The following is an 81,265-nucleotide window of genomic DNA, read 5'->3' as shown; positions in this document are numbered from 1 at the left end:
AGGCAACGGTGTTCAGATGCCGGATGCGGCGTGAACGCCTTATCTGGCCTACCAAATGATGTGAATTCAATGCATTGCACAACCTTGTAGGCCTGATAAGCGCAGCGCATCAGGCAGACCTGTTCTCGCCATCAACATTAGTGAGCCTTGCGCCCCACATCTGAATCAGAAATGCATATTGGCGGTGAGCAGGAACGTTCTTGGTTCGCCCGGGTGGTAACGGTAGCCGCTCTTGTTGATTGAGGCGACGTAATCGGTATCAAACAGGTTGTAGACGTTTAGCTGGAAGTCGAGATTGCGATTAACCCGATATCCCAGTTTGGCATCGGCGACCCAATAACCTTCGGTAAACGCTGGCGTTCCCACTGCGCCGTCTGAACCTTTATGCATACTGCCGATGTAACGCGCGCCCGCTCCAACGGAAATATCATCGGTTGCCTGATATTGGCTCCATAAGGTAAAGGCGTGCTCCGGCGTATATGGCAGTGATGATGAACCATCCTGAGCCACATCCGCGCCATTTTTTATGGTCGCTTTTTGCTGGGTGTAGCCGCCAATCACCTGCCACGCGGGCGTGATATTCCCGGCCACGGATATCTCATAGCCTTCGACGCGTTTCTTACCGTATTGTGAGTAAGTCCCGTCATCGTTTTGCTCAACTTCATTTTCGATATCAGTACGGAACAGCGCGGCGGTAAGCAACAGGCGTTTATCCAGCACCTGCCATTTGGTGCCAATCTCACTGGTGTTGGCTTTTTGCGGTTTAAAGTCGGTGCGGCTGGCGCTGTTACCGCTGCCAGACTGCGCAAGGGCGAAGTTGTTGCCGCCCGGCGGCTGCTGGGAAACGGCATAGTTAATATAGACATTGCCGTTTTCCGTCAGGTGATACAGCGCCCCGGCTTTCCAGTTCACCAGATTGCCCGACTTGGCAGTGTCGACGGTGGTGACCGGAGAACCGTTTGCCACGCCAGCAGGGCAGGTGACTGCGCCGCGTCCACTGCCGCCGCAGGCGGTGGCACTGTCATATTCAGTATGATAATTATCCAGGCGGATCCCGCCGTTCAGCTCAAAATCACGGGTGATTTGCAGCGTATCGAAGGCATAAATTGCGAAGGTATCCGTCTGACCATTGGCGTTTGCGCCGTTGCGCGTCAGGCCGCCGGGATGAATGCTGCTGTCAGGATGATAAATATTCACCGCCGGTAACGTCAGCGGATTAACGCCGTAGTTGGTCTGCGTTTCACGGGTAAATTCCACGCCAGTACTAACATCATGACCGATAGAGCCGGTATAAAACGTGGTAGTCAGGTTGGTCTGGTTGGTGAGAATTTTATTACTCACATCTTTGGTGTTCGCCGTACGTGACCAGGTCCAACTATTCACATCGCTGGTAGGCTGGGTAATATTCGACGTCCCGCCCATAATCGCCGTCATCAGGTAATCCTGCTTCACGCGCGACCATCGGGTCGTATTGCGAATGGTGGTGTTATCGTTGATGTCGTGCTCAAAACGCATGGTGGCGGTATCGGTGGTCGAATCGTCGTAATCGGAATCCGTGCCATAAAAGTTATGCGTATCAACTTTTCCGGAATGATTCAGTGCCGCCGTTCCCGCAGATGGTGCAGAATAGCCCGGCAAACCGATGGTCGGAATGCCGCCGTCTGGCGTGTTGTGCTGGGTGACATGCAGATAATTAAGATACAAACGATTCGCTGTGCCAAGGCCAAAAGCTACGGAAGGGGCGACGCCGTAACGCTCATTTTTGACTTTGTCGCGTCCGGCATCGTGCGTTTTTTTCGCCCATCACATTCAGACGCACCGCGGAGGTATCGCCAATCACCTGATTGACGTCCAGCGTGCCGCGGCGGAACCAGGCGCTGCCAATACTGGCGGAGGCGTCAATGCCGGAATCATTGCGCGGCTGCTTGCTGATCATATTGATCGAGCCCGTCGGCGCGCTGCGCCCGTAGTCGGTGCCGGACGGACCTTTAATCACTTCGACCTGCTCAGTATTGAAGGTGTCGCGCGAGACGCTGCCGATATCGCGAATGCCATCAATATAAATACTGTTAGAGGTATCGGCACCGCGCATATAAATGGCGTCGCCAGTGGTGGAGTTACCGTTCTCACCAGCAAAAAATGCACCTACGCCGGGGACGTTTTTTGAGCGCGTCGGTAAGGTTGGTCGCGCCCTGATCTTTAATCACTTGTTCAGAAATCACCGTCATCGTGCGGGTCGTATCCGCTACCGGACGCGAGAATTTCGGATCGGCAGATTGTTGTGGCGCATAAAGCGAAGGCGTTGATGCTTCGACAACCAGCGTGTCATCCGCGTTAGTTTGTCCTTCGGCGGCGAGTACCTGTGCCACAGGCGTGATGCCAATACAAAGACCGGCAAAGAACGTGAGCGAATGAAATTGTCTGGCAGGGAAATTGCGATTGTTTTCCATTTAGCAGGTGACTTTTTCTTATATGTTTAAGTTTTCACTGTCACGAGAAAGCATCTCTGCGGATGCGATGCCACTGTTAATCCCGTAATAGTGTTCGTGAAAGTGATAATAATTTTGATAAGCATTATCACTTAGCGCGATTTTCTATCACCCATTGCGCGAAAAAGAAATACATTTATTTACATTGCGTTCATATTTGATGTTTTTTGATTACAAAACAGGCGAAAACTGCATCCAGAGGCGAATGCAGTTACGTTGGTGGGGTTATTTGTAGATGGTTGCAGTACCGAACATCTGGTCATTTCCGCCCGCGGAATTAATGACATAACCTTTCGCGCCTTGTTCGCGCGCTTTTTCTGCCAGTTTATCCTCCAGATCGCTTAGGTTTGATGCGCCAGTTGCCGAAACGGTACCGGCGGGCCGTAGCTGACCGCTGTCCTGGTTACTCAGAGGCTGCGCGGCATAAGCCGTGAAGGTGATTCCGCTCAGGACGGTGGCAATCAGTAGTGCGAGGCACTTTTTCATAATGACATCCTCAGAAATACAACGAGTAGTGCCTGATAAGTGTAGGTCGCCTGTGCGATGCAAATGACGCAAAAAATTGACAGAGATGTGCTTATTTTTTGAACGATATATTTTTACAAAACAAGACAAATCAATGACATGCATGATGCTGATTTTTATGGTGAATTGCTATAAGCCATAGTCATGTTAAGGTCTTTCGAAACGATAAACGCAGCCAGATATTTACCCTGTCGCGTTATGCGGGTATCTTACGCCGCTGCTTAAAGGAGAATGCTATGTCCGCCCAGAAACCGGGGTTGCATCCGCGCAACCGTCATCACAGCCGCTACGATCTCGCCACGCTTTGTCAGGTGAATCCTGAACTCAGGCAATTCCTCACGCTTACACCCGCCGGGGAGCAAAGCGTAGACTTTGCCAATCCGCTGGCGGTGAAGGCGCTCAATAAGGCGTTGCTGGCCCATTTTTACGCCGTAGCGAACTGGGATATTCCGGACGGTTTTCTCTGCCCGCCAGTACCGGGCCGGGCGGATTATATTCATCACCTTGCCGATTTACTGGCAGAAGCAAGCGGAACAATTCCAGCTAATGCCAGCATTCTGGATATCGGCGTTGGTGCGAACTGTATTTACCCGCTGATTGGCGTACATGAATATGGCTGGCGTTTTACCGGCAGCGAAACCAGTAGCCAGGCGTTAAGCAGTGCGCAGGCGATCATCAGTGCTAATCCGGGGCTTAACCGCGCCATTCGTCTGCGTCGGCAAAAAGAGAGTGGGGCGATTTTTAACGGCATCATCCATAAAAACGAGCAATACGACGCGACCTTGTGTAACCCGCCATTCCACGATTCCGCCGCTGCGGCACGGGCAGGTAGTGAGCGTAAACGCCGTAACCTGGGGCTGAACAAAGACGATGCACTGAACTTTGGTGGTCAGCAACAGGAGTTGTGGTGTGAAGGCGGTGAAGTCGCCTTTATCAAAAAGATGATTGAAGAGAGCAAAGGCTTCGCGAAGCAGGTGATGTGGTTTACCTCGCTGGTATCTCGTGGTGAAAACTTACCGCCGTTGTATCGTGCTCTGACGGACGTGGGCGCGGTGAAGGTGGTAAAAAAAGAGATGGCCCAGGGGCAAAAGCAGAGTCGCTTTATTGCCTGGACCTTTATGAACGACGAGCAGCGCCGCCGTTTTGTCAATCGCCAGCGTTAAAGCGTTGGCTCCCCCGGTGGCAGCGGTTCTGCCGGGGCCGCGCCCGGAGCTGGCAGCACCTGATAAGTCTGCACCGGCGCGCGAACACCCGCCAGGTCGAAATGCTTTTTCACCTGGCTGTCGAGGGCAAAGCGGACCGTCCACTGTTTGAGTGGCAGCGTGGTGAACGAGACACGCAGTGTAAACGCGGTATTGCTTAAGCCGACAATCCCGGCAAAGTTCGGTTCACCAATAACCAGCCCGCGAATTTCTTCGTTTTCCATCAATTCCGCTACCGCATCTTTCAGTGCCTGATTGGCTTTATCAGCATCTTCATGGCGATCAACATCGTAATTTGCCACCACCGAACCAATGCCGCGGACGAAGTTAGCAAAAGTGGTAATCGAAGACCACGGAATGATGTGATACGCCCCGGTATCCTGGCGCACGCCCACGGAGCGAATCGACATCCGTTCCACTGTGCCGGTCAACGGCCCGATGGTCACCAAATCTCCAGTGTTCATGCCGTTTTCAAACTGAATAAATACCCCGGTGATAATATCTTTCACCAGCGTTTGCGAACCAAACGAGATAGCCAGACCTAATGCCCCGGCACCTGCCAGCAATGGCGCGATATTGACGCCGATTTCCGACAACACAATCATGATGGTGATGGTACTGATAATCACCGCCAGCGCGTTACGAAACAGCGTCAGCAGGGTACGCGTACGGGCGCTGGGTAGCGGGCGACCATGAATATCCGAAGCCAGCCGGTTTTCGATCAAACTGGCGAGCACCGTCCAGCCAACCGCCGAGAAGAAAAGAATGAGTGCGATACGGATCAGGATATCTACGGTTTTCTGCCCCGCGCCGTTTTGCAGCCAGTTCCAGAAATCGAACAATCCCCATGCGCTCAACAGCAACATTACCGCCACGCAGACTGTCAGAATACGCGCCGTTTTCAGTGCCGCCGAAAGCCAGCCATTCAGCCGTTTTTGCAGCTCCGGATAGTTACGCTGAGTATGTGGCGAGAGGGTGATGGTTTTCGCCAGCCAGCGGGAAAACATACCGGAAACAAACGCTGCGATACCAATAATCGCCAGGCTGCGCACCGTTGCACCCATCATAAATTTCAGGCTGTTGCCCGGATCGAACAACGAAAAGAAAAACAGCACGATAAAATAGGCGCTTGCCAGCCAGTGCCACACCAGCGCAAAGGCGCGGATAAACAGGCTGAAAAAGGCCAGCGAATGCTCCGCAAAGTTGAGCAAATGTTGGGTAATCTCTTTTTTATTACGAAAGATCAGGTACAACGCCCAGACGGTCATACACAGCATAATGATGACGTTCGCCAGCGCACCTATCTGTACATTCACCTGATTAGAGATAATCGGCACGGCCACAATCAGGCCATAGCCAATCAGGCTGCTTAACCAGCTCAGGCGACGGCTCCAGTAACGGGCGCTCTCGTCCTGAATCGTGAACGGGCGCAGCTCCGCCACGTTTGGGCAAAAAATCAGGCGTAGTACAGCTTTGAAAAATTCAATCAGGGCAAAGGCGTTGAGAAACAAACTTTGTTGGAAAGCGATGGTGCGACTGCCCGCATTCAGGTTGTCGCTTAAAACCTGACCGACAAATAATGTCAGCGCCAGTAACAGCAGGTCGATAATAAACGCCCCGATAATCATCGCCGGAAGCTGTAACCAGTTACTGCGCTCACGATTTTTTTGCCGCGCCCACTGACCCATTTTGCGATACAGCGGCAGTGCGCACAGGCGAATCAGCCAGTAAAAACCAAACACTAATACCGCTAACATCGAAAAATGGCTCAGCGCATTGCTGAAGGTTTGTGGATTAAATGGCTTATGCGGGGAGCCGGTGATATTGCGATAAAGTTGCCCGAAGCGGGCGGAAAGGGCTTCACCATAATGGCGGCTGACTTCGGTGACCTTTTGCAGCACGGTTTGCTCTTCAACCAGCGTCGGCGGCACGATCTTCGGTACGGGTTCCGCAGGGGGCGTAGCGGCGACGGTGCGCAACTGGTCGATCAACTCTTTACGCGAGGTGTCATTATCCAGTACATCCGCCAGTGCGCCATAGGCCGCTTTTTTTTGTTCGATATCCGGTTCCGGGGCCGGTTCAGTCGTTGAGTCCGTTGTCGTTGAGGTTGTAACGCCGGGTATGGATACCGCGTGGGCAGGTGCGCCCAGCAGGCAGAAGAGGATGAACAGGATCCACCGCATGACTCCTCCAGTGAGAAAACAGAGCAAAAAGATAAGTATAGATGCTGGGGGAGGGGCGATTTTAAATGAGAGGAATCTGGTGTGCCTCCCTTTCGGGTGAAAGGGAGGAAGGGATATTAAGCAGGTTGCTGACAACGTGCGGGCTTTTTTGCCGGATGCGGCGTGAACGCCTTATCCGTCCTACACGTTCATGCAATTTTAATAAGTTGCCATATATCCTGTAGGCCTGATAAGCGTAGCGCATCAGGCAATGTGTCTTATTAAGAGACGTGCTGTAAAAATTCCTGCAAGCGCTGGCTCGGCGGATTCTTGATCAACGCCTGCGGATCGCCATCTTCCGCAATCCGGCCTTTGTCGATAAAGATCAGGCGCGAAGCCACTTTCTCGGCAAAACCGATTTCGTGGGTCACGATCACCATCGTCATCCCTTCTTCAGCCAGATCCTGCATAACCTTCAGCACTTCATGGCGCAATTCCGGGTCAAGAGCGGAAGTCGGTTCATCAAACAGCATCATTTTCGGTTTCACCGCCAGCGCGCGGGCAATCGCTACACGCTGCTGCTGACCACCAGAAAGTTCGGAAGGGTAGTGATGGGCGCGTTCCGCCAGACCGACTTTCGCCAGCAGTTCACGTGCCAGTTTTTCCGCCTCTTCTTTGTTCGCGCCACGCACGCGTAGCGGACCAAACATGACGTTTTCCAGCGCCGTCAGATGCGGGAAAAGGTAAAACTGCTGGAACACCATACCCGCTTCCTGGCGAATCAGGCGCTCGTCAACTTTCGGATCGTTAACCTTCAGACCATCTACAATCAGATCGCCGGAGGTGATTTCTTCCAGTTTGTTGATGCAGCGCAGCAGGGTCGATTTACCGGAACCGGACGGCCCGATAATCACCACGACTTCGCCCTGGGCAATATTCAAATCGATATTGTGCAGCACCTGGGTTGGGCCAAAGTGCTTGGAGACGTTTTTAAATTCAATCACAGGATTTTCATCCTTCTTTCCAGACGACGCAGAATAAAGCTCAGCACCAGGGTAATAATCAGATAGAACACCGCCACGGCGCTCCAGATCTCAAGGGCGCGGAAGTTACCGGCAATAATTTCTTGCCCCTGACGGGTCAGTTCCGCCACGCCGATAACAATAAACAGCGATGTATCTTTAATGCTGATGATCCACTGGTTACCCAGCGGCGGCAGCATGCGGCGCAGTGCCAGCGGTAAAATCACGTAGCGAATGGTTTCCCAACGTGAAAGGCCGAGCGCCAGTCCTGCTTCACGAAAACCTTTGTGGATTGACAGCACCGCACCACGCGTGATTTCTGCAATGTACGCGCCGGAGTTGATCATGATGGTGACCACCGCCGCAGTAAACGGGTCGATGCGTAAGTCGTTAAACGCCATCGGCAGGGCGAAGTAGATAAACATCACCTGGACGACGATAGGTGTGCCGCGGATCACTTCAATAAAGACCAGCGCGACGTGGTTGGCTATCCAACCACCGAAGGTGCGTGCAAAACCTGCCGCCAGTCCGATAACCAGGCCGCCAGCCAGACCGAGGACCGAAATCCACAGGGTCATTTTGGCGCCTTCAATCAGAAGCGGAATGGCAGGCCAGATGGCACTCCAGTCAAACTGCATATGTTGTTCCTGTTACCGTGGTGTAAATACCCGAGCCAGAAGGCTGGCGGGGCGAAACGCTGGCCCGGTATGCAAAAGGCCACCGGGCCATAAATTAAAGGCAATCATTATTTCGGTTCAGTACCGAACCATTTTTTGTAGATTTCGTTGTATGTGCCGTTCTCGCGCAGGGTTTTCAACGCGCCGTTGATTTTGTCACGCAGCTCGTCGCTACCTTTCGGGAACGCAATACCGTATTGCTGTGCTTCCAGAGAGTCACCTACCGCTTTGAACTGACCGTTCCCGGCGGTTTTGATGAAGTACAGAATGTTTGGTGTGTCGTGCAGGACGGCGTCTGCGCGGTTGGTACCCAGTTCCATATAGGCGTTATCGATGTTCGGGAACTGACGCAGATCTTTAGTTTTGATGTTCGCTTTTGCGTAATCAACGGAGCCGGTGCCGCTTTTCACAGCAACCACTTTACCGTCGAGATCTTTCACGCTTTTCACATCGTTATTGTTGGCTTTCACCATCACTAACAGGCCGCTTTTGTAGTAGCCGTCAGAGAAATCGATCGCTTTTTTACGCTCGTCGGTAATGGTAATGCCCGCCAGCGCCAGATCGATGTTTTTGGTTTGCAGTGCTGGGATGATGCCGCTGAAATCCATTGGTTTCAGTTCGTAATCCAGCTTCAGTTCTTTGGCGATAGCAGCCCACAGATCCACATCAAAACCAACGTATTTGTCGCCCTGTTTAAATTCAAACGGAACGAAGGCGGTATCCGTCGCCACAACCAGTTTTTTTATCCGCGGCATGAGAAGAAACCGCAAAAGCCAGGGTCAGTGCAGCCAGTGAAACTTTTAATACAGACTTCATAGCATTTCCTTTTTTCTATCCACGGGACGATCCCCTGCGTGACATTTACGTATATGAAAAAATCGTGCCAGTTTTACAACTCTTTGATTTTTATAGGAGCAGTTAAAACGGGTTGCACAATTTATGGGGCAACATCTCCGGTCTGCACCATATTGGGGCGCCAAAGTGGTGCGCAAAATAGTGCACTCAACACATAGGTTATTTAGCGTAAATTCTGATGAAAAAACAATCTTTATGTAACGATTGTGTGATGTTGTTGATACAAATGTTTTACTTTGACAGGCGGGAAAGACGATGAGTTGCACTAAAAAAAGTGCGTAGAGGCGGGCAGCAATGCAAAACGGCCTCCTGTCAGGAAGCCGCCTTTATCGCTTACTTAAGTTTTGCACCATCTGCGATGGATTTATTCGATATTAGATTCGATAAACCACAAGAATTTATCCAGGTCGCGGGAAGCGGCGGTCAGGATATCTGCGGTGTCGTCATCTTTCGCTTCGCCAATCGCTTTGCGCACGTCGTTGGCAACAATCGCGTAACGGTCAGCCAGCTCTTTCAGGTGATCCTGAACGCTGTGGATGTCCAGCGGGTAGCTTTTCAGCGGGGTTTTGCTGTTAATAACTTGAGTGGTACCAAGGGCAACGCCGCCTAGCTGCACCGCGCGCTCTGCCATAGTATCCAGGTGATCGGTCAGTGCGGTACGGAAACCATCCAGCATCTCATGTACGGCAATGAAGTTAGCGCCGCGCATGTTCCAGTGCGCTTGTTTGGTAATCAAAGAGAGATCAATAAACTGGATAACCTGGCGATTCAGCAACTCAACTGTCGCTTTCTTCTCGCTGTCAGAGACATCGTTGCGGGTATAAAGCAGATTGGTCGCTTTTGCTTTGACTAATTTAGCGGTACTCATAATTTCATATCCTCTTGATGTTATGTCCCAGTAATTAACGAGACTAAGTATAGCACCGCCCTGGTGTTCTGCTATTCTGGCTGTCCCTATCACACTAATAGCGGTAACAAGCGTGAAAAATAAAAACTATATAAATTCACATAGTTATGTATATTGCTGGAGACGATTCTTATTTTCTTTTTTACGCGAACTATTCACAGAGAATAGGTTTTGGGATAACAAGATATATAAAAAAGGAAGGGATGAAGAGTCGTGTAATATTCTGCATGGTTATGCATAACCATGCAGAAAGATAGGTTTAATTAATATCTAATTCTTTAATTTTAGTCTCTTTGCGCGCTGTCAGCGTTGAGCCCATTGAGGCGGCAATAATCGCGCCGAGGGCCAGCAGTTGTATTGGCGCCAATGTCTCACCGAGGAAAATCATTCCGGAAACGGCAGCCAGTGCTGGTTCCATACTCATTAGCGTACCAAATGTCCGGGTCGGCAGACGGGTGAGGGGCAATCATCTCAAGCGAATAGGGCAGAGCGGTAGAGAGGATAGCGACAGCCAGACCCAATGGAACAACCGACCAGTGCCAGAGCGCCTCTCCAGCCTGGAATGCGCCAATCGGCACGAAAATAAGCGCTGCAATCAGCGAACCGATAGCCACCGTCGCCGGGCCGTGTTCCGCACCGGCGCGTTGCCCACTTAATATGTAGATAGCCCAACAAGCACCGGCACCGAGCGCCAGCGCACAGCCGGTTAGGTCGACATGCGAAACATCCTGCCCCAGCGGCAGCAGGAACCACAGGCCGAGTACCACCAGCACAACCCAAACAAAGTCTACGGGGCGACGAGAAGAGAACAGCGCCACTGCCAGTGGCCCGGTGAACTCCAGCGCCACCGCAATCCCAAGTGGTACGGTCTGAATAGCAAGATAAAAAAGATAGTTCATTCCACCCAGTGAGATGCCGTAAAACAACAGCGGCAAGCGCTGTTCTTTGGCAAACCGCAGTCGCCACGGTTTAAAGAATGCGATAAGAATCAGTGTTCCCAGCGCCAGACGCAGTGCAGTCACGCCCGGCGCGCCAACCAATGGAAAAAGCGACTTTGCTAATGAGGCCCCGCCCTGAATAGACGCCATGGCAACGAGCAATAATAATATCGGTAACCAGACCGGCATTTTACGTAATGTCCCTGGCATCCGTTCCCCCATAAATTTGTATAGTCAGGTAAAGCGAGGAGTGTACTGGATATAACTAAAACTGGTTGAGCATTTGTTGAAAAAATTTTCCCCGTTTTGACTAAAATGCGCCAGGATTGATTGATTCATCAGCTTGGTGATTAGGAATAATCTGGATGAACGGCAGTGAAAATATGCGTAATACTTACGCAGTTCACTGAAAAAATGATTTAAATTTAGATGGATAGCGGCATGTGGAAACGTTCTGTTACATGAAATGGCCCGTTAGACATCACAAATCGCGAAGAGTTTCCCATTAATTTTTGATATATTTAAAGCTTAGGACTTATTTGAATCACATTTGAGGTGGTTATGAAAAAAAATTGCATGTCTTTCAGCACTGGCCGCAGTTCTGGCTTTCACCGCAGGTACTTCCGTAGCTGCTACTTCTACCGTAACTGGCGGTTACGCTCAGAGCGACGCTCAGGGCAAAATGAACAAAATGGGCGGTTTCAACCTGAAATACCGCTATGAAGAAGACAACAGCCCGCTGGGTGTGATCGGTTCTTTCACTTACACTGAAAAAAAGTCGTACTAACAGTGCAGGCGATTACAACAAAACCCAGTACTACGGCATCACCGCTGGTCCGGCATACCGCATCAACGACTGGGCGAGCATCTACGGTGTTGTAGGTGTGGGCTACGGTAAATTCCAGGACACCAACTACCCGACCTATAAACACGACACCAGCGACTACGGTTTCTCCTACGGCGCAGGTCTGCAGTTCAACCCAATCGAAAACGTTGCGCTGGACTTCTCTTACGAGCAGAGCCGTATTCGTAGCGTTGACGTAGGCACCTGGATTGCCGGTGTTGGTTACCGCTTCTAATCACTTCGGTGATATAAAAAATCCGCCCTTCGGGGCGGATTTTTGTTTTTAAGGTTTCGGGTCGAAAATATCGGTTCCGAGATGGTTGTAATCCACCTTCTGTAACTGGAAATTGGTGATGTATATCGGCCCGGCTTTCTTCTCAGATATAAACGGGTATTTGATATTTATTTCCTTCGCTTTAATTCCCGTCCACTGCGAGAAAAAGCCTAAGAAGTCATTGGCCGAGCGGCGGGCTTTAATCACCCGATGCGCTTTATCGTCGCTGGAAATGACCATAAAAGGCACCTGGAAATTTTGCTGATACTTATCATCATGGGCAAGGTATTGCACGTCTTTGCCGCGCTCTTTAAAGGCCAGACCGTGGTCAGAAAAGTAAACCAGCGAGAAGCTGCTGCCGCTGTTGCGTAACTGGTCGTACAGTTTGCGCAGTAAATCGTCCGTTTGCGTCATGGTGTAGAGATAGCACGATGTTTCCTTCGATTGTACAAAGGTTTCGTATTTGCCTTGTGTCCGGTCACAGGCCTGAGGATGTGAACCCATCAGATGCAAAACAATCAGTTGCGGCTGCGAGTGTTCTTCCGCCAACACCTGAGCGGTCATTGTCAGTAGTTCTTCGTCTTTAGCGTTCTTATCTGCTTCAAAATTACCGTTTTTCAGGAAGTGCACTTCATCTGCACGTTTAGCGATGCTGGCGATAGCCGTATCGTATTCGCCAATTTGTCCCTGATTAGAAAACCACCAGGTCTGGAATCCTGCTCGGTTGGCCAGGGTCACAAAGTTATCCTGAAACTGTGGCTTGCCATCGACTACGCGGTTAAGCGTTAATCCGAGAGATTTCTGTGTGGAGCCACTGGCAGCAATATAATCAGAAAAAATCAGGCCGTTAACGCTGCTGGCAAACGGGGTATTGTTCCAGTGACCACCAAAGGCACCGAGGGCATCGCGACGTGCGCTTTCGCCAATGACCACCACATAAGTGTGATATTTTGGTTTAACCGCAGTGACTGTCCAGGTATCTTTCATCCCGGAAAGTTTCGCCATCCGTTCTTGCTCTTCAATCACCTCGTTATTATTGACGATGACATCCTTAGCAAAACGAAATACCGGATAACCGGTGTCTTTCAGTTTAAATACGCCGCCCCAGGCGAGATTTTGAACCGGAGCGACAAAAAATGTCGCCACACTGAATACCAGACACAGGGTGTCGAATTTATTCCAGCGTGCTTTTTCATCCTCTTTTTTCCGCCTGATCGCAATCACGCCGAGCGCAAAAATAAATAAGCCGACCAGATAGCTATACCACGGGAAGATCGTAAGAATTTCGGTCGACTCTTCCATATTGGTGGAATGCAGCGCCAGCAATGTATTGAAGTTAGGCGCACCGTACGCCTGAGCAAAAGGAAAATAACAGGCCGCCACCAGCGAACAGACACCTATTAAGGTTTTTTGCACACGCGGCAACATCCGCCATAACAAAAGCAAAACGGCAGTAAAAGCGGCGGTATAGAGAAAACTAAAGGGATAACCTAAACCAAGGTTAATCAATAGCGACTGTAAAAAGTAGAACGCAGTCCACGGGCTAAAAACCCGGCTACGGGAAACAAGCGATTCTTTAAGGGTTAAGTTCATATGCCACTATCGTAACAAACGCCATGTGCTTACCCTGGCGTCAAGGGTCAATACCTGCAAGAGTGCGTGAAGAGGGGGAAGGGTCCGCATCTGCGAGCCGCAATATACGCAGGGCTGCAAGAAGATAGAGCGAGCTGCCGTTCAGGTCAACTACTGAGGAACAAATCTTTTGCGAAGAGAATAGCAAATCCGATAAAAAGTGGGGTTTTTCAATCCAGAACAATCTATGCCTGCAATAAAGCAGGAGTAAAGCGGCGTACCGCGACGCCGCTATTTATCGGAAGGTTTATCTTGCTGCGGTTTGTTGTTGACCATATCGCACAACATCGAGAGCAGCATTAACCGTACTTTAAAGGGAGAGTGACTAAACACGCGCATACACCTCTTGAACTCATTCATAAGACCTCCTGACTTGCTAATCCCGTCGATCCATGAGGGATGATTGCATTACATACAGATATAGCACAGGCTATATTATATAGCTATTGCTAAAAACGTTAATTTTTTGTACCTTCGCAACTCTGGTTTACAATGTGCGCACGAAATGAGAACGCTATGTATGTGTCACCATAATGAGGAAGCACAATGAGTCGTCGCGCAGGTACGCCAACAGCAAAAAAAAGTGACGCAGTTAGTGAACGTGGAAGAGCACGTTGAAGGATTCCGCCAGGTCAGAGAGGCACATCGCCGTGAACTTATCGACGATTACGTTGAGCTGATTTCTGACCTGATGATGGAGGTGGGAGAAGCGCGCCAGGTTGATATGGCCGCCCGTCTGGGAGTCTCTCAACCTACGGTGGCTAAAATGCTTAAGCGCCTGGCAACAATGGGATTGATTGAAATGATCCCCTGGCGTGGCGTGTTTTTAACGGCGGAAGGAGAGAAGCTGGCACAGGAAAGCCGCGAGCGGCATCAGATAGTTGAAAACTTCTTGCTGGTATTGGGCGTTAGCCCGGAAATCGCCCGTCGCGACGCGGAAGGCATGGAGCACCATGTCAGTGAAGAGACGCTGGACGCCTTTCGTTTGTTTACCCAGAAACACGGTGCCAAATGAGTCTGCCTTTTTTACGCACGCTGCAAGGCGATCGTTTTTTTCAGTTATTAATTCTCGTTGGCATCGGATTAAGTTTTTTCGTTCCTTTCACACCTAAGTCCTGGCCTGCCGCTATTGACTGGCACACCATCATCACCTTAAGTGGCCTGATGCTGCTGACCAAAGGCGTCGAGTTAAGCGGTTATTTTGATGTGCTTGGGCGCAAAATGGTGCGCCGTTTTGCTACTGAGCGTCGACTGGCGATGTTTATGGTGCTGGCAGCGGCGCTGCTTTCTACATTTCTGACCAACGACGTCGCGCTGTTTATTGTTGTTCCGCTGACCATCACGCTAAAAAGACTGTGTGAGATCCCGGTTAATCGGCTGATTATTTTCGAGGCGTTGGCGGTGAATGCCGGATCGTTGCTGACGCCGATTGGCAATCCGCAAAATATCCTAATCTGGGGACGCTCTGATCTTTCGTTTGTCGGTTTTATTGCCCAAATGGCCCCGCTGGCTGGTGCGATGATGCTGACACTACTGCTGCTGTGTTGGTGTTGTTTCCCTGGAAAGGCGCTGCAATACCATACTGGTTCGCAGATGCCGGAGTGGAAGCCTCGGCTGGTGTGGAGTTGTCTGGGGCTGTATATCGTCTTCCTTATGGCGCTGGAGTTGAAACAAGAGCGTGTGGGGGCTGGTGATTGTGGCGGCGGGCTTTGCGCTGCTGGCGCGTCGCGTGGTGCTGAGCGTGGACTGGACGTTGCTGCTGGTGTTTATGGCGATGTTTATCGACGTCCATTTACTGACCCAACTTCCGGTATTACAGGGCGTGTTGAGCAACGTGAGTCATTTATCTGAACCTGGATTATGGCTGACGGCGATTGGTTTATCGCAGGTCATCAGTAACGTGCCGAGCACGATTTTGCTGCTCAATTATGTGCCACCGTCTTTACTACTGGCATGGGCGGTAAACATAGGTGGCTTTGGTTTATTACCCGGATCGCTGGCAAATTTGATTGCGCTACGGATGGCGAACGATCGCCGTATCTGGTGGCGTTTCCATCTCTATTCAATACCGATGCTGTTGTGGGCGGCGCTGGTGGGATATGTTTTGTTGGTTATGATCCCGGCGGGGTAAGGTCGGGCAAATTAAAAAGGCGGATTATCACTCCGCCTTTTGCTTAAGTTTTAACGATTAATTCAGACGAACCGGCATCCCGGAACGGTTTTGAATAGCCTGATCAAGAACAGCTTGGTCAACGTCTGGCTGACCAGTCACTGTCTGCACGCTCTTCGTCAGAGTAATCGGTACAATTTCCTGACCTTCAAACTGGGCTTCGGTGGTAGACAGCGGGTTATGGACTTCAATATAACGGCTGCCGTCTGGCTCGGTAGTCGCTTTTACCGGCTCATCAATAAACTGCACGCGAGTACCGACTGGCACTTTCTCGAACAGGAATTTAATGTCTTCGTTACGCAGACGCACACAGCCGTGGCTTACGCGCAGGCCGATACCGAAGTTAGCGTTGGTGCCGTGGATAGCGTACAGGCGACCGATGTACAGTGCATACAGCCCCATCGGGTTATCCGGGCCAGCCGGAACGACAGCCGGAAGCGGTTCGCCTGCTGCGCGGTACTCGGCGTGCATTTTTGCGGTCGGTGTCCAGGTCGGGCCAGCTTTCTTACGCTCTACTTTGGTGGTCCAGTTGATAGGTGTATCTTTACCTAACTGACCAATCCCGATCGGCAACACGATAACGGTGTTGGTCCCTTTCGGATAGTAGTACAAACGCATCTCTGCGCTGTTAATCACGATACCTTCATGCACGGTATCTGGCAGGATCAACTGCTGTGGAATGTTCAGTACGGTGCCGCCTTTCGGCAGGAAGGTATCCACACCAGGGTTAGCTTCCATCATGTTGGAAAGACCCATCTGGTACTCGGCAGCAAAATACTCCAGCGGCTGAGTGTTACCTTCAGGGATTGTGATCACCTGATTCTGACCAACCAGGCGACTCCCGTCGGTTGGCAGAGGATAAGTTACCGCAGAGGCGGTACTGCAAAAGCCGACAACAGCGAAGGCCGCTGCGAATAATGTTTTCAATTTCATATTCATGTTAAGCGAGATTTAGTGCCTGGCAGGCCATTAGGTTGAGAATATTAGAGTATTGGAAGCGCATTATATGTTCATTCCAGCTAACAGTGAAATCAGATGTGTACTAAATCACATTTTTTGCCTTTGGGAAGAGTGTAGACCTTAAGCGGGGGACGGGATCTTCTTTCAGACTTATGGCATAATACGCGGTTTGTCATATCTCTTTTCAGGATACGCCTGTGTTAGTTTCCAGTAACGTCACCATGCAGTTCGGCAGTAAGCCGTTGTTTGAAAACATTTCCGTCAAATTTGGCGGCGGCAACCGTTACGGCCTGATTGGCGCGAACGGTAGTGGTAAATCCACCTTTATGAAAATCCTCGGCGGCGACCTTGAGCCGACGCTGGGCAACGTTTCCCTCGATCCGAATGAGCGCATTGGTAAGCTGCGCCAGGATCAATTTGCCTTTGAAGAGTACACCGTGCTGGATACGGTGATCATGGGGCATAAAGAGTTGTGGGAAGTGAAGCAAGAGCGCGACCGCATCTATGCTTTGCCGGAAATGAGCGAAGAAGATGGCTACAAAGTGGCCGATCTGGAAGTGAAATACGGCGAAATGGACGGTTACTCTGCAGAATCGCGTGCGGGGGAATTGTTGCTTGGCGTCGGTATTCCACTGGAACAACACTACGGCCCGATGAGTGAAGTTGCTCCTGGCTGGAAGCTGCGTGTGCTGCTGGCGCAGGCGCTGTTTGCAGATCCGGACATTCTCCTGCTCGACGAACCGACCAACAACCTGGACATCGACACCATTCGCTGGCTGGAGCAGGTGCTGAACGAGCGTGACAGTACCATGATCATCATTTCGCACGACCGTCACTTCCTCAACATGGTTTGTACCCACATGGCGGATCTGGACTACGGCGAACTGCGCGTTTATCCGGGCAACTACGATGAGTACATGACGGCCGCGACCCAGGCGCGTGAACGTCTGCTGGCTGATAATGCCAAGAAGAAAGCGCAGATTGCTGAGCTGCAATCCTTCGTTAGCCGCTTTAGCGCCAACGCCTCGAAATCTCGCCAGGCGACATCGCGCGCGCGTCAGATTGATAAAATCAAACTGGAAGAGGTAAAAGCCTCCAGTCGTCAGAACCCGTTCATTCGTTTTGAACAGGATAAGAAACTGTTCCGTAATGCGCTGGAAGTGGAAGGTCTGACTAAAGGTTTTGATAACGGTCCGCTGTTTAAAAATCTCAACCTGCTGCTGGAAGTCGGTGAAAAACTGGCGGTACTGGGTACCAACGGCGTCGGTAAATCGACCCTGTTGAAAACGCTGGTGGGCGATCTGCAACCGGACAGCGGCACTGTAAAATGGTCTGAGAACGCGCGCATTGGTTACTATGCCCAGGACCACGAATATGAGTTCGAAAATGATCTGACCGTGTTCGAATGGATGAGTCAGTGGAAGCAGGAAGGCGATGATGAGCAGGCGGTACGCAGCATTCTAGGTCGTTTGCTGTTCAGCCAGGACGACATCAAAAAGCCAGCGAAAGTGCTTTCCGGTGGAGAAAAAGGGCGGATGCTGTTTGGTAAGTTAATGATGCAGAAGCCGAACATTCTGATCATGGACGAACCGACCAACCACCTGGATATGGAATCCATCGAGTCACTGAACATGGCGCTGGAACTGTATCAGGGGACGCTGATCTTTGTTTCTCACGACCGTGAGTTTGTAAGTTCACTGGCGACCCGCATTCTGGAAATCACCCCGGAACGCGTGATCGACTTTAGCGGTAATTACGAAGATTATCTGCGTAGCAGAGGGATCGAGTAAGTTATTGCCCGTCACCCCGATACAGTCGGGGTGACGGCGGCTGAGGACAAACGCAAGATTGCCTGATGCGCTACGCTTATCAGGCCTACGCAGTCCATGCAATATATTGAATCTGCAAGACTTTGTAGGCCGCATCCGGCATGAACAAAGCGCACTTTGTCAGCAATCTGAGCAACATCGAACCTACTTCCTTAACCTCACTTCCAATAATCCATCCACTCTTACACGTCCATGCCCAGTGCGCGCTTACCGTGAATGTTCAGATCATCCAGCGTAAAGCGGTCTTCCCAGTTTGCTTCATAATCTTCCCGCGGGAAGTCGCCCGGTGATGCGCCTTTTTCCAGCGCCATTTTGACTTTGTGTGCATAAGCCCGATTTTTCTCGCACATTGGCGCAGCAGGGATATACATCACGTTGCCCCAACCCTGTTGATTGTCTACTGGCGCGACGGAGTGAATCACATCGCAGTGCCACCAGACGGAATCCCCTGCTGTTATCGCGGGAATGGATGTCAGCGCTTTAATCAGTAGCGGATGCCATTTCTCTGAAATGGGCAGAACTTTGCCAGGTGCAACCCCGCACAGTTCATCGTCCGGTACGTCATCCAGCAGCGGGCGCAATAAAACATACGCCATCGCTTCCGGGATAGGCACCACATGCAACAATCCCTGACCCGATAACATATCAGAGAGCGCAGTCCAGCCTTGAAACGTGCGGAACACTGAACATTTGGTCGTGTTATCCACCGTGTACTCTTCGACATCGGTCCGGTGTGCAGCATCCCAGGGATCGTAATCATCGAAATTACCATTGAACACATTGGCAAAAACGCGCTGATAAGCGGGTAATAACCACCGTTCCAGCGCACCAGAATCGGTATGTGCGCCCAGGCCTTTAGATGTAGTACCTGGAGGACGACGACGGATCCTGTCCGGGTAAATCACACTGATATCAGGATCAAACCACTGTTTGCCGTTGCTTTCAGCCTTCCACAGGCGGTTCAGGAAAGATTGCACAGCAGCCATATTTTCGCTCTGCCGCGCTTGCATTTGTGCTTGTGACCAGTAAATGGGATAGATTTCGGGACGAGAAGCCTCCAGTGAGCCGAAAAAACTGTCGCCAGGGCCTTTATAAACATCATCAAAATGATTGATATCGAGATAATCGAGCATGGCATGATCCCACGCCAGCGCCTGCTCGCGAGGGAAATGACCTTTTATTACTGCACAGCCGCGACGTTTAATTTCATTGCGAGTGGTATCGCTTACTGTACCTGCGGCAATATCGCTATAAGAAACTTCTGGCCAAACCGGCAACCCTTGCGCTTTTAGGGCATCGATTTCAGCAACACGCGTTTCGATTTTTGTCAGAGAGTGTATCGAAAACCTGTTGTACATCACCGAGCTGTTCCCGCAGCGCAGCTTTCATTTCTCGGATAGCCGCTTTCGCATCTGTGGGCAGCGTCTCACAGGAAAAAGTCATATCAACCTCTCATCTTTCGTTCGAAAGTAAAATGATTACGATTGATACTTTAAGTTAAAAATAAGTTAACGCAAGATAAAGATCTTGAGTCACCGCACAAAGCGAGCAAAAAGGCGAGAGGCCGAAGTGGTCACTCCGGCCCGGGGGAAAATCAACTATTGAAAGGAGCGATGTTATCCAGCACCGCCTGAATTACATTCAGCGCGCCTTCATGATTATTGTCATCCGTAGCGTAATGAGCGATTTGTTTAATACTTTCAGCAGCATTGCCCATTGCAAAAGAGTAATGCGCCATTTTTAACATTTCGGCGTCGTTACCGCTGTCACCAATGGCCACTACATTTTGCGGCGACAAATCCCAGCGTTTTATCAACCGTGAAATACCGTTCGCTTTATGCAGGCCAGGTATAATCAGGTCAATAAACCCAAAACCACTGGTCACCGGTTTCATAATGCCGTCGAGTGCAATGTGCAGTTTGTCTATCACCTGTGGGATCTGTTCATCCGGCAGGTTCAGAGAAAACTTGAACAGTACGTCGTCAATGTCCTGGTAATCCTTTACAGGTTTCAGGCGATGGTAGTGTTTTGCCATCAATGCAACGAATGATTCCGGGGCATTTTCACTGATGTATGCACTTTGCAGACCGCAGGCAACAAAATTCAGTTGTTTATCTTTCAATAACTCGCCAATAACAATCCGCGATTCATGTCGGGTCAGTTCGCCGTGAAAAAGCTGCTTGCCGTGTTCGTAAACCAGAGCGCCGTTTTCTGCAACAAAAGAGATTTCATCTTTTAGCTCAGGGAAGAAGGAAATGAGCTGGTAATATTGGTTACCGCTGGCGACAACGAACTCAATATCGCGCTTTTTCAGTTCCTGATACTGCGCCATAAAACGCTCATGATTGTACGTTTTGGCGTCGTTTAGAAAAGTACCGTCCATGTCTGTGACGATAACTTTTACGCTCATAGAAGTGCTCCTGGCAATGAATGCAAACCGCCACAGTGTAATAACAATGTGACGCAGGGCACAAATTTATTTCGAATGTAATTGAGCGAGAAATTGATAGCGTGAATGATATGGCCCGGCGACGGTGGCCGCCGGGCGGAAGAGTTACAGCATATGTTCGGTACGGGCGATGATATCGTCCTGTGCGTCTGGAGAGAGCGCGGTGAAGAAGGCGGAATAGCCCGCGACACGCACCACCAGATCGCGGTATTGATCCGGATGTTTTTTCGCTTCCAGCAATGTTTCGCGGGAAACGATGTTGTACTGAATGTGCCAGCCTTTATGTACTTCGAAGAAGGTGCGCAGCAGGATCATCAGTTTCTGCTTGTCAGATTCGTTCTCCAGCGTCGCCGGGTTCAGTTTCTGGTTGAGCAACACACCGCCGAGAATCGCTGCGGTAGGCAGTTTACCCACCGAGCCAATGACCGCCGTTGGGCCGAGATGGTCGGTACCGGAGGCCGGGCTTGCGCCTTCTGCCAGCGGGGTATGCGCTTTACGCCCGTCCGGCGTTGCCATGGTCTGTGCGCCGAATGGTACGTTGGCGGAAATAGATGATGTACCTGCGTAATAATTGCCGCCGATCGGGCCACGACCGTAGCGTGGGTTATGGTACTGCTTCAGTTCGTCGATATAGGTCTGATAAGCACGAGCCAGCAGCGTATCGACAGTATCGTCATCATTGCCGTACTTCGGCGCGCCGTTAATCAGACGCTGACGCAACTGCTCGTGAGTCAGACCGTCGAAGTCTTCCGCCAGTGCGGCAGCCAGTTGTTGCTGACCAATCGTGCCCTGTTCAAATACCAGTTTCTTCACTGCCGCCAGGCTGTTGCCGAGGTTAGCAATTCCGACCTGTAAGCCAGATACCCAGTCATATTTCGCGCCGCCTTGCTTGATACTTTTCGCTCGCTCAATACAGTCATCCACCAGCGCCGAGCAGAGAATATCGTGCACGTTCTCTTCCAGCATGGTGTCGACCACATATTCGATTTCGATTGATTTGCGGGTGTAGTAACGGATTTGCGTATCCCATGCGTCCATGACTTCATCGAAGTTGTTGAAGTTACCCGCTGACAACGCTTTTTCTTGTGGCAGGAACACTTTGCCGCTGGTGGCATCACGACCGCCTTCCAGCGCCGCCAGCATTACGCGGGCGAAGTTGATAAAGCTCATGCCGGTGCAGCGATAGCCCCATTTACCGCCGACTGCGGTTTCGATACAACCAATCGCTGCGTAGTCGTAAGCGTCCTGCGGTTCAATACCGAGTTTAATAAATTCCGGGATGACGATTTCGTCGTTGTTGAACGCCGGCATCCCGAAGCCGCAGCGGATCACCTGCACACAGGCATCGAGGAAATCGTTGCTCATTCCCGCATGATAGCGCACGCTGAGGTTAGGCTGAGTCGAACGCAGGCGACCGCAAGATTCGAGGATCGCGTAAGAGAGTGGATTCACCGCGTCCATCGGCTGACCATCAACCAGATTTTGCCCGCCAATGGTGACGTTCTGATACAGCGGACTTCCCGCAGAGGCTTTTGAGTGCGAGCCGGAGCGGATCTTGTTCACTTCCAGCAGTTTCAGCCAGCAGCTATGCAGCATCTCGATAGCGTGTTCGCGATCCAGCGTCTGGTTGAGTTCAACGTCGCGGCGATAGTACGGATAGAGATACTGATCCATACGACCAAACGACACCGAGTGACCGTTAGATTCGATCTGCAAAATCAACTGGATGAAGTAACACAGTTGCAGCGCCTGCCAGAAAGTCTGTGGCGGCTGGTGGGCGATGATGTCGCAGTTTTCTGCCATCGCCAGCAGTTCATCACGACGACTTTCGCGAGATTCGGTGGCGGCCATTTCACGCGCCAGGGCAGCGAAACGTTCAATGTGTTCACTGACTGCCACCAGTACGATATCAATCGCTTTCAGGAACTGCTCGCCGTGCAAATCTTCCAGCACTGTCAGGTTGATACGCGAGCGACGCTCTGCCACTTTCTCGCGCAGACCATCAAGCCCTTTTTCCAGCAGCAGCGGGAAATTGACCGCCAGGTGCGCATCGCCGGAGGTCATATTGCCCTCCGCTTTGATGATGCCGGTCGCCAGCAGGCCTTTTTGCTCATCGGTAAACATGCCATAGCAGCGATCCTGTACGGTCTGACCGCGCCACCACGGGCACACTTCATGCAGAACACGTTTGTTCTCTTCGCTCACCGCAAAACCAGCACCCGGACGATCCGCCAGATCATCAATCTCTTTTTCGATCCAGGAGACGGTATATTCCGGGAAGATCGGCGCGGCACGGACTTCACTGGCCTGGTTGCCGATGATTAACTCATCGTGTTTGATCCAGATGGTGCGATTAGCCAGGTGGTGCGCCAGCGCCAGCGCGCGACGTACCGGGATTGGCTTGTCGAGATGTTGTTGATACATCTCAGTATAGTGCTGTGCGCGCTCGGTACAGACCGGCGGTTTCACAATATGCACCAGCGCATTTTTGTGCGCTTTAATGCGGTCGCTGAGCGTGTCCAGTTTCAGTGTTGTCATGATTGTTATCCTCGTAAGGTCGCGGTTAACCCTTTCTGGCAGGCATACTGCTGGGCAAAGTCGAGCAGTTCTGGCGCATCAAGCGGTTTTTCCGGGGCGTCATAGGGCAGATTAAGTAAGTGATATTTGTTGATGCCCAGCGTGTGGTAGGGCAGGAAATGGATTTCGTTAATGTGCAGTTCACTGGCGGCAAAATCAGTAATGGCTTTCACACTGGCTTCATCGGCATTAAAGCCCTGAATCAGCGGCACGCGAATGATGATTTTTTTGCCCGCCGCCGCGAGTTTTTTCAGATTATCCAGTACTCTCGCGGCATTACCGTCGGTCCACTGTTTAAACGGCACGTCGGCAACGTGTTTTAAATCGGCAAGAAACAGATCGATATACGGCAAAGAAGGGGCGATGTATTTCCACGGCACATGCAGACAGGTTTCTACCGCAGTGTGAATACCGGCTTCGTGGCTGGCTTGCAGCAGCGCCGTCGCCATTTCCGGCTGCATAAACGGCTCACCACCAGAAAGCGTTAAGCCGCCGCCGCTGCGATCGTAAAACGGTTTATCGCGCAGAACGGTCGCCATGATCTCCTCAACGCTTTTCGCTTCACCACACACGGTTAATGCCTGAGCCGGACAGCAGTCGGTCAGCACCGTCAGATGTTCAGGCGTTAACTTTTCCCTGTGAATGAGTAAACCATTCAGCGCGCGCTCAATCACTTCCGGCGCGGTCTTTGAGCATAGTTCGCAGCCTTCCAGGCACAGACGCGCGTCATATAGCAGGTCCTGCGTGCGGGCGCGGCTTTCCGGGTTCTGACACCAGCGGCAGCCCAGCGAGCACCCCTTAAGGAAAACTACCGTGCGGATACCGGGACCGTCGTGGGTCGAATAGCGCTGAATGTTGAAAATCATAGATGTCCCTCTTTTTCGTTCAAACATTAAAATACTTTCGAATGAAAGTTAGATTGATGTGCATCAACTGTTCAGAGAGTTTTTTCGTGATAGTCTGATTTCATACAAAAGTAGATTTAGAGGATGACTATGGAACTGTATCTGGATACTTCAGACGTCGCCGCAGTGAAGACGCTGGCTCGTGTTTTTCCGTTGGCGGGTGTGACCACTAACCCAAGTATTGTGGCGGCAGGTAAGAAGCCTCTGGAAGTTTTACTTCCTGAGTTACATGAGGCGATGGGCGGACAGGGGCGTTTGTTTGCCCAGGTCATGTCTACTACTGCTGAAGGTATGGTGAACGATGCCCGTAAACTGCGTTCTATTATTGCGGATATCGTGGTTAAAGTACCTGTGACTGCCGAGGGGCTGGCAGCGATTAAGCTATTAAAAGCGGAAGGGATTCCGACGCTGGGTACGGCGGTGTATGGCGCGGCGCAAGGGCTGCTGTCGGCGCTGGCGGGGGCAGAGTATGTTGCGCCTTACGTCAACCGAATTGATGCTCAGGGCGGAAGTGGTATTCAGACGGTGACTGACTTACACCAGTTACTGAAAATGCATGCGCCACAGGCGAAAGTGCTGGCAGCCAGTTTCAAAACCCCGCGTCAGGCGCTGGACTGCTTACTGGCAGGATGTGAGTCAATCACACTGCCGCTGGATGTCGCGCAACAGATGATTAGCTATCCGACAGTTGATGCCGCTGTGGCGAAGTTTGAGCAGGACTGGCAGGGGGCGTTTGGCAGAACGTCGATTTAACCGGGCGCTTGTCATCCTCATAAATTGCTGATGACGTGGCAGAATGCGCCGATGCCTGCCGCGTCTTATCAGACCTGGAAATCAGCGCCCGAACCGTAGGCCAGATAAGGCGTTCACGCCGCATCTGGCGTCTGGATCAAATGCCTGATGCGCCGCTTGCCGCATCTTATCAGGCCCGGAGCTGGCAATTAATGCCCGCACACCTCACATCCCGGATTACGCATCAGTTTCATTTCGCGAAACTGACAGGTCATCGCATCGTACATTACGATTTTACCGCTGGCGGGTTTGCCATAACCTGCCAGCAGTTTTATCGCTTCCATTGCCTGCAACGAACCAATCACCCCAATCAACGGTGCCATTACGCCTGCTTCCACGCAGGTTAGCGCGTTCTCGCCAAACAAACGGCTAAGGCAGCGATAGCACGGCTCACCGTCCTGATAAGTAAAGACCGTGATTTGCCCTTCCATACGAATTGCCGCGCCGGAAACCAGCGGCACCTTCGCGGCAAAACAGCCCGCGTTCAGTTGATTACGTACCGTAACGTTATCCGTACAGTCGAGCACCAGATTGTGTTCAGCAATCAACGCAGCCAGTTCAGCGTCATCAAGCAACGCGTTTACCGGCATAATCGCAATATGTGGATTGATCCGTGCCAGTGCGTCACGGGCTGATTCTACCTTCGGTTGCCCGACCGTGGCATCACTGTGCAGCGTCTGGCGCTGTAAATTTGAGAGCGAAACCGTGTCGAAGTCGAGCAGCGTCAGGTTGCCGACACCGGCGCTTGCCAGATATTGCGAGGCCGCACAGCCGAGGCCGCCCAGGCCAACTACCAGCACGCGGGAATCTTTCAATGCTTCCTGACCGTCAAAATCAAAACCCCGCAGGATGATTTGCCGATTGTAGCGCAGCATCTCCTGATCGCTGAGTTCCGCCATTACAGGCCTCCGAACAACGCGTTAAATGGCTCGACTTCCACCCATTCGCCCGCTTCAACATTGCCGCGATCGCGCTCCAGCACGATAAAGCAGTTGCCGAGGCTAAAGGAGCTAAATATATGTGAACCCTGATGCCCGGTGGTCGTGACTTCCAGCTCGCCGTCGGCGTTGCGTTGCAGCACGCCGCGCTGGAAATCAAGACGTCCAGGGGATTTCTTCAGACGCGATGCCGTGCGTACGCGCTGGCGCGCGGGCAGGCCACTGGCGGTATTGCCGCTTAATTTGGCCAGCAAAGGTTGTACCAATTGATAGAAGGTCAGCGTCGCAGAAACCGGATTGCCTGGCAGGCCGCAGAACCAGCTATTAGAGAGTTTACCAAACGCGAACGGTTTGCCCGGTTTAATCGCCAGTTTCCAGAAAGCAATTTCGCCCAGTTCTTCGAGAATGGTTTTGGTGTAATCCGCCTCACCAACCGAAACACCACCGGAACTGATCACCACATCCGCCTGGCTGTCGGCTTCAATAAATGCGGCGCGCAGGGCATGTGGATCGTCGCGAATAATCCCTAAGTTGATTACTTCACAACCCAGCTGTTCTAACATCAAATGCACCGCGAGGCGGTTGGTATCGTAAATTTGCCCATCGCCCAGAGGCTGACCGGGTAACTGCAACTCATCACCCGTGGAAAATAGCGCCACTCGCACTTTACGAATCACCGGAGCTTCGGTAATCCCTAGCGAAGCAATCACTGGCAGTTCAGCGGTAGTCAGGCGAGTACCTGCCGGAAAAACAACCGCACCCGCAGAGATATCTTCACCGCGACGGCGAATATTTTGCCCGCTATGCACTTCAGCGGTAAAACGTACGCCATTGTCCGTTAGTTCAGTCTGTTCCTGCATGACCACTGCTTCGCAGCCTTCCGGTACTGGTGCGCCAGTCATAATGCGGATGCAGGTGCCAGCGGGCCACTCGCCATGATAAGGCTGACCGGCAAACGACTTCCCGGCAACGGGCAGCGGTTGCCCGGAGGTGATATCGGCCAAACGTACCGCGTAACCGTCCATTGCGGAGTTATCAAACCCTGGGACATCCAGCGGCGAAACCACATCGCTCGCCAGAATACGACCAAAACACTGTACCAGTGGTAGCGTTTCCTGGGCGGTCAGTGGGGTAACGCGAGAAAGCATCTCATTAAGCGCGGTGTCGAGCGACATCAATCCGGTGGTAAATTCCATGAAAACACTCCTGCGGAGGCAAAATCGAATTTGCCTATTATGTCAGAAAAAACGCCACAGACTGTATGCCACCTCGGTCGTAGAGCAGACACTCGCCTTTACATGCCATATACATCTTTCTATATTCAAAAATTGAATGAGTAATTCATAAAAATTCTGATATTTATAGCAAAAGTGGCGAGCCACCCTTAATGGACGAAGACTATGGGCAAAGCAGTCATTGCAATCCACGGCGGCGCAGGCGCAATTAGCCGCGCACAGATGAGTCTGCAACAGGAATTACGCTACATTGAGGCGCTGTCTGCCATTGTTGAAACCGGACAGCAAATGCTCGAAGCGGGTGAAAGCGCGCTGGATGTGGTGACAGAAGCGGTGCGCTTGCTGGAAGAGTGTCCGCTCTTTAACGCCGGAATTGGCGCCGTCTTTACGCGTGATGAAACGCATGAACTGGACGCCTGCGTGATGGATGGCAACACACTGAAAGCGGGGGCGGTGGCGGGCATTAGTCATCTGCGTAATCCGGTTCTTGCCGCCCGGCTGGTGATGGAGCAAAGCCCGCATGTGATGATGATTGGCGAAGGGGCAGAAAATTTTGCGTTTGCTCATGGCATGGAGCGCGTCTCGCCGGAGATTTTCTCCACGCCGTTGCGTTATGAACAACTACTGGCAGCGCGCGAGGAAGGGGCAACGGTTCTCGACCATAGCGGCGCTCCGCTGGATGAAAAACAAAAAATGGGTACGGTGGGGGCCGTGGCGTTGGATTTAGACGGCAATCTGGCAGCCGCCACGTCCACAGGCGGAATGACCAATAAATTACCCGGACGAGTGGGCGATAGTCCCTTAGTGGGTGCCGGATGCTACGCCAATAACGCCAGTGTGGCGGTTTCTTGTACCGGTACGGGCGAAGTCTTCATCCGCGCGCTGGCGGCGTATGACATCGGCGCGTTAATGGATTATGGCGGTCTAAGCCTCGCGGAAGCCTGCGAGCGGGTGGTGATGGAAAAACTCCCTGCGCTTGGCGGCAGCGGTGGCTTAATCGCTATCGACCACGAAGGTAACGTCGCACTACCGTTTAACACCGAAGGAATGTATCGCGCCTGGGGCTACGCAGGCGATACACCAACCACTGGTATCTACCGCGAAAAAGGGGACACCGTTGCCACACAGTGATGAACTTGATGCCGGTGATGTCCTGGCGGTCGATAATCTCAACATTGCCTTTATGCAGGACCAGCAGAAAGTGGCTGCGGTGCGCAATCTTTCTTTTCGGCTGCGACGCGGCGAGACGCTGGCCATTGTCGGGGAATCCGGGTCCGGTAAATCTGTCACAGCACTGGCATTGATGCGTCTATTGGAACAAGCAGGCGGTCTGGTGCAGTGCAATAAAATGCTGTTGCGGCGACGCAGTCGTGAAGTGATTGAGCTTAACGAGCAGAGTGCCAGGCAAATACAACATGTGCGCGGCGCAGATATAGCGATGATTTTTCAGGAGCCGATGACCTCGCTGAATCCGGTATTTACTGTGGGTGAGCAGATTGCCGAGTCTATCCGTTTGCATCAAAACGCCAGTCGTGAACAGGCGATGGTAGAGGCGAAGCGGATGCTGGATCAGGTTCGCATCCCGGAAGCCCAAACCATTCTTTCCCGTTATCCGCATCAACTCTCCGGCGGGATGCGCCAGCGAGTGATGATTGCAATGGCGCTGTCATGTCGTCCGGCGGTGCTGATTGCGGATGAACCGACCACCGCACTGGATGTCACCATTCAGGCGCAGATCCTGCAATTAATCAAAGTATTGCAAAAAGAGATGTCGATGGGCGTCATCTTTATCACTCACGACATGGGCGTGGTGGCAGAGATTGCCGATCGGGTGCTGGTGATGTATCAGGGCGAAGCGGTCGAAACGGGCAGCGTTGAACAGATTTTTCATGCGCCACAGCATCCTTATACCCGCGCGCTGTTGGCTGCCGTGCCGCAGTTGGGGGCGATGAAAGGGCAAGATTATCCTCGCCGTTTCCCGCTGATATCGCTTGAACATCCGGCTAAACAGGAACGACCTGTCGAGCAGAAAACGGTGGTTGATGGCGACCCTGTTTTACAGGTGCGTAATCTGGTGACCCGTTTCCCTTTACGTAGTGGCTTACTGAATCGCGTTACGCGAGAAGTGCATGCGGTTGAGAAGGTCAGTTTTGATCTCTGGCCGGGCGAAACGTTGTCGCTGGTGGGAGAGTCCGGGAGTGGCAAATCAACCACCGGTAGGGCGTTGCTGCGCCTGGTTGAATCCCAGGGCGGCGAAATCATCTTCAAAGGGCAGCGAATCGATACCCTTTCACCAGGCAAACTTCAGGCATTGCGTCGCGACATCCAGTTTATTTTTCAGGACCCCTACGCCTCGCTGGATCCACGACAGACCATTGGTGATTCGATTGTCGAACCGCTGCGCGTACACGGTTTATTGCAAGGTAACGAAGCTGCTGCACGCGTTGCGTGGTTGCTGGAACGCGTTGGCCTGTTACCTGAACATGCGTGGCGTTACCCGCATGAGTTTTCCGGCGGTCAGCGTCAGCGCATCTGCATTGCTCGCGCGTTGGCACTGAATCCAAAAGTGATCATTGCCGATGAAGCTGTCTCGGCGCTGGATGTTTCGATCCGTGGGCAAATCATCAACTTGTTGCTCGATCTCCAGCGTGATTTGGGCATCGCCTTTCTGTTTATCTCCCACGATATGGCCGTTGTAGAGCGGATTAGTCATCGTGTGGCGGTGATGTATCTCGGGCAAATCGTTGAAATTGGTCCACGGCGCGCGGTCTTTGAAAATCCGCAGCACCCTTATACACGTAAATTACTGGCGGCAGTTCCGGTCGCTGAACCGTCCCGACTACGACCGCAGCGCGTGCTGCTGTCGGATGATCTTCCCAGCAATATTCATCTGCGTGGCGAAGAGGTTGCCGCCGTCTCGTTGCAATGTGTCGGGCCGGGGCATTACGTCGCACAACCACAATCAGAATACGCATTCATGCGTAGATAACATTCAGGCGGAGAATAAAATGGCAAGAGCTGTACACCGTAGTGGGTTAGTGGCGATGGGCATTGCCGCAGCGTTGATGGCACCTTGTGCATTCGCTGCCAAAGATGTGGTTGTGGCAGTGGGATCGAACTTCACTACGCTCGATCCCTATGACGCGAATGACACGTTATCTCAGGCCGTAGCGAAATCTTTTTATCAGGGGCTGTTCGGTCTGGATAAAGAGATGAAACTGAAAAACGTGCTGGCGGAGAGTTATACCGTTTCCGATGACGGCCTCACTTACACCGTGAAATTGCGCGAAGGGATTAAGTTCCAGGACGGCACCGACTTTAACGCCGCAGCCGTCAAAGCGAATCTGGACCGAGCCAGCGATCCGGCAAATCATTTAAAACGCTATAACCTGTACAAAAATATTGCCAAAACTGAAGCGGTCGATCCGACAACGGTAAAGATTACCCTCAAACAGCCGTTCTCAGCGTTTATTAATATTCTTGCCCATCCGGCGACCGCGATGATTTCACCGGCAGCGCTGGAAAAATATGGCAAGGAGATTGGTTTTCATCCGGTCGGAACTGGACCGTATGAACTGGATACCTGGAACCAGACCGATTTTGTGAAGGTTAAAAAATTTGCGGGTTACTGGCAGCCAGGCTTGCCCAAACTGGATTGCATCACCTGGCGTCCGGTGGCGGACAACAACACCCGCGCGGCAATGCTGCAAACCGGTGAAGCGCAGTTTGCTTTCCCCATCCCTTATGAACAAGCTGCGCTACTGGACAAGAACAAAAATATCGAGCTGATGGCCAGCCCGTCGATTATGCAGCGTTATATCAGTATGAACGTGACGCAGAAACCATTCGATAACCCAAAAGTGCGTGAGGCGCTGAATTACGCCATCAACCGTCAGGCACTGGTGAAAGTGGCCTTCGCGGGATATGCAGTTCCTGCCACTGGTGTGGTGCCACCGAGTATTGCTTACGCGCAAAGTTATAAACCGTGGCCTTACGATCCGGCTAAAGCGCGCGAACTATTAAAAGAGGCGGGATATCCCAACGGTTTCAGTACCACATTGTGGTCATCACATAATCACAGTACCGCGCAGAAAGTGCTGCAATTTACCCAGCAACAGCTAGCGCAGGTGGGGATTAAAGCCCAGGTGACGGCGATGGATGCCGGGCAGCGGGCGGCAGAAGTTGAAGGTAAAGGGCAAAAAGAGAGCGGCGTGCGAATGTTCTATACTGGCTGGTCGGCCTCGACCGGTGAAGCTGACTGGGCGCTATCGCCGCTGTTCGCCTCGCAGAACTGGCCGCCGACGCTGTTTAATACTGCGTTTTACAGCAATAAGCAGGTGGATGACGAGCTTGCCCAGGCGCTGAAAACCAACGATCCGACGGAAAAGGCGCGCTTGTATAAGGCGGCGCAGGATACCATCTGGCAAGAGTCGCCGTGGATCCCGCTGGTGGTAGAAAAACTGGTGTCGGCACACAGCAAAAACTGAGTGGTTTTTGGATTATGCCAGACACTGGCTTTAGCTTTGAAGATGCGGATTTGCAATAAGCAACGCAGGGAGAGGAATGCTTAATTACGTTATCAAACGCTTGCTGGGGCTGATTCCGACGCTGTTTATTGTCTCGGTGCTGGTGTTTTTGTTTGTCCATATGCTACCCGGCGACCCGGCGCGATTGATTGCCGGTCCAGAAGCCGATGCGCAGGTCATCGAACTGGTGCGTCAGCAACTGGGGCTGGATCAGCCGCTGTATCACCAGTTCTGGCACTATATCAGCAATGCCGTGCAGGGGGATTTTGGTCTGTCGATGGTGTCGCGTCGTCCGGTTGCCGAGGAGATCGCCAGCCGTTTCATGCCTACGCTGTGGTTGACCATTACCAGTATGACATGGGCGGTGCTGTTCGGCATGGCGGCGGGTATTATCGCCGCCGTCTGGCGTAACCGTTGGCCGGATCGATTAAGTATGACCATCGCGGTATCAGGGATTTCATTTCCGGCATTTGCGCTCGGAATACTGCTGATTCAGGTTTTCTCTGTTGAACTGGGCTGGTTGCCTACCGTAGGTGCAGACAGTTGGCAGCACTACATATTACCTTCTCTGACGCTCGGCGCGGCGGTGGCGGCAGTGATGGCGCGTTTTACCCGTGCCTCGTTTGTTGACGTTTTAAATGAAGATTATATGCGTACCGCGAGGGCGAAAGGGGTAAGCGAAACCTGGGTTGTCCTCAAGCATGGTTTACGCAACGCCATGATCCCTGTGGTCACCATGATGGGATTGCAGTTTGGCTTTTTGCTCGGTGGCTCTATCGTGGTGGAGAAAGTATTTAACTGGCCCGGACTTGGGCGTTTACTGGTCGATTCGGTAGAAATGCGTGATTACCCGGTGATTCAGGCAGAAATTCTGCTCTTCTCGCTGGAGTTTATTCTTATCAACTTAGTGGTGGATGTGCTTTATGCCGCCATTAACCCGGCTATCAGGTACAAGTAAGGATGCGACTATTTAACTGGCGACGTCAGGCGGTGTTAAACGCTATGCCACTGGTAAAACCTGACCAGGTACGTACACCGTGGCATGAGTTCTGGCGACGTTTTCGCCGTCAGCATATGGCGATGGCCGCCGCACTGTTCGTCATTTTGCTGATTGTGGTGGCAATTTTTGCCCGTTGGATCGCCCCCTATGATGCCGAAAATTTTTTCGATTATGACAACCTGAATAACGGCCCTTCTTTGCAACACTGGTTTGGTGTCGACTCGCTGGGGCGTGATATTTTCAGCCGTGTCCTAGTCGGCGCGCAAATCTCGCTGGCGGCGGGTGTGTTTGCTGTCTTTATTGGCGCGGCGATCGGTACGCTATTGGGTTTACTGGCGGGATATTACGAAGGCTGGTGGGACCGATTGATTATGCGTATTTGCGATGTGCTGTTTGCTTTCCCTGGCATATTACTGGCGATTGCTGTCGTTGCGGTGTTAGGAAGCGGTATTGCCAACGTAATTATCGCAGTCGCCATCTTTTCCATTCCGGCTTTTGCCCGTCTGGTTCGTGGCAACACGCTGGTGTTGAAACAGCAAACTTTTATTGAATCGGCGCGCAGTATTGGTGCCAGCGACATGACCATCTTGTTGCGCCATATCTTGCCCGGGACTGTCTCTTCCATTGTCGTCTTTTTCACAATGCGTATTGGCACTTCGATCATCTCGGCTGCCAGCCTTTCATTTCTTGGCCTGGGGGCGCAGCCGCCGACACCAGAATGGGGGGCTATGCTCAATGAAGCGCGAGCGGATATGGTCATCGCGCCGCATGTGGCGGTTTTCCCGGCACTCGCTATCTTCCTGACCGTGCTGGCTTTCAACTTGCTGGGCGATGGCTTACGCGACGCGCTGGACCCGAAAATTAAAGCATAGCCACGGCAGAATATTGCTTAAAAATGTAATGGCGTCATAGGAAATTATTGCTATACGCAAATGTTGTAACTTTCTGCCGATTTTGTAGAATCAGGTAATTGGGTAAATATGCTGCTGTAAAAGTCTATTTATGCAGCGAAGTAGCGTACTGATAGTTATTTTGTTACGTGTATTAACATGCTTAGTTTATACGAAAAAATAAAGATAAGACTGATTATTTTATTTTTGTTGGCTACGCTGTCATTTATTGGTCTTTTTTTCATCATTAACTATCAGTTGGTATCGGAAAGGGCGGTAAAACGTGCCGATAGCCGCTTTGAACTTATTCAAAAAAATGTAGGTTATTTTTTTAAAGATATTGAGCGTGCTGCCTTAACGTTAAAGGATTCGCTGTATTTATTGAAAAACAGTGAGGAGATTAAACGTGCCGTCATTCTGAAAATGGAAATGATGCCATTTCTGGATACGGTAGGATTGGTGCTGGATGATGATAAATATTATCTCTTTACCCGTCGGGCGAATGATAAAATCATTGTTTACCATCAGGAAAAAGTAAATGGGCCACTTGTCGATGAGGCTGGACGCGTCATCTTTGCCGACTTTAACCCGTCCCAGCGGCCCTGGTCGGTGGCATCAGACGACTCGGGTAGTAGCTGGAATCCGGCCTACAACTGCTTTGATCGGCCAGGGAAAAAGTGTATCTCTTTTACCCTACGAATTAATGGCAAAGACCGTGACTTACTGGCCGTTAATAAGATTCATGTCGACTTAAACTGGCGCTATCTGAATGAATATCTTGATCAAATCAGTTCGACTGATGAAGTCCTGTTTTTGAAACAAGGCCATGAGATCATCGCCAAAAACCAACTCGCCCGTGAAAAAACGATTATTTATAATAGCGAAGGAAACTATAACATTATTGATTCTTTCGACACGGAATATATCGCAAGAACATCAGAAGTTCCAAATAACTCGTTGTTCGAAATATATTTTTATTATCCCACAGGTAATTTATTTAACGCATCGGATAAACTCTTTTATCTACCATTTGCATTTATTATTATCGTATTGCTGTTGGTTTACTTAATGACCACGCGTGTGTTTCGTCGACAATTTTCCGAAATGACAGAACTGGTCAATACGCTGGAGTTTTTGCCCGATTCTTCTGAACAAATGCAGGCATTGAAAATCCGTGAAGGCGATGCGAAAGAGATTATCAGCATCAAAAATTCCATAGCGGAAATGAAAGACGCCGAAGTTGAACGTTCGAATAAACTGCTCTCGCTAATCTCCTACGATCAGGAGAGTGGATTTATCAAAAACATGGCGATTATTGAATCTAATAATAGCCAGTATCTGGCTGTCGGGATCATCAAACTGTGCGGGCTGGAAGCCGTCGAAGCTGTGTTTGGCGTCGAGGAACGCAATAAAATCGTCAGGAAACTGTGTCAGCGAATTGCCGAGAAATATGCGCAATGCTGCGATATAGTGACATTCAATGCCGATCTCTATTTATTATTATGCCGGGAAAATGTACAGACCTTTACCCGCAAAATAGCGATGGTAAATGATTTCGACAGCAGCTTTGGTTATCGCAATCTGCGCATACACAAATCTGCCATTTGTGAACCGTTGAAGGGTGAAAACGCCTGGAGTTATGCCGAAAAGCTGAAACTGGCGATTTCCAGTGTCCGTGACCATATGTTCTCTGAGTTTATTTTCTGTGATGACGCGAAACTCAACGAAATTGAAGAGAATATCTGGATTGCGCGTAATATTCGCCATGCAATGGAAATAGGCGAACTATTTTTAGTCTATCAACCGATTGTTGATATGAAAACCAGAGACATTGTCGGCGCAGAAGCATTATGCCGCTGGATCTCTGCGGAACGAGGAATAATCTCACCGCTGAAGTTTGTTACGATTGCTGAAGATATTGGGTTTATCAATGAGCTTGGCTATCAAATTATTAAAACCGCAATGCGTGAATTCAGGCATTTTAGCCAGCGTGCGGCCCTGAAGGACGGTTTCTTACTGCATATTAATGTTTCGCCCTGGCAGCTAAACGAACCACACTTTCATGAGCATTTTACAACTATCATGAAAGAGCATGATCTGCAGGCGAATAGTATCTGTATTGAGATCACTGAAACAGTGATCGAACGAATTAATGAACATTTTTATCTCAATATTGCACAACTGCGTAAACAAGGGGTAGGGATATCGATTGATGACTTTGGCACAGGGCTGTCAAACCTGAAACGTTTTTTATGAAATTAACCCTGACAGCATAAAAGTAGATTCGCAATTTACCGGCGATATTTTCGGCACCGCGGGAAAAATTGTACGCATTATCTTCGACCTGGCACGCTATAACCAGATTCCGGTGATTGCAGAAGGTGTTGAGAGCGAAGAGGTTGCGCGTGAATTAATGAAATTAGGCTGTGTTCAGGCCCAAGGGTATCTGTACCAGAAGCCTATGCCATTCTCTGCCTGGGATAAAAGTGGAAAGTTAGTAAAAGAGTAGTTTAGGTATGTCCAGAATCAATAAATTCGTACTTACAGTCAGTCTGCTGATTTTTATTATGATTTCGGCAGTTGCCTGCGGGATCTACACTCAAATGGTGAAAGAACGGGTGTATGGCCTGAAACAGTCCGTTATTGATACTGCTTTTGCGGTGGCAAATATTGCTGAATATCGGCGTAGTGTGGCAATTGATCTCATCAATACGCTAAATCCTACGGAAGAACAATTGCTGGTTGGCTTACGCACAGCCTATGCCGATTCGATTTCTCCTTCTTATTTGTATGATGTTGGGCCTTATCTGATTTCCAGTGATGAATGTATTCAGGTAAAGGAGTACGAGAATAACTATTGTACAAATATCATGCAGGTGGTTAAGTATTTGCATGTTAAGAATACGGGGTTTATCTCTTTTGACGGTAAAACCTTCGTCTATTATCTCTACCCGGTTAGCCATAATCGCAGTCTGATATTTTTGCTTGGGCTGGAGCGCTTTTCTTTACTGTCAAAATCACTGGCAATGGACAGCGATAACCTGATGTTCTCACTTTTTAAGAATGGCAAACCGGTTACTGGTGATGAATATAACGCCAAAAATGCCATCTTCACTGTTTCGGAAGCGATGGAGCACTTCTCCTATTTACCGACAGGATTGTATGTGTTTGCCTATAAAAAAGACGTTTATTTTCAGGTGTGTACGTTGATCATCTTCTTTGCCGCATTGGTGGCAGCTATATCAGGGGCCAGCTGCCTCTATCTGGTACGCAGAGTGATCAATCGGGGCATTGTTGAAAAAGAAGCCATTATTAATAACCATTTTGACCGTGTGCTGGACGGTGGGCTTTTCTTCTCGGCGGCGGATGTCAAAAAACTCTACAGTATGTATAACTCAGCGTTTCTTGACGACCTGACGAAAGCGATGGGCAGAAAATCCTTTGACGAAGACTTAAAAGCCTTGCCGGAAAAAGGCGGATATTTGTGCCTGTTTGACGTCGATAAATTCAAGAACATTAACGACACCTTCGGCCATTTGTTGGGCGATGAAGTGTTGATTAAGGTTGTGAAAATCCTTAAATCACAAATTCCGGTGGATAAAGGCAAAGTCTATCGTTTTGGCGGCGACGAATTTGCGGTGATTTATACAGGTGGAACGCTGGAAGAGTTGCTATCGATATTAAAAGAAATCGTTCATTTCCAGGTGGGGAGCATTAATTTAAGCACCAGCATCGGCGTAGCACATTCAAATGAATGTACCACCGTTGAACGGCTGAAAATGCTGGCAGATGAGCGACTGTATAAGAGCAAGAAAAACGGCAGGGCGCAGATTAGCTGGCAATAATGTTTAAGGCCGGGAAAATAAATTTGCCCGGCCTGGCATTAATTAAACCCGACTACCCCACAAATCGTACTCATCGGCATGCTCGACTTTCACACGCAGGATGTCGCCCGGCTTAACGTTGGTTTCACCGTTGAGATAGACCGCGCCGTCGATTTCCGGCGCATCAGCCATACTGCGGCCAATCGCGCCTTCTTCATCCACTTCGTCGATGATCACCAGAATTTCACGGCCAACTTTCTCCTGCAGGCGCTCGGCGGAAATCTGTTGTTGCAGTTGCATGAAGCGATTCCAGCGTTCTTCTTTCACTTCTTCCGGGACCTGGTCCGGCAGAGCATTGGCATCTGCGCCTTCAACCGGGCTGTATTTAAAGCAGCCAACGCGATCCAGACGTGCTTCTTTCAGGAAGTCGAGCAGCATCTGGAAATCTTCTTCCGTCTCGCCAGGGAAGCCGACAATAAAGGTTGAACGCAGGGTCAGTTCTGGGCAGATTTCACGCCATTTTTTGATACGCGCCAGTTGGCGATCCACCGAACCCGGGCGCTTCATCAGTTTGAGAATACGTGGGCTGGCATGCTGCAGCGGAATATCCAGATATGGCAGGATTTTGCCTTCAGCCATCAGCGGGATGACGTCATCCACGTGCGGATAAGGGTAAACGTAGTGCAGACGTGTCCAGATCCCCAGTTTCGATAACTGTTCGCACAGGCTGACCATGCTGGTTTTTACCGGCTCGCCGTTGTGGAAGCCAGTACGGTGTTTAACATCTACGCCATAGGCGGAAGTATCCTGGGAAATCACCAGAATCTCTTTAACGCCCGCATCAACCAGACGTTTCGCTTCGCTTAATACTTCGCCAATCGGGCGGCTCACCAGATCGCCGCGCATTGAAGGAATAATGCAGAAGGTGCAGCGGTGGTTACAACCTTCGGAAATCTTCAGATAGGCATAATGACGTGGGGTCAACTTAACACCCTGTTCCGGCACCAGGCTCAGGAACGGATTGTGTTTCGGTTTTGGCACGTAGTGATGAACGTGCTCCAGAACCTGCTCGTAGCTATGAGGCCCGGTGATTTCCAGCACTTTCGGGTGGACTTCGCGGATCTGATCTTCTTTTGCCCCCAGACAACCAGTCACAATCACCTTGCCGTTTTCATTCAACGCTTCGCCAATGGCTTCCAGAGATTCTTGCACCGCGCTGTCAATAAAGCCGCAGGTGTTAACGATCACCATGTCCGCGTCGTCATAGCTCGGTACTACGTCATAACCTTCAGTACGCAGTTCGGTCAGAATGCGCTCTGAATCGACAAGGTTTTTCGGACAGCCAAGGGAAACAAAGCCGATTTTCGGCTGGGGAGTTACTTTGCTCATAGCTTAAAAAATATTCAGTTACAGGAAAGGTCAGGGCAGGGATTCTACAGAGTTCTGGATAAAATTTGTATCGTAATCTGGTCAACAGGCGAGGAAAACGCCCCAAATATCGGGGCGCAAATGATTGTCATGCTACTGAGTTTTCAGTTAGCGCCTCCGCAGGCTGGCTGCTGGATTTGTCCCGCAGCGTAAAGACCGAAATAAGCGTGAAGCAACCGGCAATCGCCCCCAGGATAAGATAGGTTTCAGCAAAACCAATGGTGTCATACAGATAGCCGGCAATGGGGGAATAGATTGCCGTGGCGATGGATGCCACAAAAAGCACCAGCAGGTATACCGTCGAAGAGAGTTTATGATCAAAGTTAGCCGCGATAAATTTAAACACAGACACCAGGATCAGTGGTTTTTCGATGGCGTGCATCATTTTAACGGCCGCAATCCACACTGGTCCCAGTTGGATAGCAGAACCGGCAATGCGTAGCGACATAATGGTTCCGGCAATAACCAATGCCCATTTGGCGCCAGTGCGGTTAACAAACCACGGCATCAGACAGAGAAATAAGGTTTCTCCACAGACCTGGACAGAAGCCAGAATTCCGTACCAGCGATTGCCTTCTTCTGGCGTCGGAAATTGCAGCGAAAAATATTGTGCGAATTGTTGATCGTAAGTGTCATAAATTTGCGTTACGAACAGAGTGAACATCAATAAAAACCAGAACTGACTATTTTTCGCCAGTTCAAGTGCATGGATAGCTTTCAGCGAATTGGTTTTTTCAATTTCCGCCTCGGTCAGTTCAATTTTGGTAAACATAAAGCAGATTGCGGCGATCACAATGGCACAGCTTGCCAGCCAGAAAGAGAGATTAGGGCTGGTATCAATGTATTTACCCACAATCCACGCGGCGGCAGCCCATCCCAGAGAGCCCCACATTCTTACGCGACCATATTCAAAATGATAACGGCGCGAAACTTTATCTATCCAGGAATCCAGAACGCCACAGCCAGAATTAAAAATGATCCCCAGGTAAACACCACCCAAAACAGCGCCCAGCCAGAAGTTATGAACCAGAAGCGGGGCATACACATAAATAAAGAATGGGCCTACGGGAAGTAATAATGCGACGAGGATCCAGATGAGTTGTTTCTTAAGACCAAATTTATCGGAGATGAAACCGAAGAACGGCTGCATTAATAACGCAATGAAAGCATTAACGGAATAAAGCAATCCTGTGCGTGTGGCGGTAATTTCCAGATGCTGTGTCGTCCATATGACAAAAAATGCCATCGTTGCCGACCAGGCGAAGAGGTACAGAAAATCGAAAATACTGAGCAAAATATAATTACGTTTACCGGGCAATAACATAGCCATATCCTCAATCACTGGCGTTGGGTCATTTACCGTTGGCACAGGCATTAGCTGTGCTTACTGGTTATTGTTTTGGTATGCATCTCCGGAAATGTCATACGTTAACAATTTCATTTTTACTCTGACCCTGACCGCGATGATTAGGCAATGTGTTAAATGAATGTTTGAGATTTACATCACAATTATTGCTGATAATAAAAAAGATTTAGCGAAACAGATCACTAAATCTTTTTATGAGAACGTATTACTTTTATGCCTTTCTTGTTAGCTCATCTGCCAGTGTGCGAAGGTGTTCAGCAATATTCATCAGATCAGTCTGTGGTGAGTGCAGGGGACCAGCAGAGTTACGCACGACCAGGCGACTGGGAAGGATGGTAGAAGAGCGGAGCATCGCGTGTTCATCATCCGGCTGTAAAATTTGTTGAACGGCAATTTTCCCTTGTAAATCAAAGTCGATTGCGACGGTCGTTAGCGAAGGTTCAAAAAACGCACTCTCATAGGTGTCGTCATAGCCTATGACAGAAATATCTTGCGGGATTTTACGTTTTTGTTGATGTAAGGCGCTTAATGCCCCCAATGCCATCTGATCATTGGCGATCAGAAGAGCGGTCGCCTGTGGTGTTTCACGTAGCATCTGTAACGTCGCCAGATAGCCGCTTTGAGCGTCCCAATGACCGTAATGAATGGCCAGCGGCGTCAGTTGGAGTGAAGCGAGTGTGTCGCGCCAGGTATTGAGTCGTAGCCGCGCGGGTACTGAATTTTCAGGGCCAGAGATCAAGCAAAATTGACGATGCCCCAAATCGTAAAGATGTTTCACGCTGGCGCGTGCACCTTCTGCGGGATTAAAGGTGACGTTAAATACCGGGCTATAAGGGTCCACGTCGAGAAACAAACATAATACATCGCTGTTTTCAGCAACCAGAGTTTCAGCCAATGCCGTTTCCAATGGTGCGTTGATAATAATCTTTGTTACCCGTTGTGCTTTTAATTCATTAATTGCAGCCTGAATACCTTTAATATCAACATCGTCAATCATGGATATCAGCACCTGATATCCCTGTTCTCCGGCATATTTTTTCACTGCTGCCGCAATTTGCGAGGGGGCATGCAGGGCAAGTGAAGTTGTAACCAACCCGACCGTTTTGCTCTCTTTCCCTACCAACTGTTGAGCTACGCGATTTGGAACGTACTTAAGTTCGGCAATGGCTTGTTCAATTTTTTTGACGTGTTTTAGCAGACACGTTCGCTGAATTGTTAAGCACCCTCGACACTGTCTGATAAGAAACATTGGCATGACGAGCAACATCGGCAAGGGTTGCAGCTTTGGTTTTCATATTCGCCCCGGCTAAAAGATTTGTCACAGTATACCGCAGTGAATGTCATACGTATCACGCTCACCTGTCTCAGTGCCGGTAAGCTGAACCGACGAACCTGTTTGAAGGGAAAAACGCGTACTTGATCACATTCCTGCCGGACATTTCTTGCATAACGAAGCAATAAATTACTAGATGACAGTATTGTGAACGAATAACATTTTTTGTCTGTTTAAAACAATTCAGGAGTCAGCATGGACAAGTACCCACCGATCATCCCCAGAGCCCCATGGTTACTTCATGGAGCTGATTACAATCCGGAGCAATGGTTACATGTCCCTGGGATTCTGGAGAAAGATATCGCCATGATGCAACAGGCTGGTTGTAACACCATGTCGGTGGGCATTTTTAGCTGGTCAATACTGGAACCCACAGAGGGTGAGTATCGCTTTGACTGGCTGGATGAGGTGCTGGATAAACTTCATGCTGGTGGGATCTCTGTCTTCCTCGCAACACCAAGCGGAGCCAAACCCGCCTGGCTTGCTGCTCGTTATCCAGAGGTTCTGAGAGTTAGCGCCTCACGCGAGAAAATGCTTCACGGTGGCCGCCATAATCACTGCCTTTCTTCGCCAGTGTATAAAGATAAAGTGACGCAAATTAACCGTAAGCTGGCGCAGCGATACGCCAATCATCCGGCGGTTCTGGGATGGCATATCAGTAATGAGTATGGCGGAGAGTGTCATTGTAATGGATGCCAACAGGCGTTTCGCCGTTGGTTGCAGACGCGTTACACCACTCTTGAGGCGCTTAATCAGGCATGGTGGACTGGCTTCTGGAGCCATACATACAGTGACTGGTCACAAATTGAATCTCCTTCCCCAATAGGTGAAATGTCCAACCACGGTTTGAATCTTGATTGGCGGCGCTTTGTCACATCGCAGGTAAAAGAGTTCTATCAAATGGAAATCGCGCCGTTAAAAGCTGAACGCCCCGATTTACCTGCGACGACCAATTTTATGTGGTATTTCAATGACTACAACTACTGGGCATTAGCCGAAGTGGTTGATTTTGTGAGTTGGGATAGCTACCCCATGTGGCACAAACAGGAAGATGAACGCGCTGTAGCCTGCAAAACAGCGATGTATCACGACCTGATGCGTACCTTGAAAAATAAACCATTTATTCTGATGGAATCCACGCCCAGCCAGACAAGCTGGCAGCCAACCAGCAAATTGAAAAAGCCGGGAATGAATATTCTTTCTTCCTTACAGGCCGTCGCTCACGGCGCAGACGGCGTGCACTATTTTCAGTGGCGTAAGAGTCGTGGTGCCGTGGAGAAGTTTCATGGTGCGGTGGTTGATCACGTCGGTCATCTGGAGACGCGTACCGGGCGCGAAGTCATACAACTGGGGCAACGGCTGGCTCATCTTAAACAATTGGTTGGGACGAAAACGCAGGCCAAAGTTGCCATTATTTTCGACTGGGAGAACCGCTGGGCGGTCAATGATGCTGCCGGGCCGCGCAATTGCGGTATCCACTACGAACAAACGGTAGTGGAGCATTACCGACCTTTCTGGGAGCAGGGCGTGGCGGTCGATATTATCAATGCTGATTGTGATCTTACGGGTTATCAGTTAGTTATCGCCCCAATGCTCTATATGGTTCGCGATGGATTTGCTGCTCGTGCTCGTGCCTATGTCGAAGCTGGTGGCAATTTTGTCACCACTTACTGGTCCGGGATTGTCAATGAAACCGATTTATGTCACCTGGGTGGGTTCCCTGGCCCGTTGCGTGACCTGATGGGCGTATGGGCTGAAGAGATTGATAGTCTTAATGATTATCAGCATAACGAAGTTATCTGCGAGCCGAATGCGTATGGACTGCAGGGGCAATGGCAGGCACGGGAATTATGTGCGGTTATTCACGCCGAAGGTGCTCAGGTTCTGGCGCGCTATGGTGAGGATTTTTATGCGGGTACACCTGCGTTAACGGTAAATCACGTCGGACAAGGTCGTGCTTTCTATGTGGCTTCGCGTAATGATGCGTCATTTCATCAAGCGTTTGCCGCGATGTTGATCAACACACTTCATCTCCCAAAAGCACTTGCTACTGAACTTCCTGCTGGCGTTATTGCAACGCGTCGGGCAGACGGCGATCAGGAATGGGTTTTTGTACAAAATTACACTGCTCATGTACAAAATGTTGTGCTTCCTGGAGCGTGGCGAGTGGCGGAAACGGGCAAGGCTTGTTCACAAGAATTAGAACTGGCGCCGTGGGGATGTGAGGTACTGGAAAGAGAAATAATGTAAATTCTTATTAATAAGATGTGAAGTATTGATCCTTGACAGCATTTTGCTCAAAAAAATGGCCATACTATTTAATTGCAATAAGGCTGGAAAGAGGAGGATCGAAGTATGTTCGTTGACAGACAGCGAAGCGACCTGCTGAACCGGTTGAAAGACGCACAAGTTGACCTCGCTGCATACGTGCATCTGAGGAAGGCCAAAGGATACATGTCCGTCAGCGAAAGCAATCATCTACGAGATAACTTTTTTAAACTGCATCGCGAATTGCACGATAAATCGCTGCGGTTGAATCTTCATCTGGATCAGGAAGAGTGGGGTGCTCTTCATCACGCTGAAGAAGCATTAGCGACAGCCGCAGTATGTTTGATGAGCGGGCATCATGATTGCCCGACTGTTATTACCGTCAACGCCGATAAGCTTGAAAATTGTCTGATGAGCTTAACGCTGAGTATCCAGAGCCTTGAAAAGCACACCATGCTTGAGCAGGCCTGAAAACTAAGGGGGAGAATGCATCTCCCCCTTCATGTTTAAGTTTATGTAAAAATGCATTTGTTACGCTTTTGACTGACTACGCTTTAAGCCAGAGTCAATCCGGAGGCGTTATGCATCGACAATCTCTTTTCCTTGTGACCCTTTTCTGTGTTTCTTCCGCTCTCTGGGCGGCGCCTGCAACGGTAAATGTCGAAGTATTGCAAGACAAACTCGACCATCCCTGGGCGCTGGCCTTTTTACCCGATAATCACAGTATGTTAATCACGCTGCGTGGTGGCGAGTTACGCCACTGGCAAGAAGGAAAAGGATTATCTGCGCCGCTGGCTGGTGTGCCGGAAGTCTGGGCGCACGGGCAGGGAGGCTTGTTGGATGTAGCTTTAGCGCCTGATTTTGCCCAGTCTCGCCGCATCTGGTTAAGTTATTCAGAACAGGGAGATGATGACAAGGCCGGTACTGCCGTAGGTTATGGCCGTTTGAGCGATGATCTGACAAAAATAACGGATTTCCGCACTGTTTTTCGTCAGATGCCTAAGCTTTCTACCGGTAACCATTTTGGTGGACGGTTGGTGTTTGACGGCAAAGGTTATTTGTTTATTGGTCTGGGGGAAAACAATCAGCGCCCGACGGCGCAGGATCTGGATAAATTACAGGGCAAACTGGTGCGTCTGACCGACCAGGGCGAGATCCCGGATGATAATCCTTTTGCAAAGGAATCCGGTGCGCGCGCTGAGATCTGGTCTTACGGCATTCGTAATCCGCAAGGGATGGCGATGAATCCGTGGAGTAATGCACTATGGCTGAATGAACATGGCCCGCGCGGTGGTGATGAAATTAATATCCCGCAAAAAGGCAAAAACTACGGCTGGCCGCTGGCAACCTGGGGAATCAACTATTCGGGCTTTAAGATACCGGAAGCGAAAGGGGAAATCGTTGCCGGAACCGAACAACCGATTTTCTACTGGAAAGATTCGCCTGCCGTGAGCGGTATGGCCTTCTATAACAGCGACAAATTCCCCCAGTGGCAGCAAAAATTATTTATTGGCGCGTTAAAAGACAAAGATGTCATCGTGATGAGCGTCAACGGCGACAAAGTGACAGAAGATGGCCGCATATTAACGGACAGAGGGCAGCGAATTCGTGATGTTCGCACTGGGCCCGACGGTTATTTGTACGTATTGACCGACGAGTCCAATGGCGAATTACTGAAAGTAAGTCCACGTAATAATTAGCTAACGGGGATCATCACCACTTTACGCACTGCGGGGCGTTCAGTGAGCTGTTGATACCAGCGTTCCAGATTTGGACGCGGTGTCCAGGTCAGACCGACGTTAAACAAATTGTAGATAAACGGTGCAATAGCGATATCACCCACGCCAAATTTATCACCAGAGAACCATTTCACTTTTGCCAGTTCCGCATCAAGAAGGGCAAACAGAGCGTCGCATTCCTTGCAACTGGCATCAATGGCGGCCTGGTCGCGCTCTTCAGGTGGTGTTCTGACCAATCCAATCAGGATCCCGCGATGGGCATTACTGAGCGTCTGGTTTGCCCAGTCCATCCATTTTTCCGCTTCTGCACGACGTGCTGGCGAGTCGATCCACAAGCGGTTTTGTCCGTACTGTGCTGCCAGGTAGCGGACAATGGCGTTCGATTCCCAGAGAATTAAATCACTTTCGTCGTCGCGCAACAGCGGCACCAGCCCGTTGGGATTCATCGCCAGAAAATCGGCGTCATGGTTTACTCCAAACTCACGACCCGCGAGAATTTGCTCATAAGGTAGATCCAGTTCTTCGAGCGTCAGCAACACTTTTTTTACGTTGGTTGAATTATTCCGACCCCACAGCGTAATCATACTCACCCCTTTTTACACAGGCAGCCACAGGCTGAACAGGACTCTGATGGTGGAGTAAAGTTAACTTTTAAGCAACAGTTGGCAAAAAAATGACGCCAGAAGCAGCGAAGCGGCAGGATATTGCATAAACTTTAAAAACTTTACCAACTTACGGTTTCTTTAAGTTTGTGTGTGCGTTATTAATCACCGAACTTATCATACGGCGATATAACGTATTTTTTTTGAATGGATACTCGGGTGGCATTTATGACGCAATACTCCTCTCTCCTTCGTGGTCTTGCTGCGGGTTCTGCATTTTTATTCCTTTTTGCCCCAACGGCATTCGCGGCGGAACAAACCGTTGACGCGCCGAGCGTGGATGCGCGTGCATGGATTTTAATGGATTACGCCAGCGGAAAAGTGCTGGCTGAAGGTAATGCGGATGAGAAACTGGACCCAGCCAGTCTGACCAAAATCATGACCAGCTATGTGGTTGGGCAGGCGCTCAAGGCCGATAAGATTAAACTCACCGATATGGTGACGGTCGGTAAAGATGCCTGGGCGACGGGGAATCCGGCGCTGCGCGGTTCATCGGTGATGTTCCTCAAACCGGGCGATCAGGTTTCGGTGGCCGATTTAAACAAAGGCGTGATTATTCAGTCCGGTAATGACGCCTGTATTGCGCTGGCAGATTACGTCGCGGGCAGTCAGGAGTCATTTATTGGCTTGATGAATGGTTATGCTAAAAAATTGGGCCTGACCAACACCACCTTCCAGACGGTGCACGGCCTCGACGCACCGGGGCAGTTCAGTACCGCACGCGATATGGCCTTGCTGGGCAAAGCGTTAATCCACGATGTACCGGAAGAGTACGCCATTCATAAAGAGAAGGAATTTACCTTCAACAAGATTCGCCAGCCTAACCGTAACCGTCTGCTGTGGAGTAGTAATGTCAATGTCGATGGCATGAAGACCGGTACTACGGCAGGAGCCGGTTACAACCTGGTGGCCTCCGCGACCCAGGGCGACATGCGTTTGATCTCTGTGGTACTGGGAGCGAAAACCGATCGTATCCGTTTTAATGAGTCCGAAAAGTTGCTCACCTGGGGCTTCCGTTTCTTTGAAACCGTGACACCAATTAAACCTGATGCCACCTTTGTGACCCAGCGAGTCTGGTTTGGCGATAAGAGTGAAGTGAATCTCGGTGCTGGCGAAGGCGGAGCGGTGACTATTCCGCGTGGACAACTGAAAAACCTGAAAGCCAGTTATACATTAACCGAACCGCAGCTCACCGCACCGCTGAAAAAAGGCCAGGTCGTCGGAACCATTGATTTCCAGCTTAACGGTAAATCTATTGAACAGCGTCCGCTGATCGTAATGGAGAATGTGGAAGAGGGGGGATTCTTTGGTCGGATGTGGGATTTCGTGATGATGAAATTCCATCAGTGGTTTGGTAGCTGGTTCTCTTAATCTTGAGATGACCGGGTGACGCGTTGACGTCATCCGGTGATGCTTAATTAATACATTAACTTAATACGCTGCGTTTGCGCGTACTTCACATACTCATCTTCCGGACTACGATCGCTTACTACGATATCAAAGCGTTTCAGGTCGCCCATGCGCGCCGGACGTACTTTACCAAACTTACTGTGGTCGACAACCAGCACATGCTTTTGCGCCATCGACATAGCCCAGTGTTTTACCGGCAACTCTTCAAGATTAAAACAGGTTGCGCCTTTTTTGATATGTACACCCGCAGCGGAATAAAAAGCGATATCCGGACAAAAATTATTCAGCGTTTGTTGAAAATCGATAGGTTTGAAGATGGCGTTGCTGGCGTGAAATTCTCCACCACTAAGAAACGCCCGGCAATGTGGTTTCTCTTGCAGCGCCAGAAAGGTATTTAGTGAATAACAAACGGCGGTGAAAGGGATTTCATTATCAATCGCTTCAATAATCCAGGGCGTAGTGGTGCCGCAGTCAAAAAAGAGGGTCTGACCGGGTTCTACCAACGTCGCGGCCAGTTTCGCAGCGCGGCGTTTTTTCTTCCACCAGACGGGATTTTTGGTCGCTTAGCAGGTAATGGCTGGCGCTGCGTGGTTCGAGAACGATATAGCCGCCGAGTAATACGACGGGGGCGCTGTTGTTATTCAGGTCGCGACGAATCGTCATCTCTGAAACCCCAAGTAGGGCGGCGGCGTCCTTCAGATGTAACTTATCGCTGCGTTTTAATTCCTGGAGTAATTGCCCGATGCGCTCTTCGCGACGTGTTTCCATATTCCCTCTGAATAGTTATTGAAGCGAGCCGCCTGATATTACACGTTTTATCCGAAATCAGCCACGTACCCAGCCTTTACGGATCGGTAAGGCGAAACAGAAGCGATACCACGATTGCAGTCGCTGGTAGAGCATCGCCCCCGCAGCTTGCCAGATAATCTGCGCGCTAAGGCAACCAATCATTCCCGCTAACAATCCACCAAGCATATCCAGTGGCCAGTGGACGCCAAGGTAGACCCGCGACCAGGCAATAATTACGGCCAGCACCATGAGAAGTGATCCGGACCACAAACGATGCCAGATTAAAAATGCCAGAGCGAAGGTGAAGGTCACTGTGCCGTGATCGCTCGGGAAAGAGTCATCCGCCGCATGGTGCAGGAAGTTATAGCCGATATTCTCGACAAACGGGCGGTCATGCGGAAATAAATGCCCCATCCCCCAGGAAACAAACAGACTTACAGCCAGTGCGATCGCTATTTTTATCACTATCTGCCGTTGCGCCGTACGTCCCCACAGCCAAAGTACCCCGGCCAGTAGCGGCACCACAGTAATCAAATCTTTGGCAATAAAAATCGCCAACGAGATCATCCACGGAGAAGAATCTGGCGTGGCATTAATTAGAGAGAATAATGAGTAATTGAGATTTTCCAGCATAACTTCCAGACTCATAAGGTGTTTAATGGGGAGCCGTCAGGCAAGGCGGTGAGAATAAGGTGCATGTTAAACAGGGTAAAGCGGCATCGTCTTATTTCTCATAAGCGGCCCGTATTACGTGAAGTAATGGTAACGCGCGGTAGTTAAATAAAGCTTAAAAAAAAGAGAGTCTAATCGCCGATTAATGTAAGAATGTGCTTAAGGGGCAAAAATTGCTTTCTCGTTAGCCGCGCTTTTATTAAACTTTGCGCGATTATTATTGGCGAAGAAATTGCATGCAAAATAGATTAGCTAATGGTGCCAGACTTGGACGTCAGGCATTACTTTTCCCTCTCTGTCTGGTGCTCTACGAATTCTCAACCTATATCGGTAACGATATGATTCAGCCCGGTATGTTGGCCGTGGTGGAACAGTACCAGGCGGGCATTGATTGGGTTCCTACCTCGATGACCGCGTACCTTGCGGGTGGGATGTTTTTACAGTGGCTGCTGGGGCCATTGTCGGATCGTATTGGTCGCCGTCCGGTGATGCTGGCGGGCGTAGTGTGGTTTATCATCACTTGTCTGGCGATATTACTGGCGCAAAACATTGAACAATTCACGCTGTTGCGCTTCTTGCAGGGCATAAGCCTCTGTTTCATTGGCGCTGTAGGTTACGCCGCAATTCAGGAATCCTTCGAAGAGGCGGTTTGTATCAAGATCACTGCACTGATGGCGAACGTGGCGCTGATTGCTCCGCTACTCGGCCCGTTGGTGGGCGCGGCGTGGATCCATGTGCTGCCCTGGGAAGGGATGTTTGTATTATTTGCCGCATTGGCAACGATCTCCTTCTTCGGCCTGCAACGAGCCATGCCAGAAACCGCCACGCGTATAGGCGAGAAACTGTCGCTGAAAGAGCTAGGTCGTGACTACAAGCTGGTGCTGAAGAATGGTCGTTTTGTTGCGGGGGCGCTGGCACTGGGGTTTGTTAGTCTGCCGTTGTTGGCGTGGATCGCCCAGTCGCCGATTATCATCATTACCGGCGAGCAGTTGAGCAGCTATGAATATGGTTTGCTGCAAGTTCCCATTTTCGGCGCATTAATTGCGGGGAACCTACTGCTGGCGCGACTGACCTCGCGTCGCACCGTACGTTCGCTGATCATTATGGGCGGTTGGCCGATTATGATTGGTCTGTTGGTCGCCGCTGCGGCAACGGTCATCTCATCGCACGCGTATTTATGGATGACCGCTGGGTTAAGTATTTATGCTTTCGGTATTGGTCTGGCGAATGCGGGACTGGTGCGATTAACCCTGTTTGCCAGCGATATGAGTAAAGGTACTGTCTCGGCGGCGATGGGGATGTTGCAAATGCTGATTTTCACTGTCGGTATTGAGATCAGTAAACACGCGTACCTGAACGGCGGCAATGGTCTGTTTAATCTCTTCAACCTTGCCAACGGAATTTTGTGGCTGCTGCTGATGTTTATCTTTTTAAAAGATAAACAGGTAGGAAATTCGCACGAAGGGTAAAAAAAATGCCTGATTGCACAATGCAATCAGGCATTTTCGTATTAATGGTGATGGTCATCGATCTGATGTTCGATAACCATTCCTTCGCCAACGCTGGCAAGGTGACGAACATACGGATGTGGACGGTAAGCTGGAGCAGGAGCCACATAGACGGTTTGCGGCACAGTAGCGACACTGACTGCTTGTGGAACGCTGACAGAATCAGGGACCACTACCACTTTGTATCCACTCGGCACATCGACGGTAACGCTTTGCGCCATCGTTGCACCGGCAAAGCTCATGAGAAACGCGCCCAGCAAAACATAATTCTTCATAATCATTTCGCCTGAAATAATCCGGTGAGTTAATTTCTGCGAATTATGCAGCCTTCATTCAGGCGTTGTGTTGCCGGGCGTGCTGCCGTTTTATTGATTAAATGGCGCTTCGTGTTTAAGAACTTTATCAATCACGTCCAGTACGCCTTCACGGTTATTGGAACCTGCACGATATTTCGCCGCTGCAACAACCGCGCTGCCGGCATTTTCCATTGCGAAGCTGTACCCTGCCTGACGCAGCATCTCAATATCATTACCGCCATCACCAAAGACCACGACTTCGCTGTCGTCTATTCCCCATAATTTCTGGAGTTGACGCAGACCATTGGCTTTATGCACGCCGGGGATGATTAAATCGATGCTGCCGTTGCCGGTATGCACTGGCACCATAATATCGCCGATGGCTTCATGTAATGCTTTCTGCACTTGTGGAATCAGTTCATCGGAAAGATTCAGGCCAAACTTGAAGAAGATATCTTCTAAGTTGTCAAAGTTATCGACGTATTCCAGACGGTGATAATACATTTCCGCCACAGTTTTCATGGCATCGTCATATTTTTTGAGGGTATAGGCGCTATTTTTACCGCAGGCAATAATCTCCACTTCCGGGCGCGTCAGCAAATGCGCCACGACAGTGGCAAAAGCATCTTTCGATAGCTCACCATTAAAAACATCTTTGCCTTCGCTCACTACCCAGCCGCCATTTTCCGCCACAAAAGCAATTTCATCGGCAATTTCGGGGAAGAATGAGATCAACTGATAATATTGATTCCCGCTGGCAACCACAAAGCGAATACCTTGTGCTTTCATCTGCTGATATTGGGCCATAAACCGCTCGCGGTTATAGGTTTTTTGATCGCTTAAGAAAGTACCGTCCATGTCTACCGCAATTAATTTAATGCCCATCAACTATTCTCCATCGCAGTCTGCGTTTTTGTATTGGGTTTGGCGACGGCTTTTGCGACGATAGCCGCGAGAATAACCAGCGCCAGTACAACCAGCATTGCACTACGTAATCCATAATGTTCGCCGAGATAGCCCAGCAGCGGCGGCCCGACGAGGAAAGCCAGATAACCGGTCGTTGCCACAACGCTGACACGGGTTGGCGCATCGGGGCCGGTATCACTGGCGGCTGAAATGGTCAGCGGGAAGCCCAGCGAGGCACCCAGTCCCCAAAGAACGACAGATACCCCGGCGACCCAGGCGCTATCAACAAAAATAATTAGCCCGATACCCAACGCACCCATTAGTGCACTGGCACGTACCACGGCAACGCGGCTGTAGCGATCAATAAACCAGCCGCCGGTAAAACGTCCAACGGTCATCCCCAGGGTAAAACCGGCATAAATCAGCGAGCCGGAAGTAGGGCTAAAACCGTGACCATCAACCATTAATAAGGGTAACCAGTCGTTGGCAGAACCTTCTGCAAAAGCCATTGCCAGCACCACGACACCAATTAATAGCAACTGAATATCGCGATAAAAAGGAACCCCTTTTTCACTATGCTGCGTGCCATCGGCAGCATTTTTTCCCGTACCGTCAGGGATTGCCTGAATAGCGATATAAATAGGCGCGATGCCCACCAGCGCCGCCAGCAAAATGTGAACAGTTGCCGGAACTCCAAAGGCCGTCAGCGCCATCCCTACACCAGCCCCCGCCAGCGTACCGAGGCTGTAGAAGCCATGCATCATCGGCAAAACCGTTTTATTCATTTCTCTCTCAACGGCAGCACCTTCAACGTTTATCGCCACTTCTGCGGAACCAAAACTGGCGCCAAAAACGCCAAGACCAACGGCAAAGAGCACAGGAGATGTCAGCCAGAGCGCCAGACTTAATATCATCATCCCGATCAATGCGCAGGACATCGTGACCAGGATGACATTACGCGTCCCAAAGCGTTTTACTAACCACGCCGAGCAGAGAATACCGCTCATCGAACCGATTGACAGACCAAAGAGAACACCGCCCATTTCGGCGATAGAGACAGAAAGAATGTCGCGGATAGCGGGCGTTCTGGTTGCCCAGGAAGCCATTAGAAGGCCCGGCAAAAAGAAGAACATAAACAGCGCCCAGGTACGGCGTTTCAATGCATTACGTGAAGAATTTACGGTCATAGATCACGTCAAAAAAAGAAGAGAGAAGACAACCTTAGCAAGGTTGTGTACATTTGTACACAATTGCAGAGAGAGGAAATGACATGCGTCGCGCTAACGATCCACAACGGCGAGAAAAAATCATCCAGGCCACTCTCGAGGCGGTGAAACTTTACGGAATACATGCCGTGACGCACCGTAAAATAGCTACCCTTGCCGGGGTACCGTTAGGGTCGATGACCTACTATTTTTCAGGAATTGATGAGCTATTACTGGAGGCGTTCAGTAGCTTTACGCAGACTATGTCACTGCAATATCAGGCATTTTTTTCTCGATGTCAGAGATGCCCCCAGTGCCTGCCAGGCCATCACAGAAATGATCTACAGCTCGCAGGTTGCAACGCCGGACAACATGGAACTGATGTATCAACTCTACGCGCTGGCCAGTCGAAAACCGTTATTAAAAACAGTGATGCAAAACTGGATGCAGCGCAGTCAGCAAACACTCGAACAATGGTTTGAACCTGGAACGGCCCGGGCTCTGGATGCTTTTATTGAAGGGATGACGCTGCATTTTGTCACTGACCGTAAGCCGCTATCGCGCGAGGAGATTTTACGGATGGTGGCACGAGTGGCGGGGCAGGAGATAAACTTCAGGCAACAAAAAACCCATCAACCTTGAACCAAAATGGCGGGGTTGATGGGCTCCACAAAATGGGGACATCAAAGAAAAGCAGTGGCACTAATTAAGACTGATGCCCCAAAGAAAAGTTCGCCGATTGTACAAAAAAAATTTCATTTTCAGGGCAACTTCAGTTTTATCCGAGTCCTGGCCATACCATGACAATGATTGTCCCGGCCAGCGTTAGCAGTACGTTAGCTATTGCATAAGTACCCGCATAACCTAAGGCTGGGATGTTACTGCGTGCGGTGTCGCTGATGATCTCCATTGCCGGAGCACAAGTACGCGCGCCCATCATCGCGCCGAACAGGAGTGCGCGGTTCATACGCAGTACATAAGCGCCGAACAGGAAGCAGATAACCACCGGCACCAGACTGACAATCAATCCGGCAATTAACATCTGACCACCGATCGCGCCCAGGCCGTTATTAATGCCGCTACCGGCGCTTAAACCAACGCCTGCCATAAACACCATCAAGCCGAACTCTTTCACCATGCTTAACGCTCCCTGCGGAATGTAACCGAAGGTCGGGTGGTTAGCGCGCATAAAGCCCAACATAATGCCGGCGAATAACAAGCCAGCAGCGTTACCCATGCCGAAGCTAAATGTACTGAACTGGAAGGTGATCATCCCGATCATCAGGCCAATAACAAAGAACGCGCAGAATGCCAGCAGGTCTGTGACCTGGCTGTGAATCGAGATAAAGCCGATGCGGTCAGCAATGGTTTTCACGCGACGGGCATCGCCGCTCACCTGTAAAACATCACCTTTATTAAGCACAACGTTGTCATCAATTGGCATCTCAATCTGGCTGCGGATGACGCGGTTAAGGAAGCAACCGTGATCGGTCAACTTCAGTTGTGCCAGACGTTTACCTACCGCGTTATGGTTTTTGACGACGACCTCTTCAGTGACGATACGCATGTCGAGAAGGTCACGATCAAAAACTTCTTTACCGTTACGGAAGCTGGGATCGAGGCGGGCGTGAGCGTCTGGATATCCCACTAACGCTATCTCATCGCCCATTTGCAGCACGGCGTCGCCATCCGGATTTGCCAGAATCCCGTTACGACGAATACGTTCAATGTAGCAACCAGTTTGACGATAAATACCCAATTCACGCAGATTTTTGCCGTCGGTCCAGGCCACCAGCTCCGGGCCGACACGGTAGGCGCGGATCACCGGCAAATAAACTTTTCGGCTGGCATCGGTGTCCAGGCCACGTTCGCGAGCGATTTGTTGGGCGCTGGTCTGTAAATCCTGATGTTGCAACTTCGGTAAATAACGTGCACCGACAATTAAACTCACCAGGCCAATTAAATAAGTTAACGCATACCCAAGGCTTAGATTATCCAGTGCTGTGGAGAGCTGTCCGCTTTCCATACCGGAATGGCGTAATGTGTCGCCAGCACCGACCAGAACCGGTGTCGATGTCATGGAGCCAGCCAACATACCGGCCGTCAGACCGATATCCCAGCCAAACAGCTTACCCAACCCTAAGGCGATCGCCAGCGCACTGCTAACCATCACCAGAGCTAACATTAGGTAATTTTTCCCATCGCGGAAAAAAATGGAAAAAAAAGTTGGGTCCGGCTTCGACCCCGACGCAGAAAATAAACAACATAAAGCCAAGATTAAGCGCGTCGGTGTTAATGCTGAAATGTTGTTGCCCTAATAGTAACGAGACGACTAAAACGCCAATGGAATTACCCAGTTGGATTGAACCAAGTCGTAATTTTCCTAGACATAGTCCAAGCGCAAGGACTACAAATAATAACAGAATGTAATTCCCATTTAACAATTCGGCGACGTTTATATTCACGGAGACTAACTTCTTGTTTACGAGTAAGCTGTTGAAAGAAATGATAATTTAAGATAATGTTTTTACCTGAAATCAGGGCGCGGATTCATTCAGCGCACATAAGCAATAGTAAAGAAACAATATATTTTACTAGTGTAATCACATTAAGTACCAACGGCTATAAAAATTGCGTTGGCCTATATTAGCATGGAATGCGAAGCGGCTTTATCTTACTGAACGCCATAGTGGCGAAAATGTGTTCGATAGAGGCAGTGTCAGGAGGAGCGAGTGAAACATAAACAACGTTGGGCGGGGGCAATCTGCTGTTTTGTCCTCTTCATTGTAGTGTGCCTGTTCCTGGCGACGCAAATGAAAGGCGCTTTTCGGGCTGCCGGGCATCCTGAAATCGGCTTGCTGTTTTTCATTCTTCCTGGGGCGGTTGCCAGCTTTTTTTCGCAGCGTAGAGAAGTCCTTAAACCGCTGTTTGGCGCAATGCTGGCGGCACCGTGTTCTATGTTAATTATGCGTCTGTTTTTTTCACCAACACGCTCATTCTGGCAAGAGCTGGCGTGGTTATTGAGCGCCGTCTTCTGGTGTGCGTTGGGAGCGTTGTGTTTCTTGTTTATTAGTAGTTTGTTCAAGTCACAGCACAGAAAAAATCAATAAAGCCCTCAAACAGAGAGGGCTTATCCGGCAATCAGGCTTCAAGATTCTCTTTCACCCAGGCAGCAAAATCGGTATAGCCGCCGATGTGTTGCTGATCGACAAAGATCTGCGGTACGGTTTCTACTGGTTTACCCGCTTTCTGTTGTAAATCTTCTTTGCTAATCCCTTCTGCACGAATATCAACATACTGATATTCAAAGTCATCGCGTTCATTACTCAGTTTGTCTGCCAACTCTTTAGCACGCACGCAGTAAGGGCAACCCGGACGACCAAAAATAACGGTTTGCATTGTTTCTCTCCTCATCTGTTTATGTCCGCCATGATTACGCCAAAATTTATTCGCTGAAAGCAGGTTTAACCTGTTGCATTGATTGCTTAAAGCTATAACTGTTAAGTACAACGCAACGAAAGGTTTTAAAATAGCAATTCACTTTGCAGAGGGAAGCCTATGCGCGCGATCGGTAAATTACCTAAAAGCGTGTTGATACTGGAATTCATCGGCATGATGTTACTGGTGACGGCGCTGCTGTCGTTAAGCCATTACCTTTCGCTTCCGGTACCGTTTTCGACGCCAGAGATACAAATTCTGATGATTTTTCTCGGTGTTTTGCTCATGCTTCCCGCTGCGGTGGTGGTTATTCTTCAGGTGGCAAAACGGCTTGCCCCACAACTGATGAACCGCCCACTGGAATCTTCACGTTCAGAAAGAGAAAAAGATAATGACGCCAACCATTGAACTTATTTGTGGCCATCGCTCCATTCGCCATTTCACTGATGACCCCATTTCTGAGGCGCAGCGTGAGGCGATTATCAACAGCGCCCGAGCGACTTCCAGTTCCAGTTTTTTGCAATGCAGTAGCATTATTCGCATTACCGATAGAACGCTGCGTGAAGAACTGGTAACGCTGACCGGCGGGCAAAAACACGTAGCGCAAGCGGCGGAGTTCTGGGTGTTCTGTGCCGACTTTAACCGTCATTTACAGATCTGTCCGGATGCACAACTTGGCCTGGCGGAACAACTGTTGCTCGGTGTCGTTGATACGGCAATGATGGCGCAAAATGCGTTAACTGCAGCGGAATCGCTGGGGTTGGGCGGAGTATATATTGGTGGACTGCGCAATAATATCGAAGCAGTGACAGAACTGCTGAAGTTACCAAAGCATGTTCTGCCGTTGTTTGGTCTGTGTCTAGGTTGGCCTGCGGATAACCCGGATCTCAAGCCGCGTTTACCTGCCTCCATTTTAGTGCATGAAAACAGCTATCAACCGCTGGATAAAGACGCTCTGGCGCAGTATGACGAGCAACTGGCGGAATATTATCTCACCCGTGGCAGCAATAATCGTCGGGATACCTGGAGCGACCATATTCGTCGGACAATCATTAAAGAAAGCCGTCCTTTTATTCTCGATTATTTACATAAACAAGGTTGGGCGACGCGCTAAAACCGTAACGCCGATGTATTATACGCGGGCTTTTGACCAGGTCTGACAGAGAGGTGCAGGGTGAAAATTGCCATATTGTCCCGGGATGGAACGCTCTATTCGTGTAAGCGGCTGCGTGAAGCTGCCATACAGCGCGGTCACCTGGTTGAAATTCTCGATCCGCTTTCTTGCTATATGAACATAAATCCTGCGGCGTCTTCTATTCATTATAAAGGCCGCAAGCTACCCCATTTTGACGCGGTGATCCCACGCATTGGCACCGCCATTACCTTTTATGGGACGGCGGCGCTACGCCAGTTCGAAATGCTGGGGAGCTATCCGTTGAATGAATCGGTCGCGATTGCCCGTGCGCGTGACAAATTGCGTTCCATGCAACTGTTAGCGCGACAGGGCATTGACCTGCCTGTAACAGGTATGGCGCATTCGCCGGATGATACCAGCGACTTAATCGAGATGGTCGGTGGTGCGCCGCTGGTGGTCAAGTTGGTCGAAGGCACGGCAGGGGATTGGAGTGGTGCTTGCGGAGACGCGTCAGGCAGCAGAAAGCGTAATTGACGCTTTTCGCGGTCTTAATGCGCATATTCTGGTGCAGGAATATATAAAAGAAGCAAAAGGCCGTGATATCCGTTGTCTGGTCGTTGGCGATGAAGTGGTCGCGGCAATTGAACGGCAGGCGAAAGAGGGCGATTTTCGCTCCAATTTGCATCGCGGAGGTGCGGCAAGCATTGCCAGTATTACCCCGCAGGAGCGTGAAATTGCCATAAAAGCCGCGCGAACGATGGCTCTGGATGTTGCTGGTGTGGATATTCTGCGTGCAAATCGCGGACCGTTAGTGATGGAGGTGAATGCGTCGCCCGGTCTGGAAGGAATAGAGAAAACCACCGGTATCGACATCGCGGGTAAAATGATCCGTTGGATTGAGCGCCACGCCACGGCAGAATATTGCTTAAAAACCGGTGGTTAGTCGCAATAACGTGACTGATCATGGTTTTGCCTGCGCTTTTTGCGTAAGCTGTGCCAGTCTTTTTATCGGAAGAGGTTGTACAAAATTATGACATCGCTGGTCGTTCCTGGTCTGGATACGTTGCGTCAATGGCTCGATGACCTGGGGATGAGTTTTTTTGAATGTGATAACTGTCAGGCGCTACATTTGCCGCATATGCAGAATTTCGACGGTGTCTTTGATGCCAAAATCGACCTGATTGATAACACGATCCTGTTTTCTGCTATGGCGGAAGTCAGACCTTCAGCCGTGTTGCCGCTGGCGGCGGATTTGTCGGCCATCAATGCCAGTTCACTGACTGTGAAAGCATTTCTTGATATGCAGGATGATAATCTGCCAAAGCTGGTGGTTTGCCAGTCTTTATCCGTTATGCAGGGCGTAACCTATGAACAGTTTGCATGGTTCGTACGCCAGAGTGAAGAGCAGATTTCGATGGTCATCCTTGAAGCCAATGCCCATCAACTGCTGTTGCCGACTGACGATGAAGGGCAAAATAACGTTACCGAAAACTATTTCCTTCATTGATAACTCTTTTTGAGCACGCAGTCGCTGCCGCAGTGACTGCGCATTATAATATTTCCTGCTAAATTTAACCTTCCATTAAAGATTTTTTCACTTGTCTTGTGCCGAATTTGCTTTATCACATAGAGCAAATGCGCATAAAAATTTGTTAAATACTGTTTTTTAATTACAGCTATAGTTTCAAACCCTGGCTAAAGTTATTCTTGCAAGGCTTTTATATAGCGAGCAATGCTGGCCGGGAGAGAGTTCTCTTTTCTTGCGCCGCGCCGATAAAAAATATGCATGTTTATTGCATATCTTTCAGTGTGACAACTTTTGTTCGTTTGTTAACGAACTTTCAGAAGGAAAGAGATATGACCGCCTTAAATAAAAAATGGCTATCGGGTCTGGTTGCAGGTGCTCTGATGGCCGTCTCTGTCGGCACGCTCGCGGCTGAACAAAAAACACTCCACATCTATAACTGGTCTGATTATATCGCTCCAGATACAGTGGCAAATTTTGAAAAAGAGACGGGTATAAAAGTCGTCTACGATGTTTTCGATTCCAACGAAGTATTGGAAGGCAAGTTAATGGCGGGGAGCACCGGCTTTGATCTTGTCGTTCCATCAGCCAGTTTTCTTGAACGCCAGCTGACTGCTGGTGTATTCCAGCCGTTGGATAAAAGCAAATTGCCAGAATGGAAGAATCTCGATCCAGAACTGCTGAAGCTGGTGGCAAAACACGATCCCGACAATAAATTTGCCATGCCGTATATGTGGGCGACCACCGGAATTGGCTACAACGTCGATAAAGTCAAAGCGGTACTGGGCGAAAACGCGCCCGTCGATAGCTGGGACTTGATCCTCAAACCTGAAAATCTGGAAAAACTGAAAAGCTGCGGTGTCTCTTTCCTTGACGCGCCGGAAGAAGTTTTTGCTACCGTGCTGAATTATCTCGGCAAAGATCCCAACAGCACCAAAGCGGATGATTACACTGGCCCGGCAACCGATCTGCTGTTAAAGCTGCGTCCAAATATTCGTTATTTCCATTCATCTCAATACATTAACGATCTGGCAAACGGCGATATTTGCGTCGCTATTGGCTGGGCGGGCGATGTGTGGCAGGCGTCTAACCGCGCGAAAGAAGCGAAAAACGGTGTGAATGTCTCGTTCTCGATTCCAAAAGAAGGGGCGATGGCATTCTTTGATGTATTCGCCATGCCTGCGGATGCCAAAAATAAAGACGAAGCGTATCAGTTCCTGAATTACCTGCTGCGTCCGGATGTCGTAGCGCATATCTCCGACCATGTGTTCTATGCTAACGCCAATAAAGCAGCCACGCCGCTGGTGAGTGCGGAAGTCCGTGATAACCCAGGAATTTACCCGCCTGCGGACGTTCGCGCCAAAATGTTCACACTACAAGTGCAGGATCCAAAAATCGATCGGGTGCGCACTCGCGCCTGGACCAAAGTGAAGAGCGGAAAATAATCTGCTGTTGTAGATGCCGGACGGGTGCACCACACCCGCCGGCAATTCGCACCATCATGGTGCGCTTGCACACATTCAATGCCGGAGAGCAGCCGTGAATGACGCTATCCCTCGCCCGCAGGCGAAAAGTCGTAAGTCGCTGACACCACTATTAGAAATCCGTAATTTGACCAAATCCTACGATGGTCAACATGCGGTCGATGATGTCAGTCTGACCATTTATAAAGGCGAAATCTTTGCACTGCTGGGCGCATCCGGCTGTGGTAAATCCACGCTGTTACGTATGCTGGCAGGTTTTGAACAACCTTCTGCCGGGCAGATTATGCTTGATGGCGTCGACCTGTCACGGGTTCCTCCTTATCTACGCCCCATCAATATGATGTTTCAGTCTTACGCACTGTTTCCGCATATGACCGTGGAACAGAACATCGCCTTTGGCCTGAAGCAGGACAAATTGCCAAAAGCGGAAATTGCCAGCCGGGTCAACGAGATGCTCGGACTGGTACATATGCAGGAGTTCGCCAAACGCAAACCACACCAGCTTTCCGGTGGCCAACGCCAGCGTGTGGCCCTGGCCCGAAGCCTTGCCAAGCGCCCGAAACTATTACTGCTCGATGAGCCGATGGGCGCGCTGGATAAAAAAATTGCGTGACCGGATGCAGCTTGAAGTGGTGGATATTCTGGAGCGTGTCGGCGTGACCTGCGTAATGGTTACTCACGATCAGGAAGAGGCGATGACCATGGCGGGGCGTATCGCCATTATGAATCGCGGGAAATTTGTTCAGATTGGCGAGCCGGAAGAGATTTACGAGCATCCGACTACCCGCTACAGCGCCGAGTTTATTGGTTCAGTCAACGTCTTTGAAGGGCTACTAAAAGAGCGTCAGGAAGACGGCCTGTTGCTCGATTCACCGGGGCTGGTCCATCCGCTGAAAGTCGATCCGCTGGCGTCAGTGGTCGATAACGTGCCGGTACATGTGGCGCTGCGACCGGAAAAAATCATGCTTTGCGAGGAGCCGCCCGCCAATGGTTGTAACTTCGCGGTGGGGGAGGTGATACACATTGCCTATCTCGGCGATCTTTCGGTGTATCACGTTCGTCTGAAAAGCGGGCAGATGATTAGCGCCCAGCTACAAAACGCGCATCGTCACCGCAAAGGGCTACCGACCTGGGGTGATGAAGTTCGTTTATGTTGGGAAGTGGACAGTTGTGTGGTGCTGACGGTTTAAGGAGCAAAGATGAGTACACTTGAACCTCCTGTCCAGCCGGGCGGGTTAAAACAGTGGCTTACGCAGTGGCAGATGAAGCACGGGCGCAAACTGGTCATTGCGTTGCCATATATCTGGTTGATCTTGCTGTTTCTGCTGCCATTTCTGATTGTCTTTAAAATAAGCCTGGCGGAGATGGCGCGCGCCATTCCACCTTATACCGAACTGATGGAGTGGGCTGACGGGCAACTGTCCATCACCCTTAATTTCGGTAATTTCCTGCAACTGACCGACGATCCGCTCTATTTCGATGCTTATCTCCAGTCGTTACAGGTGGCGGCGATTTCGACATTTTGCTGTTTACTGATCGGCTACCCGCTGGCGTGGGCGGTGGCGCACAGTAAACCCTCGACCCGCAATATCTTATTGCTGCTGGTGATCCTGCCGTCGTGGACCTCGTTTCTGATCCGCGTTTATGCCTGGATGGGAATATTAAAAAACAATGGCGTGCTGAATAACTTCCTGCTGTGGCTGGGCGTTATCGATCAACCGCTGACCATTCTGCATACCAACCTGGCGGTCTATATTGGCATTGTTTACGCCTATGTGCCGTTTATGGTGCTGCCGATCTACACCGCGTTGATTCGTATTGATTATTCGCTGGTGGAAGCGGCGCTGGATCTCGGTGCACGCCCGCTGAAAACGTTCTTTACTGTGATCGTGCCGCTGACTAAAGGTGGGATTATTGCCGGGTCGATGCTGGTGTTTATCCCGGCCGTGGGCGAGTTTGTGATCCCGGAACTGCTCGGCGGTCCGGATAGCATCATGATCGGGCGCGTGCTGTGGCAGGAGTTCTTCAATAACCGTGACTGGCCAGTAGCCTCTGCAGTGGCGATTATCATGTTGTTGTTGCTAATCGTGCCTATTATGTGGTTCCACAAGTATCAGCAAAAAAGTGTGGGAGAACACGGATGAATAATTTACCGGTCGTTCGTTCGCCCTGGCGGATTGTGATTTTGCTGCTGGGCTTCACCTTTCTTTATGCGCCAATGCTGATGCTGGTTATCTATTCATTTAACAGCTCGAAGCTGGTGACGGTGTGGGCGGGCTGGTCAACGCGTTGGTACGGTGAGTTATTGCGCGATGACGCAATGATGAGTGCAGTTGGTTTAAGTCTGACAATTGCGGCCTGTGCGGCGACGGCGGCGGCGATCCTCGGGACAATTGCGGCGGTGGTGCTGGTGCGCTTTGGCAGGTTTCGCGGATCAAATGGTTTTGCCTTTATGATCACCGCGCCGCTGGTAATGCCAGATGTGATCACGGGATTGTCGCTGTTATTGTTATTCGTCGCGCTTGCTCATGCCATTGGCTGGCCTGCGGACCGCGGTATGCTCACCATCTGGCTGGCGCATGTCACTTTCTGTACGGCTTATGTGGCAGTCGTTATTTCGTCGCGCCTGCGGGAACTTGATCGCTCGATAGAAGAAGCGGCGATGGATCTCGGTGCGATGCCGCTGAAAGTGTTTTTCGTCATTACGCTACCGATGATCATGCCCGCGATTATTTCTGGCTGGTTACTGGCTTTTACTTTGTCGCTTGATGATCTGGTGATTGCCAGCTTTGTTTCCGGCCCGGGAGCCACGACGTTACCGATGCTGGTCTTCTCCAGCGTGCGGATGGGGGTGAATCCAGAAATTAACGCACTTGCAACGTTAATTCTCGGTGCGGTCGGAATTGTCGGATTTATCGCCTGGTATCTGATGGCGCGTGCAGAAAAGCAGCGGATACGTGATATCCAGCGTGCAAGACGTGGCTGAAGACACTAAAATTTGCCAACCTGGCTACATAATGCCGCGCATGTCGCGGCATTGTTTTCATGGAAGACGAACCGTTGGGATTTTTTAAGAAAACATCTTCATCACATGCTCGCCTGAATGTGCCTGCGCTGGTGCAGGTGGCGGCGCTCGCCATTATTATGATCCGTGGCCTCGACGTGTTGATGATTTTCAATACATTAGGCGTGCGCGGTATTGGCGAGTTCATTCATCGCAGCGTACAAACCTGGAGTTTAACGCTGGTCTTTTTAAGCAGTCTGGCGCTGGTTTTTATTGAGATCTGGTGTGCGTTTTCGCTGGTGAAAGGGCGTCGCTGGGCGCGCTGGCTGTATCTGCTGACACAAATCACGGCCGCCAGTTATTTGTGGGCGGCTTCGCTGGGTTATGGTTATCCGGAGTTGTTCAGCATTCCCGGTGAATCAAAACGTGAAATCTTCCATAGCCTGATGCTGCAGAAGCTGCCGGATATGCTCATCCTGATGCTGCTGTTCGTTCCCTCGACTAGTCGGCGGTTCTTCCAGTTGCAATAATGTGTATAATCGTCGCCCCTGATGATGTGAAGGTCAATGTATGCAGTGCGCACTTTACGACGCGGGTCGCTGTCGTTCCTGTCAGTGGATAACGCAGCCGATTCCACAGCAACTCTCCGCTAAAACCGCCGATCTTAAGAATCTGCTGGCCGATTTTCCGGTTGAGGATGGTGCGCGCCGGTGTCAGGCCCAGAACAAGGGTTTCGTAATAAAGCCAAAATGGTGGTGAGTGGCAGCGTTGAAAAACCACTGCTCGGTATGCTGCATCGCGACGGCACACCGGAAGACCTTTGTGACTGCCCGCTTTATCCTGCCTCATTTGCGCCCGTTTTTGCGGCGTTAAAACCGTTTATCGCCCGTGCGGGGCTAACGCCCTACAACGTGGCGCGTAAGCGTGGCGAACTGAAATACATTCTGCTGACTGAAAGCCAGAGCGATGGCGGCATGATGCTGCGTTTTGTACTGCGTTCTGATACCAAACTGGCGCAACTGCGTAAGGCGCTGCCGTGGTTACAGGAACAACTACCGCAGCTGAAAGTTATTACCGTCAATATTCAGCCGGTACATATGGCGATTATGGAAGGGGAGACGGAGATCTACCTGACGGAACAACAGTCGCTGGCAGAGCGTTTTAACGATGTGCCGCTGTGGATCCGTCCGCAAAGTTTCTTCCAGACTAATCCGGCGGTCGCCAGCCAGCTGTATGCCACCGCGCGCGACTGGGTACGGCAGCTGCCGGTTAAACATATGTGGGATCTGTTCTGTGGCGTGGGGGGCTTTGGTTTACACTGCGCGACGCCTGACATGCAGTTAACCGGGATCGAAATTGCGCCAGAGGCCATTGCCTGTGCAAGGCAGTCAGCCGCTGAACTGGGCTTAACGCGTCTGCAATTTCAGGCGCTGGATTCCACTCAGTTTGCCACCGCTCAGGGGGAGGTGCCGGAGCTGGTGCTGGTTAACCCGCCGCGCCGCGGCATTAGTAAACCGCTGTGTGATTATCTCGCAACGATGGCACCGCGTTTTATTATCTACTCCAGCTGTAACGCTCAAACGATGGCGAAAGATATCCGCGAACTGCCTGGTTATCGCATTGAACGGGTACAGCTTTTTGATATGTTCCCGCACACCGCGCACTATGAAGTGCTGACGCTGCTGGTGAAGCAATAAAAAAGCCGCAGGTGCGGCTTCAGATTGCTGATCAGGTGCGCTTTGTTCATGCCGGATGCGGCGTGAACGCCTTATCCGGCCTACAAAATCATGCTAAATCAATACATTGCAGAGTTGATGTGGGCCGGATAAGCGCAGCGCATCTGGCAATCTTACTTTTATCATCAGTCTCAATTACTGTGGGAACCACTGGTCATTGATTTTCTGATACGAGCCGTCAGCTTTAATTGCTGCCAGCGCGTTATTCAGTTTTTCCAGCAGAGCTTTGTTATCCGGACGTACAGCGATACCCAGGCCGGTGCCGAAGTATTGCGGATCGGTCACTTTTTCAGTCGCAACGCCCAGTTGCGGATTGGTTTTCAGCCATTCGTTTACCACCGCGGTGTCACCAAATACCCCATCAATACGACCATTTTTCAGATCGATAAAGGCATTCTGATAACTGTCATAGGAGACAGTTTTCACTTCCGGGTGCTGATCCTGAATATATTTCTGGTGCGTGGTGCCGTTTTCCATCCCAATGCGTTTTCCTTTCAGGTCGGCAAACGTTTTGTAGGTATCTTTTTTGGCAATCACGACGGCTGAGTTTTCATAGTAGGGCGTGGTAAACGATACCTGCTTGCTACGCTCCGGCGTGATATCCATACCGGAGATTACGGCGTCATATTTTCTGAATTTCAGTGACGGGATCAGGCTGTCGAAAGCGTGATTAGTAAAAGTACATTCTGCCTGCATTTGTTTGCACAAGGCTTTTGCCAGGTCGATATCAAAGCCGACAATCTGGTTATTGGCATCCATCGACTCGAACGGAGGATAGGTCGCTGATACGCCAAAATTGATTTTCTCTGCGGCAGAAGCACCGAAAGTAAAGGAAGCAAGTAAAGCGGCAAGAACTAACTTTTTCATGATGGAACTCCCGTCTGTCAATCTTATGATTTTTGGCCGTGTCTGCGGCATGGGATAACAATGCCATTAAGTGAATTTATATGCAATAAATATGATTAAATAATTTACATTGAATAAAAAAAGACGGACAACTTAGTGGGTTGCCCGTCTTCATTATAAGGATTTATGCAGTATGTGGGTTCTGTGCAGGTGTCTGATGCGACGCTGGCGCGTCTTATCAGACCTACAAAACCGTACGCAGCTACATTAATTCCGTCGCTCAAACGCCAGCGCTTTGCGCTCTATCAAACGCATCATCAGCGTCAGCAAGCCGTTAACGATCAGGTAAATAATCCCCGCCGCGCCAAATACCATTACATCGTAGGTGCGTCCGTACAGCAACTGGCTGTAACCCATCACTTCCATCAATGTAATGGTGTATGCCAGAGAGGTACTTTTGAACACCAGCACCACTTCGTTGGAATACGACGAGAGTGAGCGTTTAAACGCATACGGCAGCAGGATCGCCAGCGTATCTTTTTTGCTCATTCCCAGGGCGCTACAGGACTGCCACTGACCTTCCGGGATCGCACGAATTGCACCGTAAAACAGCTGCGTGGTATACGCCGCACTGTTCAGCGACAACGCAATCAGCGCACATAACCACGGTTCTGACAACAAATGCCACAGTGCCGGATACTCCTGCAACGTCGGGAACTGGCCCGGTCCGTAATAAATCAGGAAGATCTGCACCAACAGCGGCGTACCAGTAAACAGCGTGATATAACCCCGCACCAGCCACACCAGCACCGGCGTTTTCAGCGTCAGGATAATGGTAAAAATCAACGCCAGAATCAGCGCCACAATCAGCGAGGCAACGGTTAGCGTCAGGCTGGTGTGCAGCCCTTTCATCAGTTCGGGTAAATACTCAAACATTAGCTGGGCCTCCGCTCAAAACGTGTCGCGCGCAGGTCAATGCGTTTGAGAATGTACTGACTGAGCAGGGTGATCACCAGGTAAATCGCCGCCGCCACAATGTACCAGGTAAATGGTTCCTGGGTACGGGTAGCGATGCTTTTGGTTTGTAGCATTAAATCATTCACACTAATCAAACTGACCAGCGCGGTATCTTTCAGCAGCACCAGCCACTGGTTACCGAGGCCAGGCAACGCATGACGCCACATCTGCGGCATCACCAGACGAAAGAAAATGGCCGATTTCGACAGCCCCAGCGCCTGACCCGATTCCCACTGACCCACCGGCACAGCTTTCAGTGCGCCACGCAGCGTTTGCGAAGCATAGGCGGCATACAGCAGCGACAGAGCGATAACACCACAAAGGAACGGGCTAACGTCGAAGTTCTCAATGTCCATCTGCACCGGGATCTGCACGATCCCAAGATTGATGGTGAAGCCATCCGAAAGCGTCAGCAGCAGCTGTGAGGAGCCAAAATAGATAAACAGCACCACCAGAATTTCTGGCAGGCCGCGCAGAACCGTCACTAGCGCTGAACCTGCCCACGCGACAGGACGCCATTTTGCCGACTCCCACACCGCAAAGAACATCGCCAGCGCCAGCCCGACAATCAATGCACAAACGGCAAGGCCGACGGTCATCCCGGCGGCGCTTGCTAAAGGGAAAAATTCATTCATCAGGAATTACTTCTGGAACCATTTGTTGTAGATGGTTTCGTAAGTGCCATCTTTCTTCACTTTTTCCAGCGCAGTGTTGAATTTCTGCTGCAGCTCAGTGTTGCCCTGACGTACCGCAATGCCGAGGCCAGTACCGAAGTAATCTTTGTCGGTCACTTTGTCGCCCACTGCCGCCAGTTTCGGGTTATCTTTCAGCCATTCGGTGACTACAGCGGTGTCACCGAATACGCCGTCGATACGACCGTTTTGCAGATCCAGTTTTGCGTTCTGGTAGCTGTCATACGGCACGGTGGTGATTTCCGGATGCTTATCCATAATGAACTTCTGGTGCGTCGTCCCGTTCTGAACGCCGACTTTTTTGCCTTTCAGCTGATCAACGCTGGTGTATTTACCCTGCTGACCCACAAACAGTGCGGAGTTGTCATAGTACGGGGTGGTAAACAGCACCTGCTTTTCACGCTCCGGGGTGATATCCATGCCCGCCATCACCGCTTCTACGCGACGGAATTTCAGGCTTGGGATCAGGCTGTCAAACGCCTGGTTAGAGAAAGTGCAGGTCGCATCAATTTCTTTACACAGCGCCTGTGCCAGGTCGACGTCAAAACCGACGATCTGGTTATTCGCATCCATCGATTCAAACGGAGGATAAGAGGCTTCGGTAGCAAAACGAATGGTTTCGGCAGCTGTGGCGGAAAGACTAAAACCTGCAATTAGCGCGGCAATCAGAACTTTTTTCATTGTTGTTATCCCGAATCTTAGTGAGAGAGATAGTTTTTAAATGCTTCGGTTTGCGGCTCGGTAAAGCAGCTCGCGTCGCCTTGTTCTACGATGTGACCGTTTTCCATATACACCACACGGCTGGCGGTTTTACGCGCCACTTCAACTTCGTGGGTGACGATCACCTGGGTAATATTCGTTTCCGCCAGCTCACGAATAATGCTGACGATTTGTGCGGTAATTTCCGGATCCAGCGCGGCGGTCGGTTCATCAAACAGCAGTACCTGCGGTTCCATCATCAGCGCGCGGGCGATAGCGACACGTTGCTGCTGACCACCAGAAAGGTGCAGCGGGTAACGATCGCTATAAGGTTTGAGACGCAGACGTTCCAGCAGTTTTTCTGCACGGGCCAGTGCCTGATCTTTACTCAACCCCAGCACGCGGCAGGGCGCTTCAATCAGGTTTTGCTGTACCGTCAGATGCGGCCACAGGTTGTATTGCTGAAACACCATGCCAACGTTACGACGCAGCTCGCGGATCGCTTTGTCAGATGGCGTTTTAGTGAAATCGAAATGGTTGCCTGCGATGTTGAGCGTACCGGAGCGCGGCATCTCTAGCAGATTGAGTACACGCAGCAGCGAGCTTTTCCCCGCGCCGCTGGGGCCAAGTAACACCAGCGTTTCGCCTTGCGGGCAATCCAGCGTGATATCGAACAGCGCCTGATGCGCGCCGTAGAAGCAATTAATGCCGTTTAATTGAATACTCATTGACACTCGTATACTGGCAGTCGGATAGCTATTGAAGTCGAAGATAGTACCTTTGACAGAATAATTATGCAATATTTCTGCTTTAAAAGTTAAAAGCCAAGCGCATTATTCAATAAACATAGCACAAAATAACGGCGGCGAAGGGCGACGAGCATAAATGTCGGCATTCTTCACAGAATGCCAGACAATTTATGGGGGTTATCATTTAATCAAGGTTTTAGCGGTTCTCAACGGACTGGCGCAGAGTGCCGGCAGGTGCGTGTACGCTGCCACCTAAATAGCGCACATCGTCGATCACCCAACACTGTCCTTCCTGAATCATCAACACTTCATCCTGCCAGCTCTGGTCGCCTTGTTTCAGATTCACCCGCAGCGGAATATTGCGCGCATCGCGATTTGGGATGGTCGAGGCGCTGGCAACTTGTGCGCTGTCAGGCAAAGTGGTGCGACTGGAGAACGGATCGCTGCTTAATAATTCGCGATGGCTGTTATCGCGGCTGGCATTGCTCAGCAAAGTTGCCAGTTTGTCACTTAAATATGGACGCAGAGCGGTAATGTCGTTACTGCGGTGCGAAATGCGGTAATCATAAAACTGCTGGGCCACGCTGTCAGGTCCGCCCTGAACGCAAGATCCCGTACGGGGGCCATTATCTTTATAGGCAGGCGTGACGGTGGTACAAGCACTGAGTAACAGTGCGCAAGGGATAAGCATAGTCAATTTGCTGTAGCGCATAATGATTTCCTTATAAGCGAACACCTTGAAAGCGTTCTACGATAATAATGATATCCTTTCAATAATAGCGTATCAGTCCGATAATGCTTTGAAGATCGAAGGCTTAGCAAACAAGGAGATCGATCATGCAATTTTCCACAACCCCAACACTTGAAGGCCAGACCATCGTTGAATATTGCGGCGTGGTGACTGGCGAAGCGATTTTAGGCGCTAACATTTTTCGCGATTTCTTTGCGGGTATCCGCGATATCGTTGGCGGACGTTCCGGTGCGTATGAAAAAGAACTGCGTAAAGCGCGGGAGATAGCCTTTGAGGAACTTGGTGAGCAGGCGCGAGCGCTGGGGGCTGACGCCGTGGTCGGCATTGATATCGACTACGAAACGGTCGGGCAAAACGGCAGTATGCTGATGGTTAGCGTCAGCGGAACGGCGGTGAAAACGCGTCGATGAGCAGAGTCTTCTGGCTGGTTGCCGCCGCTTTGTTCCTGGCTGGGTGTGCAGGTGAAAAAGGCATTGTCGAGAAAGAGGGATACCAGCTTGATACCCGACGCCAGGCGCAGGCGGCGTATCCGCGCATTAAAGTGCTGGTGATCCACTACACCGCAGAGGACTTTGATACGTCACTGGCGACACTGACCGATAAGCACGTAAGTTCGCATTATCTGGTTCCTGCCGAGCCACCACTTTACAACGGTAAGCCGCGTATCTGGCAACTGGTACCGGAACAGGAACTGGCCTGGCATGCGGGGATTAGCGCCTGGCGCGGGGCAACGCGCCTTAACGACACCTCTATTGGCATTGAGCTGGAAAATCGTGGCTGGAAAACATCAGCGGGGGTGAAATATTTTGCCCCGTTTGAACCGACACAAATTCAGGCGCTTATTCTACTGGCGAAGGATATTATCGCCCGCTATCACATCAAACCGGAAAACGTAGTGGCTCATGCAGATATTGCGCCGCAGCGCAAAGATGATCCCGGGCCATTATTTCCGTGGCAGCAACTGGCACAAGAGGGGATTGGTGCCTGGCCTGATGCGCAGCGGGTGAACTTTTATCTTGCCGGGCGCGCGCCGCACACACCGGTAGATACCGCCTCATTGCTGGAACTGTTGGCCCGTTACGGCTATGACGTGAAACCAGAAATGACGCCTGGCGAACAGCAACGAGTGATTATGGCGTTCCAGATGCACTTCCGCCCGACGTTATATAACGGCGAAGCGGATGCAGAAACTCTGGCAATTGCACAAGCGTTGCTGGAGAAATACGGTCAGGATTAGCGCGGCAGTTTTCCGTGGTCGCGTAACCAGGCGGCAGTTTTCTCGATCCCTTCATCCAGCGTGATGACAGGCTGATAACCTAACTCTTCCTGTGCACGCGTAATATCCAGCGTAAAGTCAAAATTTAACTTGGAGACGCCGTAGTGGGTTAGCGGCGGCTCTTTCGCTGACTTGCGGCCTAAACGCTCCATGCTGCGGGCGATCATATCCAGCATCGGGTAGGGAATTGAACGAATACGGCAATCAATATTCAGTTCGTCGATGAGCTTCTGCACGATGCTGCGCAGTGTACGATGCTCACCATTGGTAATGTTGTATGCCCTGCCGGACGGCAGTTTGTCGCAGTTTTCCTGGCTCGCCAGCCACATGGCATGCACGGCATTTTCGTAGTAGGTCATATCGACCAGCGCACTGCCGCCATGCGGTAACAGAATGCTGCCGTAGTGGTGCATCATATGCGCCAGGCGGGGGATGAACACTTTATCGTGCGGTCCGAACAGACTCTGTGGGCGCAGAATAGTAAAGCGCGTTTGTGGATTCGCCTGCGAAAGCATATTAATCACTTCTTCGCTGGCAGCTTTGCTGCGGGCAAACTCGTTAGCGAAGCGGTGAGGGCGAAAATCTTCTTTAATATCGCGATGATGGTGATAATCGAAGTACAGGGAGGGGGAAGAAATATGAATAAAGTTACGCACTCCCCAGGCAACAGCCCATTCGCCCAGGCGACGCGTAGCGCGAACGTTGGCCAGGTCGAAAGCCTGCTGCGTTCCCCACGGCGAGGTAAAGCTGGAGCAGTGCCAGAGCGTATCAATGCCTGCGAGCATCACTTTAGCCTGCGATGAGACAAGTTCGGTCAGATCCGCCCGGACAAACTCGGCGCCCATTTTTTCCAGCAATTTGCCCATCGCTTCGTTGCGACCGGTCGCTCTCACGCTGATGCCTTTCTGGCATAAAAATTCAACCGCGTTTCGACCTAAGCCGCTGGTAGCGCCGGTAACCAGTACCTTCATATCATTCCACTGTTGTTGATAAGACGACGTGCGCATTCTTTCGTGATTTCCCCCTTGATGCAATGGGAAACATGAAAGAATCACGCAGGTTTTTTTCGATTAATCTGTGATTTGTTCTGCAAGTCTGGCGATTCGTTTTGCCATGCCGCGAAAAATAAACAGATGTGCAGGGATCATGAAAAGCCAGTAAAACAGGCCTGGCATGCCGTGCGGATGCCAGAAAGCGCGAACGTCTATGGTGCGGTAGTTGCCTTTATCCTCCAGCGTAAAACAAAGCCGCCCCAGTCCCGGTGCTTTCATACCAAATAACAACGTAAGTTGTTTTTCCGCTTCAACGACAATCACTTTCCAGCTATCTACCGCATCTCCCGTCTGCAAATATTCCCGCTCAGGGCGACCTTTCGCCAGTTTATGACCGATCGCGCGGTCCATCAGCGCACGGGTCTGCCACAAAATATTGCCAAAGAAATAACGTTCTTTACCACCGATTTGATTGACTACCCGCCATAGCGCCTGAAGGCTGGCGGACGTTTTAACCGTAAAACCGGCTTGTTTAGCGAAGTAACCGTATTCTGGTCGCCAGCGAGCAAAAGCCTGCGCGTCATATCCCCAGTCGCTGGAGTTGACCAGTTTTTCTTCCTCTTTCAATGTGCGACGTACCGCATCATCGAAAGCGATTAGCGGTTGTGGAATGAGTGCACGTAACGCGGTGTCATCTGCCAGCAGATCGTGTTTCAGCCCCTGAATCAACGCTTTGGCGGTGGTGGGCGGTACGGACGTAATCACATTGAGAAACCACACCGAAATCCAGCGGGTCGGAAAGGGGATGGGGATCAACCAGCGGCGCTTACCACTCACGGTCATAAAATGTTCAAATTGTTGTTGATAACTGAGCACCTCTGGCCCGGCGGCTTCGAAGACCCGATGTTCGCAGGCCAGATGATCTAACAGTGCCACCAGATAGTGCAGCAGGTTTTCCAGCGCAATGGGCGTGGTGCGTGAACGGACCCATCGTGGCGGTGTTAACACTGGCAGGTTGTAAACCATATCGCGCATCACTTCAAACGCCGCTGAACCTGCGCCAACGATAATTCCGGCGCGCAATTCAGTAATCGGCACACCGGCTTCACGCAAAATATCCGCCGTGGCCTGACGGGCGCGCAGATGATCCGACTGCTCATGTGGCGGAGCCTGCAATGAACTGAGAAAGATTAATTGCTTAACTGGTACTTCACGTAGCGCATCGCGGACGTTGAGAGCCACCTGCCGCTCCTGAGCGATAAAATCGCCGCCTTCGCCCATGCTGTGCACCAGAAAATAGACCGTATCGATATCCTGCAACAGGGCCGGAAGATTATCCGGCCAGCTGAGATCGATTTTATGGCAACTGACGTTTGCCAGTTGCAGCTTTGCAAGCCTGTCGACATGACGTGCCGCCGCCAGGATCTGATGCCCTTGCTGGCTGAGTGTGCGCACCAGATGCTGACCAATGTAGCCACTGGCACCGAGAACTAAAATGCGTTGCGGCACGTCTCTCTCCTTAACGCGCCAGGAATGCGCGCCAGTGGGCGGCGACTTCAGCCAGTTGCTCGCGCGAGACGTCGAGATGCGTCACCAGGCGGACAATCGGCGAGGCGTTAATCAGCACGTTTCTCGCTTTCATGTATTCGCCTAACGCGGCAGCATTTTCTTCCCCGACGCGAACAAACAGCATATTGGTGTCCTGACGCATCACATCCGCGCCTGCTTCACGCAGCTGCTCCGCCATCCAGGCGGCGTTATCGTGGTCTTCCTGCAAGCGTGCGACGTTATTTTTCAGCGCATACATCCCGGCGGCTGCCAGAATCCCGGACTGGCGCATCCCGCCACCTGTCATTTTCCGCCAGCGAATGGCACGTTTAATGTAGTCACGGTTACCGACCAGTAACGAACCGACTGGCGTACCAAGACCTTTCGACAGACAAATGGTGAACGAATCACAATATTGCGTGATCTCTTTTAGTTCGCAGCCATAAGCCACGATGGCGTTAAAGATGCGCGCACCGTCAACATGCAGCGCCAGATTGCGCTCACGGGTAAATTCCCATGCTTCTTTCAGGTATTCACGCGGCAGCACTTTGCCGTTGTGGGTGTTTTCGAGACTGAGCAATTTGGTGCGGGCGAAGTGAATATCGTCGGGTTTGATTTTCATCGCCACTTTATCCAGCGGTAACGTGCCGTTGGCGTCAGCGTCGATGGGTTGCGGTTGAATACTGCCCAGCACTGCTGCGCCACCGGCTTCAAACAGATAGTTATGCGCCGCCTGACCGACAATATACTCTTCGCCGCGTTCGCAGTGACTGAGCAGAGCGACCAGGTTGGCCTGAGTGCCGGTAGGCAGAAAAATGGCGGCTTCTTTACCGGAAAGCTCTGCCGCATAGTCCTGCAGAGCATTAACGGTAGGGTCGTCTCCGTAAACGTCGTCCCCAACCGGGGCGGCCATCATCGCTTCGAGCATGGCGCGGCTCGGTCGGGTAACGGTATCACTGCGTAAATCAATCATGGCATGTCCTTATTATGACGGGAAATGCCACCCTTTTTACCTTAGCCAGTTTGTTTTCGCCAGTTCGATTACTTCATCGCCGCGTCCACTGATGATTGCGCGCAGCATATACAGACTAAAACCTTTTGCCTGTTCGAGTTTGATCTGCGGCGGAATGGCTAATTCTTCTTTGGCAACCACCACATCCACCAGCACCGGACCGTCGATGGAGAAAGCGCGTTGCAGGGCTTCATCGACTTCAGCGGCTTTTTCCACGCGAATACCCGTAATGCCGCACGCTTCGGCAATGCGGGCAAAGTTGGTGTCGTGTAGTTCGGTGCCGTCAGTCAAATAGCCACCAGCTTTCATCTCCATCGCCACAAAGCCCAGTACGCTGTTGTTAAAGACGATAATTTTCACTGGTAGCTTCATCTGCACTACTGAGAGGAAATCGCCCATCAACATGCTAAAACCGCCATCGCCGCACATGGCGACCACCTGGCGTTCTGGCTCGCTTGCCTGCGCGCCCAGCGCCTGCGGCATGGCGTTAGCCATCGAACCGTGGTTAAACGAACCTAACAAGCGACGCTTGCCGTTCATTTTCAGATAACGTGCCGCCCATACCGTTGGCGTGCCGACGTCACAGGTAAAGATGGCGTCATCGGCGGCAAAATGACTAATTTGCTGCGCCAGATATTGCGGGTGAATGGCTTTCTCGCTCGGTTTAGCTAAATCGTCCAGCCCTTTTCGGGCGTCGCGGTAATCTTCCAGCGCTTTATCCAGAAACTTGCGATCGGTTTTTTCTTCCACCAGTGGCAGCAATGCGCGCAGGGTTGATTTGATATCGCCGACCAGCGCCATATCTACCTTGCTATGCGCGCCGATGCTGGCTGGGTTGATATCAATCTGAATAATTTTGGCATCGGTCGGGTAGAAGGCGCGGTAGGGAAATTGCGTACCGAGCAGCACTAACGTATCGGCGTTCATCATAGTGTGAAAACCTGACGAGAAGCCGATTAACCCGGTCATTCCGACATCATACGGATTATCGTATTCGACATGCTCTTTACCGCGCAGGGCATGAACAATAGGCGCTTTAATTTTCCCGGCAAACTCAACTAACTCTTTATGCGCCCCCGCGCAGCCGCTGCCACACATCAGGGCGATATTGCTGGAATAACGCAGCAGTTGCGCCAGTTTGCGTAACTCTTCTTCTTCCGGTGTTATGACTGGCTGTGGCGCATGATACCAGTGCGTGGTCGCCCCTTCTGGTGCAGGTTTTAGCGCCACGTCGCCCGGTAACACGACAACGGAAACGCCACGGTTAAGCACCGCTTTGCGCATGGCAATCGCCAGCACTTGTGGGATCTGCTCCGGGCTGGAAACCAGCTCGCAATAGTGACTACATTCGCGGAATAACTCTTGCGGGTGGGTTTCCTGGAAATAGCCGCTGCCAATTTCGCTGGAAGGGATATGGGCGGCAATCGCCAGTACCGGAACGTGATTACGGTGGCAATCGAACAGGCCGTTGATTAAGTGCAGGTTACCGGGGCCGCACGATCCGGCACAGACCGCCAGTTCTCCTGAAAGTTGTGCTTCAGCGCCAGCGGCAAAGGCAGCCACTTCTTCATGGCGGGTAGGCATCCACTCGATGGTGCCCATGCGATTAAGACTGTCACTAAGACCGTTCAGAGAGTCCCCCGTGACTCCCCAGATGCGTTTTACGCCTGCTGATTCGAGTGTTTTGGCGATATAAGCTGCAACCGTTTGTTTCATGGTTTTCCGTCTCCTGAATGTGATAACGGTAACAAGTTTAGTTCATCTGACGGAGGGGGAAGGGATGGGAGAAAAAGGAGGCACTAACGGTTAAACAGCCCGATGACAGGAATATCATCGGGCATAAGGTGATTACGCGAGAACCAAATCCCCCTGCGGATGGCAGGAGCAGGCCAGTACGTAACCTTCAGCGATTTCGGCGTCGGTCAGCGTCATTGTGCTGCTCACCGTATATTCACCGGAAACCACTTTCGTCTTACAGCAGCCGCAAACACCCGCGCGGCAGGCGGCGACAACCGGAACGTTATTGCTTTCCAGCGCCTCCAGCAGCGTGGTGCCAACCGGAGCGTAAAATTCTTGCGCCGGTTGCAGTTTGGTGAATTTCAGACCGCTGGTCGCCGCTTCCGCCACTGGCGTAAAGAATTTCTCTTTAAAGAAACGCGTCACGCCGAGCGCCTTCACTTCCTGTTCCACCCAATCCATATACGGTGCCGGACCACAAGTCATCACGGTACGTGAGGCTAAATCAGGAACGCTTGCCAGCAGTTCACGAGTCAGGCGTCCGGCAACGAACCCCTCGGTAACGTTATTTTCCGCCACCAGTGTTACCGGATAATGACGCCACTCATCGGCGAAAATAACATCCTGCGGCGTACGCACGTTGTAGATCACCTGCACATCGGCCTGCGGACGGTTCTTCGCCAGCCAGCGACGCATCGACATAATCGGTGTGACGCCGCAGCCTGCCGCCAGCAACAGGAATTTATCTTCTGCTTTATCGTCGCAGGTAAATTCCCCCATCGCGTCCGAAAGCCAGAGATAGTCACCGCGTTTTACATCGCGGGTCAGCCACTGGGAGCCGACACCGTCATCAATCCGCCGCACGGTCAGGGTGATATATTCACTCACGCCTGGCGTGGAGGAAATGGTGTATGCACGCAGCGTTTCCGCTGAGTTTCGCACGCTGACCAGTGCATATTGCCCGGCGCGATATGGGTAGTAATCGTGGCAAATCAGGGAAATCGTCCACACATCCGGCGTTTCTTGCGTAATGTGATGAACCTGCATCCGCCACGGGCATTGATTCGTTGGCATCGTCATCGACAAACTCCTTACGCGCTCAACAGTTGCTTCATGTCTTCTTCAACAGTGGTGATAGAACGCAGGCCGAATTTCTCGTTCAGCACCGCCAGCAGATCTGGTGTCAGGAAACCAGGTGCAGTCGGGCCGGTGACGATATTTTTCACACCCAGAGAAAGCAGCGTCAGCAGAATGACAATCGCTTTCTGTTCAAACCAGGAGAGCACCAGCGACAGCGGCAGATCGTTGACACCGCAGCCCAGTTTTTCTGCCAGCGTTACCGCCAGAATAATTGCTGAGTAAGCATCGTTACACTGACCGGCATCCACCAGACGCGGCAGACCTTCGATATCGCCAAACTCAAGTTTGTTAAAGCGATATTTACCACAGGCGAGAGTCAGGATCAGGCAGTCATCCGGCACGCTGGTGGCGAAATCGGTGAAGTAGTGACGCTCGCCGCGTGCGCCGTCACAGCCACCAAGCAGGAAGATATGACGCAGTTTTTCACGGCTCACCAGATCAATCAACGTATCGGCTGCGCCAAGCAGCGTCTGGCGACCAAAGCCCACGGTGATCAGGTGCGGAATTTCGCTGTACGGGAAGCCCGCCATCTGTTGCGCCTGGGCAATGACCGCAGAGAAATCTTCGCCATCCAGATGACGCACACCCGGCCAGCCAACGATGCTGCGGGTCCAGATACGATCGTCATAAGCACCGACGGTTGGGTCGATGATGCAGTTCGAGGTCATCACGATGGGGCCAGGGAAACGAGCGAACTCCACTTGCTGATTCTGCCAGCCGCTGCCGTAGTTACCGACCAGATGCTTGAATTTACGCAACTCCGGGTAGCCGTGGGCAGGCAGCATTTCGCCGTGGGTGTAGACATTAACGCCCGTACCTTCGGTCTGTTCCAGCAGGTTGTAGAGATCTTTGAGATCGTGACCGGAAATCAGGATACATTTGCCCGCCGTCGCTTTGACGTTGACCTGGGTTGGCGTCGGGTGACCGTATTTACCGGTTTCGCCTGCATCCAGAATGCTCATCACTTTGAAGTTCATCTGGCCGATTTCCATTGAACACTCAAGAAGCGCGTTCATATCGGCAGGCCAGGTTCCCAGCCATGCCATGATTTTATGGTACTGGGCATAAATATCGTTGTCGTATTGACCGAGAACGTGGGCGTGTTCCATATAGGCCGCCGCACCTTTCAGGCCATACAGGCACAGCAGACGCAGGCCGAGAATGTTTTCGCCAATCGCCGCTTTATCTTTGTTAGGGGTAAATTCTGCTGCCTGACGTTGCAGTTCGCCGAGATCGTCGCTCACCAGTTGCAGGTCAGCCATCGGGTTATCGACGCGGGCGTTGGCATCTACAGCCAGGCATTGTGCTTTCAGCGCCTCGCGCAGGGCAATCGCTTCACGAGCGTAGCCGACAATACGCGGAGAATCGAAGTTAACGTTGGTCAGGGTTGAGAAAAATGCGCGAGGCGCGAAGCTGTCTACATCGTGGTTGATAATGCCGTATTCACGCGCTTTTACAGCCCAGGCAGAAAGCCCTTGCAGCGCCGCGATGAGTAAATCCTGAAGGTCAGAGGTTTCCGCCGTTTTACCACACATCCCCTGCGCGTATGAGCAGCCGTTTCCTGCCGGAGTACGGATAGTTTGTTCACATTGCACACAAAACATGATCACACCTTTTAAAGTTATATTTAATATACATGTTTAAGGTTAAGACGCTTAACGCGGGGATAAAAGGGATTTTTCATGCAACTTTAAGGGAGATTGATTTAGCGCAATTTTGGCGGTAGGGATCTACCGCCGGAGAGGTATTATGCGGAGAAAAAGGCGATGAGGATCGGCACTAACAGGCTGAGAATAAAACCGTGAACAATCGCTGCCGGGACCATATCCAGCCCACCTGTACGCTGAAGAACGGGCAGGGTGAAATCCATTGATGTGGCACCGCATAAGCCCAGTGCAGTAGAGCGGCTACGGCGAATCAGGCCAGGGATCAACATAATGGCGATCAACTCACGCGCTAAATCATTGAAGAACGCCGCGCTCCCGATTACCGGACCAAAAGATTCGGTCAACAAAATACCGGAAAGAGAATACCAGCCGAAACCGGAGGCCATTGCCAGCGCGGTATTGATGGGGAGATCAAGAATAAAGGCGTTAATTAAACCGCCAATTAAAGAACTGGCAACCACCACCACGGCGACAATCATTCCCCGGCGATTAAGGACAATCTGCTTTAAGGTCATGCCATTGTTACGCAGCTGAATACCGACGAGGAAAAGTAACAGAATTAACGTGTATTCACTGGCTTCGGTCGCGTGCTGTAAAAAACCTAATCCGCTAAGGCCAATAGCAAAACCAATCACCACGACGCCACACAGTTTCAGCGATTCCAGTGCCATCGAAATACGCGACGGCAATTTCTCTTGCTGGTGGCTATTGCGCCACGGCAAACCGCGTTCCAGCCACAGCAAGGCGACAATATTGCACAGTAAAATAATGGTAATACTGACAGCGGAATAATGCAGAATCGCCAACAGGTTACTGGCGAGATTATCGAGAAACGCCAGACTGATACCCATAAAAAAGAGAATGAGATAAACCATCCAGCTTAATAGCTGATTAATGCGTTTTAACGCAGCTTTTTGGCGAAGTGGAATGAGGTAACCCACAATCAGGGGAACCAGAATGATTAACAGCCAGAAAACATGAAAACCCAGTCCTTGCAAAGAAGAAGTCGAAATGCGCGATGACACACTACTGAAAGCGGAAGGACGAGTAAAGTTGCAATTAAAAGGAAATGTTATGCATCAGAGGGGGATTTTTAATTCTCTATGAGTGTTTAGCATTGTTGCGCTCCTTTCATGTGCAATGCCATATAAAGCCACTGGCGCAGGGAGCACGCAGGGGGCGGCCAATCGCCGCCGCCCCCTGCACCCCCGGGCTCTGGCGAACAAAATCGCCGCTGCGCGGTACCTTCAGCTTATCCCCTTCGGCTACCGGGTCGGGCGCGAGGTAACGTATATGGACGCTCCCGGAATGCAATGCTTTCTTCAGTTATGTAATAAAACGGGTAGGTGCAGCCATATATCCGGTTTCTGATGGGATTTTTATCCCGAACCATGATGAAATCCGCCAGGCAGGTACCAATCATCCTCTACGGGCTAACTTGCCCTTGTTACCTCTCGGTGTATCCTGCCTGCGGTCTTACCTGTTTTGCCATCTTCTGAAGTCACCTGCACCTACCAGAACGTTAACTTTTTTTTCAGCACCTCTCAGATTGACTGACCTTGTGTCAGGCGAGCTGCCGAGGTTGATATTCAGTATTGTGTGACAACTTGACC

Annotated in this window: 58 protein-coding genes and 16 pseudogenes; 33 read left to right on the top strand and 41 right to left on the bottom strand. The window is 50.8% G+C overall.

Annotated features, from left to right (window positions below; all coding sequences use genetic code 11):
• Window positions 1-165 precede the first annotated feature (165 nt).
• A pseudogene (locus CRI63_RS02225) lies at window positions 166-2,450 on the bottom strand (catecholate siderophore receptor Fiu).
• Between the two features lie 264 nt (window positions 2,451-2,714).
• Window positions 2,715-2,975 carry a DUF1471 family periplasmic protein McbA gene (gene mcbA / locus CRI63_RS02220; protein ID WP_010347475.1) on the bottom strand — a complete coding sequence of 87 codons (261 nt, stop codon included), beginning with the start codon at window positions 2,973-2,975 and terminating at the stop codon, window positions 2,715-2,717.
• Window positions 2,976-3,250: 275 nt separating this feature from the next.
• Between mcbA and rlmF the strand changes: the two genes are divergently transcribed.
• Window positions 3,251-4,177 (top strand): 23S rRNA (adenine(1618)-N(6))-methyltransferase RlmF, encoded by a 927-nt coding sequence (gene rlmF, locus CRI63_RS02215; protein WP_001275941.1) that lies wholly within the window; start codon window positions 3,251-3,253, stop codon window positions 4,175-4,177.
• Here the strand turns inward: rlmF and ybiO are convergent.
• The 6 genes and pseudogenes from ybiO to rhtA form a co-directional block, all read right to left on the bottom strand.
• Complete coding sequence (gene ybiO / locus CRI63_RS02210; protein ID WP_135518360.1) at window positions 4,174-6,399, bottom strand: mechanosensitive channel protein; 2,226 nt, start codon at window positions 6,397-6,399, stop codon at window positions 4,174-4,176. The genes rlmF and ybiO overlap by 4 nt on opposite strands.
• Window positions 6,400-6,659: 260 nt before the next feature.
• Entirely contained in the window at window positions 6,660-7,382 is a 723-nt protein-coding gene (gene glnQ / locus CRI63_RS02205) for a glutamine ABC transporter ATP-binding protein GlnQ (RefSeq protein ID WP_032302757.1), read from the bottom strand.
• The gene (gene glnP / locus CRI63_RS02200) at window positions 7,379-8,038 is read right to left on the bottom strand and encodes a glutamine ABC transporter permease GlnP (RefSeq protein WP_061090926.1); all 660 of its coding nucleotides are present in this window, start codon (window positions 8,036-8,038) and stop codon (window positions 7,379-7,381) included. The genes glnQ and glnP overlap by 4 nt, the downstream gene beginning before the upstream one ends.
• Before the next feature lie 107 nt (window positions 8,039-8,145).
• A pseudogene (gene glnH / locus CRI63_RS02195) lies at window positions 8,146-8,893 on the bottom strand (glutamine ABC transporter substrate-binding protein GlnH).
• Between the two features lie 403 nt (window positions 8,894-9,296).
• Window positions 9,297-9,800 (bottom strand): DNA starvation/stationary phase protection protein Dps, encoded by a 504-nt coding sequence (gene dps / locus CRI63_RS02185; RefSeq protein ID WP_064530112.1) that lies wholly within the window; start codon window positions 9,798-9,800, stop codon window positions 9,297-9,299.
• 298 nt (window positions 9,801-10,098) lie between these two features.
• Window positions 10,099-10,987: pseudogene (gene rhtA, locus CRI63_RS02180) on the bottom strand (threonine/homoserine exporter RhtA).
• Window positions 10,988-11,220: 233 nt separating this feature from the next.
• Between rhtA and CRI63_RS02175 the strand changes: the two are divergent.
• Window positions 11,221-11,286, top strand: a complete 66-nt coding sequence (locus CRI63_RS02175; protein WP_120795379.1) for a protein YliM — start codon at window positions 11,221-11,223, stop codon at window positions 11,284-11,286.
• A gap of 62 nt (window positions 11,287-11,348) precedes the next feature.
• Window positions 11,349-11,856 (top strand): annotated as a pseudogene (ompX, locus tag CRI63_RS02170) (outer membrane protein OmpX).
• Between the two features lie 48 nt (window positions 11,857-11,904).
• Here the strand turns inward: ompX and opgE are convergent.
• On the bottom strand, window positions 11,905-13,488 hold the full coding sequence (gene opgE, locus CRI63_RS02165; RefSeq protein WP_135518358.1) for a phosphoethanolamine transferase: 1,584 nt from the start codon (window positions 13,486-13,488) through the stop codon (window positions 11,905-11,907).
• A gap of 270 nt (window positions 13,489-13,758) precedes the next feature.
• Window positions 13,759-13,887, bottom strand: a complete 129-nt coding sequence (gene mntS, locus CRI63_RS02160; protein ID WP_001001761.1) for a manganase accumulation protein MntS — start codon at window positions 13,885-13,887, stop codon at window positions 13,759-13,761.
• A 186-nt stretch (window positions 13,888-14,073) separates the two neighbouring features.
• On the opposite strand from mntS, the pseudogene mntR reads away from it, so the two are divergent.
• Together mntR and CRI63_RS02150 are read left to right on the top strand one after the other, a co-directional pair.
• A pseudogene (mntR, locus tag CRI63_RS02155) lies at window positions 14,074-14,542 on the top strand (manganese-binding transcriptional regulator MntR).
• Window positions 14,539-15,658: pseudogene (locus CRI63_RS02150) on the top strand (anion transporter). The pseudogenes mntR and CRI63_RS02150 overlap by 4 nt, the downstream one beginning before the upstream one ends.
• Before the next feature lie 57 nt (window positions 15,659-15,715).
• On the opposite strand, the gene ldtB reads toward CRI63_RS02150, so the two are convergent.
• Window positions 15,716-16,636 (bottom strand): L,D-transpeptidase, encoded by a 921-nt coding sequence (gene ldtB / locus CRI63_RS02145; RefSeq protein WP_001056379.1) that lies wholly within the window; start codon window positions 16,634-16,636, stop codon window positions 15,716-15,718.
• A 218-nt stretch (window positions 16,637-16,854) separates the two neighbouring features.
• On the opposite strand from ldtB, the gene CRI63_RS02140 reads away from it, so the two are divergent.
• Window positions 16,855-18,447: an ABC-F family ATPase gene (locus CRI63_RS02140; RefSeq protein WP_130205149.1), complete on the top strand. Its 1,593-nt coding sequence runs from the start codon at window positions 16,855-16,857 to the stop codon at window positions 18,445-18,447.
• A 221-nt stretch (window positions 18,448-18,668) separates the two neighbouring features.
• Here CRI63_RS02140 and CRI63_RS02135 read toward each other — a convergent pair.
• The 4 genes and pseudogenes from CRI63_RS02135 to CRI63_RS02120 all read right to left on the bottom strand — a co-directional run bounded on the left by CRI63_RS02135 (window position 18,669) and on the right by CRI63_RS02120 (window position 24,378).
• A pseudogene (locus tag CRI63_RS02135) lies at window positions 18,669-19,929 on the bottom strand (DUF1479 domain-containing protein).
• Between the two features lie 151 nt (window positions 19,930-20,080).
• Complete coding sequence (ybiV, locus tag CRI63_RS02130) at window positions 20,081-20,896, bottom strand: sugar-phosphatase YbiV (RefSeq protein ID WP_135405751.1); 816 nt, start codon at window positions 20,894-20,896, stop codon at window positions 20,081-20,083.
• 144 nt (window positions 20,897-21,040) lie between these two features.
• The gene (locus CRI63_RS02125; RefSeq protein ID WP_135518356.1) at window positions 21,041-23,473 is read right to left on the bottom strand and encodes a glycyl radical protein; all 2,433 of its coding nucleotides are present in this window, start codon (window positions 23,471-23,473) and stop codon (window positions 21,041-21,043) included.
• Window positions 23,474-23,478: 5 nt separating this feature from the next.
• Window positions 23,479-24,378: a glycyl-radical enzyme activating protein gene (locus CRI63_RS02120; RefSeq protein ID WP_135518354.1), complete on the bottom strand. Its 900-nt coding sequence runs from the start codon at window positions 24,376-24,378 to the stop codon at window positions 23,479-23,481.
• A 129-nt stretch (window positions 24,379-24,507) separates the two neighbouring features.
• On the opposite strand from CRI63_RS02120, the gene fsa reads away from it, so the two are divergent.
• On the top strand, window positions 24,508-25,170 hold the full coding sequence (fsa, locus tag CRI63_RS02115; protein ID WP_135518352.1) for a fructose-6-phosphate aldolase: 663 nt from the start codon (window positions 24,508-24,510) through the stop codon (window positions 25,168-25,170).
• Window positions 25,171-25,358: 188 nt separating this feature from the next.
• Here the strand turns inward: fsa and moeB are convergent, their stop codons facing one another.
• Together moeB and moeA are read right to left on the bottom strand one after the other, a co-directional pair.
• Window positions 25,359-26,108 (bottom strand): molybdopterin-synthase adenylyltransferase MoeB, encoded by a 750-nt coding sequence (moeB, locus tag CRI63_RS02110; protein ID WP_135518350.1) that lies wholly within the window; start codon window positions 26,106-26,108, stop codon window positions 25,359-25,361.
• On the bottom strand, window positions 26,108-27,343 hold the full coding sequence (gene moeA / locus CRI63_RS02105) for a molybdopterin molybdotransferase MoeA (RefSeq protein WP_135518348.1): 1,236 nt from the start codon (window positions 27,341-27,343) through the stop codon (window positions 26,108-26,110). The genes moeB and moeA overlap by 1 nt, the downstream gene beginning before the upstream one ends.
• Before the next feature lie 204 nt (window positions 27,344-27,547).
• On the opposite strand from moeA, the gene iaaA reads away from it, so the two are divergent.
• The 7 genes and pseudogenes from iaaA to CRI63_RS02070 all read left to right on the top strand — a co-directional run bounded on the left by iaaA (window position 27,548) and on the right by CRI63_RS02070 (window position 37,643).
• Window positions 27,548-28,513, top strand: coding sequence for a beta-aspartyl-peptidase (gene iaaA, locus CRI63_RS02100; RefSeq protein WP_135518346.1), 966 nt, complete (start codon window positions 27,548-27,550; stop codon window positions 28,511-28,513).
• Entirely contained in the window at window positions 28,500-30,371 is a 1,872-nt protein-coding gene (gene gsiA / locus CRI63_RS02095) for a glutathione ABC transporter ATP-binding protein GsiA (RefSeq protein WP_135518344.1), read from the top strand. Before iaaA ends, gsiA begins: the two co-directional genes overlap by 14 nt.
• Window positions 30,372-30,390: 19 nt before the next feature.
• Window positions 30,391-31,928 (top strand): annotated as a pseudogene (gene gsiB, locus CRI63_RS02090) (glutathione ABC transporter substrate-binding protein GsiB).
• A 17-nt stretch (window positions 31,929-31,945) separates the two neighbouring features.
• Window positions 31,946-32,866 carry a glutathione ABC transporter permease GsiC gene (gene gsiC, locus CRI63_RS02085; protein WP_130214772.1) on the top strand — a complete coding sequence of 307 codons (921 nt, stop codon included), beginning with the start codon at window positions 31,946-31,948 and terminating at the stop codon, window positions 32,864-32,866.
• Window positions 32,867-32,868: 2 nt separating this feature from the next.
• Window positions 32,869-33,780 carry a glutathione ABC transporter permease GsiD gene (gsiD, locus tag CRI63_RS02080; RefSeq protein ID WP_130205171.1) on the top strand — a complete coding sequence of 304 codons (912 nt, stop codon included), beginning with the start codon at window positions 32,869-32,871 and terminating at the stop codon, window positions 33,778-33,780.
• Between the two features lie 177 nt (window positions 33,781-33,957).
• Window positions 33,958-36,307 (top strand): annotated as a pseudogene (locus CRI63_RS02075) (EAL domain-containing protein).
• A 7-nt stretch (window positions 36,308-36,314) separates the two neighbouring features.
• Window positions 36,315-37,643, top strand: a complete 1,329-nt coding sequence (locus CRI63_RS02070; protein ID WP_130214768.1) for a GGDEF domain-containing protein — start codon at window positions 36,315-36,317, stop codon at window positions 37,641-37,643.
• Between the two features lie 42 nt (window positions 37,644-37,685).
• On the opposite strand, the gene rimO is transcribed toward CRI63_RS02070, so the two are convergent.
• The 3 genes and pseudogenes from rimO to CRI63_RS02055 form a co-directional block, all read right to left on the bottom strand.
• The gene (gene rimO / locus CRI63_RS02065; RefSeq protein ID WP_001558886.1) at window positions 37,686-39,011 is read right to left on the bottom strand and encodes a 30S ribosomal protein S12 methylthiotransferase RimO; all 1,326 of its coding nucleotides are present in this window, start codon (window positions 39,009-39,011) and stop codon (window positions 37,686-37,688) included.
• 127 nt (window positions 39,012-39,138) lie between these two features.
• Window positions 39,139-40,374: an oligosaccharide MFS transporter gene (locus CRI63_RS02060; protein WP_135518366.1), complete on the bottom strand. Its 1,236-nt coding sequence runs from the start codon at window positions 40,372-40,374 to the stop codon at window positions 39,139-39,141.
• 253 nt (window positions 40,375-40,627) lie between these two features.
• Window positions 40,628-41,711: pseudogene (locus CRI63_RS02055) on the bottom strand (LacI family DNA-binding transcriptional regulator).
• 233 nt (window positions 41,712-41,944) lie between these two features.
• Between CRI63_RS02055 and CRI63_RS02050 the strand changes: the two are divergent.
• The 3 genes from CRI63_RS02050 to yliI all read left to right on the top strand — a co-directional run bounded on the left by CRI63_RS02050 (window position 41,945) and on the right by yliI (window position 45,717).
• Window positions 41,945-43,999, top strand: a complete 2,055-nt coding sequence (locus CRI63_RS02050) for a beta-galactosidase (protein WP_135518342.1) — start codon at window positions 41,945-41,947, stop codon at window positions 43,997-43,999.
• 105 nt (window positions 44,000-44,104) lie between these two features.
• Entirely contained in the window at window positions 44,105-44,488 is a 384-nt protein-coding gene (bssR, locus tag CRI63_RS02045; RefSeq protein WP_130214762.1) for a biofilm formation regulator BssR, read from the top strand.
• Window positions 44,489-44,598: 110 nt separating this feature from the next.
• On the top strand, window positions 44,599-45,717 hold the full coding sequence (gene yliI, locus CRI63_RS02040) for an aldose sugar dehydrogenase YliI (protein ID WP_135518340.1): 1,119 nt from the start codon (window positions 44,599-44,601) through the stop codon (window positions 45,715-45,717).
• Here the strand turns inward: yliI and gstB are convergent.
• Complete coding sequence (gene gstB, locus CRI63_RS02035; protein WP_135518338.1) at window positions 45,714-46,340, bottom strand: glutathione S-transferase GstB; 627 nt, start codon at window positions 46,338-46,340, stop codon at window positions 45,714-45,716. The genes yliI and gstB overlap by 4 nt on opposite strands.
• A gap of 246 nt (window positions 46,341-46,586) precedes the next feature.
• On the opposite strand from gstB, the gene dacC reads away from it, so the two are divergent.
• Complete coding sequence (gene dacC, locus CRI63_RS02030; RefSeq protein ID WP_135518336.1) at window positions 46,587-47,789, top strand: serine-type D-Ala-D-Ala carboxypeptidase; 1,203 nt, start codon at window positions 46,587-46,589, stop codon at window positions 47,787-47,789.
• Window positions 47,790-47,836: 47 nt separating this feature from the next.
• Here dacC and deoR read toward each other — a convergent pair.
• Together deoR and ybjG are read right to left on the bottom strand one after the other, a co-directional pair.
• Window positions 47,837-48,596: pseudogene (gene deoR / locus CRI63_RS02025) on the bottom strand (DNA-binding transcriptional repressor DeoR).
• A 57-nt stretch (window positions 48,597-48,653) separates the two neighbouring features.
• A complete protein-coding gene (ybjG, locus tag CRI63_RS02020; protein ID WP_135518364.1) occupies window positions 48,654-49,250 on the bottom strand; it encodes an undecaprenyl-diphosphate phosphatase in 597 nt (198 codons plus the stop codon).
• Window positions 49,251-49,525: 275 nt separating this feature from the next.
• On the opposite strand from ybjG, the gene mdfA reads away from it, so the two are divergent.
• A complete protein-coding gene (mdfA, locus tag CRI63_RS02015) occupies window positions 49,526-50,758 on the top strand; it encodes a multidrug efflux MFS transporter MdfA (protein WP_130205191.1) in 1,233 nt (410 codons plus the stop codon).
• Between the two features lie 41 nt (window positions 50,759-50,799).
• On the opposite strand, the gene ybjH is transcribed toward mdfA, so the two are convergent.
• The 3 genes from ybjH to CRI63_RS02000 all read right to left on the bottom strand — a co-directional run bounded on the left by ybjH (window position 50,800) and on the right by CRI63_RS02000 (window position 53,186).
• Entirely contained in the window at window positions 50,800-51,078 is a 279-nt protein-coding gene (gene ybjH / locus CRI63_RS02010) for a protein YbjH (RefSeq protein WP_130205193.1), read from the bottom strand.
• An 84-nt stretch (window positions 51,079-51,162) separates the two neighbouring features.
• Entirely contained in the window at window positions 51,163-51,978 is an 816-nt protein-coding gene (gene ybjI, locus CRI63_RS02005; protein ID WP_130205195.1) for a 5-amino-6-(5-phospho-D-ribitylamino)uracil phosphatase, read from the bottom strand.
• Window positions 51,978-53,186 carry an MFS transporter gene (locus tag CRI63_RS02000; RefSeq protein WP_131162165.1) on the bottom strand — a complete coding sequence of 403 codons (1,209 nt, stop codon included), beginning with the start codon at window positions 53,184-53,186 and terminating at the stop codon, window positions 51,978-51,980. Before CRI63_RS02000 ends, ybjI begins: the two co-directional genes overlap by 1 nt.
• An 83-nt stretch (window positions 53,187-53,269) precedes the next feature.
• Between CRI63_RS02000 and rcdA the strand changes: the two are divergent.
• Window positions 53,270-53,846, top strand: a pseudogene (rcdA, locus tag CRI63_RS01995) (DNA-binding transcriptional regulator RcdA).
• A gap of 136 nt (window positions 53,847-53,982) precedes the next feature.
• Here the strand turns inward: rcdA and CRI63_RS01990 are convergent.
• Window positions 53,983-55,669 (bottom strand): annotated as a pseudogene (locus tag CRI63_RS01990) (aspartate:alanine antiporter).
• 267 nt (window positions 55,670-55,936) lie between these two features.
• Between CRI63_RS01990 and CRI63_RS01985 the strand changes: the two are divergent.
• The gene (locus tag CRI63_RS01985) at window positions 55,937-56,314 is read left to right on the top strand and encodes an inner membrane protein YbjM (RefSeq protein ID WP_130205203.1); all 378 of its coding nucleotides are present in this window, start codon (window positions 55,937-55,939) and stop codon (window positions 56,312-56,314) included.
• Between the two features lie 31 nt (window positions 56,315-56,345).
• Here the strand turns inward: CRI63_RS01985 and CRI63_RS01980 are convergent, their stop codons facing one another.
• Window positions 56,346-56,603 (bottom strand): GrxA family glutaredoxin, encoded by a 258-nt coding sequence (locus tag CRI63_RS01980; protein ID WP_130205205.1) that lies wholly within the window; start codon window positions 56,601-56,603, stop codon window positions 56,346-56,348.
• A gap of 159 nt (window positions 56,604-56,762) precedes the next feature.
• Between CRI63_RS01980 and CRI63_RS01975 the strand changes: the two genes are divergently transcribed.
• The 10 genes and pseudogenes from CRI63_RS01975 (at window position 56,763) to rlmC (ending at window position 65,487) form a co-directional block, all read left to right on the top strand.
• Window positions 56,763-57,050 carry a DUF1418 family protein gene (locus CRI63_RS01975; RefSeq protein WP_130205207.1) on the top strand — a complete coding sequence of 96 codons (288 nt, stop codon included), beginning with the start codon at window positions 56,763-56,765 and terminating at the stop codon, window positions 57,048-57,050.
• Window positions 57,034-57,756 (top strand): nitroreductase NfsA, encoded by a 723-nt coding sequence (gene nfsA, locus CRI63_RS01970; RefSeq protein WP_130214739.1) that lies wholly within the window; start codon window positions 57,034-57,036, stop codon window positions 57,754-57,756. The genes CRI63_RS01975 and nfsA overlap by 17 nt, the downstream gene beginning before the upstream one ends.
• A 60-nt stretch (window positions 57,757-57,816) precedes the next feature.
• A pseudogene (rimK, locus tag CRI63_RS01965) lies at window positions 57,817-58,720 on the top strand (30S ribosomal protein S6--L-glutamate ligase).
• An 87-nt stretch (window positions 58,721-58,807) separates the two neighbouring features.
• Window positions 58,808-59,284, top strand: a complete 477-nt coding sequence (locus CRI63_RS01960) for a YbjN domain-containing protein (protein WP_000203025.1) — start codon at window positions 58,808-58,810, stop codon at window positions 59,282-59,284.
• A gap of 350 nt (window positions 59,285-59,634) precedes the next feature.
• Window positions 59,635-60,747 carry a spermidine/putrescine ABC transporter substrate-binding protein PotF gene (gene potF / locus CRI63_RS01955; RefSeq protein WP_130205213.1) on the top strand — a complete coding sequence of 371 codons (1,113 nt, stop codon included), beginning with the start codon at window positions 59,635-59,637 and terminating at the stop codon, window positions 60,745-60,747.
• Between the two features lie 94 nt (window positions 60,748-60,841).
• Window positions 60,842-61,976 (top strand): annotated as a pseudogene (gene potG, locus CRI63_RS01950) (putrescine ABC transporter ATP-binding subunit PotG).
• A gap of 9 nt (window positions 61,977-61,985) precedes the next feature.
• Entirely contained in the window at window positions 61,986-62,930 is a 945-nt protein-coding gene (potH, locus tag CRI63_RS01945; protein WP_130214732.1) for a putrescine ABC transporter permease PotH, read from the top strand.
• A complete protein-coding gene (potI, locus tag CRI63_RS01940) occupies window positions 62,927-63,772 on the top strand; it encodes a putrescine ABC transporter permease PotI (RefSeq protein WP_130258187.1) in 846 nt (281 codons plus the stop codon). The genes potH and potI overlap by 4 nt, the downstream gene beginning before the upstream one ends.
• A 59-nt stretch (window positions 63,773-63,831) precedes the next feature.
• A complete protein-coding gene (locus CRI63_RS01935) occupies window positions 63,832-64,320 on the top strand; it encodes a YbjO family protein (protein ID WP_130205221.1) in 489 nt (162 codons plus the stop codon).
• Window positions 64,321-64,360: 40 nt separating this feature from the next.
• Window positions 64,361-65,487: pseudogene (rlmC, locus tag CRI63_RS01930) on the top strand (23S rRNA (uracil(747)-C(5))-methyltransferase RlmC).
• Window positions 65,488-65,661: 174 nt separating this feature from the next.
• Here rlmC and artJ read toward each other — a convergent pair.
• The 6 genes from artJ to CRI63_RS01900 all read right to left on the bottom strand — a co-directional run bounded on the left by artJ (window position 65,662) and on the right by CRI63_RS01900 (window position 70,241).
• Window positions 65,662-66,393, bottom strand: a complete 732-nt coding sequence (gene artJ / locus CRI63_RS01925) for an arginine ABC transporter substrate-binding protein ArtJ (protein WP_135518334.1) — start codon at window positions 66,391-66,393, stop codon at window positions 65,662-65,664.
• Window positions 66,394-66,639: 246 nt separating this feature from the next.
• A complete protein-coding gene (artM, locus tag CRI63_RS01920; protein WP_000464489.1) occupies window positions 66,640-67,308 on the bottom strand; it encodes an arginine ABC transporter permease ArtM in 669 nt (222 codons plus the stop codon).
• Window positions 67,308-68,024 carry an arginine ABC transporter permease ArtQ gene (artQ, locus tag CRI63_RS01915; protein ID WP_130205229.1) on the bottom strand — a complete coding sequence of 239 codons (717 nt, stop codon included), beginning with the start codon at window positions 68,022-68,024 and terminating at the stop codon, window positions 67,308-67,310. Before artQ ends, artM begins: the two co-directional genes overlap by 1 nt.
• A 6-nt stretch (window positions 68,025-68,030) precedes the next feature.
• Entirely contained in the window at window positions 68,031-68,762 is a 732-nt protein-coding gene (gene artI / locus CRI63_RS01910) for an arginine ABC transporter substrate-binding protein ArtI (protein WP_105454365.1), read from the bottom strand.
• A gap of 17 nt (window positions 68,763-68,779) precedes the next feature.
• Window positions 68,780-69,508 (bottom strand): arginine ABC transporter ATP-binding protein ArtP, encoded by a 729-nt coding sequence (gene artP / locus CRI63_RS01905; RefSeq protein ID WP_000027211.1) that lies wholly within the window; start codon window positions 69,506-69,508, stop codon window positions 68,780-68,782.
• Window positions 69,509-69,725: 217 nt separating this feature from the next.
• Window positions 69,726-70,241 carry a lipoprotein gene (locus tag CRI63_RS01900; protein WP_130205231.1) on the bottom strand — a complete coding sequence of 172 codons (516 nt, stop codon included), beginning with the start codon at window positions 70,239-70,241 and terminating at the stop codon, window positions 69,726-69,728.
• A 125-nt stretch (window positions 70,242-70,366) separates the two neighbouring features.
• On the opposite strand from CRI63_RS01900, the gene CRI63_RS01895 reads away from it, so the two are divergent.
• Window positions 70,367-70,690 (top strand): heavy metal-binding domain-containing protein, encoded by a 324-nt coding sequence (locus CRI63_RS01895; RefSeq protein ID WP_001160732.1) that lies wholly within the window; start codon window positions 70,367-70,369, stop codon window positions 70,688-70,690.
• Window positions 70,687-71,517 (top strand): N-acetylmuramoyl-L-alanine amidase, encoded by an 831-nt coding sequence (locus tag CRI63_RS01890; RefSeq protein ID WP_135518332.1) that lies wholly within the window; start codon window positions 70,687-70,689, stop codon window positions 71,515-71,517. The genes CRI63_RS01895 and CRI63_RS01890 overlap by 4 nt, the downstream gene beginning before the upstream one ends.
• On the opposite strand, the gene CRI63_RS01885 is transcribed toward CRI63_RS01890, so the two are convergent.
• From CRI63_RS01885 to lysO, 7 genes are all read right to left on the bottom strand, one after another.
• Window positions 71,514-72,527, bottom strand: coding sequence for an NAD(P)-dependent oxidoreductase (locus CRI63_RS01885; protein ID WP_130260063.1), 1,014 nt, complete (start codon window positions 72,525-72,527; stop codon window positions 71,514-71,516). The two genes, CRI63_RS01890 and CRI63_RS01885, sit on opposite strands and share 4 nt — an antisense overlap.
• 99 nt (window positions 72,528-72,626) lie before the next feature.
• On the bottom strand, window positions 72,627-74,057 hold the full coding sequence (locus CRI63_RS01880) for an SDR family oxidoreductase (RefSeq protein WP_135518330.1): 1,431 nt from the start codon (window positions 74,055-74,057) through the stop codon (window positions 72,627-72,629).
• A 10-nt stretch (window positions 74,058-74,067) separates the two neighbouring features.
• Window positions 74,068-75,069 (bottom strand): low-specificity L-threonine aldolase, encoded by a 1,002-nt coding sequence (gene ltaE, locus CRI63_RS01875; protein ID WP_130222137.1) that lies wholly within the window; start codon window positions 75,067-75,069, stop codon window positions 74,068-74,070.
• Window positions 75,070-75,105: 36 nt separating this feature from the next.
• Complete coding sequence (gene poxB / locus CRI63_RS01870) at window positions 75,106-76,824, bottom strand: ubiquinone-dependent pyruvate dehydrogenase (RefSeq protein WP_135518328.1); 1,719 nt, start codon at window positions 76,822-76,824, stop codon at window positions 75,106-75,108.
• Between the two features lie 132 nt (window positions 76,825-76,956).
• Window positions 76,957-77,925: an NADH oxidoreductase gene (gene hcr / locus CRI63_RS01865; RefSeq protein ID WP_135405726.1), complete on the bottom strand. Its 969-nt coding sequence runs from the start codon at window positions 77,923-77,925 to the stop codon at window positions 76,957-76,959.
• Window positions 77,926-77,936: 11 nt separating this feature from the next.
• Window positions 77,937-79,589 (bottom strand): hydroxylamine reductase, encoded by a 1,653-nt coding sequence (gene hcp / locus CRI63_RS01860; protein ID WP_000458817.1) that lies wholly within the window; start codon window positions 79,587-79,589, stop codon window positions 77,937-77,939.
• A 143-nt stretch (window positions 79,590-79,732) separates the two neighbouring features.
• Complete coding sequence (lysO, locus tag CRI63_RS01855) at window positions 79,733-80,641, bottom strand: L-lysine exporter LysO (RefSeq protein ID WP_135518362.1); 909 nt, start codon at window positions 80,639-80,641, stop codon at window positions 79,733-79,735.
• Between the last annotated feature and the right edge of the window lie 624 nt (window positions 80,642-81,265).

Source organism: Escherichia sp. E2661, from assembly GCF_004745185.1.
GTDB lineage: Bacteria > Pseudomonadota > Gammaproteobacteria > Enterobacterales > Enterobacteriaceae > Escherichia.
Note: the sequence above shows the minus strand (reverse complement) of the source record. Positions and strands in the feature narration are given on the sequence as shown.

Coding starts and splice junctions, on each gene's coding strand:
- mcbA (WP_010347475.1), bottom strand. CDS start 2,975: ATGAAAAAGTGCCTCGCACTACTGATTGCCACCGTCCTGAGCGGAATC.
- rlmF (WP_001275941.1), top strand. CDS start 3,251: ATGTCCGCCCAGAAACCGGGGTTGCATCCGCGCAACCGTCATCACAGC.
- ybiO (WP_135518360.1), bottom strand. CDS start 6,399: ATGCGGTGGATCCTGTTCATCCTCTTCTGCCTGCTGGGCGCACCTGCC.
- glnP (WP_061090926.1), bottom strand. CDS start 8,038: ATGCAGTTTGACTGGAGTGCCATCTGGCCTGCCATTCCGCTTCTGATT.
- dps (WP_064530112.1), bottom strand. CDS start 9,800: ATGAGTACCGCTAAATTAGTCAAAGCAAAAGCGACCAATCTGCTTTAT.
- opgE (WP_135518358.1), bottom strand. CDS start 13,488: ATGAACTTAACCCTTAAAGAATCGCTTGTTTCCCGTAGCCGGGTTTTT.
- mntS (WP_001001761.1), bottom strand. CDS start 13,887: ATGAATGAGTTCAAGAGGTGTATGCGCGTGTTTAGTCACTCTCCCTTT.
- ldtB (WP_001056379.1), bottom strand. CDS start 16,636: ATGAATATGAAATTGAAAACATTATTCGCAGCGGCCTTCGCTGTTGTC.
- ybiV (WP_135405751.1), bottom strand. CDS start 20,896: ATGAGCGTAAAAGTTATCGTCACAGACATGGACGGTACTTTTCTAAAC.
- CRI63_RS02125 (WP_135518356.1), bottom strand. CDS start 23,473: ATGACAACACTGAAACTGGACACGCTCAGCGACCGCATTAAAGCGCAC.
- CRI63_RS02120 (WP_135518354.1), bottom strand. CDS start 24,378: ATGATTTTCAACATTCAGCGCTATTCGACCCACGACGGTCCCGGTATC.
- fsa (WP_135518352.1), top strand. CDS start 24,508: ATGGAACTGTATCTGGATACTTCAGACGTCGCCGCAGTGAAGACGCTG.
- moeB (WP_135518350.1), bottom strand. CDS start 26,108: ATGGCGGAACTCAGCGATCAGGAGATGCTGCGCTACAATCGGCAAATC.
- moeA (WP_135518348.1), bottom strand. CDS start 27,343: ATGGAATTTACCACCGGATTGATGTCGCTCGACACCGCGCTTAATGAG.
- iaaA (WP_135518346.1), top strand. CDS start 27,548: ATGGGCAAAGCAGTCATTGCAATCCACGGCGGCGCAGGCGCAATTAGC.
- gsiC (WP_130214772.1), top strand. CDS start 31,946: ATGCTTAATTACGTTATCAAACGCTTGCTGGGGCTGATTCCGACGCTG.
- gsiD (WP_130205171.1), top strand. CDS start 32,869: ATGCGACTATTTAACTGGCGACGTCAGGCGGTGTTAAACGCTATGCCA.
- CRI63_RS02070 (WP_130214768.1), top strand. CDS start 36,315: ATGTCCAGAATCAATAAATTCGTACTTACAGTCAGTCTGCTGATTTTT.
- rimO (WP_001558886.1), bottom strand. CDS start 39,011: ATGAGCAAAGTAACTCCCCAGCCGAAAATCGGCTTTGTTTCCCTTGGC.
- CRI63_RS02060 (WP_135518366.1), bottom strand. CDS start 40,374: ATGTTATTGCCCGGTAAACGTAATTATATTTTGCTCAGTATTTTCGAT.
- CRI63_RS02050 (WP_135518342.1), top strand. CDS start 41,945: ATGGACAAGTACCCACCGATCATCCCCAGAGCCCCATGGTTACTTCAT.
- bssR (WP_130214762.1), top strand. CDS start 44,105: ATGTTCGTTGACAGACAGCGAAGCGACCTGCTGAACCGGTTGAAAGAC.
- yliI (WP_135518340.1), top strand. CDS start 44,599: ATGCATCGACAATCTCTTTTCCTTGTGACCCTTTTCTGTGTTTCTTCC.
- gstB (WP_135518338.1), bottom strand. CDS start 46,340: ATGATTACGCTGTGGGGTCGGAATAATTCAACCAACGTAAAAAAAGTG.
- dacC (WP_135518336.1), top strand. CDS start 46,587: ATGACGCAATACTCCTCTCTCCTTCGTGGTCTTGCTGCGGGTTCTGCA.
- ybjG (WP_135518364.1), bottom strand. CDS start 49,250: ATGCTGGAAAATCTCAATTACTCATTATTCTCTCTAATTAATGCCACG.
- mdfA (WP_130205191.1), top strand. CDS start 49,526: ATGCAAAATAGATTAGCTAATGGTGCCAGACTTGGACGTCAGGCATTA.
- ybjH (WP_130205193.1), bottom strand. CDS start 51,078: ATGATTATGAAGAATTATGTTTTGCTGGGCGCGTTTCTCATGAGCTTT.
- ybjI (WP_130205195.1), bottom strand. CDS start 51,978: ATGGGCATTAAATTAATTGCGGTAGACATGGACGGTACTTTCTTAAGC.
- CRI63_RS02000 (WP_131162165.1), bottom strand. CDS start 53,186: ATGACCGTAAATTCTTCACGTAATGCATTGAAACGCCGTACCTGGGCG.
- CRI63_RS01980 (WP_130205205.1), bottom strand. CDS start 56,603: ATGCAAACCGTTATTTTTGGTCGTCCGGGTTGCCCTTACTGCGTGCGT.
- CRI63_RS01975 (WP_130205207.1), top strand. CDS start 56,763: ATGCGCGCGATCGGTAAATTACCTAAAAGCGTGTTGATACTGGAATTC.
- nfsA (WP_130214739.1), top strand. CDS start 57,034: ATGACGCCAACCATTGAACTTATTTGTGGCCATCGCTCCATTCGCCAT.
- CRI63_RS01960 (WP_000203025.1), top strand. CDS start 58,808: ATGACATCGCTGGTCGTTCCTGGTCTGGATACGTTGCGTCAATGGCTC.
- potF (WP_130205213.1), top strand. CDS start 59,635: ATGACCGCCTTAAATAAAAAATGGCTATCGGGTCTGGTTGCAGGTGCT.
- potH (WP_130214732.1), top strand. CDS start 61,986: ATGAGTACACTTGAACCTCCTGTCCAGCCGGGCGGGTTAAAACAGTGG.
- potI (WP_130258187.1), top strand. CDS start 62,927: ATGAATAATTTACCGGTCGTTCGTTCGCCCTGGCGGATTGTGATTTTG.
- CRI63_RS01935 (WP_130205221.1), top strand. CDS start 63,832: ATGGAAGACGAACCGTTGGGATTTTTTAAGAAAACATCTTCATCACAT.
- artJ (WP_135518334.1), bottom strand. CDS start 66,393: ATGAAAAAGTTAGTTCTTGCCGCTTTACTTGCTTCCTTTACTTTCGGT.
- artM (WP_000464489.1), bottom strand. CDS start 67,308: ATGTTTGAGTATTTACCCGAACTGATGAAAGGGCTGCACACCAGCCTG.
- artQ (WP_130205229.1), bottom strand. CDS start 68,024: ATGAATGAATTTTTCCCTTTAGCAAGCGCCGCCGGGATGACCGTCGGC.
- artI (WP_105454365.1), bottom strand. CDS start 68,762: ATGAAAAAAGTTCTGATTGCCGCGCTAATTGCAGGTTTTAGTCTTTCC.
- artP (WP_000027211.1), bottom strand. CDS start 69,508: ATGAGTATTCAATTAAACGGCATTAATTGCTTCTACGGCGCGCATCAG.
- CRI63_RS01900 (WP_130205231.1), bottom strand. CDS start 70,241: ATGCGCTACAGCAAATTGACTATGCTTATCCCTTGCGCACTGTTACTC.
- CRI63_RS01895 (WP_001160732.1), top strand. CDS start 70,367: ATGCAATTTTCCACAACCCCAACACTTGAAGGCCAGACCATCGTTGAA.
- CRI63_RS01890 (WP_135518332.1), top strand. CDS start 70,687: ATGAGCAGAGTCTTCTGGCTGGTTGCCGCCGCTTTGTTCCTGGCTGGG.
- CRI63_RS01885 (WP_130260063.1), bottom strand. CDS start 72,527: ATGAAGGTACTGGTTACCGGCGCTACCAGCGGCTTAGGTCGAAACGCG.
- ltaE (WP_130222137.1), bottom strand. CDS start 75,069: ATGATTGATTTACGCAGTGATACCGTTACCCGACCGAGCCGCGCCATG.
- poxB (WP_135518328.1), bottom strand. CDS start 76,824: ATGAAACAAACGGTTGCAGCTTATATCGCCAAAACACTCGAATCAGCA.
- hcr (WP_135405726.1), bottom strand. CDS start 77,925: ATGACGATGCCAACGAATCAATGCCCGTGGCGGATGCAGGTTCATCAC.
- hcp (WP_000458817.1), bottom strand. CDS start 79,589: ATGTTTTGTGTGCAATGTGAACAAACTATCCGTACTCCGGCAGGAAAC.